A 113,583-nucleotide genomic window follows, 5' to 3' on the forward strand; every position below is an offset into this window, starting at 1 on the left:
CCCGAGGGGCTGGACCTGCTGCGGCGATGGCTCTCCGAGCCGCGGGTGTCGTCCGTCGGCGGGCGGCACGTCTTCCGCGAGGTGGCCGTCGTCCCGCGGCCCGCGGAGGCGCTCGACGGCGACGGACAGGGACCGGAAGTGATCGTCGCCTGCACCTCGCCCGCCTCGGTGCGGCTGGCCGCCGAGCGCGGGCTGCCGATGCTGCTCGGCATGCACAGCGGGGACGAGGAGAAGGCGGAGATGGTCGCCCTGTACCGGCGTACGGCGGCCGAGGGGGGACGCGACCCGCACGCCCCGCACGTGTCGGCGGGCGTGTGCCAGCTCGCGGACCGGACGCGCGACGCCCGCGAGACGCTCGCGAAGGCGATGCCGGGCTGGCTGAAGCAGGGCCTTGACGCACACGTCACCGTGGACGGCCGGGCCCGGGCGATGCGCGACCCCGCCGCCTACACCGGGCTGCTGTGCGACCTGCACCCGGTGGGGACGCCGCGGCTGGCGGCGGACCGCCTCGCGGCGACGTCCGAGCGGACGGGCATCACGCGGTTCGCCCTGCTGGCGGAGGGGTCCGGCGACCTCGCGGCCACCGAGGAGAACGTGCGCCGGCTCGCCGCCGAGGTCCTGCCCCGCCTCCGCTGAGGCCCGGCGGCGCTAGCAGTCGCGCAGCTCCGGCGACTGGTTGAGCAGCTGGCCGCGGATCGAGGTGAAGCGGGCCAGTCGGTCGTCCGCGGAGGCGTCCAGCGGGAAGACGGCGACGCGGTGGCAGTTCTGGAATGCCAGGCGCACCCCGAAGTGCCGCTGGAGCGCACCCCGTATGGCGTCGCTCGCGAGGGCGCGCAGCAGCTGCCCGCGCGCCTGCTCGTCGGGCGGCGGCGTCTGGTTGTCGGCGAAGTCCCCGCCGTCCACCTGCAGCCGCGCCACGAGCGAGCTGATCATCTCCCATGCGAAGGGCAGGGAGGTCCGGACGCAGTCGACGAAGGCGGCTTCGTCGACCTCGCCTCGCTCGGCCTGTTCGAGTAGGGCCGGTGAGACGTCGAGCGACATGGGTTCTCCTCTCGCGACCCCGGTCCTCTGGGCAGCCGGAGTCTTACGGGCAGGGAGGGAGGCGGCCGGCGCGGCAACGCACTGTGCACGCTCGACGACCTCCCGCCACCACCGTAGGCGCCCTCCGGTGGCCGCACCAGGAGAATGCGCATACAACGCGCCATCGGCGAACGGGGCTTTCGGGGGCGAATCGCGTGGGGGGCCGCGGGTCGAGTAGCGTTGCGCACCATGCGTCTCGTGATTGCCCGCTGCTCCGTCGACTACGCGGGCCGCCTCACCGCCCACCTGCCCTCGGCACCCCGTCTGATCCTCGTGAAGGCCGACGGCAGTGTCTCGATCCACGCGGACGACCGGGCGTACAAACCGCTCAACTGGATGTCGCCTCCGTGCACTCTCAAGGAGGGCACCGGCGAGCAGGAAGGCGTGTGGACCGTCGTCAACAAGGCGGGCGAGAAGCTCATCATCACGATGGAGGAGGTCCTCCACGACTCCTCCCACGAACTGGGCGTCGACCCGGGCCTCATCAAGGACGGCGTCGAGGCGCACCTCCAGGAGCTGCTCGCGGACCGCATCGACACCCTGGGCGAGGGCTACACGCTGATCCGGCGCGAGTACATGACGGCGATCGGCCCGGTGGACATCCTGTGCCGGGACGCCTCGGGCGCGACGGTGGCGGTGGAGATCAAGCGGCGCGGCGAGATCGACGGCGTCGAGCAGCTGACCCGCTACCTGGAGCTCCTCAACCGGGATCCGCACCTGGCGCCGGTCCGCGGAGTGCTCGCGGCCCAGGAGATCAAGCCGCAGGCGCGCGTCCTGGCCACGGACCGCGGTATGGACTGCGTGGTGCTCGACTACGACGCGCTGCGCGGCATCGAGGACGACAAGCTGCGCCTGTTCTGACGGTGCCCCGCACCGGCCGCGCCGCGCATCAGCGGCGGCCGGATCGGTGCCCCGCATCCGTCACGTCGGCCGCGACCCCGTGTGGGGGCGCGGCCGACGCACATGCACGGGCGGGGTGTGCCGCTACGGCAGGGGGGACTGCTCCTGCGGGGAGATCGGGCCCGCAGCCGTGGTCGTGCCCGTGGCCGTGGCCGGGGGCGTGGTGGCCGTCGGCGTGGGCACCGGCGACGGCGTCGGGCTCGCGACGGGACTCTGGCTGGGCGAGGGCTGCGTGGCCGTGGGGCCGGTCACCGGCGGGCTCTGCGTGGACGGCCCGGTCCCGGGCGACGGCCGGCGCGAGGGCGCGCCCTTGGAAGGGCTCGCCCCGGCGCTCTGGCTCGGCTCGGCGGAGGCGCCGGACTGCCGCGGGGACGGCGCCGTGGCGGGCTGCGGCACGGAGTCGCTGCCGCCGCCGTCCGGCCCCGTCGAGCCGGTGCCGCTCGACGGGGTGTCCGCCGACGGGGGCGAGGAGGTCGTGGAGCCGCCGGCCGGGGCCTGCGTCCCGGACGAGCTCATCGCGAGCCCCACGACCGTGCCGAGCACCGCCACCGTCAGCGCGCCGGCCGCGGCCGTCAGGACGGCCTTGCGCCGCTGCCGCAGCAGCGCGGCCGGACCGCGCGCGGCGGCCGCCGCCCCTGCGGGCCGCCCGGGCGGCGGGACGGGAGCGGATGCGGGGACCGGGGCGGGTACGGGGCCGGGGGCGGGCCTGGGGTCGAGGGGGAAGGCGTCCTCGAACACCTTGGAGAGCGAGGCGGGTGCGCCGGCGGGCCTGATGACGGGCACCGCCGTCGTGGCGGCCCCGGTGGCGGGCAGTGCGGCGGTGACCGCCTCTGACGCGGGGAGCGCGGCGGTCGGGGCCTCGGAGGCGGGGCCGGCGGCGGGCCGGGGCTTCGCGGCGGGGCCGGAGGCGGAGACGCCGGAGGGGGCCGCGCCCGGGCGGGCGGAGCCGCCGGGTATGCGGGATCCCGCGGCTCCCCCGGAGCCGGCGGGGAGCGCGGCCGCCGTGCCGGCCGGGGACGCGGCCGGCGCCTCCAGCCGCAGCGGCGGCGAGGCCTGGACGGCGGCCTCCCGGTCCGTGACGAGGGCGAGGGCCCTGCGCCCGGCCACGGTGCCCCGCTTGTCCGCGAGGGCGCCCTTGAGGCCGATCGACGCCTCCAGTTCGGCCCGCGCGCGGTCCACGCGCCCCTCGCACAGGGCGAGCACGCCGAGTTCGTGGTGGAAGTACGCCTGTTCGGCGACCTCGCCGGCCTTGCGCGCGGCCTCGGCGCCGGCGCGCAGCACGCGCTCCCACGCCTCCCAGTGCCGGGACGCGGCGAACGCCGGGGCCGCGCTGCGCGCGAGCAGCACCCCGGCGACGACGTCGGCACCGGCGAGCGCCGCGAGGACCGCGTCCGCCTCGGCCGCGACCCGCTCGGGGGTGACCGAGGAGTGCCCGGTCCACCAGGCGTAGTGCCGGGCGGCGGTACGGGCCTCCTCCGCGGCGGTCTCGCCGAAGCCGGCCTCCTCCAGCTGCCGGGCCACCCCGGCGGCCAGCCGGTGGCGGGGGCCGACCGGGGTGACCAGGCCGGCGGCCAGGAGTTCGGCGACGGCGGAGTCGGCGTGGGTGTCGCCGACGAGGGCGGGCAGGTGGGCGTGGTGCGGCAGCTCGCCGCCGAGCGCGCAGGCGATCCGCAGTGCGGCGCGCGCCGACTCGCTGGCCCGCGAGGCGAGCAGTTCGGCCGGGGCCGCGGCCTCGGCGAGCGTCGGCAGCGGGACGGGTCCGGCGGAGCGCGGCCGCTCCTCGAAGACGCCGGGCTCCTCGTCGTCGTCGTCGGCGGCGGCCCGGTTGAGCTCGTCGCGGCGCCGCAGCAGGGCGGCGGCCTGCACGAAGCGCAGCGGCAGCCCCTCTGAGGCGAAGCGCAGGTCCTCGGCCCAGGCGGCTTCGGCGTCGGTGAGGGGGCGGCCGGTGCGGGCTTCGAGGAGGTGGAGGCATTCGGCCCGGCCGAGGCCGGTGAGGAAGACCTCCTCCAGGTGGGAGTCGTCTGAGGGGGCGCGGGTGTCGGGGGTGGCGGCCAGGAGGTAGGCGCACTCGGGGGTGGCGGCGAGCAGCTCGTCCAGGGCGGCGCCGCCCATCTCCAGGTCGTCGAGGAGGACGATGGCGCCGATGTCGCGGACGCGGGCGAGGAGTTCGGTGCGCCCGGGGCGCTCGGCCGGGGCCTGGTAGACGGCGTCGTGGAGGCCGTACAGGAGTTCGCCGGGCTGCTGGTGGCCGTATCCGGAGAGGCGGACGACGCCGTCGGGCGCGAGTCCGGCGCAGTCCGCGGCGACCGCGTCGAGCAGGGAGGTGCGGCCGGATCCGGCCGGTCCGGTCAGCCGTACGGAGCGGCCGCGGCCGAGGAGGCGTACGAGGCGCTCGCGCTCCTCCTCGCGGCCGACGAGCACGGGGGCGGGGGCGGCGGGGCCGGGCAGGGCGGGGGGCCGCGCGGCGGCGCTGTGGGCGCTGCGCCCGGCCGCGTCGCGCTTGGCGGGAACACCGCCGCCGGTGCCGGGCCGGCGCGGCTCGATCTCGCTGCCGTCGACGGGGTTGACGGTGAGGGTGTAGTCGCCGGCGGTGAGGGTGACGACGCGGGCCACGGGGCCGGGCGCGGTGTGCGCCCCGGGGCCCGCCGCGGCGCGCTCCCCCGGTTCGGCCTGCCCCTGCGTGCGGTCCATGACCTGTGCCCCCGATCGCGCCCTGTGCCGTTGCCGTTCTGCGGTCCGGTCCGGCGCGTGCGGGTGCCGCTGCCGGTCCGGTGTCCGCCCGACCCTAGACGGTGGCCGGTCGAACACGGAACCGCAGGGGGGCGTTATCCGCCGTACCGTTACGTTTCCGCAGGCGGATGCGGTGGCGGGGCGGCTGCCCGGGCGGTCTCAGACCCTCGGGAGCGATTCCGCTTCCAAGCCGCCCTCGATGGCGAGGATGCGGTGGAGGCGGGTGGCGACGAGGAGGCGCTGCATCTGCGGCGGGACCCCTCGCAGCACGAGGCGGCGGCCGGTCCGCCCGGCCCGGCGGTGGGCGCCCATGATCACGCCGAGGCCGGTGGCGTCCCAGGAGTCGAGTCCGGTGAGGTCGAGCACGAGGTCGCCGCGCCCGTGGTCGAGGGCGGTGTGCAGGGCCGTACGGGCGTCCGCCGCGCTGCGCACGTCGAGGCGGCCCCCGACAGCGAGTTCGGCGTGGTCGCCCCTGATGTGCATATGCGCTCCCGGCAGTACTGGCTTGTGTCTGGTCCGACTGGTCCGCGGTCGGCAACTCTCACTGCAACTGACTGCGGCGCGGGCAGTGAAGTTGCCGACCGTGAGCGAACCGATACCAAAATCACCCGCAGGGCCGATCCTTCGAACAGGCGCCCCAAAGCGGGCCGCCCGTGCGGGTGTCCGGTTTCAGTGCTTGTAGAAGCCCTGGCCCGTCTTGCGTCCGAAGTCGCCCGCGTCGACCATGCGGCGCATGAGCTCCGGCGGCGCGAACTTCTCGTCCTGGGACTCGGTGTAGATGTTGCTCGTGGCGTGCAGCAGGATGTCGACGCCGGTCAGGTCGGCGGTGGCGAGCGGCCCCATGGCGTGCCCGAAGCCGAGCTTGCAGGCGATGTCGATGTCCTCGGCGGACGCCACGCCCGATTCGTACAGCTTGGCGGCCTCGACGACGAGCGCCGAGATCAGACGGGTCGTCACGAAGCCGGCGACGTCGCGGTTGACGACGATGCAGGTCTTGCCGACGGACTCGGCGAACGCGCGGGTCGCCGCGAGGGTCTCGTCGCTGGTCTTGTAGCCGCGGACGAGCTCGCACAGCTGCATCATCGGGACCGGCGAGAAGAAGTGGGCGCCGACGACCCGCTCCGGGCGCTCCGTCACCGCGGCGATCTTGGTGATCGGGATGGCGGAGGTGTTGGAGGCCAGGATCGCGTCCTCGCGGACGAGCTTGTCCAGGGCGCGGAAGATCTCGTGCTTGACCTCGAGCTTCTCGAAGACGGCCTCGACGACGATGTCGACGTCCGCGACCGCGTCCAGGTCGGTGGTCGTGGTGATGCGGGCGAGCGCGGCCTGGGCGTCCTCGGCCGTCATCTTCCCCTTGGAGACGAACTTGTCGTACGAGGCCTTGATGCCGTCGGTGCCCCGGGTCAGCGCGGCGTCGGTGACGTCGCGCAGGACGACGTCCCATCCCGCCTGAGCGGAGACCTGAGCGATTCCCGAACCCATCAGCCCCGCACCGATGACGGCGAGCTTCCCAGCCACTGCACACCCCTCGTTCTTGAAACGGCCCGGTCTCGTGCCTCTCGGCCGGAGACTAGCGGTCGCGGACGGTGGTGTGACCGGGAAGTAACACGCGTCACGTCTCAGATGACGGACATCACACCGGTCCGGCCCAGCAGCCGCGGCACCGGCGACTCCCCTACGCTGGCCGCATGGTGAACCTCACGCGCATCTACACCCGCACGGGCGACAAGGGCACGACGGCCCTCGGCGACATGAGCCGCACCGCCAAGACCGACCTGCGGATCTCCGCGTACGCCGACGCGAACGAGGCGAACGCCGTCATCGGCACGGCGATCGCCCTCGGCGGGCTGCCGGAGGAGATCGTGAAGGTGCTGGTGCGGGTGCAGAACGACCTGTTCGACGTCGGCGCGGACCTCAGCACCCCGGTCGTGGCGGACCCGGAGTACCCGCCGCTGCGGGTCGAGCAGTTCTACGTCGACAAGCTGGAGGCCGACTGCGACCGCTTCAACGCGGAGCTGGAGAAGCTGCGCAGCTTCATCCTCCCCGGCGGCACGCCCGGAGCGGCCCTGCTGCACCAGGCCTGCACCGTGGTCCGCCGCGCGGAGCGATCCACCTGGGCGGCGCTGGAGGTGCACGGCGAGGTGATGAACCCGCTGACCGCCACCTACCTCAACCGCCTCTCCGACCTCCTGTTCATCCTGGCGCGTGCGGCCAACAAGGAGGTCGGGGACGTCTTGTGGGTGCCGGGCGGCGAGCGGGACTGAGCGCCGGTCCGGGGCCGGACAGGCCCTGGCGGTATCGACCCGAAGCGCTGTCGACGCCGGTCAGTCCTGATCACGGCGAAGACCTCCGGCGCGGTGCACGTGTCCGTGCTGCACCGCTCACGGAGGTCTTCGTGTCCCACCGCAGCGCCCGACTGACCGTTCACGGCAGGCGGATCCTGGCCGAGCGTGTTCTCGCCGGGCGGCCGGATGCTCATGCGGATGCAGAAACGGGCGCGTCCCGCCCGGCTGCCCACCCGCGGGTCCGCCGCCGACGGTCCGAGGGCCTGCCGGGCCGGCCGGCCGGCCCGGCAGGCCCCCGACAACCTTGCACCCCGGCCACGGTCGGGGCCCGGGGCTGCCGCCTGCGGATCGACCGCGAGCTCGGGCCCGCCCGCACGGGACCGGTCCCCGGCCTGCCCTCCTCGACGGTCCGCCGGATCCCGGTCCGCCACGGCATCAGCCGCCTCGCCGTGCTCGACCGGCCCACCGGTGGGGCCGTCCGCCGCTGACGGGACCGGCCGGGCGAGCGAGGTGCTCGGCGGCATCCCCGTCGGCGGCGGCCGGCGGACAGTGGGCCGCACGGCCGACGACCCCGACAGGCAGGTCCTCACGAGCCGGCGCAAGAGCAGCACGCCGGTGATCGGCTCCGGCTGAATCCGCTCCGCCCCCGACACACGCCGCCCGGCCTGCAGCGAAGTCCCCACCGACGAACGCCGGGACGCCTCCACCGCCTTCCGGACCCGGGCTCAGGCCTTCTCCACCCCGGCATCACCGCCGAACGAACCGTCACTTGGTATGGACCTGTCAAACGCAGTGGGCTAGCGTGGCGCCGAGATTCCCTGAGAGCGCTCTCAGACATCGGTCCCCCACACCCCAGGAGGTCTCGTGAAGCACACCACCCCCTTACGCGCCGCCGTCGCCGCCCTGCTCCTCACCGTCGGCCTGGGCGCCGCCCACGCCGGCGCGGCGAGCGCCGCCCCGCTTCTGGAACCCTCGGCAGCGCCGTCCGCCTCGGCCGGACTGCTCGACGCGATGCGCCGGGACCTCGGGCTCACCGCTTCCGGGGCCGAGGAACGGCTGCGCGCGGAGAAGGCCGCCGCGGCCCTGGAGGGGACCGCACGGCAGGCCGCGGGCGGCGCGTACGGCGGCTCGTGGTTCGAGCCGTCCACCGGCCGGCTCGTCGTCGCGGTGACCGACCGCGCGGAGGAGTCCGAACTGCGGGCACTGGGCGCCGACACCCGCCTCGTCCGGCACAGCGCCGCCGCGCTGGACAGCGCCAAAGCGCGCCTGGACACGCTGGGCGCGCCCGCCGGGGTGGCCGGCTGGCACGTCGACCCGCGGGCCAACAGCGTCGTCGTCACGGTCGTGCGCACGGAGCGGGAGGCCCCCGCCGTACGGGCCTTCGTCGACCGGGCGCGGGCCGGCGGCCCCGTCACCGTCGCCGAGACGGCGCAGGCGCCCCGTACGTACGCCGCGGGCACCGTCGGCGGCGACCCGTACTACACCGGCAACGTCCGCTGTTCGATCGGCTTCTCCGTGCACGGCGGCTTCGTGACGGCCGGGCACTGCGGGCGGGCGGGGGCCGCCGTGCGCGGCTGGGACGGGTCCGCGATGGGCACCTTCCGGGGGTCGTCGTTCCCCGGCGACGACTACGCCTACGTCGGCATCCACAGCGGCTGGTGGACCGTACCGGTGGTGCTCGGCTGGGGCGCCGTCCCGGACCAACTGGTACGCGGCTCCGCCGAGGCACCCGTGGGCGCCTCGGTCTGCCGGTCGGGGTCCACGACGCACTGGCGCTGCGGCACCGTCCTCGCCAAGAACGAGACCGTCAACTACAGCCAGGGCGCCGTCCACCAGATGACGAAGACCAGCGTCTGCGCCGAGGGGGGCGACTCCGGCGGCTCGTTCCTCAGCGGGGACCAGGCCCAGGGCGTCACCTCCGGCGGGTGGGGCAACTGCTCGTCCGGCGGCCAGACGTGGTTCCAGCCGGTCAACGAAATCCTCGGACGCTACGGCCTGACGCTGCACACCGCCTGACCCCGCACCCGCCCGAGGTCGGCGCGGTGCCGGGCGCCGGCACCCGGGAGGACCCCGTCGCCCGGCTTCCCGCACGGGGCCGGCGGCGCTGCTCGTCGAGGCGTCCGGTGTCGCGGACCGATGCCGGTGCACCGGTCGACGGGCCGCGGCGCCGGACGCCCCTGCATGAACGAGGAACCGCCGGCGGGGGCCGTGCGCGGCCGGGAGCACGCGGTCCGGGCACCCGCGCGAGCACCCGCAGCGGCCGTCCTGCCGCACGATCATGCGGCGCTCCGCTGACACCCCCTCTGCATCAAGCCGGCCTTAAGAGATCGTTAAGCCGAAGACAAGACGAGAAAACCGCAGGTCAGAGGTGTGTGAGGACGGACGTCCGGCGTTGCCGTGACGGTTGTCCCTCCGTGATACTCACTGCCTCGGGTGACATTGCGTCACGTTTGAGAGCGCTCTCGCACCCCTCCGTCGTTCTTGACGGCTCGCCCGGCCTGGCCCCCTTCTCCTCCCCCACCCAGACAAGGAACCATGCCCATGGCTGCTGCTCATCGCGCACGCCGCCGCTCTGCCGGCGCAGTGGTGCTCCTCGTGACCACCGCACTGGTCGCGGCGGTGCTCATGTCCTTCAGCCGTTCGGTCGCCCCGCACGCCGGCGCCGCAGCCGTCGCGCAGACCTGGTCCGACGAGTTCGACGGCCCGGCCGGCCGCGCTCCCGACCCCGCCAAGTGGACGCTGGAGACAGGTGGTTCGGGCTTCGGCAACCGCGAGCTGCAGTACTACACCAACAGCACCTCGAACGCCGCGCTCGACGGCCAGGGCAACCTCGTCATCACCGCGCGGAAGAACACCGACGCCGGCCTCGGCTGCTGGTACGGGCAGTGCCGGTACACCTCGGCCCGGCTGAACACCGCCAAGACCTTCACCCAGGCGTACGGCCGCTTCGAGGCCCGCATCAAAATCCCGCGCGGCCAGGGCGTCTGGCCCGCCTTCTGGATGCTCGGCAACGACCTCGGCAGCGTGGGCTGGCCGGGCAGCGGCGAGATCGACATCATGGAGAACATCGGCCGAGAACCCCACACCGTGCACGGTACGGTGCACGGCCCCGGCTACTCCGGAGCGGGCGGCCTCGGCGCCGCGTACAGCCTGCCCGGCGGCCGTGCCTTCGCCGACGACTTCCACGTGTTCGCCGTCGACTGGAGCCCGAACTCCCTCGTCTGGTCGGTGGACGGCACCCCGTACAAGACCCTCACGCCGGCCGACACCGGCGGCAACAAGTGGGTCTTCGACCACCCGTTCTTCCTCATCCTCAACCTGGCGGTCGGCGGGGACTGGCCCGGCAGCCCGGACGCCTCCACGTCCTTCCCGCAGACGATGACCGTCGACTATGTCCGCGCCTCCTCCGCCGACGCCCCCGCCGCACGCCCGATCCGCGGCATCGGCGGCATGTGCGTCGACGTCGCCGGCGGCTCCGACGCCGACCGCACCCCCATCCAGCTGCACGACTGCACCGGCAGCGCGGCCCAGCAGTGGGCCCTCGGAGGCGACGGCACCGTCCGCGCCCTCGGCAAGTGCCTGGACGTCGCGGGCGGCTCCACCGCCGACGGCGCCGTCGTCCAGCTCTACACCTGCAACGGCACCAATGCCCAGAAGTGGACGCACACCGCCGCCGGTGACCTCACCAACACCGGTGCGGACAAGTGCCTGGACGCCAAGGGCAACTCCTCCGCCGACGGCACCCGGTTGCAGACCTGGACCTGCACCGGCGCCGCCAACCAGAAGTGGACGGTCGGCTGACCCACCAGCCGCCGTTCTCCGTTCCCCCTTCCTCCCCCCTTTCCCCTCTCCCCCGCCCCTGCGTTCGGCCGCTCCCCCGCCCGACCTCACGTAGAACGGACCCCCACCGTGACGGCTCGCCACCGACGAACCATGTCCCGTAGAAATCTCCTCGCCGCGACAGCGGGCCTGGGCCTGGCCGTACCCGCCGCGGCGGCCTGGCTCGAGATGAACGCCAACGCGTCCACCACCACCACGCTCCCCCTGGACCTGGTGAACACCACCGGCAACAACACGGTGTACGCGTACGTGCTCGGCCGTGACCCCGCGGCCGGCGGCACCTGGGCCTTCATCCGGGCCGACGGCTCCGGCCTGTACCACCCGCCGGCTCCGGCCGGCGACCAGACCCCGCTCGGGGTCGACTGCGCCATCCCGCTGGGCGCGTCCGGCGCCGGGGCGCGGAGGGTGACGCTGCCGCGCCTGGACAGCGGCCGCATCTACTTCTCCGTCGGCGCGAAGCTCACCTTCCTGGTGAACCGCGGCGGCGGTCTGGCCCTGCCGTCGGTGAGCAACCCTTCCGACCCCAACGCCGACGTCGTCCACGACTTCTGTGAGTTCACCTTCAACAGCGACCAGTTGTACGCCAACATCACGTTCGTCGACATGGTCTCGCTGCCGATCGCCTTCCGACTGGAGACCGGCCAAGGCACCCAGACGGTACACGGGCTGCCCGCCGACGGACTGTCCCGGGTCGCCGCCGCGCTGCGGGCCCAGTCCGCCGCCGACGGCAGCGACTGGAGCCGGCTGGTCGTCACCGCGGGCGGCCGCGACGTGCGCGTACTCAGCCCCAACCTGGCGATCCGCGGCAACAGCGCCTTGTTCCGGGGCTACTTCGACGGCTACGTGGACGAGGTGTGGAACAAGTACCGCTCCACCGACCTGCGCATCGACACCCAGTTCACCTGGGGAACCGTCACCGGGCGGGTGAACGGCGACGTCCTCGCCTTCCCCGGAGTCGGCAGCTTCGCCAAGCCGTCCACCCTTTCGATCTTCTCCTGCAGCGACGCGCCCTTCACCACGGGCAACGACCTGATGGGCAATCTCAGCGCACGCCTCGCCGCAGCCTTCAACCGCACCACCCTGCTGGACAACCCCCACCAGCCGACCGCCGAGAAGCCCGCCGCCTTCTACACCCGGCCGCGCACCAACCACTACGCCCGCATCCTGCACGGCACCACCCCCGACCATCTCGGGTACGCCTTCCCGTACGACGACGTGCACCCGGCCGGCGTCGACTTCGAGGGCAAGGTGCAGTCCGGCACCCCCGGCCGCTGGACCATCACGGTCGGCGGCGTGGCCGGCGGGGGCACACCGGCCCCGACGCCGACCGCCACAGCACCGGGCGGCGGAGTCAGTGCCTTCACCACCATCCAGGCCGAGGCGTTCAGTGCCCAGTCCGGAGCCCGGGTCGGGGCCTGCTCCGACGGCGGCGGCGGATCCGCCGTCGGCCATCTGTCCAACGGCGACTGGCTCAAGTTCTCGGCCGTCGCCTTCGGCTCCACCGGCGCCACCCGCTTCGACGCCCGCGTCGCCTCGGGGGCCGCCGGCGGAGTCAGCGGCCTGGTCCAGGTCCGGCTCGGCAGCCCGACGGCGAGCCCGGTCGGCGGCTTCGCCGTCGCCAACACCGGCGGCTGGCAGGCCTGGCGCACCGTCCCCGCCGACATCCGCCGCACCACCGGAACCCACGACGTCTATCTGACCTTCGACAGCGGCCAGTCCTCCGACTTCGTCAACGTCAACTGGTTCTCCTTCGCCTAGGGCCTGTCGTCAAATTCCTGTCGTCACCCGGAGGGCGGCCCCGCGGCGTTTGGTGCGTGCTCTCGGCGTGCCGGGCGGAAGCCCGCGTACTGGACGTACTCGGGCTTTCGCCCGGTGCGGCGAGAGCGCGTGCCAGGCGCCGCGGGGCAGGCGGGAGTTTGACGACAGGCCCTAGCCGGGCGGATCGCCGACCGGTGGCCGGATTCCGACGCCGACCGCGGAGACGGAACCTAGGCCTCCCGCCGGCCGGGCAGCACCGGGTCGGCCTCGGTCTCCGGCACGTCCGGGGTCGTGGCCGCCGGGGCCTTGCGGGGCCAGATCCAGTACGTGGCGGCGACGATGCCGTGGATGACGACCGCGCGCAGGGCGCCGAACTGCCAGCCGCGCAGGCTGGAGGTGTCGCCCGCGTCGCCGACGTAGAGGACCGCAGCCTCCAGCAGGGCGAGGGCGACGGCGCCGGCGGCCACGGTCCGCAGCCACAGCTTCGCCTCGTGGCGGGCGCGCTCACGGCCGTACTTCGGGCCCGGCGGCTTGGGGCCGCCGGCGAAGCGGTGGGCGGCGTGCCGGTCGAGCCACTTCACGGTGTAGTGGCCGAATCCCACTGTGTAGCCGATGTAGAGGGCGGCGAGGCCGTGCTTCCAGGACGGCTCCCCGCCGTTCTTGAGGTCCATCGTGGAGACCACCAGCAGCACCAGCTCCAGCAGTGGCTCGCACAGCAGGACGGCCGCCCCGAGCCGGGGCATCTTCGCGAGGTAGCGCAAGGCGAGGCCGGCGGCGAGCAGCACCCAGAAGCCCACCTCGCAGGCGACGATCAGGGCGACGAGCACGGGTTTCTCCATTCGCTGGGGGTTCGGCGGTGCGGCGGCCGACGACCGCCCCGCACCTGGTCCCAGCCTCTCCCGCGATCCGCCCCGCTTCGTCGTCTGCGCAGGTGAACCGGGACTGCATCCTTCGGTGTAGTGGACCGCCCCGGGCGATACGCCCCTGCGGCGAGGCCCCCGGGCCCCGCAGCGTGTTGGATGGGACCGTGACCGCAACCGAGGCCCCGGCCGACCCCGAGCGGACCCGCCGCATCCCCCGCCCCCACCGCGACGACGTGCTCCTCGCGGTGGTCAGCGTGCTCGGCGGGCTGCTGCTGTGGTCGCTCGGCATCTACACCACGAACAACCGCCACTTCTTCCCGCCCTGGGCGGCCCTGGTCCCGCTGCTGGTGATCGGCCCGATGGAGCTGGTGCGCCGCAGCTGCCCGCACCTCATCATGGCCGTCGGCACCCTCGCCGTGATCGCTGACCAGTTCACCGTGGGCAACTTCGGCACCATCATGATCTTCACGGACCTGGTGTACGCGGCCGCCCTCTACGGAAAGCCCCCGATGGCCCGGCGGCTGCCGGTCTCGACCGGCCTGGTCACCGTGGCCGTGACGATCATCGCCGTGGCCTGGTTCCGCACCCCGCAGGCGCTGATGATCGGCGTGGTCACCGGCATCGTCAGCTTCGGACCGGCGCTGACGGGCGCGACCCTGCGCAACCACCGCGAGGCCGCGGTCGCCGCCCGCCTGCGCGCGGAGCAGACGGCGCTGCTGGCCGAAATGGACCGCAGCCAGGCCGTGGTCGCCGAGCGGGCGCGGATGGCCCGCGAGCTGCACGACATGGTGGCCAACCACCTGTCCGCGATCGCCATCCACTCCACGGCGGCCCTCTCCATCGACTCCCCCGCGACGAGCCGCGAGGCCCTCGGGGTGATCCGCGAGAACAGCGTGCAGGGGCTGGCCGAAATGCGCCGGCTGATCGGGCTGCTGCGGGACGCGGGCGCGGAGCAGGAAGCCGTCGCGACCCCCACCCTGGACGGGCTCGACGCCCTCGTGGCGCAGGCCCGCGTCAACGGCCGGGGCAGCGGGCTGGAGTTCGAGCTGTGCGACGAGCGGCGGCCCGGGCCGGATCCGCTGCCGGCCCCCGTGGAGCTGGCGGCGTACCGGATCGTCCAGGAGTCGCTCACCAACGCCCTCAAGCACGCGGCCCCCGGCACCGTACGGGTCCGTGTGGCCCGCACCGGCGGGCTGCTGACGGTGGCGGTCGAGTCGCCCTGCGCCGACCGGCCCCCGCGCCGCGCCCCGGGCTCCGGGGCCGGCCTGGTCGGCATGCGGGAGCGGACGGAGCTGTTGGGCGGGGAGTTCACGGCGGGCCGCGAGGGCCCGCTCTGGCGGGTGCGGGCGGTCCTGCCCGCGGAGGAGAAGGCGGTGACCGGGTGACCATCCGGGTGGTGGTGGCGGAGGACCAGAGCGCGGTGCGCGCGGGACTGGTGCTGATCCTGCGCAGCGCGGGCGACGTCGAGGTCGTCGGCGAGGCCGCGGACGGCGAGGCGGCGGTGCGGCTGGCCCGGGAGCTCCGCCCGGACCTCGTCCTCATGGACGTGCAGATGCCCCGGCTCGACGGGGTGTCGGCGACGCGGCAGGTGGTGTCCGAGGGCCTCGCCGACGTCCTGGTCCTGACGACCTTCGACCTCGACGAGTACGTCTTCGGGGCGCTGCGCGCGGGCGCGGCCGGCTTCCTGCTGAAGAACGCGGACGCGGCCGAGCTGATCGCCGGCGTGCGGACCGTGGCGCGCGGCGAGGGGCTGATCTCCCCGGCGGTGACCAGGCGCCTGATCGCCGAGTTCGCGGCGCCGCGGAAGGCGGAGGCCGCCGTTGCGCCGGAGCGTGCCGCGGCGGTGGAGTCCCTGACGCGCAGGGAGCGCGAGGTGCTGGGTTGCCTCGGGGAGGGCCTGTCGAACGCGGAGATCGCGGTACGGCTGTCGATGGCCGAGGCGACGGTGAAGACGCACGTGAGCAGGCTGCTGGGCAAGCTGGAACTGCGCAGCCGGGTGCAAGCGGCGGTCCTCGCCCGGGAGCTGGGGCTCTAGCGCCCCTCCAACTCGGTTGTGGTCTGGACCTCTTGACGGTTGGTCCAGACCTTTTCTACGCTCGCGACAACTGTGGTGAGCGTGCCGTGCCAGGGACGCTCACGGGCGGCGCAGGTCCCACCCCCGAGTCGCAGCCGGCCCCACGGCCGCGACGGACCTACGGAGGAGCACCCTTGAGCACAGCACCCCCACCCCGCACCACCCGTCTGATGCGCAGGCTCGCCGCGTCCGTGGCCGCCTTCGCCGTGCCGGCCGCAGGGCTCGTGGCCCTGGCCGGCCCCGCGCAGGCCGCCGCGTCCGCGACGGCGACGTACACGAAGGTCTCGGACTGGGGCTCCGGCTTCGAGGGCAGGTGGACGGTGAAGAACACCGGCACCACCACCCTCACCGGCTGGACCGTCGAGTGGGACTTCCCCTCGGGCACCCGGGTCAACTCGGCCTGGGACGCCACCGTCACCAACTCCGCGGAGCACTGGACCGCCAAGAACCTCGGCTGGAACGGCACCCTCGCCCCCGGTGCCAGCGTCACCTTCGGCTTCAACGGCAGCGGCTCCGGAGCCCCCGCCGGCTGCAAGCTCAACGGCGCCCCCTGCGACGGCGGCCCCTCCCAGCCCGGCGACAACCCGCCCTCCGCCCCCGGCACGCCCGCCGCGGGCACGGTCACCGAGACCTCGGCGGCCCTGTCCTGGGCCCCCGCGACCGACGACAAGGGCGTCAAGGACTACGACGTCTACCGCGGCTCCGCGAAGGTCGCGACGGTCAGCGGGACCTCGTACACCGACACCGGCCTGACCAAGGGGACGGCGTACACGTATTCCGTGACCGCACGCGACACCGCCGGCCAGACCGGTCCCTCCTCGGGCACCCTGACCGTCACCACCCCGGGCGGCACGACCCCCGACCCGGGCGAGAAGGTCAAGCTCGGCTACTTCACCAACTGGGGCGTCTACGGGCGCAACTACCACGTGAAGAACCTGGTCACCTCCGGCACCGCCGCGAAGATCACGCACATCAACTACGCCTTCGGCAACGTCCAGGGCGGCAAGTGCACCATAGGCGACGCCTACGCCGACTACGACAAGGCGTACAGCGCCGACCAGAGCGTCGACGGCAAGGCCGACACCTGGGACCAGCCGCTGCGCGGCAACTTCAACCAGCTGCGCAAGCTGAAGGCGCAGTACCCGCACATCAAGGTGCTGTGGTCGTTCGGCGGCTGGACCTGGTCCGGCGGCTTCGGCCAGGCCGCGGCCAACCCGGCGGCCTTCGCCCAGTCCTGCTACGACCTGGTGGAGGACCCCCGCTGGGCCGACGTCTTCGACGGCATCGACCTCGACTGGGAGTACCCGAACGCCTGCGGCCTGACCTGCGACACCTCGGGCCCGGGCGCGTTCACCAACATGATGAAGGCGATGAAGGCCAAGTTCGGCCAGAACAACCTGGTCACGGCCGCGATCACCGCCGACGCCTCGGACGGCGGCAAGATCGACTCGGCGGACTACGGCGGCGCCGCGCAGTACACCGACTTCTACAACGTCATGACGTACGACTTCTTCGGCGCCTGGGCGGCGAAGGGCCCGACCGCCCCGCACTCCCCGCTCACCTCGTACGCCGGCATCCCGCAGGCCGGCTTCAACTCCGCCGACGCCATCGCCAAGCTCAAGGCCAAGGGCGTCCCGGGCAGCAAGCTGAACCTCGGCATCGGCTTCTACGGCCGCGGCTGGACCGGCGTCACCCAGGACGCCCCCGGCGGCACCGCCACCGGCCCGGCGCAGGGCACGTACGAGCAGGGCATCGAGGACTACAAGGTCCTCAAGAGCAGCTGCCCGGCCACCGGCACCGTCGCCGGCACCGCCTACGCCAAATGCGGCAGCAACTGGTGGAGCTACGACACCCCCGCCACCATCGCCGGCAAGATGGCCTGGGCCAAGCAGCAGGGCCTCAGGGGCGCCTTCTACTGGGAGTTCAGCGGCGACACCGCGAACGGCGAGCTCGCCTCCGCCGTCCACTCCGGCCTGAAGTGACCCCCGCTCCCTGAACCGCCGACCGCCGGAGCCGCGGGACGGGACCGCCCCCCGTCCCCCGGCCCCGGCCCGAAGACACCGCCGCCCTCCCCGGAGCAGTCAGGCCCGGGGAGGGCGGCGGCACGTCAGTCGACGGTTGCCCTCTCCCAGACTCCGTCTGGGGAGGGCAAGGATTTTTTACGCGACATTCACCCGTTGGCCGGGCGGGGCCGCCTCCAGCCAGGCCAGGAAACCGGTCAGGGCGTCCTCGCTCATCGCCAGCTCCAGGCGCACCCCCTGGTGGGTGCAGCCGAGCACGACGGCGTCGGACAGCAGGGCCAGCTCCTCCTCGCCCTCCGGGGCGCGGCGGGCGACGACCTCGATCGAGCCGCGCTCCAGCAGCCGCCGGGGCCGCGGGGAGTAGGAGAAGACGCGGAACCAGTCGATGCGGTCACCGCTGTAGCGGGCGACCCCGTACACCCAGCCCTTGCCGGAGACGTCGTGCTTGTCGGAGACGTCCCAGCGCAGGCTGCAGTCGAAGGTGCCGCCGGAGCGCTGGATCAGCCGCCGGCGCAGCCCGAAGACGAACAGGCCGATCACCACCAGGGCTACGACCAGGCCGCTCACAAGCAGAGCGAGGAGCATCTTCACCGACCTCCTCGCTCATCGACTACCGCAAGTAAAACGGACGTACATCGCCTCAGCCGCGACCCGTCCCGAGAAATTCCGGTACGAGCCGCGGCTGAGGTCACAAACCTGTTCGGTGCGGGACTCAGTGCCCCGCGACCGCACGCAGCCGGACATCGGCGCGACGCTCGGAGGCGGCGTCCGCCTCCGACTTGGCGCGCTCCAGCGCCCGCTCCGCACGCTTGACGTCGATCTCGTCCGCGAGCTCGGCGATCTCGGCCAGCAGGGACAGCTTGTTGTCCGCGAACGAGATGAAACCGCCGTGCACCGCGGCGACGACCGTACCGCCGTCACTGGTGCGGATGGTCACCGGGCCCGATTCCAGCACGCCGAGAAGCGGCTGGTGACCGGGCATGACGCCGATGTCGCCGGACGTGGTGCGGGCGACGACCAGGGTGGCCTCGCCGGACCAGACACTGCGGTCCGCCGCGACCAGCTCGACGTGCAGCTCAGCAGCCAAGGTTGGCTCCTCGGGTCACCACCCGGCAGGTTCGCCGGGTGTTGGATGAATTCTAATGGGCGTGCGGAGAGGGACGGGACGCACCCGCCCCTCTCCGTGCGATCTGGTGCGGCCGGGGCGGGTGCGCGCCCCGCCCCCGGCCGTCCCGGATCAGGAGACGCCCAGCTCCTTGGCGTTCTTCTTCAGGTCCTCGAGACCACCGCACATGAAGAAGGCCTGCTCGGGGAAGTGGTCGTACTCGCCGTCGCAGATCGCGTTGAACGCGGCGATCGACTCGTCGAGCGGGACGTCCGAACCGTCCACGCCGGTGAACTGCTTCGCCGCGTGGGTGTTCTGGGACAGGAAGCGCTCGACGCGGCGGGCGCGGTGGACAACGAGCTTGTCCTCCTCGCCGAGCTCGTCGATGCCGAGGATCGCGATGATGTCCTGGAGGTCCTTGTACTTCTGCAGGATCCCCTTGACGCGGGTCGCGGCCTCGTAGTGGTCCTTGGCGATGTACCGCGGGTCGAGGATGCGGGACGAGGAGTCCAGCGGGTCCACGGCCGGGTAGATGCCCTTCTCGGAGATCGGACGGGAGAGGACCGTCGTCGCGTCGAGGTGGGCGAAGGTGGTCGCCGGGGCCGGGTCGGTCAGGTCGTCGGCGGGGACGTAGATCGCCTGCATCGAGGTGATCGAGTGACCGCGGGTCGAGGTGATGCGCTCCTGGAGGAGACCCATCTCGTCGGCCAGGTTCGGCTGGTAGCCCACCGCGGACGGCATGCGGCCGAGCAGCGTGGAGACCTCGGAACCGGCCTGCGTGAAGCGGAAGATGTTGTCGATGAAGAACAGCACGTCCTGCTTCTGCACATCGCGGAAGTACTCCGCCATGGTCAGGCCGGCCAGGGCGACGCGCAGACGGGTGCCCGGGGGCTCGTCCATCTGGCCGAAGACCAGCGCGGTCTTGTCGAGAACGCCGGCCTCCTCCATCTCGACCATGAGGTCGTTGCCCTCACGGGTGCGCTCACCGACACCCGCGAAGACGGAAACGCCCTCGTGCAGCTTCGCCACACGCATGATCATTTCCTGGATCAGAACGGTCTTGCCGACACCGGCACCACCGAACAGACCGATCTTTCCACCCTTGACGTACGGGGTGAGGAGGTCGACGACCTTCAGGCCGGTCTCGAACATCTCGGTCTTGGACTCGAGCTGGTCGAAGGCCGGGGCCTTGCGGTGGATCGGCCAGCGCTCGGCGCTCGCGATCGTGGACTCGTCCTCGTTGAGGACGCGGCCCAGGGTGTTGAACACCTTGCCCTTGGTGACGTCGCCGACGGGCACGGTGATGCCGTTGCCGGTGTCGGTGACCACGGCCTGGCGGACCAGGCCGTCGGTGGGCTGCATGGAGATGGTGCGCACCATGCCGTCACCCAGGTGCTGCGCGACCTCGAGGGTCAGCGTCTTGAGCGCACCCTCCTCGGCCGGGTCGGCGACCTGGACGGTCAGCGCGTTGTAGATCTCCGGCATCGCGTCGACGGGGAACTCCACGTCGACGACCGGGCCGATGACCCGCGCGATGCGGCCGGTGGCGGCAGCCACTGCGTTATCGATAGACGTCGTCACTTACTTGTCACTCCCCGCGTTCGCGTCGGCCAGGGCTGCGGAGCCACCGACGATCTCGCTGATTTCCTGGGTGATTTCGGCCTGGCGGGCCGCGTTGGCAAGCCGGGTGAGGCTGGTGATCAGCTCACCGGCGTTGTCGGTCGCCGACTTCATCGCGCGGCGGCGGGCGGCGTGCTCGGAAGCAGCGGCCTGCAGCAGCGCGTTGTAGACGCGGCTCTCGACGTAGCGCGGCAGCAGGGCGTCGAGGACGTCCTCCGCCGACGGCTCGAAGTCGAACAGCGGCAGGATCTCGCCCTTGCCGACCGTCTCCTCCGACGCCTTCTCGAGGCTGAGCGGCAGCATCCGGTTGTCCACCGCGTTCTGCGTCATCATCGACACGAATTCCGTGTAGACGATGTGCAGCTCGTCCACGCCGCCCTCGGCCGTCTCCTTGGTGACGGCCTCGATCAGCGGGGCGGCGACGGCCTTCGCGTTCGCGTAGCTCGGGCTGTCGGTGAAGCCGGTCCAGCTCTCCACGACCTTGCGCTCGCGGAAGTTGTAGTAGGCGACACCCTTGCGGCCGACGATGTAGTGGTCGACCTCCTTGCCCTCACTGCGCAGCCGCTCCGTCAGCCGGTCCGCCGCCTTGATGGCGTTGGACGAGTAGCCGCCGGCCAGACCGCGGTCGCTCGTGAGCAGCACGACCGCCGCGCGCACCGGGTTCTCGGACTCGGTGGTGAGCGGGTGCTTGGTGTTGGAGCCGGTCGCCACCGCGGTCACCGCACGGGTGAGCTCGGTCGCGTACGGCGTGGAGGCCGCCACCTGGCGCTGCGCCTTGACGATGCGCGAGGCGGCGATCATCTCCATCGCCTTGGTGATCTTCTTGGTCGCGGTAACGGATCGGATGCGACGCTTGTAGACCCGGAGCTGGGCTCCCATGAGTCAGGTCCCTTCCGTCGTTACTTGCCGGCCGGAGCGTCTTCGCCCAGAAGCTTGCCGTCCGAGGTCTCGAACTGCTTCTTGAAGTCGGCGATGGCGTCGGCGACGGACTGGAGGGTGTCGTCCGACATCTTGCCGCCCTCGCGGATCGAGGTCAGGAGGTCCTTGCGGTTGTGGCGCAGGAACTCGAGCAGCTCGGACTCGAAGCGGCGGATGTCCTCGACCGGGACGTCGTCCATCTTGCCGGTGGTGCCCGCCCAGATGGAGATGACCTGCTCCTGGACCGGCATCGGCTGGTACTGGCCCTGCTTGAGCAGCTCGACCATGCGCTTGCCGCGCTCGAGGGAGGACTTCGACGCGGCGTCCAGGTCGGAACCGAAGGCGGCGAACGCCTCCAGCTCGCGGTACTGGGCGAGGTCCACGCGCAGGCGGCCGGAGATCTGCTTCATGGCCTTGTGCTGCGCGGAGCCACCGACACGGGAGACCGAGATACCGACGTTCAGGGCCGGGCGCTGGCCGGCGTTGAACAGGTCGGACTCCAGGAAGCACTGGCCGTCGGTGATGGAGATGACGTTGGTCGGGATGAACGCCGACACGTCGTTCGCCTTGGTCTCGACGATCGGCAGACCGGTCATCGAGCCGGCGCCCATGTCGTCCGACAGCTTGGCGCAGCGCTCCAGCAGGCGGGAGTGCAGGTAGAAGACGTCGCCCGGGTAGGCCTCGCGGCCCGGCGGACGGCGCAGCAGCAGCGACACGGCGCGGTAGGCGTCGGCCTGCTTCGACAGGTCGTCGAAGACGATCAGGACGTGCTTGCCCTGGTACATCCAGTGCTGGCCGATGGCGGAGCCGGTGTAGGGCGCCAGGTACTTGAAGCCGGCCGGGTCGGACGCCGGGGCGGCGACGATGGTCGTGTACTCCAGGGCACCGGCCTCTTCCAGCGCGGCGCGCACGGAAGCGATGGTGGAGCCCTTCTGGCCGATCGCGACGTAGATGCAGCGGACCTGCTTGTTCACGTCGCCCGAGCGCCAGTTGTCGCGCTGGTTGATGATCGTGTCGACGGCCAGGGCGGTCTTGCCCGTCTGGCGGTCGCCGATGATCAGCTGACGCTGGCCGCGGCCGACCGGCGTCATGGCGTCGACGGCCTTGTAACCCGTCTCCATGGGCTCGTGCACGGACTTGCGCTGCATGACGCCGGGGGCCTGCAGCTCGAGGGCGCGGCGGCCCTCGGTCGCGATCTCGCCGAGACCGTCGATCGGGTTGCCGAGCGGGTCGACGACGCGGCCGAGGTAGCCCTCGCCGACGCCGACGGAGAGCACCTCACCGGTGCGCTGCACCGGCTGGCCCTCCTCGATGCCGCTGAACTCGCCGAGGACGATCGCACCGATCTCGCGGTCCTCGAGGTTGAGCGCGAGGCCGAGGGTGCCGTCCTCGAACTTCAGCAGCTCGTTCGCCATGGCGGAGGGCAGGCCCTCCACCTTCGCGATGCCGTCACCGGCAACGCTGACCGTGCCGACCTCCTCGCGCGAGGCCGCGTCCGGCTTGTACGACTGGACGAAGTTCTCCAGTGCGTCCCGGATCTCCTCCGGCCGGATCGTGAGCTCCGCCATCTGGGTTCCCTGCTCTCCTTGTTGGGCCTGAAGCTTCATAGGGGTCTGGGGGCGACCCCCAGGAATCTTCTGCAAGTTCTGCACGGCCCAACCGGGCCGCTAGGAATCTTCGTTCTGTTTGTGGCCGGTCAGCCGGCCATGCGGCGCTCCGCCTCGGAGAGGCGGTTCGCGATGCTGCCGTCGATGACCTCGTCGCCGATCTGCACCACGATCCCGCCGACGACCTCGGGGTCGACGTCCAGGTTCAGGTGCATCTGGCGGCCGTACAGCTTGGCCAGCACCGCGCCGAGACGCGCGCGCTGCGCGTCGCTGAGCGGGATCGCGCTGGTCACGGTGGCGACCACGCGGTCACGCCGCTCGGCGGCGAGCTTGGACAGGGCCTCGAGGCCCCCTTCCAGGCTACGTCCACGCGGGTGCGTGACGAGACGGCTGACCATCCGCTCGGTGACGGCGTGGGCCTTGCCGCCGAGCAGGCTGCGCAGCAGCTCGCCCTTGGCGGAGGCGGTGGCCGTCCGGTCGGTCAGCGCGGCGCGCAGCTCGGGGTTCGAGGCGACGATCCGGGTGAACCGGAACAGCTCGTCCTCGACGCCGTCGAGCGCGCCGCTCTGCTGGGCCGCCGTGAGGTCGGCGGTGTCGGCCAGCTGCTCCAGGCCGTCGACCAGGTCGCGGGACTGGGACCAGCGGGACCGGACCGTGCCCGTGACCAGGTCGAGGGTCTCCCCGCCGACCTGGCCGGCGAGCAGGCGCTGCGCCAGCTCGGCCCTGGCCTCGGCGGGCTGCGCCGGGTCGGTGAGGACCCGGCGCAGCGAGACCTCACGGTCGAGCAGCGCGGTGACGGCAGCCAGCTCACCGGCGAGCTTCGCCGCGTCGACGGACGTGTTGTCCGTCAGCGCGTCGAGGCGCTCGCGCGCGGAGGCCAGTGCCTCGCGGCTCGCTCCGTTCATCGGGCCGCCTCGGCCTTCTCCTCGAGCTCGCTGAGGAAGCGGTCGATGGTGCGGCTCTGGCGGGCGGCGTCCTCGAGGGACTCGCCGACGAGCTTGCCGGCCAGGTCGGTGGCGAGCTTGCCCACGTCCTGGCGCAGCGCCTGCGAGGCGGCCTTGCGGTCGGCCTCGATCTGGGCGTGGCCGGCAGCGATGATCTCCTCACGCTGCCGCTGGCCCTCTGCGCGCAGCTCTTCCTTGAGCGCAGTGCCCTGCTCGAGCGCTTCCTGGCGCAGGCGAGCGGCCTCGTGCCGGGCCTCGGCGAGCTGGGCCTTGTACTGCTCCAGCACGCTCTGGGCCTCGGTCTGAGCGGCTTCGGCCTTCTCGATACCGCCTTCGATCGCCTCGCGGCGCTCGTCCAGAACCTTGTTGATGTTCGGGAGGAGCTTCTTGGCGAGGAAGCCGAAGACGATGACGAAGGCGATCAGACCGATGACCAGCTCGGGGATCGGCGGGATGAGGGGGTTCTCCACCTCAGCCGCAATCTGAACCAGAGGGTTCACATCAGTGCCTTCCGTCTAAGGGTGTTCGCTACCGCGATCAGGAGGTCGGGTAGACGAACGGCATGACCAGACCGATGAGGGCGAGCGCCTCACAGAAGGCGAAGCCGAGGATCTGGTTGGCGCGGATCAGGCCGGCGGCCTCGGGCTGGCGGGCCAGGGCCTGGGTGCCGTTGCCGAAGATGATGCCGACGCCGACGCCGGGGCCGATGGCGGCGAGGCCGTAGCCGATGGAGCCGAGGTTGCCCTTGATTTCGACGCCAGCGGCGAGGGTCTGCGCGAGAGCGGACATGCCGGTTCTTCCTTCTCTTTCATGGACCGGTGGGGGTTGGCCACCGGACGTCTGATGGTTTGGGGGTGGGGCCGGTCAGTGGTGCTCGGCGACGGCGCCCTGGAGGAAGCTGCAGGCCAGGAGTACGAAGACGTAGGCCTGGACAGCCTGGATGAAGAGCTCGAAGGCGGTCATCACGATGACCATCACGAACGAGACACCCGCGTAGGCGATGCCGATGCCGTTCAGCAGGTACCAGCTGGCGATCGTGAAGAGCAGCAGCAGCGTGTGACCGGCGAACATGTTCGCGAAGAGACGGACCGCGTGGGTGAAGGGGCGGACCAGGACGTTCGAGAAGAACTCGATCAGCATGACCAGCGGCAGGATCCCGCCGAGCGACTTGTCGTAGCCCGTCAGGTTCTTCAGGCCGCCGACGAAGCCGTGGCGCTTGAAGGTGACCGACATCCACATGACGTAGATGACGAGCGCGAGGCCGGCCGGGTAGGCGATGACCGAGGTCACCGGGAACTGGGCGACCGGGATGATCGACCAGAGGTTCATCATCCAGACGAAGAAGAACGTCGCGACCATGAAGGGGACGTACTTCTCGCCCTCCTTCTTGCCGAGCGTCTCGTAGACGATGCCGCGGCGGACGAAGTCGTAGCCGGCCTCGGCGACCATCTGCAGCTTTCCGGGAACCATCTTCGGCTTGCGGAAGGCCGCCCAGAAGAAGCCGAGGATGATGACGGACCCGAGCAGGGCCAGCAGCATCGTCTTGTTGAAGTAGACGCTGCTGTCCGCGTCGCCGAAGATCGGCTCGAACAGGAACGAGTGCAGGCCAGGAGCCGGGAAGCCACAGCCGTCGAAGATGTGGCAATCGGTCTCGAAGGCGAGCACCTGCGTCGGGTCAGCACTCACCGCGGGCTCCTTCAGCGTGGCGCATAGGTACGGCAACCTCGTTGTGTCGGCGCGGCGCAGGGCCGCGGGTCGGCACGGGACTGGTCTTACGGATGTGGGGGCGGCCGGCAGGCATTGAGCCTCGCGATTGAGCAGGCGTCAGCTCAGATGCCCGCGCCCGCGATGCCGCACACGGCACCGGACGATAGCAGCATCTCGAACGACCACTTATCCCGCCCCTACCCTTCACGACGAGGACCCCGTGTTGTCGGGCTTGTCACCCTTGTCGGCGTTCGGCTCGACGTAAAGGATCTTGGCCTTCATGTGGGCGCGGGTCTGCGCGGCGATCCAGACGAGCGTCGCGACGACCAGCGAGATGGCGAAGGCCTTGGGGTTGAAAAGCGTCGTGTCCCGGAATGCGGCGACGAAGACGAACAGCAGCAGGATCTGGGTCGTGTAGAGGACCAGGCCCATCATCTGGAACAGATGCGGCCACGACCGGGCCGTGTGCTGCAGGACGACGAAGCCGACACCCATGAACGCGATCACCACCAGCGTGGCGACGAGCGCACCGATGGCCCCCTCGCCGCCCGCGACCACGCCGCTGACGATCGCGGCGACGACGCCGGCGGCAGCGGTGGGTACGGCGGTTTGCAGCAGGGATCGGACGTCATCAGACCGCATGGCGGGGTAGCTCCGCGTGGTGGTGGGGTACGGGACTCGTACGGGACGAGCGTAAAGCCCGGTCCGAGCAGAACGCTCGGGCCGAGAGGCCGTCGCACTACGACCCTTCGGCACTGTCGCCGGGTTTAGTGAACGGTATCACAAACTATTTGATGAGAGCTTTACCTGCCTCGTGTGCTCACTGTCACACATGAGAGCTAACGCGCCCGTGTGTGCACGACGGGCGGTCGTTTCGTGTGGTAAAGGCGATTCGATTCCGAATTGCGTGTGCGCCGTCAGCGCGCCGATCCGGCCTTACGCCGCTCGGGGAACCGCGAACGGGGGCCCACCGCTGTCGCGCCGTTGACGCCCGAGACGCCCACCGCGACCGGCCGGGCCGGCTCCGGCTCCCGCCCTGAGGCGTCCTGTGCGGCCGCCTCCGCGGCCCGCTCGGCGTGCCGGTAGCGCGGCGGCACCAGGAACTCCGCCCAGCGCGGGGCGCGCGGCGTGAAGCGCGGCAGGAGCAGCAGGACGAGGCCGACGGCGCTGAGCAGGGCGATCACGAAGACGATCCACATCGAGGCCGAGTGCACCGAGTAGGCAACCGCGCTGAAGGCGAAGAGGCCCGACCAGAAGTACATGATCAGGACGGCGCGGCTGTGCGAGTGGCCGAGTTCCAGCAGCCGGTGGTGCAGGTGCCCGCGGTCCGCGGCGAACGGCGACTGCCCGTTCCACGTGCGCCGCACGATGGCCAGGATCAGGTCCGTCATCGGGATCGCGATGATCGTCAGCGGCAGCAGCAGCGGGATGAAGACCGGCAGCATCGCGTGCGTCGCGTTGCGCTCGCCGCCCGCGAAGAGCGCCATGGTGTCGGGGTCGACCTGCCCGGTGATCGAGATCGTCCCGGCGGCCAGGACCAGGCCGATGAGCATCGACCCGGAATCGCCCATGAAGATGCGGGCCGGATGCATGTTGTGCGGCAGGAAGCCCAGGCACATGCCCATCAGGATCGCCGCGAAGAGGGTCGCCGGCGCCGCCGCCTCGATCCCGTAGCCGAACCAGATCCGGTACCCGTACAGGAAGAACGCCGCGGCGGCGATGCAGACCATGCCCGCGGCCAGGCCGTCGAGGCCGTCGACGAAGTTCACCGCGTTGATGGTGATCACCACCAGCGCGACCGTCAGCAGGTTGCCCTGCCACTGCGTGAGCGCGACCGTCCCGACACCCGGGACGGGGATCCACAGGATGGTCAGGCCCTGCATGACCATCACGCCCGCGGCGATCATCTGTGCGCCGAGCTTGATCAGGGCGTCGATCTCGAACTTGTCGTCGAGGACGCCGATCAGCCAGATCAGCGCCGCCCCGGAGAGCAGCGCCCGCGGCTCGTTCGACAGCTCGAAGACGCCGTTCAGGTTCGGCAGGTGGTCCGCGACCAGCAGGCCCGCGCACAGGCCGCCGAACATCGCGATGCCGCCGAGCCGCGGCGTGGGTTCGCGGTGCACGTCGCGGGCGCGGATCTCGGGCATCGCCCCCGCCGCGATGGCGAACTTCCGAACGGGCCCGGTGAGCAGGTAGGTCACCGCGACCGTGACGCAAAGCGTCAGCAGATATTCACGCACGGGCTGCCCCAGATGTATCGCCGGCCATCTCAGCCCCACACATTAGCCGTGATGTACCCCTTGCCGAGGACGCGAGGGCCCCGGTTCGCGGTTGCGGCCGCCGCCGCGCGGCCGTGCTCACCGGCCGTACGGCGGGAAGCCCTGCGCGAGAGCGGCCGCCTCGGCCCGCACCCCCGCCGCCTCCCCCCGCAGCGCCTCCGCGAACAGGCCGGCGATCCGCGCCATCTCCGGCTCGCCCATGCCCTGCGTGGTCACCGCGGCCGTGCCCAGCCGGATCCCGCGCTGGTCCCCGTACGGCAGGGCGCAGGTGTCCAGCACGATGCCGGCCGCGGCGAGCCGGCCGCGGGCGGCGGGGCCGTCGACGCCGAGCGCGGCCGGGTCGGCGGTGATCAGGTGCGTGTCGGTGCCGCCGGTGGTGACGGCGAACCCGCGCTCCGCCAGCGCCTCCGCGAGGACCCTCGCGTTGGACACCACCCGGTGGGCGTACGTGGTGAACGCCGGGCGGGCCGCCTCCCCGAAGGCGACGGCCTTCGCCGCGATGGTGTGCATCTGCGCGCCGCCCTGCGTGAACGGGAACACCGCCCGGTCGATCCGCTCCGCGAACTCGGCGGCGCACAGGAGCATCCCCCCGCGGGGGCCGCGCAGCACCTTGTGCGTCGTGGCGCAGACGACGTCGGCGTACGGGACGGGGCTCGGCGCGGCCCCGCCGGCCACCAGCCCGATCGGGTGGGCGGCGTCGGCGATGAAGTAGGCCCCCACCTCGTCGGCGATCTCCCGGAACACCGAGTACTCGGGGTGCCGCGGGTAGGAGATGGAGCCGCAGACGATCGCCTTCGGCCGGTGGGTCCGCGCCAGCTGCTGCACCTGGTGGTAGTCGATCAGCCCGGTCTCGGCGTCGACCCCGTACCCGACGAAGTCGAACCAGCGGCCCGAGAAGTTGGCCGGGGAGCCGTGGGTGAGGTGCCCGCCGTACGGCAGGCCCATCGCGAGGACGGTGTCCCCCGGCCGCAGCAGCGCCGCGTACGCGGCGAGCACCGCGGCCGAGCCGGAGTGCGGCTGGACGTTGGCGTGCTCGGCGCCGAACAGCGCCCGCGCCCGCTCGACGGCCGCCCGCTCGGCGGCGTCGGCGTACTCGCAGCCGCCGTGGTAGCGGTTGCCGGGATAGCCCTCGGCGTACTTGTTGGCGAGCGGCGAGCCCAGGGCGGCCAGCACGGCGGGCGAGGTGAAGTTCTCGGCGGCGACCAGCTGCAGCGTGGTGGCCTGCCGCTGCGCCTCCCCGGCGAGCACGTCGGCCATCTGCGGATCCTGCTGCCGCAGCAGGTCCGTGGGCGGGGTGATGACGCTCATGGCGCGACTCCAGTGGGATACCCGGGTACCGCCACTGTAGGCCCGCGGGGCCCGTCGCGCCCTGCGGGGCGCGGGCGGCTCAGCGCGGCGCCGCGACGCCCGTCAGCGCCGTCACGACCGGGTCCAGCGCCTGGTTGATCTCGTCGCCGATCGAGCGGAAGAAGGTGATCGGCGCACCGTACGGGTCGTGGACCTCGTCCGCGTCCGGGGAGGGCGCGAGCAGCCAGCCGCGCAGCGCCGCGGCCGCCCGTACGAGGGCCCGGGCGCGCTCGGCGACGCCGTCGTCGAGCGGGGGCAGGGTGGCCGGATCTATCGCCCGCACGAGGCGGGTGAACTCCTTCAGCGTGAACGTGCGCAGGCCGGCCGAGTGCCCCATGGAGATGACCTGCGCCCTGTGGTCGCGGGTGGCGGTCAGGACGAGGTCGGCCCGGATGACGTGCTCGTCGAGGAGCTCGCGGCCGGTGAACCCGGTGGCGTCGGCGCCGAAGTCGGCGAGGACGGCCGCGGCGTTGGCCTCCATCGGGGCGCCCTCGTGCCCCCACGTGCCGGCGCTCTCGACGATCAGGCCGCTGGCCGGAACCCGCCCCAGGCGGTGGGCCAGCGCATGCCGGTTGAGCCGCTCGGTGATGGGCGAGCGGCACACGTTGCCGGTGCTGACGTGGAGGATGCGGAAGGTGTCCGGGCCCGCCGGCTGCCCCGCCGCGGGCCGCCCCGGGGCGGCCGCGGGGACGCCGCCGCCGGCTATGCCACGCCCCTGAGGGCTCACGGGGCCACCTCGAGGTCGGGTACGACCTCCCGCAGCTGCCCGGCGGACAGAGCGCCCTCGCGCAGAAGGACGGGGACCTTCCCGGTGACGTCGACGATCGACGACGGCTGGATGCCGGGCGTCGGGCCGCCGTCCAGGTAGACGGACACGGAGTCGCCGAGCATCCGGCGTGCCGCGTCGCAGTCCTCGGGGGCCGGGTGCCCGCTGAGGTTCGCCGAGGACACAGCCATCGGGCCGACCTCGGTCAGCAGCTCGATCGCGACGGGGTGCAGCGGCATGCGCACGGCGACGGTGCCGCGGGTCTCCCCCAGGTCCCAGGCCAGCGACGGCTGGTGCTTGGCGACGAGGGTCAGCGCGCCCGGCCAGAAGGCGTCGACGAGCTCCCACGCCTGCTCGGAGAAGTCCGTGACGAGGCCGTGCAGGGTGTTCGGGGAGCCGATGAGGACCGGGGTGGGCATGCTGCGGCCGCGGCCCTTGGCGGCGAGGAGGTCGCCGACGGCCTCCGCGCTGAAGGCGTCGGCGCCGATGCCGTACAGCGTGTCCGTGGGCAGTACGACGAGCTCGCCGCGGCGCACGGCGGAGGCGGCTTCGCGCAGGCCCGTCCTGCGGTCCGTCGCGTCGTTGCAGTCGTATCGCCGGGCCATCAGCGGGCCTCCTCGTGCAGCGGAGTGGGGGCGGGTCGGGGGGCGCTCACGGCCGGGCCTTGCGGGCGGTGGCGAAGCGCGGGCGCTTGTTGAGGTCGGGGTGGTCGGCGGCGTCCGCCCAGCCCAGCTCCTCGGCGAAGATCCACGGGACCTGGCCGCCCTGGGTGTCGGCGTGCTCGACGACGACGATCCCGCCGGGCCGCAGCAGCCGGTGCGCGGTCCGCTCGATGCCGCGGATGGTGTCGAGGCCGTCCTCGCCGGAGAAGAGCGCCATCTCCGGGTCGTGGTCGCGGGCCTCGGGGGCGACGTACTCCCACTCGGTGAGCGGGATGTACGGCGGGTTGGAGATCACCAGGTCGACCTGCCCGTCGAGCTCCGGCAGGGCCTCCAGGGCGTCGCCCTGGTGGACGGTGACCCGGGAGCCCTCGGCGTTCTTGCGGGTCCAGCGCAGCGCGTCCTCGGACAGCTCCACCGCGTGCACGCGCGAGCGCGGCACCTCCTGCGCCATGGCGAGCGCGATCGCGCCGGAGCCGGTGCACAGGTCCACGATCAGCGGCTCGACGACGTCCATCGCCCGGACGGCCTGTATGGCCCAGTCGACGACCGACTCGGTCTCGGGCCGGGGCACGAACACCCCGGGCCCGACCTGGAGCTCCAGGTACCGGAAGAAGGCCCGCCCGGTGATGTGCTGGAGCGGCTCGCGCGCCTCGCGGCGGGCGACGGCCTCCCAGTAGCGGGCGTCGAAGTCCGCGTCCTTGACGTGGTGCAGTTCCCCCCGTTTGACGCCGTGGACGAAGGCCGCGAGCTCCTCCGCGTCGAAGCGCGGTGAGGGAACGCCTGCGGCGGCCAGCCGCTGGGTGGCCTGGGCCACCTCGGCAAGCAGCAAGTTCACGCTGGTCCTCCGGGCTGCTGTCGTACGGGGGTGTGGCGCGGGACGGGTCAGTGGGAGTTCGCGGCCGCGAGCTTGGCGGCCGAGTCCGTGTCGACGCAGGCCTGGATGACCGGGTCGAGGTCGCCGTCGAGCACCTGGTCCAGGTTGTACGCCTTGAACCCGGTGCGGTGGTCCGAGATCCGGTTCTCCGGGAAGTTGTACGTCCGGATCTTCTCGGACCGGTCCACGGTGCGGACCTGGCTGCGGCGGGCGTCGGCGGCCTCCTGCTCGGCGGCCTCCTGGGCGGCGGCCAGCAGGCGGGAGCGCAGGATGCGCATGGCCTGCTCCTTGTTCTGGAGCTGGCTCTTCTCGTTCTGGCAGGAGGCGACCACACCGGTCGGGACGTGCGTGATGCGCACGGCCGAGTCGGTGGTGTTGACGGACTGGCCGCCGGGGCCGGACGAGCGGTACACGTCGATGCGCAGGTCGTTCGGGTTGATCTCGACCTCGACCTCCTCGGCCTCCGGGGTGACGAGCACGCCGGCGGCGGAGGTGTGGATGCGGCCCTGCGACTCGGTGGCCGGGACGCGCTGGACGCGGTGGACGCCGCCCTCGTACTTCAGCCGGGCCCACACGCCCTGGCCGGGCTCGGTGGCGCCGTTGCCGCCCTTGGTGCGGACGGAGACCTGGACGTCCTTGTAGCCGCCGAGCTCGGACTCGGTGGAGTCGATGATCTCGGTCTTCCAGCCGACCCGCTCGGCGTAGCGCAGGTACATGCGCAGCAGGTCGCCGGCGAACAGGGCGGACTCGTCGCCGCCGGCGCCCGCCTTGATCTCCAGGAGGACGTCCTTGTCGTCGCTGGGGTCGCGGGGGACGAGCAGCAGGCGCAGCTTCTCGGTGAGCTCCTCGCGCTGCGCGCCCAGCTCCTTGACCTCGGCGGCGAAGTCGGGGTCGTCGGCCGCGAACTCCTTCGCGGTCTCGATGTCCTCGCCGGTCTGCTTCCACGCCCGGTAGGTGGCGATGATCGGGGTCAGCTCCGCATAGCGCTTGTTCAGCTTGCGCGCGTTGGCCTGATCGGAGTGGACCGAAGGGTCGGCGAGCTTCTTCTCGAGGTCGGCGTGCTCGCCGACCAGTTCCTCGACCGCCTCGAACATCGGGGGCTCCTGGGGTGAAAGTACGAAAAAGGGCTGCGGGACGACAAAGGCGCCGGCCCGGCCGCCCCCGTTGGACGGGGTGCAGCCGGGGTCCGGCGCCGGGGGCTCGCTACTTCGAGCCGGCAGCCTTGCCGAAGCGGGCCTCGAAGCGGGCGACACGGCCACCGGTGTCGAGGATCTTCTGCTTGCCCGTGTAGAACGGGTGGCACTCGGAGCAGACCTCGGCACGGATGGTGCCCTCGGTCAGGGTGCTACGGGTGGTGAACGACGCGCCGCAGGTGCAGCTGACCTGGGTCTCGACGTACTCGGGGTGAACATCGCGCTTCAAGGTGTCTCCTAGTTTCGGGAGGGCGCCGGGTCGCAGGGGCGGAATTGCGCACTGCGTGAACCGGGGCCGACAGACCAGTCTGCCAGGACCGGGCTGCCTGTCAAAATTCCGGGAACGCCCTCCTCAACGAGCGGGGCGGCCGGCGTATTCCGCACCACCGCGGAGCGGTCTACCGGACGATCTCGGCGGCCTTGCTCTTGTCTCCGGCGGAGGCGGCGGTGGCTTCGGCGGGGATCGGCTGCTCGGCGAGCAGGGCGTCGAAGACCATCTTGGACTCCTTGGCGAGCGGGGCGACCCGGTTGTCGTCGTAGGGGTCCGCGCCCACCGGCAGCGTGATCATCTGCATGTTCTGCGCGTCGATGCCCTGCAGGCTCTGGGCGAAGCCGAGCAGGGACTTCACGTCGCCGAGCGCCTTGTCGGTCGTCAGCGACTTGGTCCCGGTGTCGGCGAGGCCCATCAGCCGCTTGGGGTTGTCGAAGATCCCGATGCCCTTGACCTGCTTGATCAGCGCTTTGATGAAGGCCTGCTGGAGCTGTATCCGGCCCAGGTCGCTGCCGTCGCCGACGCTCTTGCGGGTGCGGACCAGGCCGAGGGCCTGCTCGCCGTTCAGGTGGTTGGTGCCGGCCGGGAGGTCGAGGTGGCTGTCGGCGTCCTTGATCGGCTTGGTGGTGGTGACCTCGACGCCGCCGAGGGTGTCGATGATCCCCTTGAAGCCGGTGAAGTCGACCTCGATGTAGTGGTCCATGCGGATCCCGGACATCTTCTCGACGGTCTTGACGACGCAGGCGGCGCCGCCGATCGAGAAGGCCTCGTTGAACTGCTCGCGCTGCCGGCCGCGGTCGGTCTTGCCGTTCGCCAGGGTGCAGGGCGGGCGGTTGACCATGGTGTCGCGCGGGATCGACACGACGCTGGCCTTCTTGTGGCCCTCGTACAGGTGGACGATCATCGCCGTGTCGGAGCGGGCCGCACCGCCGTCGTCGCGGCCGTAGGCGGAGTTCGCGCCGCCGCGGGAGTCCGAGCCGAGGACGAGGATGTCCATCGAGCCGTTGTCGATGTCCTGCGGGCGGTCGGAGCCCAGCGCCTGGTCGATGTCGACGGTGTGGAGGTTCCCGTTCAGCTTGAACCAGAACCAGCCCAGGCCCGCCCCGCCCAGCAGGACCACTCCGGCGGCGGTCCACCCGGCGACGGCCAGGCCCCTGCGCCGCGCGGCCGGCTTGCGCCGCCGCCGCGGTCCGGCGCGGTGCGGCTGCGGGCCGCTGCTCTCCTCGCTCATGCTCTCCTCAGTCCTGGGGGCGCGGTCCCGCCGCCGCCCGGCCGCTGCGCGCCCCCTTGACACAGACGGAGTAGTGCTCCGCGGGGTTCCACGCCGCGGCGGGCCGGGGTGCGGGGAAGCCGCGGATGTGGCGGAGGTCGCACGGGGCCGACGTACCCCCTGCGGCCCGGAAAACGCGGGACCGCCCCCGCCGCGGAGTGCGGCGGGGGCGGTCCCGGTACGGCGCGGGTGCGGCCGTCAGTCGTCGTTCTTGCCCGCAGGGGTCGTCTTGGCGATCTGCATCAGGAACTCGGCGTTCGACTTCGTCTGCTTCATCTTGTCGAGCAGCAGCTCGATGGCCTGCTGCGAGTCGAGCGCGTGCAGCACCCGGCGCAGCTTCCAGACGATGGAGAGCTCCTCGCTGTTGAGGAGGATCTCCTCCTTGCGGGTGCCCGACGGGTCGACGTCGACGGCGGGGAAGATCCGCTTGTCGGCGAGCTTGCGGTCGAGCTTGAGCTCCATGTTGCCGGTGCCCTTGAACTCCTCGAAGATCACCTCGTCCATGCGCGAGCCGGTGTCGACGAGCGCGGTGGCCAGGATGGTCAGCGAGCCGCCGTCCTCGATGTTGCGCGCGGCACCGAAGAAGCGCTTCGGCGGGTACAGCGCGGTCGAGTCGACACCACCGGACAGGATGCGGCCGGAGGCGGGCGCCGCGAGGTTGTACGCGCGGCCCAGGCGGGTGATGGAGTCCAGCAGGACGACCACGTCGTGGCCGAGCTCGACGAGGCGCTTGGCGCGCTCGATGGCCAGCTCGGCGACCGTGGTGTGGTCCTCGGCAGGGCGGTCGAAGGTCGAGGAGATGACCTCGCCCTTGACCGACCGCTGCATGTCGGTGACCTCTTCCGGACGCTCGTCGACGAGGACGACCATCAGGTGGCACTCGGGGTTGTTCGTGGTGATCGCGTTGGCGATCGCCTGCATGATCATGGTCTTGCCGGTCTTCGGCGGGGCCACGATCAGGCCTCGCTGGCCCTTGCCGATCGGCGACACCAGGTCGATGATGCGCGTCGTCAGCACGCCCGGGTCGGTCTCCAGGCGGAGCCGGTCCTGCGGGTAGAGCGGGGTCAGCTTCTGGAACTCCGGTCGGCCGCGGCCGGATTCGGGCGCCATGCCGTTGACGGAGTCCAGGCGCACCAGCGCGTTGAACTTCTCGCGGCGCTCACCGTCCTTGGGCTGGCGGACGGCGCCGGTGACGTGGTCGCCCTTGCGCAGGCCGGCCTTGCGGACCTGGGCGAGGGAGACGTACACGTCGTTCGGGCCGGGCAGGTAGCCCGAGGTCCGGATGAACGCGTAGTTGTCGAGGATGTCGAGGATGCCGGCGACGGGGATCAGGACGTCGTCGTCGGCGACCTGCGGCTCGCCCGGCGCGAAGTCGTCGCGGCCGCGGCGGCCACGGCGGTCGCGGTAGCGGCCGCGGCGGCCACGGCGGCCGCCCTCGTCGTCGAAGTCGTCCTGCGGGCCGTTGTCCTGCCGGCCCTGCTGCCCCTGCTGGCCCTGGCCGCGGCCGCCCTGCTGGCGGTCGCGGTCGCGGTCTCCGCGGCCGCCGCCCTGGCCCTGGCCGCCCTGGCCCTGGCCCTGGCCCTGGCCCTGGTCGTCGCCCTTGGCACCGCGCTCGCGGCGGTCGCGCTGGCGGTCGCCGCGCTCGCGGCGGTCGCGGCGGCCGCGGCCCTCGCCCTCCTGGGCGGGGGCGGACACCGCGGTGGCGGCCTCGGCCTTGGTCTCGGCCGGCGCGGCGGCGGCCGTCTCGGTCTTCGCCTCGACGACGACGGTGGCGGCGGGAGCCGCGGCCTCCGGGCTGCCGGAGGGGGCCGTGGCACGGCGGCGGCGGCGCTCGCCCGCAGGGGCCTCGTCGGCCGCGCGCTCGGCCTCGCCGGTACGGGCACCGCCGGCCGGCTGGCCGGGGATCTCGATCTGCGCAGCGGCGGCGGGCTTCTCGGCCGGCGCCTCGGCGGCGGCCTCGCCCGTACGGGCCTTGCTGGTGGCGCGGCGCTTCGGCTTGGCCTCGGCGGCGTCGGCGGCGGGCGCCGCGGCCTTGGCGGCACCGCCGCCGGCCTGCGCCTCCTTGATGACCTCGATCAGCTGGCTCTTGCGCATCCGCGCGGTGCCCCTGATCCCGAGGCCCGACGCGACCTGCTGGAGCTCGGCCAGGACCATGCCCTCGAGGCCGGTGCCGGAGCGGCGTCGCCTGCCGGCTGTGCTCGTCGCGGCGGCCGCGGCGGGGGCGCTGTTGTCGACGTTGGCGTCGGCAGCGCCCATCAGATCGGTGGTGTCGCTCACGAAGGGTCCTTCCCTGGAGCGGACGTCGGCCTGTCTGGCTCGGCGACCGGTTGTGCTGTCCGACAGCAGTCCTAGGTGTGGACCGTGCCGGGGCGGTGGTCCGCCGGTAGATGTACGGCGGAGAGAAACGTGCTTGGGTGGTTCCGGCGAGAGGCCCCCGAGCTGGACGCGTGGGAATTTCACGCCGATTCCGGAGCGTGCTCGAAACTGCTGGCGGCGATCAAAGCAGTCGGGGAGGCTCCCGGAAGAAAGGTGGTCCCGGATGGGGACACTGAGCGCCTGGCCATGACGGCTTCGGCTGCGCACTTGAGACTAACACTACCGGATCCAACAGATATTCCCCCTCTCAATCACCGGCAATCGCGCTTTCCGCGCGGGCGGCCTGCCCAGGCCGCCCGCCCCCGGCGGCTGCGCCGGGGCGGTCAGCCGCCCTGGGCCGCCAGCGGGAGCACGCTCGCGCCCGCGGAGTCGAGGGCCAGCCGGTTGGCCGCCCACCCGTCGCCCGCGAGCTGCGCGACCTTGTCGGCCGCGTCGTTGTCGGCCAGCGCGAGGACCGTGGGGCCCGCGCCGGAGATGACCGCGGGGATGCCGTCCGCGCGCAGTCGGTTGACGAGTGCCACGCTCTCGGGCATCGCCGGGGACCGGTACTCCTGGTGGAGGCGGTCTTCGGTGGCCGGCAGCAGCAACTCGGGACGCCTGGTCAGGGCTTCGACGAGCAGGGCCGCGCGGCCGGCGTTGGCGGCGGCGTCCACGTGCGGGACGGTGCGCGGCAGCAGGCCGCGCGCGGTCTCCGTCAGGACGGGCTTGGAGGGGACGAAGACCACCGGAACGATGGAACGCGCGGGCTCCATGCGGATCGCCCGGGCGCTGCCGCCGTCGGTCCAGGCGAGGGTGAAGCCGCCGAGCAGGCAGGCGGCAACGTTGTCGGGGTGGCCCTCGATCTCGGTGGCCAGTTCCAGCAGGGCCGCGTCGTCGAGACGAGCCTCGCCGCCTATGGTGACCGCGCGGGCGGCGACGATGCCGGCGCAGATCGCGGCGGAGGAGGAGCCGAGGCCGCGGCCGTGCGGGATGCGGTTGGCGCAGACCACCTCGAGGCCGCGCGGCTGTCCGCCCAGCAGGTCGAAGGCGGTGCGCATGGAGCGTACGAGCAGGTGGCTCTCGTCCCGCGGGAGGGTGTCGGCGCCCTCGCCCGCGATGTCGATGCCCAGGCCGGAGTCGGCCACCCGGACGACCACGTCGTCGTAGAGCCCCAGGGCCAGGCCGAGGCTGTCGAAGCCGGGGCCGAGGTTGGCACTGCTCGCGGGGACGCGCACCCGTACGGCGGCGGCGCGGAACGCTGGACCGGCCATCGTCCGATGACACTCCTTGTGACTGTGCGAGAACTTCGCTGTGAATGTACTGGAGAACGTACGACACCCGAAGGCCCTCTGGGCAGCACCGCGGTCATATGCGCGGTGGCGGATGTCGGTACAGCGTATCGAAGGAAGGTTCTCCCGCGACATAGGGCGCACGGGAGGCGCACGACGCGTGTCGCGCCCAGGCCCCGCAGGCCGTGGGTTTTGACGCCCTACGGGCCCGGTTGCCGGATTCGGCGACCGGGGCCGGGCCGCTGCGGCGGATCGCCGAGCGCCCCGACGGGGCGGGAATCCGGCAACTGGGCTCCGGCCGGGGCCGCTTCGCGGCCGTGCGGACGGCCCCGGACCGGGCGGTGCCGGTCCGGGGCGTCGCGTCAGACCAGTCCGAGGCGGGCGGCCGCGGCCTCGGCGTCCACCGGGACGGTGACGGGCTGCGGGGCGCCGGCGACCGCCCAGTCGGGGTCCTTCAGGCCGTTGCCGGTGACGGTGCACACGATCTTCTGGCCGGGGTCGACCAGCCCCGCCTCGGCGGCCTTGAGCAGGCCCGCGACGGACGCGGCGGAGGCCGGCTCGACGAAGACGCCCTCCTGCGACGCCAACAGCCGGTAGGCGGCGAGGATGTGGCGGTCCGTCACCTCGTCGATGAAGCCGCCGGACTCGTCGCGCGCGGCCAGCGCGTACTCCCAGGAGGCCGGGTTGCCGATGCGGATGGCCGTGGCGATGGTGTGCGGCTCCTTGACGACCTCGCCGCGCACGATCGGCGCGGAGCCGGAGGCCTGGAAGCCCCACACGCGGGGCGTACGGGAGGCCAGGCCGTCGGCCCTGTACTCCTTGAAGCCCTTCCAGTACGCCGTGATGTTGCCGGCGTTGCCGACGGGCAGCACGTGGATGTCGGGGGCGTCGCCGAGCGCGTCGACGATCTCGAACGCGGCCGTCTTCTGGCCCTCGATGCGCACCGGGTTGACGGAATTGACCAGCGCCACAGGGTAGTTGTCGGACAGCGCGCGGGCGAGGTCGAGGCAGTCGTCGAAGTTGCCGTCCACCTGGAGGATCTTGGCGCCGTGCACCAGCGCCTGCCCCATCTTGCCGAGCGCGATCTTGCCGCGGGGGACGAGCACGGCGGAGACCATGCCGGCGCGCACCGCGTACGCGGCGGCGGAGGCGGAGGTGTTGCCGGTGGAGGCGCAGATGACCGCCTTGGCGCCCTCCTCCTTGGCCTTGGTGATGGCCATGGTCATGCCGCGGTCCTTGAAGGAACCGGTCGGGTTCGCACCCTCGACCTTGAGGTGCACCTCGCAGCCGGTGCGCTCGGAGAGCACCTGCGCGGGCACGAGGGGAGTGCCGCCCTCGCGGAGCGTGACCACGGGCGTCGCGTCCGTCACCGGCAGGCGGTCCCGGTACTCCTCGATGATGCCGCGCCACTGGTGGGTGGGCTTGCTGCTCATGGGTCCTTACTCCCCTTCAACACGCATGATGCTGGCGACACCGCGGACGGTGTCCAGCTTCCGCAGGGCCTCGACGGTCCCGGAGAGGGAGGCGTCGGGCGCGCGGTGGGTGACGACGACGAGGGAGGCCTCGCCGTCCTTGCCCTGCTGGCGGACGGTGTCGATGGAGACACCGTGCTCCGCGAACGTCGTCGCCACCTGGGCGAGGACACCCGGCTTGTCGGCCACATCGAGGCTGATGTGGTACCGGGTGACGACGTCGCCCATGGGGCTGACCGGCAGCTGGGTGTAGGCCGACTCGCCGGGCCCCGTTGCCTCGGCGAGCTTGTTCCGGCAGACGGCGACGAGGTCGCCGAGGACCGCCGAGGCGGTCGGCGCGCCGCCCGCGCCGGGTCCGTAGAACATCAGCCGTCCGGCGGCCTCCGCCTCGACGAAGACGGCGTTGTACGCCTCGCGGACGGAGGCGAGCGGGTGGCTGAGCGGGATCATCGCGGGGTGGACGCGCGCGGTGACGGACTCGCCGTCGGCGGCGCGCTCCAGGATCGCGAGGAGCTTGATGGTGCAGCCCATGCGCTTGGCGGAGGCGAAGTCGGCGGCGCTGACCTCGGTCATGCCCTCGCGGTAGACGTCGTCGAGGTGGACGCGGGTGTGGAAGGCGATGCCGGCGAGGATGGCGGCCTTGGCGGCGGCGTCGTAGCCCTCGACGTCGGCGGTGGGGTCGGCTTCGGCGTAGCCGAGGGCGGTCGCCTCGTCGAGCGCCTCCTGGTAGCCGGCGCCGGTGGAGTCCATCTTGTCGAGGATGAAGTTCGTCGTGCCGTTGACGATGCCCATCACCCGGTTGATCTTGTCGCCGGCGAGGGACTCGCGCAGCGGGCGGATCAGCGGGATGGCGCCGGCGACGGCCGCCTCGTAGTAGAGGTCGAGCCCGGCCTGCCCGGCGGCCGCGTGCAGGGCGGCGCCGTCCTGCGCGAGGAGCGCCTTGTTCGCGGAGACGACGGAGATGCCGTGCTCGAACGCGGTGGTGATGAGGGTGCGGGCCGGCTCGATGCCGCCGATGACCTCGATGGCGACGTCGATGTCGCCCCGTTTGAGCAGGGCGGTGGCGTCGGTGGTGATCAGGGCGGGGTCGATGCCCTCGCGGACCTTGGAGGGGCGGCGGACGGCCACGCCCGCGAGCTCGACGGGCGCGCCGATCCTCGCCGTGAGGTCGTCGGCGTGCGTCGTCATGATGCGCGCCACCTCTGAGCCGACCACACCACAGCCCAGCAGCGCCACCTTCAGCGGACGCGTACGCATCATTCGACCTACGCCTTTCGATCTTCCTCGGCACCCGGCGCGCGGAATTGCGCGACAAGTCTGGACCAGTCTCACGCAATGGACACAAGTTTCCACCTTCGGTCCATTGGGTGAGACATCTATTTCATCATCCGACGTCGAGGCGCAGGAGATCTTCCTCCGTCTCGCGCCGGACGATCACCCGGGCCGCCCCGTCGCGCACGGCGACGACGGGCGGGCGGAGCGCGTGGTTGTAGTTGCTGGCCATCGAGCGGCAGTACGCGCCGGTCGCGGGCACGGCGACGAGGTCGCCGGGGGCCAGGTCGGCCGGCAGGTAGGCGTCCTTGACGACGATGTCGCCGCTCTCGCAGTGCTTGCCGACGACGCGCACGAGGACCGGCTCGGCGTCGGAGGTGCGCGAGACGAGCGCGATGGAGTATTCGGCGTCGTAGAGCGCGGTGCGGATGTTGTCGGACATGCCGCCGTCGACCGACACGTACGTGCGCAGCCCCGGCAGCGGCTTGACGGTGCCGACCTCGTAGAGGGTGAAGGCGGTCGGGCCGACGATGGCCCGGCCGGGCTCGACGGAGATGCGGGGCGCGCGCAGCCCGGCGGCCTCGCACTCGCGGGCGACGATCTCGTGGAGCGCCTTGGCGATCTCGTGGGGCTCGCGCGGGTCGTCGGCGGAGGTGTAGGCGATGCCGAGGCCGCCGCCGAGGTCGATCTCGGGGAGCTCGACGCCGTGCTCGTCGCGTACGGCGGCCAGCAGCTGCACGACGCGGCGCGCGGAGACCTCGAAGCCGGCCATGTCGAAGATCTGCGAGCCGATGTGGGAGTGGACGCCCAGGAGCTCCAGGCTGTCGTGCCCGAGGGCGCGGCGTACGGCCTCGGCGGCGGAGCCGTCGGCGACGGCGATGCCGAACTTCTGGTCCTCGTGCGCGGTGGCGATGAACTCGTGGGTGTGCGCCTCGACGCCGACGGTGACGCGGATCTGCACGGGCTGGCGGACGCCGTGCTCGCGGGCGGTGTGGGCGACGCGGGCGATCTCCTGGAAGGAGTCGAGGACGATGCGGCCGACGCCGGCCTCGACGGCGCGGGTGATCTCGGCGGCGGACTTGTTGTTGCCGTGGAAGGCGATGCGCTCCGCGGGCATGCCGGCGGCGAGGGCGGTGGCGAGCTCGCCGCCGGAGCACACGTCGAGGTTGAGCCCCTCCTCCTTCAGCCAGCGGACGACCGCCTTGGAGAGGAACGCCTTGCCGGCGTAGAAGACGTCGGCGCCGGGGCCGAAGGCGTGCGCCCAGGCGCGGCAGCGGGCCCGGAAGTCCTCCTCGTCGAGGAAGTAGGCGGGCGTCCCGAACTCCTCGGCGAGCCGGGTGACCTCGATGCCGCCGACGGAGACGGTGCCGTCGTCGCCGCGCCGGACGGTCCGGGACCAGACCTTCTCGTCGAGGGCGTTGAGGTCGGCGGGCGGCGGGGAGTAGTGGCCCTCGGGCAGGACGTCGGCGTGGCGGGGCCCGGCGGGGTGCGCGGAACGGCTCATCGGTGTCTCTCTTCGCGGATCACAGGCGGTCGGGTGCGTCGATGCCGAGCAGGGCCAGGCCGCCGGCCAGCACCGCCCCGGCGGCTTCGGCAAGGGCCAGCCGGGCGCGGTGGGCGGCCGAGGGTTTCTCGTCGCCGAGGGGCAGCACGCCGTACTGGAAGCCGAGCAGGGCGTCGGCGAGCTCGACGAGGTGCCGGGCGAGCCGCTCGGGCGCACGGTGGTGCGCGGCGGCTTCGAGGGCGAGGGGGTGGTCGCGCAGGACGCCCAGCAGCGCGTCGGCGTCGGAATCCAGGGGCCCGGCGTCGGGCGCGAACCCGAGCAGGGCGGCGTTGCGCAGCAGCGCCCGGGCCCGGGCGTGGCCGTAGCGGACGCGGAAGAACTCACTGGACTCGTCCTGCCGGAGCAGCCACGCCGGGAAGACCGGCGTCTCGTGGGCGGGCATGCGCAGCACGGCCCACAGCACGGCGTCCGGCCCGTACGCGGCGACGACGTCCCCGTCCTTCCGCGCGACGGGCGCGGCGTCGAGCCCGTCGTCGGCGTACCCGGCACCCTGGGCGAGCACGATCCGCCGCACGGCGGCCCCGACGGCCTGCGCCCGCAGCTCGCCGGCGGGCAGCGGAACACGGTCGGCCGCGTCGACGTACCGCCGGCCCCGTACGAGCATCTCGGCGACGAGCCCGGCAACGGCCGACTCGCCCAGGACGAAATTCAGGAACCCCGCACCGGTGACCTCGACCCGCTCGATGCCCGGTTCGAGCCCGAGCCGGGCCGCCAGCACCCGGGCCACCTCACGGGGCGAGGCTCCGACGGCGGCCTTGGCGACCTGAAACGCAACAGGGGTGGCGTACTCCCCCACCCCGCCGGGCCGGGTCCGCTCGACGACGACCCGCTCGGGCACGGCGGCCCCCTCGGGCAGCTCCCCGTCCGCGGCGGCGCAGCGCACGGCGCGCACGACGGTGCGGGTGAGGTCGGCGGGGGTCACGGGAACCAGCCTAGGCCAGAATTCCCGCCCCACCGCGACCGATTCCGCGATGTGAAATGGCCGGGCGGTGACCTCCCGGGATCAGCCCCGCTGCCCGGCCCCGGCGCCCCTGCGCTCCCGGCGTCCGCGCCGCTCGACGAGCCGGCGCACCACCTGCACCAGCTCGGCGGGCTCGAAGGGCTTGGCGACGAACGCGTCGACCCCGGCCTCGATGCCGGACTCGACCTCGTACTGGGTGCAGGCGCTGACGATGGCGACGGGCAGGTCCCGCGTCCGCGGGTCGGCCTTGAGCCGCGCGGCGGCCCCGAACCCGTCCAGCCGGGGCATGACCACATCAAGGGTGATCACATCGGGCGCCACGTCGTGCACGACGTCCAGACACTCGGCACCATCGCTCGCGGTCACGACCTCGAAGCCCTCCAGCTCGAGATTGACCTTGATCAGCTGCCGGATGACCTTGTTGTCGTCGACGACAAGGACCCGGCCCGAGGCGCCTGGCACAACTCGAGAGTAGGTCGGCCGCGGCCCGCGCGTCCGGGTTTTCGCCACTTCCACCCCGTCCGAGCGACCGGCTCCCGCGTCCCCCGGAAACGGTTTCTGATCACCCCGCGGAAGCTGGTAGTGTTCAACCCGTCGCCGCACAGCGAACGACACGCCCCCGTAGCTCAGGGGATAGAGCAACGGCCTCCGGAGCCGTGTGCGCAGGTTCGAATCCTGCCGGGGGCACTTCGCAGGAAGTGCCCAAAGACCCCGCCATCAGCGGTAACGCTGAGAACGGGGTCTTCGCGTATGTGCAGCCAACTGCCGCCGTGAGCAGCCGTATGCCAGGGCCCGTGGACTATTCGTGGACGGGATCTTGAGCCGTCGGCGCAGGTCAGCCCGGGAAACGCCGAAGGCCCCCGGACAGGTCCAGGCGCCTCACGGTCTATCGCAGCTCTTGCGCGCTCACTCGTACTCGCGTAACAGGTCCTCGATCCGCCGGTTCGCCACCTCCTGCCGACCGTCCAGGCACTTGGCGTACCGGCTCAACAGCACCTCCACGCTGTTGCCCGCGCGCTCGGCGACCTCGGTCGGGTCGACGCCCGCGTTGAGCCACGTGGACAGCGCCGAGTGCCGGAGGTCGTACGGCCGGTGCGCGAGCGGCGAGGCCGCGACGGCCGGCGGCAGGGCGAGGACCCGGGCTTCCTGCCAGGCCCGGTAGTACGTGGATGAGGACACCACTCCCCCGCCCTCACTGGCGAACAGCCGGCCGTCCGCAGCCGTGCCGAAGGTGTCCAGGTGCTCCCGGAGGATGGACACGAGCTGGGGCGGGATCGGCACCCGGCGGACGTCCTCCACGGGCCGGTTCTTCAGCCCCCGGTCGTCGTGGCTCTGTCCCGAGTCCGTCCACTGCTTGCCCACGCTCGGCCGGGTGCGGTGCAGCAGGGCGGTGCCCCAGCCGGAGTCCGGCAGGGTCAGGTCCTGCTCGGAGAGCCCGACCGCTTCGGCAGGCCTGAAGCCCCCGAAGTACATCCCGGCGAAGAGGCCCACCAGGCGCCGCCCGCGGGCCCGGCGGTAGCCGCCGACGTACGAGACCGCGTGCAGAAGCGCGCGGGCCTGCTCCGGGTTGGCCACGACCCGGGGGTCCACCTCGTTCGAGACCTTGGGCTTCTGCCAGCGCACGGCCGCGAGCGGGCTTTCCCGGAACTCGCCGAGGTCCACGGCGTAGAGCAGGGCGTTCACCAGCGTGCGCCTCTTCCGCCGTACGGTCTCGGCAGCTGCCGCGGTCCCGTCCAGCTTGAGCTGCAGCGAGTCGAGGACCGCCCGCCCGAGTGCCGGATCGGTGAGGTCGGACAGCGGCCGGGAGGCCTTGTCCACCCAGTGCAGGACGTTGCCGACGTCGGCCGGAAGCTCCCGGTCGTCCGGGGAGGGGAGCACGAAGGCCCAGTTCCTGAGCGCCTTGCGCAGCTCGGCATCCGCTGGCCGGCCGGGCCGGTCATCCAGGACCGCCATCGTGACCGAGGTCAGGGACTCGTTGATCCCGTCCCGGGTGTTCGGGGCCGCATGCGGCCACTTCATGGCGAGGTACTTGAGAGCGAAGGCGTACCAGGTCAGCGTGGCCTTCTGCTCGGCCATCGAGCCGGGGAGACCCGAGGCCGTGTCGAACTCCTCGCCGGAGGCCGTGTCGAACTCCTCGCCGTCTCGGGCTGCCCGCATGAGCTTGGACCGGTAGTTGTCCGCGAGCCCCTTCGTCCGGAAGGACTCAGAGAACACCTGCCCGGACACGGACCAGCGGACGTCGTAGGAAGGCCGCTTGGTGTCCCGCTTCCGGACGCTCCAGATCTTGACGTCCAGCGACTTCACGCGGCAGCCCCTTCCCGGGACCGCAACCAGGCGTGGAAGTCGGAGCGCCAGACCCGCAGCTCACCGTTGGGCAGGGTGAAGGCCTTGGGCGCCTTGCCCAGCTCCCGCCATCGGTAGAAGGTCCGTCGCGAGATCCCTTTAAGCTCGGCAAGCACCTCCGCGGTGGTCATTAGCTCGTCCTTCACGTCGCGTCTCCTTCCGGGGCGGGGAGGTCTCGCAGGGCTTCACGGGCGGTCCGGCGGTTGAGCTGGATGCCGCGGGCGATGGTGGCGGCGAGGGCGGACTCGCCGGGGGTGTGGCCGTGGCCGGCGTACTGCCAGGAGGCGAGGACGAGGACCGTGTCCGGTTCGACGTCGAAGGCGTGCTGTTCCTGGGCCGCTCGGTAGTCGGCGCGGGTCTGGCGGAGGGCGCCGAGGGTGGTCGAGTACTGGCGGGACTTGGTGGAGAAGTGGCCGCGGAAGCCGAGCATGTGCGACCAGGCGGCGAGGCGGTGGTCCGGGTACAGCGGGTCCAGGTCGAGACAGGCCGTGATCAGGCGGGCGGCGTGGTCGGGGACGTCGAGGAGGACGAGAGCTTCGCGGTTGCCGATACGGCGGTCGAGGGTGCCGGTGTCCTCGGCCGCCTTGGTCGCGTACTTGGCGACGTACGAGGCCACGGCCTGTTCGGTAATGTCGGAGCCGTCGCCGAAGGCCTTGATGGGGCGCACGTCGAGCTGGGTGCCCCAGCGGAGGGTGCGGGCGGGCTGGTCGCCGGCGGCGGGGACGGTGAGGGTCGTGTAGGCGTGGGCGGCGGCGGCCCGGATCGCTTCGGAGAGCAGGTGGGTGGAGGCCCAGTGGGGCGGCGGGGTGGAGGGGCCGCCGGGTCCGTCGAGGCGGATCACGGCGTGGAAGTGGATCGCTCCGCGCTTCTGGAACTCGGCGACCTTGCCGAAGGAGACGCGGCAGGACTCGGCGAGCTCACGGCGGGTGAGGCCAGCGCGTAGGGCGAGCTCGCGGCGCAGGCGGTTGGCGAAGCGGGCCCAGAGCTGTCCGGCGTGGTTGTTGAAGAGGACGGCGCCGGCGTAGTCGTAGGTGGTGGGGTCGAGGGCGGTGCCGAGTTCGGCCGCGTTCTCAGGGTGGCGGGTGCCGCAGCGGCAGGGGCGGCCGGTGGCGGGGCGGTTGTGGACCGGGCCGAAGGACGGGGCGGTGAGGGTGGCGAAGACGCGGGGGTGCTCGCGGACGGTGGCGGGGATACCGCGACGGTCGTCGCCGGCGAGTCCGGCCCGGATCAGGTGGTACGTGTCTCCCGCGTAGGTCCAGGCGCAGGAGGGGCAGCGGGAGGCGCGGCGGTTGCCGCAGGCGATCCGGAGCCGGCCGCCGGGCTCGTCGGCGGTGGAGTAGCGGTGCAAAGCCTGCCCCGTGGCCTTGTCGGTCGTAGCGGTCCAGCCGGTGATGTGGATGGGGTCGGAGCAGCCGCCGGTGCGGTGGACTTGCCTCTTCCCAGCGGCGGAAGCCGGGGGACCCGGCCACCCTCAGCGCATCGGCGAGGGTGGCCGGGTCCAGGCCCGCCGCGGTGGCGGTGTGGGTCACGCGTGGTCTCCCTGGTTCTTCTTGGGGGCCGGGTCGGAGAAGAAGCGCCAGGAGCCGAGGACGGTGGAGTTGCCGTTCCGGTCCGGCGGGGTGCTCTGGCGGGGCTCGTCGGGGTGCCGGTCGTTCCAGTCCTCGGCGCACACCTTGTGGACGGGCTCACCGCGGTGGGACCGAAGGGGCGTGGGCTTGCCGCAGAGGGTGCAGGCGCAGTCCCCGGAGTGGTCGAAGTGGCGGTTGTCGCGCCAGTTCAGGAGGCCCATGCCAGCACCTCCGCCCGCCGGTGGTGGTCGAGGAGCTGTTCGCCGATGTGGCGGGTGTAGGCGGGCGGGATCGCCTGGGCGAGCACGCGGCGGTCGGACGTCCAGCCGATGCCCATGGCGGTCTGCCACTGGGGGACGGTGCCCTTGCCGCCGCCCTGGCCGTAGACGGCGAAGTACGGGCCGGTGTGCGTACGGCCGTGGCGGACGCCGGCGACCCGGCCCCGGTGGCGCAGGTGCGGGGTCTGGAGCGTGGGGAAGCCGTGGACCTCGAAGACCCGGTGGCGAATCACGCCGAGCCCGAACATCTCCCCGCACAGCACCAGGTCCGGGCGCAGCGGGGCGCTGGGGACGTTCTCGATGACGTAGGGGCGGCCGGTGGCGAGGAGGGCGGTCCGACCGGCGGGGATGAGGTCGGGGTACGTGCGGCCCCGGTTGGTGCCCTTGGTCAGGGTGGAGTGGGACTGGCAGGGCCAGGAGGCGTGGACCAGGTCGAAGCCGGCGCCGTGGCGGCGGACGAAGTCGACCGCGTCGCCCTGGTGGAACTCGAAGGGGTAGTCGGGCTGGGGGTTGACGTCCACGCCCACGACGTCCAGGCCGGCGAGGTGGTAGCCCATCCCGGCGCCACCGGCCCCGCAGCACAGGTCCAGGACACGAAGACGGCCCACGGCCCTCACCGTCCGGCCCTGGCGGCGGAGGCGGACGGCGATCCGGTGCGCCCGCTCTGACGGGTGCCGGTGCCGTGGCAGGCCTTGCAGTGGGCGGTGATCGTGCGCAGGTGGCCGGCGGGGGTGCGGCCGCCGAGGGTGATGGCGACGGAGGCGTGGCCGTCGCAGTCGGGGCAGATGTGTCCCCGGGCAAGGGTGTGCTGGGCCATGATGGTGCTTCCTTCCGGATCGTTTGGTTCGGGCAGGAGCACGGCGCCGGGACGGCGGAGACTTGGCGGTTGAGGCCGTCCCGGGGCCGGATCAGCGGTGGGTCTGGCCGTTCAGCAGCGACCGCAGGACGACCGCGCAGACGGCGACCGAGGCGCCGGTGATGGCGACGGCGAGCAGCAGCGAGACCAGCACCGCACCGACGACCAGAACCAGGCCCGCACCACCGGCGACCGCGGCAACGAGGCCGGTCGGGGTGAGGCGGACGGCCGGGATCTGTACGCGGGGCTGAGCCACCGGCGCAGCGACCGGGGCGGAGGCCGGGGCGGGGGCCGGGACAGACGTCGGGTCCGGCACGGCGGGCGCGGTCGGGTGGGCCAGCGGGGTCACGAGGCCGGTCGGCAGGGGGTTGGTCGGGATCTTGGGGCGGAGCATGGCTGTTCTCCCTTCATGGGGTTACTTGGTGATGGCTCCGTCGATGACGGGGGCGAAGAGGCTGTCCGCGAGGAGGTAGCCGCCGAGCAGGAGCCCGGCGAGCAGCCACCAGGGCGGGCGGACGAGCTTGACGCCGAGGGCGCCGACGGCGATCAGGGCGAGCCAGAGCGGGACGTCCATGGCGGTCTCCTGGGGTCAGGTGATGCGGCAGCGGTGGGCGCGGGCGGCGAGCTGGGCGGCGGTGCTGGACGCGTAGTTGGCGACCGACCAGCCGCAGTCCTCGGCGGTGCAGACCGCGGCGTGCCGGGTGCGGCCGTTGCGGCGGTCGCGGTAGGTGCCGATCTGAACCGGGCCGATCCGCATGAGCGAGGTGAAGCGGTCGAGGGCGGACACGGGCTTTCTCCTTTCAAGCGAGTTGGGCGGCGATCGCGTCGGCCATGGGGGCCGGGACGCCGAGGCGGGCGCGGAGGGCGGACGGGTCGAGCGGGGTGCCCGTACGGGCCTGGTGGTCGGCGGCGAGGCGCCGGGCGTGCTCGACCAGGGCGGGCGGGTACGGCCGGGGCTAGCGACTCAGGGACCGGTACGGGGTCGGGCTCAGTCACCGCCGGGTCCGAGCTCGCGGCCGGCAGTTCGGGCACGTCGGGGGCTTCCGGGATGGGATCGGGCTCGGGCTGGGGGTCCGGCTCCCGCTCGACCACCGCGAGGGCGGGACCCTTCACGGGGTCCGAGGTCTCGCCCTGATCGGGAGCGGTCGCGGCCGGGGGCCGGTGGTGAGCGAGGAGGGTGCCGCCGAGGAAGGCGAGGGCGGGCCAGCCGGCCACGAGGATCCGCAGCCAGGCCGGTACGTCGTCCAAGTCGAGCAGTCCGGCGGTGGCGACGTTCGCCCCGAGCGAGGCAGCGAGGGCCACAGTGAACCAGAGCCAGGCAGACCCGGTCGGGCATCCGGCCTTCCGGAGCAGCCGGAGCCGGTGCCAGGCCGCCACGAGGAGCAGGTCCACGCTGACCGGGTAGGCCCAGGCCTTCCAACCGGTCTGGCCAGCCGCTTCGGCGAGGTCGTGCAGGTGGGCGAAGGACAGGGCCCCGGCGATGACCGCCTGTACGAGCACGGCGTCCAGGCGAAGGGTGCGGGCCATCGTCCGCTCCTCTCAGGTGGTCGCGGTCTGGCCGGCCCCGAAGCAGGTCAGGCAGACGGCGGTCTGCTTGTCGCCGGTCTTCCGGCGCCCGCGGGGGCCGACGCAGACGGTCTCGTCGGTCTCGCCGGACCCGTGGCAGTCGGGGCACTCGATGACCGCGGGCTTGGGCCTGCGGGCCGTGTTCTTCCTGGTCGTGGCCATGACGAACGCTCCTTTCGGATCGGTTGAGGGCATGGCGGGGTAGGGGCGTGGCGTATCGAGGTCACGCCGACCTTGGTACGAGGGGGTTCAGACGCCGGCCGCGGGTTGCTTGGGCAGGACCTTGCCGGTCAGCGGCGGCGCGGGGACCGCGGGCCGGAGCGGGGCCAGTTCGCCGATGTCCGGGGTCCGGTGGGCGTTGGCGTTGCAGACGTCCACGGCACGGCGGATCGAGAGGTGCGGGGTGCGGATGCGGACCCAGCCGCCGGAGGAGTCTCCAGCCACGGCGGTGCCGGGGCGGTCGGCCGCGATCCGTACGGTCGCGAGGGCCGCGTCTTGGGCGATGTCGCCGAAGGCCATATTGGCCGATGTCTCGTCGTTGACGCGGTGCGCGGTGCGGCCGGTGAGCTGGGCCCGGAGCATGGTGATCCCCTTGCCGAGCTCTGATCCGAACCGCTGGCCGCAGATCTCCAGGTAGATGCCGGCGGCCCGGCCGAGCTGGGCGAGGCGTACCAGGTCCGTGATGATCTGGTCGCGCCGCCGCTCTTCGTCCTTGGTGACGTAGAGGGCGAGTTCGGCGACTTCATCGACCAGCAGGACCACCGGCACCGGCCGCAGGTGCCGCGGCAGGTCCCAGATGTTCGCGGTGATCTCCGCGTCGGGCACGTCGAGGCTGATCCCCTGCTCCCGCCGGATCAGGTCGTAGATGCGGGACATGTAGCGGACGAGCGCGGCGAGCACGTCCGCGGCGGTTTCGGGGTTCTCGGCGAGGGCCGTGAAGCGCCGGGCCAGCGGGGCGAGTTCCACCCCGTTCTTGCAGTCGATGCCGACCAGGGCGACGCGTTGGGTCGCGAGGCCGACAACCAGGTTGCGGAGGTAGACGGACTTGCCGGACTGCGTGGCACCGACGTTCAGCGCGTGCGGCACCTGGAGGTAGTCCCGGCAGAAGACCTGCCCGTCCTCCCGCAGCGCCACGGGCACGCTCATCGGCTGTTCGTCCCGTACGGCCGGCATCCGTACCCGCTTGAGTACGTCGTAGCCGGTCATCCGCAGTTCGACGACTCCCGAGCGGACTTCCCGGGCGATCACGTTGTACATCGCGAAGGAGTGCCGGAGCCGGTCCGAGGCGGCGGAGAAGTCGTACGCGTCTGACCGGGCCGCAGCCGGAGCCGGAGCACGAGGCCGGTCCGGGTCGGCCGTATCCGCAGGATGCGCGGGGCCCGCCACTCCGGGACTTCGCGCTTCGACCAGCGGGCCAGGGTCAGGCGCCACCGGGGCGGCGGGACGGTGAGCCCGCAGGCTTCCATCACCGACCGGTAGCGGACCAGGACCCGTACGACCGCGAAGACGATCCCGAAGGCCATCCAGTACCAGGCCGGCCGCCACCACCGGAGCACCAGCACGGGTGCGACGACGGCGACCAGCAGCAGCGCGACCGCTAAGGCGTCCACGTTCAGGCGCCCTTGGCCTTCGACGCGTCCGCGGCGAGCGAGGTCACGGCGATGGCCTTGAAGGAGATGCCGTGGCGCTTCTGGCCGTTGAACTCGTTCTCCCAGGGCCGGGCGACGAGGCCGGTCAGGGCCACCGGCGTGCCCATGGTCAGGTCGCCGGTGATGCCGGGCTTGGGCACGACCACGGACAGGACCTCGGCCTCGCCGTACGCGGCGAAGAGCACGTCCACGGTCATGAGCGTGGCGTTCGTCTCGGGGTCGGTGGCGATCTCGCCGGTCCGCCGGTCCTTGATCTTCGGGGTCGGGGGTTGGGCCACCATCACCATGGCCGCGGCGGTGTCGATGGGGAGCTGACGCACGCAGATCACTCCTCTATAGAGGTTCGACTCCGTCACTCATGTGTATGAGTGACACGAAGAAGAGTGCCTGACTCCTATACATGAGTCAACCCGCTACGAGAGAAAACTCGCAGCGGGTTGAAGGGACTTGAGGGCGCGTCAGTCCTGAGCGGGGATCCGGTACTCGAAGACGAACTGGTCAGCGGCCATGAGGGTGTCGCAGACCTCGACCACGCGCCCCTTGGTCGTCACGGCGTTCCGGAGCAGCCGGACCACCGGGGCGCCGGGGCTGAGCGCCAGCTCGGACACCTCCGCCGCCGTGGCCTGCCGGGCCTGGAGCGTCTCCACGAACTCCGCGAACACGTGCCCGTGGTCTTCGAGCCGGGCGTAGATGCCCCCGCCGCCCGGGTTCTCTGCGAACAGCTCGGGGATCTCCTTCACCACGTCCCACGGCAGGTAGGAGCTGGCCGTCTCGACCGGCGTCCCGTTGCGGAAGTAGAGCCGCCGGCGGGCGAGCACCTGCGTACCTTCGTCCACGCCGAGCCGCTCGGCGATCTCCCCCTCAGCCGCCAAGGGGCCGATGTACAGCACGCTGACCTTGGCTTCCGCCCCGGACTGCGTGGACTCGGCGAGGTACGCGGCCTTGCCCTCCTGCCGCAGCGAACGCCGGAAGCGGTCCGAGGACCGGTGCCGCACCGGCGGGCGGTCTTTGACTATCGACCCCTTGCCGTGGCGGGTCTCGACCAGCCCGCTCGCGCGGACCTCCACCATGGCCTTGCGTACGGTCCCGACGGAGACGCCGTAGCGGTCCATCAGCTCCGACTCGCTCGGCACCATCTGGCCGGCGCTGAGCACCCCCGCCCGGATCTGCTGGACAAGGTCGTTCGCCACCTGCAAGTACTTGGGTACGGCCTTGCCGTTGCTTGCGGTTCCCATGCTCCTTCTCGGCCTCCTATGCTCCTGTACATGAGTACGGGAGCCCCGAAGGTCCAGTCAACGCCCCTCCACTCCGTGTCCGTGGCGGGCGCGGTCGTACGCGAGGACGGCCGACTGCTGGCGATCCAGCGCGCGGACAACGGGACCTGGGAACTCCCCGGCGGAGTCTTGGAGCTCACCGAGTCCCCCGAGGACGGCGTACGCCGCGAAGTTCTGGAAGAAACCGGCATCCACGTGGCGGTGGACGAGCTGACCGGCGTCTACAAGAACACGACCCGGGGCGTCGTAGCCCTGGTCTTCCGCTGCAAGCCGACAGGCGGCACGGAACGTACCTCCGACGAGTCCACGGCCGTAGCCTGGCTCACCCCCGACGAGGTAGCCGACCGCATGGCTGAGGTCTTCGCCGTACGCCTCTTGGACGCCTTGGACGGAGCGGGCCCCCACGTCCGCAGCCACGACGGCCGCCGGCTGATCGACGCGAGCTGAGCCGAGGAGCCCCTGCCGCTCTCAGGCAGTAGCCCAGGCCTGCCGGTGCCGGGCGACTGCGTAGATCTGCTCCACCTTCCGGGCATCGAGCACTCCGGTGGCGTGCGCGAGAGCGGCGAGGCTGAGGTCGTTGTAGACCTGCACCGTCTGCTGAGGCGAAGCGAGGTCGACCGCCGCCGGCTGCACGAAGATCAGCAGCGGGGCCACCTCCACTGAGAAGCCGCAGTGGGCAGTCAGCACCTTGGCCGCGCGTTCGGCTTCCCGCCGGGCCTTCTTCGGGATGGGGTACCCCGGCCCGTGATCGACCTTGACGACGTCGTCGCCGACCCAGACGTTCCGTCCGGTGAAGTTCTTCGTGTTCAGCGTGAACACCCCACCGGGCCCGATCAGCAAGTGATCTATGTCGTGCTTCGGCGGCAACGGCACCGAGTGCAGTACCACCCAGCCATGCCCCAGGAAGCGCCGCAGCTCCTTCCCGACCTTCCGCTCCCCCACCAGGCCCTTGCGCCAGCTATCCATGTCCGAAGGGCGCCGCAGCACCACATCGAGCCACCGCTGCGCGAGCCCAGGCCCCTCGGTGTCCAGCTTCCGCTTCAACGCCTCACCGGGCTTGTTCCGCGCCAGATCGTCCCCGTCAGCCAGGGGCGGCAGCAAAGGCGGCCCCGAAGGTCGAGGAGGAAGCGACACCTGAGAGGTCGGCCGGGGCTCAGACTGCGGCCGAGAAGCGAGCGGCGGAGGCACCGATCCCGGCATCTTGGGAACCTTCCCAGCCGTGAGCCCGTTGGCACCGCCCTCCGTCGGCACGTACCGCACGAGCGCCTTGAGCACCTCTGCCCGTAACCCCGGACGCTTCAACTCCAGATGCTCGCTGACCTGATCGAACCAGGCCACCTCACCGCCATCGGCGGCATTCACGTAGAGCCGGTCCCGCCCATACCGCTTCCACGCCTTGACCGTCAGCTCCCCCACAGGCCCCCCTCAGCCTTGGCCGTCCCCAAGACCATGGCAACAGCCCGAGCAGCCGCCCACAAGAAGGCCTTAGGGGTGGGGTCAAACTTTCCCTACTTCATAGAAGGCCTTAGGGGTGGGGTCAAACTTTCCCTACTTCATCAAGGCACCCGCCGCGCACAGCGCGGCGCGCGCGGCCCGTCGCCCGGGCCTGCGCTCCTGTCTGCGCCCCGCTCCAGCCCGACCGCCGACCGCACGCCTGACAGCTCGGGTTGATGGGCGACAAACCACGACGCGGCCGAGGCGGTACGCGGGTGCGGCTCAAGATGGTGCCTCCGGCGGGGGCACTCAGGCTCCGGGATGGAGGAGGCTCGTGCTCGGGTGCCGGCCCGTGGGTTGTAGCGGTGGGGACTCCCATCCCGTCTGCCGTCGACCCAGGCAGAGCCGAGCAGACACGGCACCGGGCGTCCAGGTCGTTCGTCCAGTTGGGCGCTCCACCTGGACGCCCGGCACCGCGCCTGCTCCACGGTGTGTGGGTCGACGGCAGACGGGATGGGAGCGGTGGGGTTCCCTTGGCTCGCCTAGCAATACTCAGGACGCGAGCTCGCCCGCCAGAATTTTCGCCGCTTCCAGAATGCTTTTCTCCTCCACCTCGTAGCCTCGACGCAACAGGACCGTTTTAGCCTCCATAGGCCGCAGAACGATCTCCTCCACCGGGCCCTCGTCAAATCGCAGCGGTCGATACGGGTGGACAGCCTCGGGGTTCTCGTCTCGCACAGAGACAAAGATTGATGGATACCTTTTCGCCGAACCGTCAAGGTCGCGAAGAGCCTCACTCTTGAACCCATACCAGAGAAGCCACTGCGGCACCCGATCCCCATCTATTACTTTCCCGAACCAAGAATTACCTTCAGGGTCGAGATCCTCCAGCAAGGAATACGAACTCAAATCTGGATTCCCTTGAAGGAGTATGGACCATCCCCGGGCCTTGAGCGCCTCAGACAAAGCCATAAAAAACTGATCCGGAAGGATCTTCCACAGGTCAAACCTATTCTTCACGGTGGACAGCAAGCGATCTTTAACGATCTCCCGGACGTAATCCGGGCGCGACATAAGTCGAACGGTTCGATTCAACACCAGAACAAACAGGTCATAGAGCGGAAGAATGTCGCCGTCGTCACTTCGCGCCAAGGCGTCATAGTACTGCCCACGGTCCACTCTCGAACGCACCAAGAGCGGCGGGAATCCGTTCCGCGCCAGGGACATGTTCGCAAGCAGACGAGCCATCCGACCATTGCCATCCTCAAACGGATGGATGTGCGTGAGCCATGCGTGAATGACCGTAGCCTCCAGTGCAGGGTTCACATCACATTGCTGCCACCAGTCGGAAAGTTCACGCATATGAATGGGGGCTTCCCAAGGAGCCGAGGTGCGGTGTCTGGTACCGCCAATCTCATTCTCTACCTCCTTGTATCGGCCGGCATATGCTTCCCCGCTGGCGATTAGCTCATGCAGTGAACGCATTTCATATTCACGCGGCCTGACGGAACCACGCGCCCATTCGTCTGCGATTTCGTGCGCCTTGTAAAGACCGAGCGCCTCATAGACTCTCGGATCTTGCCTGACTGCCTGCATCAAGGAACCCAAAGGCGCCTGCAGTAGCTCCTTGTACGTGAGAGCAACTTCGTTGACCTGCCTGTAGGTCCAGTCGTATCCTTCAATGCTATTGCTTTCCGCGACGAGTCGAGTCCTGATAGCCCGAACATAGGGCTCGAACATCTCTTGCCCCTCAAGGGCAATTCGCTCCTGTACGGCAATCGATTTTTCTCGTGAACGCGTTGCCTTTTCTTCTACGATTCTGAAACGAGACAAAGCGGCCTCATCTTCAGCAATCAAGTAAGGGGTACCCGTGAAGACTGCATCAACCTCTCCCATGCGCCAACCGTAATGCCTTCAACGTGCCCGTGACAGGCTTTCAGTCAATCCTGACCACCAGGAGAGGTCGTGCCGTCCGCGAACGGCAGGTACACCCACACGTGTCCCGAGGGAGGATGGGTTTGCAGCCATCCTCCAGAAGGCAGCACAGAGGTTGGCCTGCCAGGACATGAGGTCGGGCGGACGTCTGGGCTAGAGAGTTGGCCCGACGTGCTGCAACGGGTGAACCGTGAAAGCCTGCCTTGGCGCACAACGGGTGGATACCTTCGCAACTCCATGGTTTCTGGAGGACCCTACGGCCGGCGTGCCCGGCGCGTATCAACAGCTCGGCGGCCTCTGAACCCACATCACTGCCTGGTGAGGTTCGGCAGTGCCTTCACAAGATGCGGCCTATGCGTGGACCGTGGAGTGTTCGCAGCACCCGTCGGGACCTCTGAGCTGCTGAAATGTGCAGTACGCACGCGGCCTCCGGAGCCGTGTGCGCAGGTTCGAATCCTGCCGGGGACACTCTCGCAAGACCAGCGCCGCAAAGCCGCTGACCTGCGAAAGTGCCAAAGATGAAGGCCCGGACTCAGTCCCACTGAGCCCGGGCCTTCATCGTTGTGCGGCGCCGTCCACGCGTGAGTAGCGCGTGAGATCCTCCGACGGGAGGGCAGTCGAGCGGGCTACGCCGCACACCGACGAACGACCTTCAGGTGCTTGGGGCGAGCGCTAGCGTCGCGTGGCATGAACAACATCGTGGGCGTTCCGCTATCCACCCAGGTCTTGACTCAGGATGGATAGAAGCATCATCACGAGGTGCGCGTCGGGGATCACACCCTCGGCTACAACCCCTCCTCTGGCGTCAGTGAGTGGACCGCCATTGAGCAGGTGCGCGAGTTCCCTGCCGCTGAGGTGTGGAAGATCGGTAACCAGAGCTGGCAGGCCGAGGTCACAGCAGGGCTCCCCTGGTGGTCCGAGGCCCGCCGGCGGATCCCGGTGCCAGGCGATGTCCTCTGCATGGTCTGCGGCCGCGATTTCACCAGCCCCCGCGGCTACCAGGTCCACATGACCAAAGCGCACGGAGCTGCCCGGGCAGCGGCCGGTTTCCATTATGTGGGCGAGTTCGTGCGTGCTGCCGACTTCACCGGAGACATGCGACTTCGCGTGTCCGCCCCGCTTGAGAGTCAGTCGGTCTTGCAGTTGAGTAGCGCTGACGTTCGGATCCTCGCGTGGCTCTGGGGGGACGGGAACCTCCGCGAGGCGGAGCGTCCCGGCGCGTTTGATGGTTCGATTTTTCAATCGAAAGAGGAACATGTAGGGAAGCTTAGGTCCCTACTGCGAGAAGTGCCGCACACTGAATTCTCGCGCCAGAGAAAGGAAGGGCATCTCCGGGCCTATCATTTTCGACTGCGCCGCGCGTTTGTCACAGACCTGGTGGAGCGTTCTGGAATAGCGGAGTCCACCCCGGAAATGTTCGTACTCAGGCTCTCTCGTCAGCAGCGAGAAGCCTGGCTTGACGCCATGATCGACGCCGAGGGGCATCGCATGAAGGGCAAGGAGTCGCACTAGAGGGAGTTCAGCCACCCGCGCTGCGCGCGTCTCCCGAGCAAGGAGCTGGTGTGCCGCCAAGGGCCAGCCCAGGTCCGGAGGGCGGGCCTCCTCTCATATTGACGACCGTGCTGGAGGTGTTGGTTATGCCCGCGTGCTGCCGTCCGCCATCGCGGGCCTCAAACTCTTTTCGCTTCCTCATCGGGCTGTTGTTGGTTTCCTTGGCCACGGTTGGCATGGTGATCGGCATCGCTGGACCCGCCTGGCCGGTCGCCACGATTCCGGAGGTGATCACGAACCTCCGGAACTTCATCGTCGGCCTCCTCGCCGGTCTGGCCACGCTGTTCCTGACGTTCGGGGGCCTGCGCTACCTGATGGCTGGCGGAGATCCGAGCGAAGTCCAGTCCGCCAAGGTGGCGTTGTGTGCAGCCGCCATCGGCTACAGGTTGGCAGTCCTCGCGCCCATTCTGGTGACGGCCCTCAAGGGAATCGTGGGGGCCTGATGCCGAAGCACTCTGCGTGCTGCTGCGGGCCTGTGTGGTCCTGGGGCTGTTGATCGTCACCTTGGCGGGCTCGGTACCCGCCTCGTGCGCGGCCTCAGCATCAGTGGTGCTGGCGCCGTCCGCCCCGAGCCGCGCCCCGGGCCGGGCCCCCGACCCGAGCCCGCTCCCGCACCGGGGCCGACGCCGGCGCCCGGGCCTCCACGTCCTCGCCCGACACAACCGTCCACGCCAGAGCCGACTCCTGGCCCGACGCCCGGCGCAGAGGAAGTGGACGGAAGCAACCGGCCGCCGCTGGAGACAGGGTTCTTCGACGGCCTCATCGACATCCCCGGAATGATCGTCAATGCGATCACTTCGTTTCTGGGAATGCTCGTCGAGCAGATCATGAAGCCCGTGCGGGAGCTGCTGGCGGGCACCCTGCTGTCCACGCCTGACATCACCCAGCATGCGGATATCAAGCGGCTGTGGGCGGGTTCCGTCGGGATCTACGTCCTGTTCGTGATGGCCGGTGGGGTGACGGTCATGGGGCACCAGACCGTCCAGTCCCGCTACGCGGTCAAGCAGATCGCCCCGCGCCTGGTGCTCGGCCTGATCGTGGCATCAAGCTCGCTGACGGTCATGGGCAAGGCGATCTCTCTGGCGAACGCGATGTCGCATGCGGTGATGGGCACCGACATGTCGGATGCCGGGAAGGGGCTGGTGGAGCGGGTCATCCAGATCCCCGGCTGGTGCACGCGGGTGGTATTCCGCTCGACTCCGATCAGCACCCAGCTTCCGGCACCCCTGCGGATGCTTCAAAGCGTTGCCATGTGGCGTCTCGTCGGGCACTTCCTTCCCGGCGCTTCCGCTCTTGGTCGCCGCGGAGGCAGAGGGTGGCCCGGAGGTCACCGCGTCGGGGAGGCCCGCCAAGTGGAGGTGGTGGGCGCCGTCCCGGCGGAGGCCGACGCCCAGGAGGCGGAGGCCGGCCCGGTGGTACTGGCCCCGGCCGCCGGCCGCGACCGACGCCAGGCGGGATTGCCGGATACGCGCTCCGTGGCGGCCGGGCTCTGGTGACAAGAGCCCGAGCACGACGGGGAGCGAACCGCGGCGCCCCGTCCCAGACCCTCCCCGGCCAATCAGGCACCCAAGGCGCCGTCACCACTGCCCCACCGAGATCTACGGCTCCGCGCGCACGAAGTCGCATCTCGTCCACCACCCAGTCGCGGCGTAGCCGGCGAACGGCCACCACCCGCCGAATCTCCAGGAGGGGGCGACCTACGCTCGTGCCGCACCCCGCTCAAGCCTGCCGCGCACGGCAGTTGAGGCTCCCCGTACCGGCCGCTCCCGTGGCCGCCCGCCCGCCGCGACCGGTGCAGACCTGGCTCTCAATCCGCACGCCGCGGGTTCTCCGTACGACACTCCCGCGGCGCCTCAAGCAGCCACCCAGCAGCCGAGCAGCGGGTCAGTGCGGAGGCGGCAGCTCGCGCTGCTCATCCCCGCCGCGCGGGGCCGCGTTCGGCCCGTACGCCCCGTCCAGCTCCGGCTTCCTCTGGAACCCCCCTCTGTTCCCCGAAGGTGACCCTCGATGGCCGATTTCGACGACGAAGCCCTCCTGCCAGCCCGCATCCCCGCAGACGTGGATCGTAATGACCGCATTCTCGGACCGTTCACCGCTCGCCAGGTTGCCTATCTCGCCTCTCTCGCCCTTGTCCTTTACGGCGGCTATTGGGTGACGCGGACCTTGATGGCGCCGCTGCCATACCTCGCCCTGGTGGCGCCGCTCGCGGCCGTGGCCGCAGCCTTCTCCGTCGGCCGACGCGACGGGATCGGTATGGACCGGCACCTGCTGGCCGCCATCCAGTTCCACCGCTCCCCCAAGCGCCAAGTACATGCGCCCGAGGGCGTGCCGGACCTGCCCGGCCTGGTCCTCAGTAGTTGGCGAGCACAAGCTGGTGAGTCGCCCGCGCCCCATACGCTGCCTGGGCGGGCCGTGCTTGAGGACGGCAGCGTCCACCTCGGTGCTGATGGCTGGACCGCCTCGGGCTGCCTGCTCCACGGTGAATTTCGCCCTGCGTACGGGGGGGCGAGCAGCAGGCCCTGGCCGAGGCATTCGCCCGTTGGTTGAACTCGCTCACCGGCCCGACCCAGGTGCTGGTACGAGCGCACCGGCTGGATGTCGGCGATGTGGTCGAGGACCTGATCGCGGGGTCCGGTTCGCTGCCGCATCCCGCCTTGCAGCAGACGGCCCTGGCCCACGCGGACTTCTGGAGGAGTTGGCCGATGAGCGGGATCTGCTGACCCGCCAAGTCGTCCTCGTGGCACGCGAGCCAGCCTCTTCCGGCGGGCCGCGCGCTGCCCATCGCCTGTCCGAGGCCGCCCGTGCGCTGGAAGCGGCGGAGGTCATCGTCACCCCGCTGGACGGTCACGCCGCTGCCGACCTTCTCCGGGTTGCTGCTGATCCGGATGCCGTATTCCTGGGAGGTGCATGATGCTGTGGCCGGCGAAGTCCAGGATGGACGAGGAAGTCCTCGATGCCGGACATTTGCTCGAAGTGGTCGGGCCGGATGCGATCGAGGTCCGCGCACGTACGGTGGCAGTCGGCAGCCAGCTCGCGGCGACCCTCGTGGTCACCGGATATCCGGCCGAGGTGGTGCCTGGCTGGCTCGATCCCCTGCTGACGTATCCCGGTCGCCTCGATGTCTCTCTGCACATCGAGCCGGTACCTAGTTCCCTGGCCTCCCAGCAGTTGAAGAAGCAGCGGGCCCGCCTTGAGTCCTCACGCCGGGCCGGCCTTGAGCGAGGGCGGCTGGACGATCCGGACACCGAAGCAGCGGCGGCGGACGCCGCCGAACTCGCGTACCGGATCGCCCGCGGGGAGGGAAAACTCTTCCGCCTCGGCCCATACATGACCATCTACGGGGAGAGCGAAGAGCACCTCGCCGACGAGGTCTCCTCCGTGCGTGCGATCGCCGAATCGCTGGTCATCACGACCGCGCCGACCATCTACCGGTCGCTACAGGGCTGGCTGGCGACGCTGCCTCTGGGATTGGACACGCTCAAGGTCCGCCGAACCTTCGACACCGAAGCCCTCGCGGCATGCTTCCCCTTCGCCTCCCCGGACCTGCCCGCCGACACGGCGCTCGCGCCGGGAGCCGTTCTGTACGGGCTGAACACCACGAGCTGATAGCTGCTGTTGTGGGACCGGTTCGCGCAGGACAACTACAACTCGGTCCTCCTGGCCCAGTCGGGTGCCGGCAAGTCGTACCTGACCAAGCTGGAGCTGCTGCGTCAGCTCTTCACCGGCACCGAGGCGCTGGTGATCGACCCGGAGGACGAGTACGTACTCTGGCCGAGTCGGTCGGCGGTGCCGTCATCCGCCTCGGTGACCCGTCGGCGCGGCTCAATCCCTTTGGCCTCCCGCAATCAGCTGTCCCGGAAGAGGACGCGCTGACCCGGCGGGTTCTGTTCCTGCATACCTTCCTTGCCGTGCTGTTCGGCGGTGAGCTGAGCGCGGCGGAGCGCGCGGTGCTGGACCGGGCTCTGCTCGCCACCTACCGGAGCGCAGGGATCACCGCCGACCCGATGTCCTGGACTCGGCCGGCGCCGCTGCTCGCCGATCTCGCCGCGCAGCTCTCGGCCATGGCTGAGCAGCCAGCCGCCGAGCTGGCCTCGCGGCTGGACCCGTACGTGCACGGCTCGCACCGGCAACTGTTCTCCGGGCCGACCACGACCCGCCCGTCCGGGCATCTGGTGGTCTTCTGCCTGCGCGAAATCCCCGAGGAGCTCAGGACCGCGAGCATGCTGCCGGCCCTCGATGCCATCTGGCGGACGGTGGCACACAGCGGAGCGCCCCGGCGTCGCCTCGTCGTCGTGGACGAGGCGTGGCGGCTCATGCACGACGGGCACGGCGCACGCTTCCTGTTCCGCATGGGCAAGGGCGCCCGCAGGTACTGGGCCGGACTGGCGCTCGTCACCCAGGACGAAGGCGATGTCCTGAGCAGCGACCTCGGCCGGGCCATCGTGTCCAATGCGGCCACGCAGCTGCTGATGCGCCAGGCTCCGCAGGCGATCGAGAAGATCACGGCCGCCTTCCACCTCTCCCGCGGTGAACGGCACCCCCTGCTCGCTGCCCCGCGCGGGTGCGCGCTCCTCCTCTCCGGCCGCACCAAGGTGTCATTCACCCCGGTCGCATCCGAGGCAGAGCACGCGCTGATCACCACGGATCAGGCCGAATTGGCCTCCGGCGAGGACGAGGACGGCGACTCCGATCCCTACGGCTTGCCCGAGCTGAGCGGTCTGCAGCTGTGAGCCCCGCCGAGCTCGGTGGGGCTGCTCGGCGAACTACTCACCGACCCCAACGCCTTCTGGTCTCAGCACCTGAACCTTCTGCTCTCCCAGGTGCAGGCGGCGGCCCCGTAGCTGGCTCCCGCTGCCCGAGTGTCCGCGACGGTCGGCAACCTCATGTACCGGCGTGAGCAGCGCCGGCGGCAGCAGGCCTTGGCCGACGGTGCGCGCCTGGTGTCGATCCTCGCGCCCCCGGTGGTTGCCGAACGCGGTGGCGAAGTGCTGTGGGCCCAGCTCGCGGGTCTCCTCCGGCCGTGGCCGCAGCGCCTGCTGCACGGACAACCCCATCTCGGCTTCGAGTACGCATGCAACAGCGCCGGGCTCGCCATTCGGATGTGGCTGCCGGGAACGATCCCGGTCACTCTGGTGCGGCGCTCCGTGGAGGCGGCGTGGCCCGGCGCCCACACGACCGTCGCCAACGTAGAGGTGCCCTTCCCCGCCGGCCACCTCTGCACCGCGGACACCCTGCGCCTGGCCCGCCCCGAGGTACTGCCGCTGCGCACGGACCACAAGACCGATCCATTGCGCGCCCTGCTCCAGGCCGCCACCGGCATGGGCGAGGCCGAGCATGCCCTCGTACAGGTCCTGGTCCGCCCAGCCACCGGGGCCCGGCTACGCCGCGCCAGGCGCAGCGCCCGACGGCTCCAGGCGGGCCAGACCGCTCCCCGCCTCTCGTCGATCTTCCGTCTCATCTCCCATGCCCCGCAGCGCACCACCGTGCCCCACGCCGATCCCGCCCACGGTGCCGAGGTCCGTCAGAGCGTCGGCAAGCTGACCGGTCCCCAGTGGGAGGTCCACCTCCGCTATGCCGTCGTCCTCCCCGCAACGAAGGCCGAGGACGCCCCCGCCGCCGAGGGTCGGCTGCGTGGTCGTGCCCACGCCATCGCCTCGGCGTTCTCCCTGTACGCAGCGCGCAATTGGCTCGCTCGTCGTCGGCTCCGCAGCCCGTACCCGATCCTGGCCGAGCGCCGGTTCACCGGTCGGGGGGACCTGCTGTCCGTACCCGAGCTCGCGGCCCTGGCTCATCTGCCCGCTGATCCCGACGCCCCTGGCCTGGCCAGAGCCGGTGCCCGCTCGGTCGCTCCCCCGCCCGCCATCCCCCAGCCCGAACCGGGCATCAAACCGCTCGGCCGCTCGGACACAGGCACCCGTCGCGCCGTAGGCCTGGCCGTGCCCGACGCCCGCCATCACCTGCACCTCATGGGCGCCACCGGATCCGGGAAGTCCACCCTGATCGGCGACCTCGTCCTCGACGACGTGCGCGCCGGCCGCGGGGCGGTCGTCATCGACCCCAAGGGCGACCTCGTCGCCGACCTCCTGCACCGGCTGCCAGCCTCCTGCGCGGACCGGCTCCTGATCATCGACCCCGACGACTCCCACACCCCGCCGTGCCTGAATGTGCTGGACGGGGCGGACATCGACGTCGTCGTGGACAACATCACCGGCATCTTTCGCCAGATCTTCACCGCCTTCTGGGGGCCGCGTACGAACGACGTGATGCGCGCGGCCTGCCTGACCCTGCTGCGCCACGCCCAGATCTCTCATCGGCTGGTCACGCTCGCCGACATCCCGCGGCTCCTCGGCGAACCGGCCTACCGGCTTCGGGTGGTCCCCGCCATCAAGCACCCCGTCCTCAAGGGCTTCTGGACCTGGTACGAGTCCATGTCCGAACCCTCCCGCGCGGCTGTGGTCGGCCCAGTGATGAACAAGCTCCGCGCGTTCCTGCTGCGCTCCTTCGCCCGCCAGGCCATCGCCTCGGGCGAGTCCACGTTCCATCTCTCCGACGTCCTCGACGGCGGAATCCTGCTGGCCCGCCTCCCCAAAGGCGCGCTCGGCGAGGAGACGACCCGGTTGCTCGGCTCGTTCATCGTCGCCAAGACCTGACAGGCCGCCGCCGCCCGTGCTCGCACCCCCGAACACGCCCGCATTGACGCGTCTCTGTACGTGGATGAGGCACACAACTTCCTCACCCTGCCCTACCTCCTGGAGGACATACTCGCCGAGGCCCGCGGCTACCGGCTGTCGATGAACCTCGCCCACCAGAACCTCGCCCAGCTCCCACGCGACCTTCGTGAAGGGATCTCAGCCAACGCCCGGAACAAGGTCTTCTTCAACGCCTCCCCCGAAGACGCCCAGGCACTGGAGCGCCACACGCTGCCCACCCTCGGCGCGCACGATCTCGCCCATCTCGGGCCGTACCAGGCCGCCGTTCATCTCCTCGCCGGCGGTGCCGAGACAACCGCGTTCACGCTCACCACCCGCCCGCTGCCCCCGGCCGCCCCCGGCCGCTCCACCGAACTCCGGGCCGCCGCCGCGCGCCGAGTCGGCGGAAGCACGAGCCGCTCCACCTACGTTCCGCCGCCATAAGAAGGAGTCCAAGGTCATGCCCACGACCAGTTCCGAGCCCGCCCCCGGCTACGTGCCCCGTGCGGCCGCGCGGAGGCGACGCCCCTCCCAGCCCGCCCAGGGACGAACCGACCTCGCCCAGCTCTCCACCCGGCTCACCCCACGCGACATCTGGCTCGCCGAGATGCTCCACGAGCACAAGGTGCTCACCTCCCACCACATCACCGCGCTTGCCTTCACCGGCCACCGCACGGCCAACCGGCGTCTGCGCAACCTCTACTTCATGGGCGTCCTCGACTCCTTCCGCCCGCTGCGCCAGACCGGCTCCGCACCCGAGCACTACACACTCGGCAAGGCCGGCGCGGAACTCCTGGCAGCCCGCGCCGGAGTCGACCTGGCCGCGACCGGGTGGCGCAAGGACGCCTGTGCCCGCATCGCCTTCTCTCCCACTCTGACCCACACCCTCGGCGTCAACGGCCTCATGGTCGCGCTGGCCACCCGCGGCGGCCTCACCCGCTGGCTGTCCGAACGCTCCGCGACCCGCCTGTGGGGCGACTGGATTCACCCCGACGTCTACGGACACGTCGAACACGGCAGCGGCTGCCTCCCGTTCTTCCTCGAGTACGACACCGGCTCATACAACCTCGCCCGGGTCGAGGCGAAGCTCCCCGGCTACGCCGCCCTCATCGCCACGACAGGCAGCCGTACGCCCCTCCTCATCCACACCGCCTCCCCGCGGCGGGAGTCTGCCCTCCGCCGACGGCTCGCCGAGTCCGTCGAGCGGCTCGACCTCCCCCTCGCCACCGCCAACCAGCAGCTTGCGGGCCTGGCCGAGACCGCATGGCTGCCCCTCGGCCCAGTACCGGCACAGCGCCTGACCCCGGCCCAACTCGCCACCCACTGAACCGGACTCGCCGCTGCGCTCACCGAGGACAGCGTCATGCCCGAACCCGGCCGTGCCGCCCCCCTCCCCTGGCGTGCCGTTCCCCCGATGCCCCCGGCTCCGGGACGAGCGTGAGCGCCACGGCCCCGCTGGTGCACTACCGGCTTCATCCGCTCAGCATGACCGACCGCCGAAACCGTGGGGTCTCGCAGCTGTGCCGGGCCGAGGTGTGCACGGCCCTGGCACAGCGCCTCCGGGCCCTGGCTTCCGCGCCACCGCCCTGGACCGCCCGCCGCGACCTCAATCGCATGTCCCGCCACTTCCACGCTCTCGCTGCGGGGCATCGTGTGGAAGCGCAGGTACAGCTCGGTCGACGCCGCGCCTGCCTGCGCTCCCTCGCGGCCATGTTGATCAACACTGCCCGCTCCGGCGACGAAGGGGCGGCCGGCGGCATGGGCAGCAGCGGGAGGACTTCCGCACGCGGCTTGCCGAGGGGCAGGGTCTGTCCGTCGCCGAATTCGTCTACTCGGTCGTGATGGCCATGGACTCCGTGGCCATCACGGCGGACGTCGAACTGGGCGGCGTGGACCAGCTCCTCAATCTCCAGATGTGCCGCAAGGTCATGCAGATCTCCGAGCAGACTCCCGAGATCGTCATCACCACCCCGCTCATCGAGGGGACGGACGGCACTGGGGCCAAGATGAGCAAGAGCAAGGGCAACTACGTCGGCCTCACCGCCACCCCGGACGACGTCTACGGCCGCCTGATGTCCATCCCGGACCACCTCACTGAGCCCTACTTGAAGCTGCTCACCGAGTGGACGGACGAAGAGATCCAGTTGATCAGCAAGCGCCTGGCCGACGGCACCGCACACCCCATGGCGATCAAGCGCATCCTCGCTGGCGACGTGGTAGCCGCGCTCCACGGCCTGGAAGCGGCCCAGGCCGCGCGCGCCGAGTTCACCGCCCGATTCTCCAAGCGCTCCTTCGGCGACACCCAGAACCTCCCGGTCGTCTCTCTGAAGGAACACGCCGAGACCTCCCTGGGCACCCTGCTCAGCCAAACCCTGGACTTCGCCCCCAGCCTCTCGGCCATCCGCCGCATCGCCCAGCACAACGGCCTCCGCCTGATCAGCGAAGCCAACGGCGAACAGCACACCACCCCGCTCGCGGAGCCCTCCGTGCAGCAGACCCTGGCGGCGGTCGTGACGGAGGCCAGCACCGCCGACGGCGCCGTCCTCTACCTCAAAGCGGGCCGCAAGATCGCCCGCATCGATTCCTAGACCACGACGGGTGGTGCCTCACCTTCGCGGTGGGGCACCGCGCCAGGGGTGTGATGCTGCATCGCTCGCGCCACAGCCCTCAAGAGCAGCGGACAGACCAGCATCAAGCCCTGACTTGTGCTCAACGAACCAGCCCGATTGCGCTCGGCTTCCGGCAAAGACCCAGACCCCCAGCGAGCAATGACAGCGTGGTGCTGATGCTAGCCTCTCTCCACGCGAGTGTAAGCCTGGGAGGCGATGTGTTGGAGGACGCGAACGGGGCGTCGGTGGAAGCAAGTGGTGTCGGCGGCCTCACGCTGGTATGCCCCTTGCGAGGCGTTCTCAAGGCCACGGCCAAGCGTGGCGATCTGCTCGGTCCGTCCGAGGAGAAGCTGCGCATCGATGTGATCCGCCATCTTCTGGCGCTTGGCTACCCCAAGGAACACATCGACACCGAGGCTATCGTCTATAGACTCGGCAACTCGGGACGCAACAGCCTGCGCACCGATGTCGTCGTCTACGACATCGGAAAGGATGAAGCTCGCGCGCTGCCTCTCGATGAGCGCCTGCTCCACGCTCTCGTCCTGTGCGAGGTGAAGCGCGATCACGCCAAGGCGGACAGCGCCAAAGAAACGCAGGTCAAGCCCCTCCTGGGGCCAGCCCGCCCAGGAGCTCTCGCCCTCTACTGGGACGACATCGAGCAGCGGGTGTTCTGGCACGACGCCCAGAAGCGGGTGAACGAGGCGCCGCTAGCTGCACTGCCCCGGTTCGGCGCGGCGTTCCGCGGAGCTCCGGAACTCACCTTCGACGATCTGAAGTCGCCGGGCTCCCTTCTTGACCTGTTCGCCCGGATAGAGGATGTGCTGCACGGGGAGGCGGTCGATGTAGAAGCCCGCTACACCGCCATGCTCCAGCTCCTCCTCGCCAAACTCTTCGACGAGACCCAGCACTCTGAGAGCCCAGAGGAGAAGCTCGACCTCCAGGACCCCGTGGCGCTCGGCTACTCGGCGGAGGCAGCCGAGCGCATGTTCAACCGCGTCCTGTCCAGTGCCGTCAAGTACTTCGGCGCCAAACTCCCCAAGAAGGTCCCGGAGCGCTCCGAGATTCCGGCGGAGGCCCTGAAGCACTCGCTCAGTCTGATCGCTGACCGAAACCTGAGCCAGGCGAGCCCACGCATCGTCCAGGACTTCTATATGAAGTTCGCCAAGGATCTCTACCGCTGGGACATGGCCCAGTACTTCACACCGACGACACTCAGCGACTTCATCGTCGAGATCGTGGCCCCGCGGCTCACCGAGAGTGTCAAGGATCCCGCTGCCGGATCTTCCGACTTCCTCATGGCCACCCACCGCCGGCGCAAGGGGAAGAAAGCCCTCGTCAGCACGCTTTTTGGTTCGGACAACAACGCCACTGCCGTACAGGTGTCTGAACTCAACAAGGTTCTTCACGGCGCGACCGACGTGGAGATCAAGCATGAGGATTCGCTGGCGAATGTCGACTCCGGCGACAATCTCGCACAGAATGACGTAATAATTTGCAACCCGCCGTTCGGTACCAGCATCACCGAGAAGAACCCATCCGTGCTGGCGAAGTTCGACTTGGCGCACGAATGGAAGACAGACGGTACGGGCATCCTCAGGAAGCAGGAAAAGCTTCGAAAGACTCAGCAGAAGGGCATCCTTTTCCTCGAAGCCTGCGTGAAGATGGTGCGCGCCAGAGGAAGGATCGCTATCATCCTGCCGAACGGATACCTCGCCAACAGGTCGAGTCAGTACCACCTGCTGCGTGAATGGCTCCTACGGCATTGCAAGATCGCGGGCATCATCGCCTTTCCCCGTTTCACCTTCAAGCAGAGCGGGGCCGACGTCTCGGCGTCCGTGGTTCTCCTTGAGAAGCGAGAGGTTCCCCTTTCGAGCGCTCGCGAGGACGCCGGCTACGTCTTCTCGGTCGAGATGGTCGAGCGTGTCGGCTGGGAACTGGGAAACAAGGTGGGCCGTCCCACCTGGAGGCGCGATCCGTCCGACGGCAGCGAGATCGTGGAGGACGGGGAGAAGATCCTCGACGAGGATCTCACCCGGATCCTCTCACGGCTCAAGGCGAGCGAAACGAGTGAATTCTTCCCCTGGCTCGCGCACGAGGCAGCCGAGACGGGTGAGTCCGGATGGACTGTGCCGATCTCACGCGTCCTTGACGATTCGATGCTGACCCTTGACCCGAAGAGGCACAGCGAGAAATTCCTGTCTGCGCAAGCAACGGTGAAGGAACGGGATTATTTTCGCCTGGGTGATGTCCTCGACATTCGCCCCGAGGTCCCCGTTAGTAAGCAACAGCGGTCAGCAGCCGAGATCTACCGCTACGTGGAGATTTCGGATGTCGGCGTTGGCACCTATTCATGGTCCGAAGTACGAGGATGGGAACTCCCTGACCGAGCAAAGCAAATGTGTGAGCCGGGCGACGTTTTCGTCGGGAGCATCTGGTCTTCTGTACGAAAGTGGTTCATGGCCGGCGGAGATTGTTCGCGCGTAGTTGTAACCAACGGGTTCCATCGCCTGAGGTTTAAAGCTGGTATGGAAAGCTACCGGCTCGACCTGGCCGCGGGTCTGTGCCTCGAGACCTACTGCGTGCAGATGCGCTCGTTGGCTCGTGGTTCCGATGGCCTGGCAGAGATTCACGAGAATGACCTACTTGACGTTGTCCTCCCCCGGGTGACCGATCCGGAGATCCGGCAGCGCCTGGAGCCGTTCGTCGAGCAGCTGCGTGCGGGACACACCTCACTGCATTCAGCGATTGAGGACCTCGTTCGCAGGGAGAAGCTTGGATTCTCTGACATTGCGAAGCGGCACAGCCACGTCGTACTCGTCTAGATCCGCGCATGACTGAAAGTCATCCCGCACCCAGTCGAGCATAAATCGCCTCACGGAACGAAACTTTCAGCCTGACCGGAAGATCGGCCGCCCCGAAGGGGGCGGCCGATTCCTTTCCCTTACAGGAAACCAACAATCTGAAAGATCGCCCTCTAGCGACCGTGAGCGGCTGCCCCAAGACCAACTACTCGACGGCTCCGCAGCCCTACGACATCGCACCTTCTCGATACCAGGTTCATCAGAACCGAGATGGCCCCTAATCACCGCAGTGGCTCTATGCGTCATTGCATCGATCTCGCGATTGGGGCTAGCCGCCCAATCTGGCGTGCAAACGAAGGACCTGTCTCCCCAGAGGAACCTGTAAAGGACCCCACACGAACCAATCGGCCACCACCATGCACCAGCGACTACCTCAGCCCTCCGAGTATCCAGGACTACAGGGCGCCCAAGAATCCCCTTCTCGCTGGCGGAGACCTGGCCTAGAGATAGATCCAAAACATATCCACCTGCGATGAGCACCAGGTGTCCGCTCCAGTCGACATCACAGAGCCGTTTTCATCCTGAATAGCTGCAGTTCAGGAGCGTGTGGACGGCTTGGACGATGGTGCCGATGCGGCGGGTGGAGCATCGGGCTCGGCGGAGGATCCGCCAGGACTTCAGCTGCGCGAAGGCGCGTTCCCCAAGAGCTCTCAGGCGGGCGTGGTCGCGGTTGAACTGCTGGTAGTGCTCGGGCTGTTCGCGGTGGTTCTTGTAGGGGGTGCGAACGGTGGCACCGGCGCCCTGGTAGGCACGGTCGGCGAGAACGAGGATCTCTCTGGTGAGGCAGGCCTGGACGATGCCGTGGGCCCGGGCCGCGGTCAGGTCGTGGGTGCGGCCCGGTGTCGCACGCGAGAACCACAGAGGTGTGCCGTCGGGACGGGCGATGACCTGCACGTTCATCCCATGCTTGCGATGTTTCATGGAGTAGTACGGCTCGTCGGCTGCGATGCGGTCGATGGGAATCAACGTGCCGTCGACGATCACGTGGTCGCCCTCACCCAGGCCGGTCAGAGCCTCGTGCAGGCCCGGCGCCCACGCCGCGAGGACGTCGAGGGTCTCGTCGACGTAGCGCCAGGCTGTGGCTGTCGAGACGCCGAAGCCGGCTGCCAGGGCGGGCAGCGTCTCGTTCTTCCGCAGGTGCACCAGCACGAGCAGGGCTTGGCGGAAGTAGCCGAGCTTCCGCCACCGCGAGCGGCGTTCACACCTTCGTGCGTAGATCAGCCAGGAAACGTGCTCGACCAGCTCATGCGGGACGTCGACCGTGGCACGATACGGGACCAAGCGAGGCTCCTCGGACGATGCGTGGTGCGTAGGAGAACACCACCGCAACGACCGGGAGCCTCGCCTCGATACACACCCCCGCTGACCTGCCATTTCACCCCACAGAGACAGGATGAAAACGGCTCACTGAGTCCGGTCTTTTGTCGTTGTTACGTACTGCGCCCGTGTGAGGAGCGTGTGGCTGTAGCGCCAGGACCGAACCCCTATCGCTCGCCGGCATGAGCAGCCATCATGATCGGGTGCGCTCTTTCCTCCCCAGCATGCCGATTTCGCCCAGACGTCTGCCGACCTGGGTTCGTCGTGTTGTGCTCTCCGCCAACGGGGGCTACTGCACGTACTGCAGCAGCGACGGAACTCGTGCAGAGGTCGTTGACCACGTGGAGCCTTTGGAGTGGGGTGGGGCAAACCGCATCTCCAATATCGTCCCCGCCTGCCGTTCCTGCAATGCCAGCAAGCGTGATCGCACGCCTCTTCAGTGGCGGCCGGAGCCTGGAGCGCCGTCACTACGACCTGAAGTGGTGGGACGGCCCTCCTTTCCCTGACTACGTTTTGTCGTTGACGGACGAAGGCCTGCTCAAGCTGGTCGCAGGGGTGCGGTCCGAGGTAGCGGAGTTGGCCCGCCCCTACCAGGAACGGGCCGCTGCCAAGATGTCAACGGCAAGCCGCCATCCTGGCCGAGGATCTCCTGCACCTCACGGATGGCCAGCAGACAGAACTTCGTAAGGCAGTGCTTTCGCTGCTGTCCGGCTAGCGGTGCCCCGAATGCGCGATCACGCCTTCCGGGGCCGTACGCACAGGTTCAGATACTGCCGGGGCACTCCAGCAGAGACAGTGCGAGCACGCCGCTGACCAGCTGAAGTGCAGGCACGAAGGCGAACTCAGCCCCACGAGTCCGGGCCTTCGTCGTTGTCACGCACTGGTCCCGCGTGAGGGGCCTGCGGGCCACACGTCAGACGGACGCCTCCCTGATCACCCGCCGCGCCCGCTCGTAGTACTGCTCCCGGGTCCCGCCGAGCTCACTGGCATCCGGGTGCGTCGTGAGATTCGACAAGGCCTCAGCTGTTCCTTCCGCCCACCCGCCGTAGACCTCGAAGACGGCGTTGGCCCTCCGCCGGAGCTCCAGGTCCGGCATGACCTCGATGACGGGCAGGGCGTCGTCATGGTGCCGGCGGACTATGGCGGAGCACTCGTCGTATAGGAGCGTGGCAGCCAACGTGTCGGCTGCCTCCGTGGCCTCACCGATCTTCGCCCGGAAGTCCTGCAGCATCTTCGAGATGGTCATGAAGTCGCGATCACCTGCTCCCGGATGCGCTGCTCGTGCGACAGCTTGGCCTCGTGCTCGCGCTTGGCCGCCTCCTGGGTGTCGGCGTGCTCTTGCCGCCTCCTCTCAGTCCGTCCCGTGAAGTAGTGGGTGATCCAGGCCGCGGCGGCCGAGCTGATGAGCACAGCTCCGGCAGAGATGGCAGGCGTGACCCAGGCGACGCGAAGCCCTTCCCCCGAAACCTGACTAGGCAGTGAGGCGCCAGCCATGAGAAACGTGCTGCCGCTCGGCTGAAGTCCGTGCGTACCAAAGGCCAACGGCGCGTGCCGCCATCCACAGGTTCACTGCGGAATGCCTTGCTTCACGATCACTGCCAGTGTCAAGATATTATACAGAGTGGTACGTGCGACGGGAGGCTTCGTGAGTGGGCGGCGGGATATTTCCGACCTGGCGAAATTGCTCATATCCGAGCTGGCGGAAGACTCTGATAGCGATACGGCTTCGCGCTATAACTTCCAGTATCAATGCGCTGCCCGCCACTGCTTTGCCATGCTCAACGACAGTCAGCTTTCAGCCATCATTTGCGAGTGGCATGTCGACTACATCCTCGGCTATCGCGATGGTACCTACGAACTGGTTTCCGTAAAGCATCGCGAACCGAGCCTGGGCCCATGGTCCTTCTCTGACCTCTGGAACAGGGGCGACCTAGCAATGCTATTCGAGCGCTGGAAATCAACTCCGGAATCATCGTGTCGACTCGTAACTAACGGCGCCCTCAAGCCGACACAAGGAGATGCGCTCTCCTTCGCAACCGCCCTAACCAGGAAGTCGGCAGATAGCTGGATCACCGACGTAGCGAAAAGGCTGAGCTGTGGGGAGCAGCAAGCCAAGTCATTCTTGCTGAATCTACGTATCGAGCATGGGATTCCTGATCGTGTCACCCTAAGGTCTCATGAGATCCTCACAACAGTAGAAAAATCTCTCGAAGATGCTCAGATTGGCGTTGCGCCGTCAGGCGCCTGGGACTCCATCGTGGCTCTTGTTGCGTTTAAGTCCAGAGATCTCGACAATCGCGATTTATCTTCGATTGATCTCGCGAGCCCGGTAGCTTGGAGTCAGCCAGCTAGCCAGGTGGGTCTGTGTGATCCGCGTGTGAACCACCAGCAAGGACGCCCGCTCCTGCGAGTTCTTCCAGGTCAAGGCTCGCCCGCTGCCCGGCTGTGCATGCCCTCCGGAGCCGTGTGCGCAGGTTCGAATCCTGCCGGGGGCACTTCGCAAGAAGTGCCTGACAGACCCCGCCACCAGCGAAACGCTGAGGACGGGGTCTTCGCGATGTGCGCATGGACGAGTTGGGGAATCTCGTGGACGCGACCACGCTTGCCGTCGCGCTCATAGGCGTCGGAGAAACGCTGGGCGGAACCCTGGGCGGGGCGGTGCTCAACCAGCGTGCCGGCAGGGAGCAGGCCGAGAGTGCCGACCGTCAGCGGGCGGAAGACCGCCACGAGCAGGCACAGCAGGCCAGGCGTGATCTCTACGCCCGCCTTAACACCGCGACCCGCGCCTACCGGGTCACCTTGTGACCCGACCTCGGCGTCGAAGTCGAGACCGACTTCGAACGCACTCGCACCCGGATGATCACCGTGCTCGACAGTGAGCGGAAAGACCTCGACCGCAGGCTCTCCTCCGGACGATCTGCCTGACCGACGACGGCGCGCAGCAGGCCAAGGGGCCCCGGCACGCTGCGGCGGCCGCCGTCAGGCGGGTGGCTTCTTGCAACCCGTTCCTCGGGTGGCCGGACCTTCCCTGTGCGCACGTTCCTCCCTCGTTCCCGACGACCGCCCGGAGGTCAGCGAGCGATGTCCAGGTGTGCGGAGACCGTCTTGCCGATGGGGGTGCGGGGGTGGACTTCCCAGTGCGTTGTGAGGGATTCGACGAGGAGCAGGCCCCTGCCCGATTCGGAGAGCGGCGGCGGTGCAGTGGCCGGGGTGGGTGGGCGGTGTTCGCCGCGGGTGTCGGAGACCTCGATGCGGAGGGTGTCGGGGCACAGGGTGAGGGTGAGCGCGAAGTGCCGCCCTGGCAGGCTGCCGTGGGTGGCGGCGTTGGCGGTGAGTTCGGCGATGACGAGCGCGGCGTCGTGGGCGAGGTCTGTGTCGGGCGCGATGCCCCACGCCTGGAGCTGGTGCACGGCGAGGCTGCGGGCGAGTCGGGCGCCGCGCGGGGTGGAGCGGAACCGCTCGGAGAACACACGTGCGGACGGGGACGTGGAGGGTCCGCTCGGCGGAGTTGGGCGTCATGGGCCCAATGTGGGGCGCGGACCGGTCTCTCACCAGGAGTCCCCTGCGTACGCCTGGTGAGCGTACGCGTACGCAGGGTGGACAGTGCGCGTCACGGTCCGTGACCATGGGGCGGGTCGGGAGCGGTACGCGGGCACGTGCGCGGGAGGTGGGTCGGCATGGCCTACGGGAACACGGACCAGGGCGGTGCGGGCGCGGAGCCGGCGGGCGGCTGCGGCCCGGCCGGCGGGGAGCCTGAGGTGTCGGACAGCCTGCGCACGTTCGGCGCGGTCGTCCAAGCCCTGCGGGAGCACGCGGGCCTGAGCCGGGCGGAGTTCGCGGAGCGGGTCAGCTTCTCCCGGCACACCGTGGCCTCCGTCGAACAGGGCAGGCGGATGCCGGACCGGCATTTCGTGGAGCAGGCGGAGGAGGCACTGGGCAACACGGGCGCCTTGCGGCAGGCGGCCCGGCACCTGTCGCGGCAGCCTGGGCTGGCCAGTTGGTTCCGGCGGTGGGCGGGGTTGGAGGCTGAGGCGGTCACCCTGTACACGTACGAGTGCCGAATGGTTCCTGGCCTCTTGCAGCCCGAACCGTACGCGCGCACCCTGTTCGTGGACCAGCTGCCGCCGCTGAGCGACGAACAGATCGAGGCCCAGTGGGCGGCACGCGCGGAAAGGCAGCGATTGCTGCGGGAACGCCCCAACACGACCTTCGGCTTCATCCTGGAGGAACACCTGTTCCTGCGGAGGACGGGTGGGGTGGAGGTGACCCGGATGCTCATCGAGCACGTACTGGAGGTCGCCCGCCTGCGCAACGTGGAGATCCAGGTGATGCCCCTGGAGCGTTCCTCACATGCGGGGCTCGCCGGCCCCGTGCAGTTGTTGGAAACGGCGGCGGCCCGCTGGTTGGCCTATTGCGAGGGGCAGGAGCACGGCCAGTTCATTGCCGACGCCAAAGTGGTCAGCACACTCCAGCGACGCTATGCCAGGATGCGGGCGCAGGCCCTCTCTCTGGAGGACTCCGTGGGTCTGTTGCGGCGGATGCGAGGAGCGCTATGAACATGGAACAACTGGCCTGGTTCAAGAGCAGCTACAGCAGCAGTGGTTCCGGGGACTGCGTCGAAGTCGCCGCGGGAGCAGACGCCGTCCACGTTCGTGACTCCAAGCTGCAAGACGGGCCCCGGATCGGCCTGTCCCCGACCGCCTGGGCCGAGTTCGTCGACTACGCACCCAAGGCCTGAGCTTGTGAGTACGAAGCGGCTGGTCTGGTTCAAGAGCAGCTACAGCAGCGGTGACGGAGACAGCTGCGTCGAAGTCGCCGCCGGTGCACACGGTGTCCACGTTCGTGACTCCAAGGTGCAGGACGGGCCCCGGATTTCCCTCTCCCCCGCCGCCTGGGCCGAGTTCGTCGGATTCGCGCCTCAGGGCTGAGGCGGGGCCGCGCCCCGGCCGCCCGGGAGGTGGGTCGTGAGCCACCTGGTGGCCAGGGTGGCGGCCTCCTCCAGGGCGCCCGGTTCCTCGAAGAGGTGGGTTGCGCCCTCCACCACCTCCAGGCGGTTTTCGCAGCGGAGGTGGGACTGGGCCTCGCGGTTCAGCATCAGGACCTGGGTGTCGTCGCCGCCGACGATCAGGAGGGTCGGGGCGCGGACCGCCGGGAGGTTGTCGGCGAGGTCCGGGCGGCCGCCGCGGGAGACCACGGCGTAGACCGGGGAGGCCGGGGCGGCGGCTGCCGTCAGGGCTGCGGCCGCGCCCGTGCTCGCGCCGAAGTACGCCAGGGACGGCGGGGTTTCGGCGCGGACGCGCAGCCAGGTCGTCGCTGCGGTGAGGCGGCTCGCCAGGGTCGGGATGTCGAAGACGCGGGCGCGGTCCCGTTCCTCCTGCGGGGTCAGGAGGTCGAAGAGGAGCGTGCCGAGGCCGGCGCGGGCGAGGGCTTCGGCGACCTGGCGGTTGCGGGGGCTGTGGCGGCTGCTGCCGGAGCCGTGGGCGAAGAGGACCACTGCGGGGGCGTCGGGCGGGAGGGCCAGGTCGCCTTCCAGCGGGAGGCCGGCCGCGTCGATCACCACCGGGGTCGGGTCGGTCCGCTGCCTCATGGTTCGCCGGTCCTTTCGGCCGCCGCCCTGGCCAGGAGGGCGACCACCGCTTCGTCCGGGGTCTGGTCGAAGTCGCGGTACCACTGGCCCACCGCGGAGAACGCGGGCGGCGCCGACAGGGTGACCACCTCGTCCGCGACTTCCGCGAGGCGGGCCACCGCGTCGGGTGCGGCCACCGGCGCCGCCATCAGGACGCGGCTCGCGCCCTGGGCCCGTACGACCTGGCAGGCCGCGGCCGCGGTGGCGCCCGTCGCGATGCCGTCGTCGACGACGATCGCGGTGCGGCCGTCGAGGGGGATGCGGGCGCGCCCGGAGCGGAAGCGGTCGGCGCGGCGGCGGAGTTCGTCCAGTTCGGCGCGTTCGACCCGGGCGATGTCGGCCTCGCCGATCCGGCCGCGGCGGACGATGTCGTCGCTGATGACGCGTACACCGCCCTCGCCGATCGCCCCGAACGCCAGCTCGGGCTGGTACGGCACCCCGAGCTTGCGGACGACGACCACGTCGAGGGGGGCGCCGAGGGCGCGGGCGGCGTGGTAGGCGACGGGGACGCCGCCCCGCGGGAGGCCGAGGACGACGGGGTCCTCCGCCGCGTACGCCCGGAGCGCTTCGGCGAGTCGTCGTCCCGCGTCGTCGCGGTCGGTGAACAGCACGTGGGTCCTCGCTAGGCCTCTCCCTTTCGACGGAACCCCATCGGCGGGCGATCCGCAAGTGCCTCCGGCCGCCGCGCCGGCCCGGTGGTCCGTACGAGGGCGGTCCCTGCGGTCTGTGGGTTCGGGGCATGGGTGGGCGCGGGCGGCGTGCGTAGGTTGGCGGTGGGGCCGCGGCACGCATGGGCGGGGCCGCGGCGACGACGGCGCTCTGACGACGACGAGGGAGCAGCGCGATGCGCGGACTGGTGGAGACGGCGCGGCGGTGGACGGCCGAGGGGCGGGCGGCGTTCCTGGCCCGCCCGGTGGCCGAGCAGGGCTTCGGCCCGCGGGAGCCGGCCGGGGCCCTGCTGGTGGACGCCCGCGGGGAGTGTGCGGGCTCGCTGTACGGGGGCGTCTTCGACGCCGAGCTGGCCGCGGAGGCGGCGGCGTGGCGGGCCGGGGAAACGGCCCGGGTGTGCGAGGTGTCGGTCGGGGCGGAAGGCGCGGCCGCGGCGCGGCTGACCTGCGGCGGCCGGGCGGAGATCCTGCTGCAGCCGCTGGCGTCCGTCCCGGCGCGGTGGTGGGAGCTGCTGGGCCGGGGCGCCGGGGTGGCGCTGGTGACGCGGCTGAACGAGCGCGCGGACGAGGCGGTGAGCGAGGTCGTGGGCGCCGCGGACGAGCCGGCGGACGATGCCGTGCGGCGGGCCGGGGAGCTGCTGGCGACGCGCCGCGCGGGCCGGGACGCCCTGTACGGGCAGTCGGGGCTGGTGCTGGTGGAGGCGTTCCCGTCGGCCCCGCACCTGGTGGTCGGGGGCGGCGGGGAGCTGGCGGAGGTGATCGGGGCGCAGGCGCGGCTGCTGGGCTGGGAGGCGGAGTGCGTCACCGGCGCCGGGGAGGCGGAGGAGCTGCTGGCGGCGCGGCGGGAGGCGGCGTGCCTGGTGGTGCTGAGCCATGATCCGGAGTTCGACGTGCCGGCCATCCGGGCGGCGCTGGCGCTGGGCGTGCCGTACGTGGGCGCGCTGGGTTCGCGGAAGACGACGGCCCGGCGCCGCGAGGGCCTTCGGGCGGCGGGGGTGCCGGAGGCGGAGCTGGCGCGGGTGCACGGGCCGATCGGCCTGGACCTGGGCGCCCGTACGCCTGCGGAGACGGCCCTCGCGATCTGCGCGGAGATCCTCGCGGTGCTGGCGGGGCGCGGCGTCCGTCCCCTCCGCGACACGGACGGCCCCCTGCGCTGACGGTTATTTCCCGAGGGCCCGCTTGAGCTGCGCCTTGTTCATGTCGGAGCGGCCGGGGACGTTGCGCCGCCGGGCCTCCTCGTACAGCTGCGCGTACGTCGGCCCCTGCGCTCCCTCGTGGGAGTGCAGGCCGCCGCGCCGCGACGGGGGCATGTCCTCCAGGGACAGCCGGCTGGCCGTCTTGGCCTCGCCTTCCTGGGCGCGGACCTTGTTGACGGTGCGGGCGGCGATCTCCTTGGCCCGGTCCTCGGGCACGCCGCGCTCCTCCGCGCTCTCCTTGATGTGCTCGTACTGGCGTTCGCGCTTGGGGGACGATCCGCGGGGCATGGCCCGGCTCCTCTCTCCGGTCGATCGCCCGCCGCGCATACCCGGCCGTCCGGGGGGCATTCGGATCGGCGGGAATCTTTTCTCCCCGGGTGAATCACCAGAAAACCGGGAAAATGACTCACATGGACACGAGCTACATCGCGGTCGACGCGACTCTCAGCGACATCGTCTGGTTCTTCCTCGTCGGCCTCCTGATCGTCGGCTTCCTGCTCGCCGGCTTCAAGCTGGGGCAGCGGGTCCGCGCCAAGGAGCCGCCGCCGCCGGAGGCCGAGACCCAGCCGCACCTGCCGGAGGGCGGGGCGGTGCACGAGGTCCGCGAGGAGCGCGATCCCGTGGACATCCCGGAAGGCGGTCTGCGCCCGCACGAGATGCAGGGCTACGGGAACTTCGGCTCGACGGCATCCGAGCACCCGGACGAGGTCCGCAAGCGCCGGGAGTCGGGCCACCGGCGCACGGAGGGCCCGGGTCCGCACCCGCAGCCGGGCGCCCCGCCGGACGCGGGCCGCGGCGCCCACGCCTGACCCGCCGCCCCCTCTGACCTGCGCCCCGCGACGGCGCAGGTCAGAGCTGTGTCCGCAGCCGCAGCACCTCGGGCGGCGGGTGCCGTGTGGAGGTGTGCCGGACCTCGGCGGCCAGCGGCGGATCGAGCACCCGGTAGGCGACGTCCCCCACCCCGACGGCGGTCGCCGTGCTCACCTGCGGGGCCTCGGCCCCCCGGGCGGCGAGCTCGGCGGCGAGTTCTCCGCGCAGTCCGGCCGTCAGCGGACTGGAGACGACGGGCGTCTCGTCCCCCGCGGGCAGCACGAGCACCAGCGCCTGCGGCCTTCGCACCGTCCCGGTGTAGCCGACGACGGCGGCGTCCCGGACCTCCGTGTGCCGCAGCTTCTGCCAGCCCCGCCGCCCCGCCGGGTACGGCTGGTCGAGCCGTTTGACCACGAGCCCTTCGATGCCGCTGGCGGGGAGCGTCTCGTACCAGGTGGCGGCCAGTTCGGGGTCGGTGGTCATGGGGACGGGCTGCAGCGGCGGCCCGAGGGGCAGCAGCAGGTCGACGAGGAGGGCGCGCCGCCGCTCGTAGGGCCGGGCCCGGACGTCGAGCCCGGCGAGTTCCAGGACGTCGAAGGCCGCGTACGAGGCGGGGTGGCTCTGCGCGAGCACGGCGGCCCGGGCGGCACTCGCCGCGGCGGCCCGCCGCTGCACGAGGGCGAAGTCGGTGCGCCCGGCGTTCCACACGACGACTTCGCCGTCGAGGACCGTGTCGGCGGGCAGTTGCAGCGCTGCCGCGACGAGGTCGGGGAACGCACTGCTCACGATCCGCCCGGACCGCGCCTGGAGCACCACCCCCTCCGGGTTCCGGATCACGACGAGCCGGTGCCCGTCGAACTTCGGCTCGTACGCGAGCCCCGCGCCCCGCGGCAGGGTGCGGACGGACGCGGCCAGGGCGACGCGGATCACGGGCGTGCCCCGGGCAGCCGGTGGGCGTCGGCGGGGGCGAGGAGAACGGCGGACAGGTCACCGTCCCGTTCGATCCTGGGCAGGATGTCGTCGGCGAGGAAGACCAGGTCGGCCGGGCTGCGGCAGCCCTCCACCTCGCTCCACGACACGGGCGCGGACACGGTGGGCCTGGACCGGGCCCGCAGCGTGTACGGCGCGGCGGTGGTCTTGGCGGCGGCGTTCTGGCTGTGGTCGACGAAGACCTTCCCGGGCCGCAGCGCCTTCGCCATGCGGTGCACGACGAGGTCCGGCAGCGCCCGCTCGGCCTCCTGGGCCAGCGCCTTGGCGTAGGCCGACACCTGCTCCGAGGGGACGGGTTCGAGCGGCACGGACAGGTGCAGCCCCTTGGACCCGGACGTCTTGGCGCAGGCGCGCAGCCCGTCCGCGGCGAGCCGTTCCCGCAGCCACACGGCGGCGGCGCAGCACTCGACGACGGTGGCGGGCGCGCCGGGGTCGAGGTCGAGGATGAGGCGGTTGGCGATGCCGGGGCTGCCGGCGGTCCACTGCGGGACGTGGAACTCCACGACGAGGTTGGCCGCCCACATCAGGGAGGGCAGGTCGGAGACGACGATCTGCTCGGCGGAGGGGTCGTCGGACCGGGGCACCGGTGCGGTCTTCACCCACTCGGGCGTACCGGGCGGCGGATTCTTCGTGAAGAACAGCTGCCCCTCCGGGCCGTCCGGATAGCGCAGGAACGAAACCGGCCGGTCCTGGATGTGGGGCAGCAGGTACTTCGCGACGGTGGCGTAGTAGTGCAGCACCTCGCCCTTGGTGAAGCCGGTCTCGGGGTGGATGACCTTGTCCAGGTTGCTGAGCGAGATGCGGCGCCCCTCCACCATGGTGATCGGCGTCATACGATGAGATTGCCACGAAACGGGAGGAACCGTGCGATCCATCTGGAACGGCGCCATTTCCTTCGGCCTGGTCAGCATCCCGATCAAGCTGGTGAACGCCACCGAGAGCCATTCGATCTCGTTCCGCCAGATCCACCTGGAGGACGGCGGGCGCGTCCGCTACCGCAAGGTCTGCGAGCTGGACGGCGAGGAGCTGTCGGGTGCCGAGATCGGGAAGGGGTACGAGGAGGCGGACGGCTCGATCATCCCGATCACCGACGAGGACCTGGCGCAGCTGCCGATCTCCACGGCGAAGACGATCGAGATCGTCTCCTTCGTCCCGGCGGACGAGATCGACCCCCTCCAGATGGACGCGGCGTACTACCTGGCGGCGAACGGCGCGACGGCCGCCAAGCCGTACACCCTGCTGCGCGAGGCGCTGAAGCGCAGCCGCCGCGTCGCGATCGCCAAGTTCGCCCTGCGCGGCCGCGAGCGCCTGGGGATGCTGCGCGTGGTGGACGACGTGATCGCCATGCACGGCCTGCTGTGGCCGGACGAGATCCGGCAGCCGGAGGGCGTCGCCCCGGAGTCGTCCGTGACGGTCCGGGACGCGGAGCTGGACCTGGCGGACGCGCTGATGGCGACGCTCGGCGAGGTCGAGATGTCGTCGCTGAAGGACGAGTACCGCGAGGCCGTCGAGGCGATGATCGAGGCGAAGTCGGGCGGCGCGTTCGAGCCGCCGTCGGAGGCGGAGGTCCAGCCGGCGGGCGGCAAGGTCATCGACCTGATGGCGGCGCTGGAGAAGAGCGTGCAGGCGGCGAAGGCCTCCCGCGAGGGCACGCAGCAGGAGGAAGCGGAGGTCACTCCGATGCGGCGGGCCCGCAAGACGGCGCCGGCGGCCCCGAAGGCGGTCGGCGGCAAGAAGTCGACGGCCTCCCGCTCCGAGTCGACGACCGCGAAGGCGCGCAAGTCGACGTCGAAGAAGTCGACGGCCAAGGCGTCCGAGCCGAAGGCATCGGCCACGAAGTCGACGGCCAAGACGGCGGCGGCAAAGAAGACCACCGCGGCAAAGAAGACGGCGTCGAGGAAGCGCAGCTCGGCGTAGCGCCCGACGACGCCCGCCCCCTCACCGCCCCCTCCAGGTCCGGATGTCCCGCGCGAGCCCGAACAGCGCCTCCACGTCCGGCGGTTTGAGGGTGGCCGGAATCGCTGCCAAGGCGGCCGGTGCCGTGGCCGGCTCCAGCACCCGGATGTCGCGGACGGTGGGGGCGATGTCGACGCGGGAGGCGTCCACGACGGCCAGCGCCGCCCCGACGGGCGTCCCGAGCGCGCCGGCCGCGGCGGCTGCCGCGCGGCGGATCCAGCGGGGCTCCGGACGCGGTTCGCCGCGGCCGACGCCGATCAGCAGGTCCCCGACGACGACCCGCTGCCGCCGCCCCGCGACGGTCCGCACGCAGAAGACCCCGCCCGGCCCGATCACCAGGTGGTCGATCCGGCCGAGCCCCCTCACCGGCACGCAGTGCAGTACACGCCACCCACCCCCGTCGAGCCCGTCCAGCCGGTCCCCCATGCGCTGCTGCACACTCAACGCCTGCCGCATGCGGTGCCGTTCCCGGCCACCGGGTGAACCGAAGGCCAGTTCGCCGAGCAGTGCCTCGCCGGGACGGTTCGGGGCGAGGTCCCGGTCCGGGGGCAGTGCGAGGCGGCGCAGCGCGGCGGCGGTCGGCACGGGCGGCGGGCCGACGGCCGGAGACCCGGTGAGGTACGGCCGCAGGGCGGCGAGGACCGCTTCGCGGTGCCGGTCGGCGAGCAGGCTGATCCGGTTGGTCTGGCGGTCGTACCAGGCCACCGCCCTGCCGTCGGGCAGGTTCACGTAGAGCCGGCCGCGGCCGGGGCGGCCGCTCGGCAGCACTGTGAGCCGTGCGGGCACGGGTTCGGGCATCGGCTTCACCCCCCGCCGTTCATGGGAGCAGCCGGGGCGCCTGGTGGCAATCCCCCGGGGGACTTCTCGGTTGTGTAACGGCATCTACGGCTCTCCGTCGGGTGGCTGTTACGTGCTCATCGCGGTACCGCAACGGCCGCTTCCTAGGGTGGGCACGTCGTTGCCGAGTCCGCACCCCGGAAGGAAGTCCCGTGAGCAGGCGTCCCGTTCGTGCCGCAGCCGTGGCCGCATGCGCCGCAGGGCTGCTGGCCCTGCCGACGGCTTCCGCCCTGGCGGAGGGGCTGCCGGCCGTGTCGGCGGCGCAGTCCGCCGGCCCGCGCACCCTGCTGAGGAGCGTGGCGCTCGCGGACGGGGTGTCCCGGGCGAACGTCTACCGGGCCGGGGAGGCGTACCAGGCGGAGATCCTGGACGCCGACGGAACCACGGCCGCGGTGCTGACCAGCCGGAACGGGGTCACGGACATCGGCGGGACGGGCGCGCTGCACGCGGCCCTGCGGCCGGACGGCCGGCTGGACTCCTGGGTCGGCGGCGGGGCTGCCGTGGCACGCCAGGCGACCGCTGCGAGTACGCGCCCCGAAGGCGCAGCCGGGAACGCGGACGGGTCCGCCCACAAGACCGGCACCCGGGACGGCCGGGTCGTCGCCGCCGGAACGACCGGCACCCTGCGGCTGCACACCCTCGCCGACGAGCCGGGCGGCGGGCTGCTGCTGCTCGCCGCGGGCGGCGGCATCGCGGCGGTCGGCGCCGCGGGCCTGGCCTTCGCCATGCACCGCCGGGGCCGCACGGACCACTGACGCGGACTGCGCGCCCGGCATCCCCGGACCGACGGGCCTCTACCGCGCCGTCGGCTTGCTCCACGGCCAGCGCAGCTTCGGCTTCTCCCCGCCGGGCCGGTAGTCGTACTTCCACCCCTTCTGCAGCCCCAGCCGCTTGCCGTACCCGGAGGGCACGCGCTCGTACAGCAGGATGGTCGGGTCGCCGCCGTCGGCCGCCGGGACCGGGATCTCGTACCACTTCGGGGGGTGGCCGGTGGGGCCGACGAGGACGGGCAGGACCCGGCCGTCCATCGGGCCGCCCTCGAAGGGGGTGGGTTCGCTTCTCACGCCTCCAGTGTCCCCCACCCCTTGCCGGCCCCCGCCCGGCTCACAGCAGGTGCGCGGCCTCGGAGACCACGGGGATGACCCGTCGGGCGAGGACCCCGGCCGGCCCGTCAGCCTCTTCCAGGGCGAGCGCGGCGCGGGCGGCCGCGGCGGTTTCGGGGTCGGTGGCGGCGGTGGCGGTCAGGAGGGCGATGAACTGGTCGACGAGCCAGTCCCGCAGGGTTCCGGCGTCGGGTTGCTTGCCTTCGTCGATCCATATGAGGGAGGCGGCTTCGACGGCGGTGATCCACGTCCGGACCATCATCCGCAGCCGCGGCCCGGGGGCGGGCACGGCGAGGTGGCGGAGGATCTGATGGGCCGCGGAGCGGCGGATGCCGTCGACGGTGGCGGTGGTGCGGGAGGTTTCGACGACGCTGCCGCCCTGCAGGAGGGCGGCGAAGCCGGTGTCGTGCTCGTCGACGAACGCCAGGTAGTGGTCGAGGGCGAGGGCGAGGCGGCGGGTGAGGGGTCCGGTCTGCGGTACGGCGAAGCACTGGTCGAGCCGGTCGGCGGCGGAGCGCAGTGCGGCCTCGTACAGCTGCTGCTTGCCGCCGGGGAAGTAGCGGTACACCAGGGGCCGTGAGACGCCCGCGGCCTCGGCGACGCCGTCGAGCGAGACGTCTTCGGGTGCCCGGTGCGCGAACAGCGACAGGGCCGCGTCGAGGAGCTGGGCCCGCCGCTCCTCGACGCTCAGCCTGCGGTACGCGGGTGCGGTCATGTCCGCAGGTTAGCTTCCGGGGCCCGCCGCCCGGGGGGCTGTCAGGCGAGGAGGCCGGAGCTGCGCCACAGCCTGCGGCCGACTCCGCGCAGGACGCCGATGTCGTCGAGGAAGTCGGTGAGCCGCTTGGCGCCGGTCTGCATGACTTCGCGCCGGTGGCCGCTGGCCTTGACCTGGGCGACGGCTTCGCGGCGGTCGAGGCCGACGTTCTCGTACACCTGGGGGTTGACGAAGGCGAGGGAGAACACGCGGGCGGCTTCTCCGCAGCTGATGCGGGTCAGCTCCTGCTCCCAGCGGGGTGCGGTCAGCATCTGGCGGCGGAGTTCCTCGCGGGCGTAGCGGACGTGGCGGGCTTCCTCGATGACGTGGATGCGGGTGACGCCGCGGACGAGGGGCTGGATGCGCTCGTCGGGGAAGGTGAGGCGCTGCATCCAGTCCAGGATCTCCTCGCCGAGGAGGGTGCAGGCGAAGGAGCCGGGGGTGGTGGAGACGGTCTTGAGGATGCGGGCGAGGTTGTGGTTGAGGCGGGAGACGGGATAGGCGGGGGCTCCGGCCTTCTGGATCATGCGGGCGAACATCATCGAGTGCCGGCACTCGTCGGCTATCTCGGTGAGGGCGTAGCGGACGTGGTTGCTGGTCAGGGACTTGTCGTAGATGTGCCGGACGAGGAGCTGCATGAGGATGATCTCGAACCAGATGCCGAGGGAGGCGAGGGAGGCGGCCTCGTGCCGCGAGAGGTCGATGCGCTGCTCTTCGCCCATGCGCTTCCAGAGCGGGGTGTCGTACAGCGACAGGAGCTCCGGCGGCCAGTAGTACGCGCCGTCGACGAGGGGGGCGTCCCAGTCGAGCTCCTTGTCCGGGTCGAAGGAGTGCTTGGCCGAGGATTCGAGGAGCCGCGCGGCGATCTGCTCGCGGTCCTTGAGGAGGCCGAGCGCGTCCTGGAGGACCCGGACGTGGTCCGTGCCGTCGGTGGTCGTGGTGGTCGTCATGGCGTGGCACCTCGCCCTGATTGGGTTGGCGGCGGTCGTCATCGGTCGTCGCCGGTCGGAATCGCTACGCGGCGGCCACCAGTTATGAGACTGCTTGTCAGCAAGGCCGTCAATCCCCCGTGCACGACTTGTTGACGATGTGTCTACCACCGCATCGGCAGCCAACACCCCGCCCCCGTAGGAAAGTAGGCAGCACAAGGGGGGAGGGCGGGGACGGCAACACCTCTCAAGGCCCGGCCCGGAGGGCCGCCTCCATCACCGCGCGGGCGATCGGCGCGGCCGCGCCGTTGCCGCTGATGTCGCCGCGGTCCCCGGAGGCGTCCTCTACCACCACCGCGACCGCGACCCCGGGCAGGGGCTCGTCCTCGGCCTTGGCCCAGCCGATGAACCAGGCGTAGGGGGTGCCGGCGTTGCCGACGCCGTGCTGGGCGGTGCCGGTCTTGCCGCCGACGACCGCTCCGGCGAAGGCCGCGTTGCGCGCGGTGCCGTCCTCCACGGCGCCGACCATCAGCTCTTGGAGCCGCAGGGCCGTCGAGGGCGTCATGGCCCGCCCGGATCCGCCGCTGCGGCCGCCGGTGCGGATCTGCGTACCGTCGGCGCGGGTGGCGCGCTCCACGAGGTACGGGGCGGGGAGCTCGCCGCCGGACGCGACGGCCGCGGCGACCCGGGCCATCTGGAGCGGGGTGGCCTTGGTGTTGAACTGCCCGATGGCGGAGAGGGCGAGCTGGTCGGGGCTCATGTCGGTGTCGAAGTTCGACCGGGACACCCACGCGGGCACACGCAGCCCGGCATCGTTGAACCCGAACCGGCGGGCCGCCTCGGCCATGCCCCGCAGCCCCACCCGGACGCCGATCCGGGCCATCACCGTGTTGCAGGACCACCGGACCGCGTCGGCCATGGAGGCGTCCTCGCAGCCGGAGGCCGCATTGGGGAGCAGGGTGCGGGTGCCGGGCAGCGGGTAGGGGTCGGGTGTCCGGGTCGGCGCGTCCACGTCGGTGACGACGCCCGCGTCGAGCGCCGCGGCCGCCGTCACGACCTTGAACGTGGACCCGGGCGGGTACGTCTCGTGCAGCGCCCGGTTCAGCATGGGCCGGGCGGGGTCCTCGTTCAGCCGGGTCCAGGCCGCGGTGACGGCCGTACCGGTTCCGGACAGCTCGCCGGGGTCGTAGGAGGGGCTGCTGACGAGGGCGAGGATCCGCCCGGTGAGAGGTTCGAGCGCGGCGACCGCACCCCGCTTGCCCTCCAGGGCGGTGTACCCGGCCTGCTGGACGGCCGCCACGAGGGTGGTCTCCGCGTTCCCGCCGTCGGGCCGGCCGCGGGCGAGGTCGTACCAGACGGGGAAGGCGGTGAGTCCGGGATCGGTCCCGGCGAGGAGGGCGTCCTCGGCGCGCTCCAGCAGGCTCGTCCCGTACGTCTGGGAGGCGAACCCGGTGACCGGCGCGTACAGCGGTCCGTCCGCGTACGTGCGCTCCCAGCGCAGCAGTTGCCGACTGTCCCGGGAGCCGGTGACGGGCCGCCCCTCGACGAGGATGTCACCGCGCGGCCGGGCCCACCGCTCCACGGCGGCACGCTTGTTGGCCGGGTTGTCCCGGTAGGCGGCGGCCTCCCAGACCTGCACGCGCGCGGCGTTGACGAGCAGGGCCGCGAGGAGCAGCGCGCAGAACCAGGCGCACCAGCGGATGTGCCGGATCACCCGCGGCCCTCCGCCCCCTCGTCCGGCAGCGGCCTGCGCGCGCAGTCGCTGAGCCGGACGAGCAGCGCGACGATGATCCAGTTGGTGACGACGGACGAGCCGCCCTGCGCCAGGAAGGGCATGGCCATGCCCGTGAGCGGGATCAGCCCGGTCACTCCCCCGGCGATGCCGAACACCTGGAGCGCGATGATCGAGGCGAGGCCGGTGGCCAGCAGCCGCCCGAAGGGGTCGCGCAGCGCGAGCCCGGCGCGGAAGCCGCGGTGCACGAGGATCCCGTACAGCAGCAGGATGGCGGTGAGGCCGGCGAGGCCGAGTTCTTCGCCGGCGGTGGCGAGGATGAAGTCCGATTTGGCGGCGAAGCCGATGAGGAAGGACTGGCCGTGTCCGAGCCCGGCGCCGAGCAGGCCGCCGGCGCCGAAGGCGAAGAGGGACTGGGCGAGCTGGCCGGGGCCTTCGCCGCGCTCGATGGAGGCGAGCGGGTGCAGCCAGTCCTCGACCCGGCTGTGGACGTGCGGTTCGAGGGTGCCGACGGCGTACGCCCCCAGCGCGGCGAGGGCGAGGCCGATGGCGATCCAGCCGGTCCGCCCGGTGGCGGTGAACAGCATGATGACGAAGAGGCCGAAGAAGAGCAGGGACGTGCCGAGGTCCCGTTCCAGCACGAGCATGCCGACGCTCAGCAGCCAGATCGCGAGGACGGGCCCGAGGACGCGGCCCGGCAGGAGCCGCAGCCGCCAGAACAGCCGGCGGCCGGTGAGGGCGAGCGCGGTCCGGTTCGCGGCGAGGTAGGCGGCGAAGAACACCGCGAGCAGGATCTTCGCGAACTCCCCCGGCTGGAAGGACAGCCCGGCGAACCGGATCCAGATGTGCGCGCCGTTGACCGGCGGGAAGAACACGGGGACGAGCATCAGCACCAGGCCCGCGGCCACCGCCAGGTAGGCGTAGCGCTGGAGCGCCCGGTGGTCGCGCAGCACGGCGGCGGCGACGACGAACAGGGCGACTCCGAGCCCGGACCACCGCAGCTGGTCCGCGGCTGCGAGGTGGTGCGGGGTGGTGGCGTCGAGGCGCTGGATGAGGACCAGCCCGAGGCCGTTCAGCAGGAACGCGATCGGCAGCAGCAGCGGGTCCGCGTACGGCGCCCGGAAGCGGACGGCGAGGTGGGCGAGCAGGGCGGCGCAGGCGAGCCCGGCGGCGTAGCGGTCGGCGCCGCGGGGCGGTGCGCCGGTCAGCGCGAAGCCGACGTGGAGGTGGCCGAGGACGGAGATCGCGACAGCCCCGGCGAGGAGCACCAGCTCGGCCCCCCTGCCCCGGGGTGCACGGGCGCCGGGAGGCGGAGGCGGGGCGGGATCCGCCACCTCTGCCGTCAGAGCGGTCATACGGGAAACGTAGCAAGTGAACGGGTGACATGTCCGCTTATGCCATAGTGTGCCGACGAATAGTCATGAACGGGCGGACTTGGGAGCCTCGGCACATGGGACCTGTGGAGTTCATCGTCCTCGCCTTCCCCGAGGAGCAGTTGCGGGTGCCGGCGGTGGAGGCGGTGCTGGGGCTGCGCAAGACCGGCAACGTGCGGCTGATCGACGGCCTCGTGGCGACCAAGACGGCCCAGGGCGAGGTGATGGCCGCCGAGTTCGACGAGTACGTCGAACTGCACGGGCTGCTCGCCCACCGGGAGGCGGCTCCGCTGATCGGCCCGGAGGACGTCGAGGAGGCCGCGGACCTCCTCGAACGCGGCAGCTGCGCCCTCCTCCTGGTCGTCGAGCACGTCTGGGCCGAGGACGCGGCCGTCGCCGTCCGCGCGGCGGGCGGCCGGATCGCGGGCTCGGTCCGCATCCCGGCCGAACGGCTGGGGGCCGCCTGATGTTCATCCGCCCTGTCGGCACCGTCGTCCACCCGGCCCGCCGGCCCGCGGGCCGCCCCCTCCTCCGCGGCCTGCTGGCCCGCGGCGCCTACGTATGGGACGCGGCCAGGACACCGCCCCGCCCCCAGGACCACGGCCCCCGCCCGACGCCCCGACAACCCGGCCGGCCCGGTCCGCCCGAGCCGGACCCGGCCGCACCGACCGCCTCGGCCTCCGCCTCGCCCTCGCCCTCGTCCGCACCCTCACCCGCACCCTCACCCGCACCCGCACCCGCACCCGCACCCGTGGCCTCCCCTCCCCCGGCAGACTCCGCTCCCACCCCTCCCGGCCCCGCCGGCGGCTCCGACCTCGCGGCCTCACTGGCCCAGCTGGCCGCCCTGGCCCGGGAGGGCTTCCTGACCCCGGAGGAGTTCTCGGCGGCGAAGGCCCGTCTCCTGAGCACCTGACGCCGTCCCCGGACGGACGCGCCCCCCATACCCGCCCGGTCGAAGCCCCGGGGAGGCGCGCACCAGCCGGCGGTCCGGGTGCGCCCCGCTTGCCGGCTCGGCCCGTATCTCCCCGGGCTTCCGGCCGCCGGCCGGCGGGCCGCCCGAGTGGTCGGGCAGGCAGGGCGGCATGCGCGAGCCGACCGCGGAACCGCTGGCGGCGCCGGCCCCGGGCAGTGCCGCCAGGAGCGTGGCGGCCGTCGCGGCGGCCGCCGCACCGGCGGCGAGCGGCAGCCGTCACCGGACCGCGGTGGCGCGGAAGGCGGACTCGGCTCTCCCGGCGGCCACCGCAGAACCGTCCGCCGGTGTCCCGCCCCGCCTCTGCCGGGCGATGACGACGAGCTCCGCCTTGGGGCGCTCCTCGAACGCCGTCGGTCGCCCGTTCATCCCGCTGCCTCCACTCGCCGCGCCGGAACCCGCTGGTGGTTGTCTGCCCGCCGGCCCGGTGTGGCGCAGGGCGCGCCGGGCCCGGTGGAGCCGGACGCGGACCGTGGCCCGGGTGACTCCGAGGGCCGTCGCGGCCTCGGCCGGGTCGATTCATCCGGTCCGCCGCCGTCGCGTACGCCGTCCGGGTGGCCGGTGCGGCAGGGCCGCGCACGGTGGGTGGATTGTCATACCACCCGTGTCAGCATCGGCGGCCTGGAGGTGAACCCGTGCCCCGCCGTCTGCTCCCCGCCGCCTGCCTCGCCGCCGCCTGCCTCACGGCCGGACCGCTCCCCGCCCTGCACGCCGCGCCGGCCCCCGCCCCGCACGCCGAACCGCTGCCGACCGCGACGCCGCCCCCCGCCCGGCGGACGACCGCCCCGACCGCCGCAGCGACCGGGGCCGCGACCGCGTCCGCCACCGCCGCGACCGCCCGTACGACGACCAGGGCCGGGTCCACGGCCACCACAACGGCCACCACAACGGCCACCGCCACGGCCACGGCCACGGCCGGAACGGCGAACCCCGGCACGGCACCGGCCGGTACCCCGACCGCATCCGCCTCGCCGGCCGCGACCCCGTCCGCCTCCCCCACAACACCCGCCCCCGCCCCCGCCCCCGACGCCCCCACCGCCACCGACTCCGTCGGCGCCCTGCTGACCCGCCTCCAGGCGCTCTACCGCCAGGCCGAGGAGGCCGCCGAGGCCTACAACGCCGCCGAGGCCGCCCTCAAGGCCCGCCAGGACGACGAGCGCCGCCTGGGCACCGAACTCGGCCGCGCCCGCGCCGCCCTCGACGCCGAACGGGCCGCCGCCGGCCGGATCGCCCGCGAGCAGTACCAGGGGGCCCGCGGCCTGTCCCCGTACGCCCGGGTGCTGCTCACCGGCGATCTGCGGGCGGCCCAGGACCAGCGCCGCCTCGCCGCCCGCGAGGGCGCCCGCCAGGCCGGCGTCCTGGCCCGCCTCGCCCGCGGCGAGCAGCACGCCGGCACCCTCGCCACCGCCGCGCGCAAGGCCCTCGACGCGCAGCAGGCGGCCGCGGCCCGCAAGAAGGAGCTCAAGGAGGAGGCGGACCGCAGGCTCCGGGACGTCGAGCGGATGCTCGCCGCACTGACCCCGGACCAGCTCACGCAGGTCGACGCCCGCGAGGCCCGGGACACCGCATCCGCACAGCGCGAGCTCCTGGCATCGGGGGCGCTGGGCGCACCCGCCTCGGCGGCGGCCCGCACCCCGACGGCCGCCGGCGGCTCGGCCCTCGCGTACGCCGCCGCGCAGGTCGGCAAGCCGTACGAGTGGGGCGCCGAGGGCCCGGAGGCGTACGACTGCTCGGGCCTGACCTCGCAGGCCTGGGCCCATGCCGGCCGGGCGATCCCGCGCACCAGCCAGGAGCAGTGGGCGCGGCTGCCGCGGGTGCCGCTGGACCGGCTGCGGCCGGGGGACCTGGTGGTGTACTTCCCGACGGCCACGCACGTCGCCCTCTACATCGGCGACGGCAAGGTGATCCAGGCCCCTCGGCCGGGCGCCGCGGTGAAGGTGTCGCCCCTCGCCGCGAACCCGCTGCTGGGGGCGGTGCGCCCCGACGCGGGCGACGCCCCGCTGGCCTCGTTCACCCCGCCGCAGCTGCCCGAGGCGGCCTCGGCGGGGGACGACACCGGCTACTCGGCGGCCGGACCGCCCGCCGGCGCGGACGCCGCACCGGAACCGGGCACGGACCGGGAACCCGGAACGGCCGCCGCACCGGAAGCGCCCACCGAACCGGAGCCGGCCGCCGCCCCCGCCTCCGCAGCCGCCTCGGCGCCCGCCACCTCCGCCAGGTAGTCCGCCGCATCCTGCGGGTCGTAGAAGAACGCGTCGAAGTCGGCCGGGTTGTCGAAGCCGTTGGCGAACCGGTCCGCCACCTCCTGGTACCGCCCGCCGGCGCCGATGAGCTCCAGCACGTGCGCCGGCGGCGGCGCCAGCATCGCGTTCGTCCACTGCGTCACCGGCTTGCCGGTGGTGAACCAGAACCTGTCGAAGGTGGCCTTCATCCACGCCTCGTCGAACGGCTTGTCGCCGTGCATCAGGATCGACGACAGGTACGAGGACGCGCACTTGGCCGCCGAGTTCGCGCCCTGCCCGGTGATCGGGTCGTTCGTGACGACGACGTCCGCGACGCCCAGCACCGCCCCGCCGCCGGGCAGCCGCCCGATCGGGTTGCGGACGGCCGGCGCGTACCGGCCCGCCAGGGTGCCGCCCGCGTCGGTCAGCTCGGCCTTCGCGGCGCGCGCGTACTCCCACGGCGTGAACGCCTTCATCAGGTCCAGCGTCAGCGCGAGGTGCTCGGCCGGGTCGTTCACGCCGCGGAACACGTCGAGCGGGCCGCCCGGGACACCCTCCCAGAACAGGATGTCGGCCCGCCCCGACGTGGTGAGCGTGGGCATGACGAACAGCTCGCCCACGCCCGGCACCAGGTTGCAGCGCACCGCCTCCGTCCCCGGGTGCTCGGGCCTCGGGGCGAGCCCGTGCACGTACGAGACGGCCAGCGCGCGCTGCGGGCTGCCGTACGGGGAGCGCGCCGCGTCCCGCCCGAACATCGACACGAGCTCGCCCTTGCCGGCCGCCACCAGCACCAGGTCGTAGGTGCGCGAGAGGTAGTCCAGGTCGGCGACGGACGCACTGTGCACGACGAGTTGGCCGCCCTGCTGGACGAACGCCTCCAGCCAGCCCGCCATCTTCACCCGCTGGTCCACCGACTGCGCGTACGCCTTGAGGCGCCCGAGCCAGTCGACGGCGCGGGCGCCGTCGGGCCCGGCGACGGAGACGCCGAGGCCCTGGATCCGGGGGGCGTGCCGGGCCCAGAAGTCGAGCCCGAGGTCGCGCTCGTGCCGCAGGGCGGTGTCGAACATGACCTGCGTGGACATGACCCGCCCGGTGCGGATCTCGTCCGCGGTCCGGTTGGACATGAGGGTGACGTCGTACCCCTTCGCCCGGAGGCCGACGGCGAGCTGGAGACCGGACTGGCCGGCCCCCACGACGAGTACCTTGCGCATTCCACGTCTCCTTTCGGCGTACGGGTGGGTGGTGGCTGGTGCTGCGGGCGCGGCAGGTGGGGCGGATGGCTCGCGCCGCTATTCGGGCGTCCCGTCGAGGGCGTGTCCGACGAGCATGAGCAGCGACTCGACGACGCTCTCCCGGCGCCGCGCGTCCATGATCAGTACGGGTACGCGGTCCGGGATGGTGAGCGCTTCCCGCACGTCCTCCGGCTCGTACGCGTGCGAGCCGTCGAAGTGGTTGACGGCCACCGCGTACGGCAGCCCGCAGCTCTCGAAGTAGTCGAGCGCCGGGAAGCAGTCGCGCAGGCGGCGCGTGTCGGCCATGACGATCCCGCCGATCGCGCCGCGCACGAGGTCGTCCCACATGAACCAGAAGCGCTCCTGGCCGGGCGTCCCGTACACGTACAGCACGAGGTCGTCCGCGAGGGTGACCCGGCCGAAGTCCATGGCAACGGTGGTGGTGTTCTTCTCCGGCGTGGCCGACAGGTCGTCGGTGTCCGCGCTGGCCTGCGTCATCACCGCTTCCGTGCGCAGCGGGGCGATCTCGGAGACCGACGACACGAAGGTGGTCTTGCCGACGCCGAAGCCGCCCGCGACGAGCACCTTGACGGCGACGGGCGCGCGGGAGCGGTCGTACTGCCAGGGCTGGACGGGTTCGTCGTCGATGGCGGGATCAAAGACGGCGAAGGCCACTGAGCACCCTTTCGAGCAGTGCGCGGTCGGGGCGGCCCGGGCCGTGCCCGGTGCCGTAGACGCGGACCCTGCCCTGGTCCGCGAGGTCGCTGACGAGGACGCGGACGACGCCGAGCGGCAGCTTGAGCAGGGCGGCGATCTCCGCGATGGTGCGCATGCGGCGGCAGACCTCGACGATGGCCGGCATCTCGGGCATCCGGTCGCGGTCGGCGTCCCGGTCGGCGGCCGGCGCCCCCTCGGCGGCCTTGCCGCCGCCGGGCTGCTGGGGCTGCGAGACGCGGCTGTCGAGGGCGGCGACGAACGTCTCGACGTGCAGGACCTGCGTGAAGCGGGTGCGGCCGCCCGTCAGGGAGTACGGGCGGACGCGGGCGGGTCGGCGATCGGCTCCGCGTATCGGAAGCCGGTCGGAGGCCGTACCTCTCACGGGGTGTTCTCCATGGACTGGCGCAGCTCGCTGCGGACTTCGGGGGTGAGGACGTGTCCGGCGCGGCCGACGAACAGGGCCATGTGGTAGGCGACGACGCTCATGTCGCAGTCGGGCGTGGCGTGGACGCCGAGGAGCGAGCCGTCGCTGATCGCCATCACGAAGACCGAGCCGTGCTCCATCGCGACCATGGTCTGCTTGACGCTGCCGCCCTCCATGAGGGCCGCCGCGCCGGTGGTGAGGCTGCCGAGGCCGGAGACGATCGTGGCGAGGTCGGCGGACGCACCGCGCGGGCCCCTGGGCCGGCCGGCGCCGCCCGGGCCGCTCCCGCCTGCCGAGGCCGCGCCGCCGCCGGGGTCGGAGGACAGCAGCAGCAGCCCGTCCGAGGACACGACGGCGACGGAGTTGACGCCGGGCACCTCCTCGACCAGGTCGGTCAGCAGCCACTGCAGGTTGCGGGCCTGGGTGCTCAGTCCGTACGTACTGGGCGCGGTCATGTGCGTGCCTCCTGTGCGGTGTCCCCCTGGTCGGTGTCCTGTGCGAGTTCGGCGGCGACGACGCGCCGCCCGTCCCGCGTCCCCTGGTAGAACCCGCCGAGCCGGCGGCGCAGTTCCTCCGCGTCGACGCGGCGAGGGGCCGGCCGTGCGGGGGCCGCGCCGGGTCCGGCGGCCGCACCGGGGGCCGTCCGGTCCCGGTCGGCGGCGGCGACGGCGCGGGGCGTCCGCTTGGGCAGGCCCTTGTCGGTGACGGCCTCCGTGATGCCGGGCTGGGGGTGGCTGCCCTGGCGGGGGACCCACTCGTTGTCGGCGGGGGCGTGCCGGTGCGGCTCGGCCGCAGCGGGTGCGCCGCCGCCGGCGGTGAAGACCTGGTCGGTCGGGGGCATCCGCTCGGCGTCGGGGGCGGCGGGTGCGGCGGACTGCGCGGGCAGCGCGGGGCCCCCGTCCGGTACGACGGCCGGCGGGGCGGCGGCGGTCGAGGACTCGGCGGCCGCCGGGCCGGTGTCGGTCACCCCGAAGGCGGTCCCTTCCGCGTCGGGGACGACACGCGCGAGGAGTTCGTCGCCCGGATCCCGGTCGGCCGGGGTCTGCGCGGTGAACACCTGCTCGGCGGGCGGCAGCTCCTCCTGCGGGACCCGCCGGCGCGTCGGCAGCGGGGCGGGCGCGTCCTCGGGGGCGGCAGCGGGCGCGTCGGCGGCGGTGCCTTCGGCGGCGGCCGCGGCCTCGGCGGCGAACGCGTCGGCCAGGGTGACGGGGGCGACGGCCTGCACGGGCACGGCAAACCCCTGCCCGGCGGCGGAGTCGGCCGTCGCGGCGGAGCCGACGGGCTCGGCGGGGTCAGGCGACGCGGCGTAGCCGGCCGGCGCGCCCTCCGCGGGCCCGGCGTCCTGCGCGACCGCGCGACCCTGCACCCCGGCGACCGTCCCGTCCTGGGGGCCGGCGGCGACCGCGGGCAGCGGATCGGCGGCGGGCTCCGCCGGCGGGTCGGCATCCGGCCCGGACAGGGGATCGGCCAGCGGGTCCGAACCCGCCCCGACCACGCCACCCTGCACCCCGGCAGCCGGCCCGCCCTGCGCATCGGCAGCCGCCCCGGCCGCAGACTCGGCGGCCGACTCGGGCAGCGGATCGAACAGCGGGTCCGCACCCGCCCCGGCCGCACCACCCTGCACCCCGGCACCCGACCAGCCCTGTGCATCAGCAGCCGCCCCGGCCTCCGGATCGGCGGCCGACTCGGGCAGCGGGTCCGTCAGCGGATCGAACAGCGCGTCCGCACCCGCCCCGGCCGCACCCGCGCCCGGGACCTCGGGCGCCCCTTCGACCGCACCGGTCTCGTCGGCCGCGGCACCCGCGGCCGCGTCCCCGGTGCCTCCGGGAGCGCCGAACGCCCCGTAGGCCTCGGCCGGCTCCTCCTCCGCGGCCACCGGGGCAACACCTGCGACCTCGGCATCACCGGCAGCGTCGGCGTCGGCAGCGACCCCGGAACCGGCTCCAACCGCCCCCTCGCCCTCCTGCGGCCGCAGCCGCGGCGGGAGGACGTGCTCGTTGGCCTCCGCGACGACGCCCGGCAGCCGGAACTGCGAAAGGCCCGGCGTGGCGAAGGCGTGCACGGGGGACGCGGCCGGCGGCCCGTCCTGGAGGAGTGCCGCCGGTACGACGACCAGCGCTTCGGTGCCGCCGTGCTGCCCGGCGCGCAGTTCGGCGGTGACGCCGTGCCGGGCTGCGAGGCGGCCGGCCACGTACAGGCCGAGCCCGAGGCCGTGTTCGGCCTCGGTCTCCTCGTCGTACGCGTCGGGGGTGGCCAGGCGGGCGTTGAGCGCTTCGAGCCGGTCGGCGGTGACGCCGATGCCCTCGTCGACGACGCAGAGGACCACGTCGCCCGTGTCGAGGTGGCGGGCGGACGCCTTGACCTTGGCGCCGGGCGGGGAGAACGTCGTGGCGTTCTCCAGGAGTTCGGCGAGGACGTGCGAGATGTCGTCGGCGGCGTGCCCGGCGACCTGGGTGAACGACGGCACCACGGCCAGGTCGACGCGCTCGTACCGCTCGATCTCGCTGACCGCCGCGCGCATGACGTCGACGAGCGGGACGGGCGTCCCGCCGCCGGTGCCGTGTTCCTGCCCGGCGAGGACGAGGAGGTTCTCGTTGTGGCGGCGCATCACGGTCGCCAGGTGGTCGAGCCGGAAGAGGGTTTCGAGCCGGTCCGGGTCCTGCTCCTTGGCCTCCAGCTCCTCGATGACGGCGAGTTGGCGTTCGACGAGGCCGAGGGTGCGCAGCGACAGGGAGACCGACGTGGTGTTCATGATGCGCCGGTGCTCTTCCAGGCCGGCGCGCAGGTCGCGGAGTTCCGCTTCGAGCGCGTCCCGGCCGCTGGACAGGGCATCGTTCCGGCCGATGAGGCGGCGCCGGTCGGCGTCCATGCCCGCGATCTTGGTGTGGAGGGAGACGGTCTGTTCCCGCACCTGGTTGAGGTGGCGGACGACTTCGGCGAACTCGTCGTTGCGGCCGGTGAAGCGGACGGGTTCGACGGAGCCCTCGGGGGTCGCGAGGCGGGCCGCGCCGCGCCGGAGGACGGACAGCGGCCGGGTGAGGGAGCGGGCGACGGCGGTGGAGACGCCGACGGCGGCCAGGAACAGGACGCCGAGCACGGCGATGACGAGTTCCAGCCGCGTCACGTCGTCGTCGCGGAGGGTCGCGAGCGCGGTGGCCCGCTGGCCGGCGAGGGTGGCCTCGACGGAGCGCATGCGGTCGATGCGCGCGGTCAGCGAGGGGGCGATGGCGGCGCCGTCGAGCTTGCGGTCGGCGGTGGAGAGGGTGGGGCGTTCGGTGAGCCGCTTGAGGTGCTCGTCGGCGGCTTTGACCTCGGGGCCGGTGACGGTGGCGGCGAGGGTCTGGCGTACGTCGGGGCGGGCGGCTCGCGTGAAGTCGTCGAGGGCGGCCTGCTCGCGTACGCGGGCCCGCTGGGCGGCGGCGGACAGTTCGTCCGCGGCGGCGGCTCCGGCGCCCTGTTCGCTGCGGGGCACGGCCAGGGCGGCGAGGAGCAGTCCGCGGGTGGCGGAGGCCTGCTCCACGGCCTGGCCGAGGGGGGCCAGGGGGCGGGTGGTGGCGAGGGCGGCCTCGGCGCGCGGCGGGGTCTGCTCGGCGAGCCGGTCGCCGGGGGCGAGGAGTTCGGCGAGGACGCCGGCGTAGGCCTGGTGGGCGGCGAGGGCGGTGCCCTTGCCGTCGACGGCCTCGGTGCGGACGCCCTGGATGCTGCCCACGGCCTTGGCGAGGGGCTCGTCGGCCTCGGCCTCGGCTTCGGCCCGGACCTCGGCGATGCGCCGGTCGGTGAGGGCGGCGCGCTCCTGGAGGGGCCCCTTGGCCTGGCCTCCGGGCCGGCCCTTGGCGACGTACTCGACGACGGCGTCGCGCTCGTCGGCGAGGAGGTGCGCGAGGGTGAGGGTGTGCCGGGTCTGTTCGGCGAGGGTGACGAGCTGCTGGGAGTCGTTCAGCTCGCGGGTCGCCGTGACGACGGCGGGTGCCCCGGCCGCAAGGACGGTGAGGCCGGCGACGGCGACGCCGACGACCAGCCTGCTGCGTACGTGGACGCGGCGTCCTGCGGGGGCGGGTCCGTCGGTGGCGGTGCCGTTCTTCCGAGACCGCTTCTTCTGCACCGGTGCTCGCAATCCTGTACGTGTGCTCGTGCTCGTCTACTCGTGTGGCCGAGGTAACGGCCGGTCAACAAGTAAACGCCCCCTGCCCCCTCGTACCGCCTCAGACCTTCGCAGTGTGTTGGGGAGAGAGCCTGACATCGCCCACCCGGCCACTCGAACGAGTGAACATCACGGAAGAGTTGGCGACCAACTCGGCGCATCGGCCGCCGTGCCGTTCTGCGGACGGGCGGTTGAAAGATCGGTGGGGGCTTGGCAGTATGCGCGCCCACATGCGGCCGGGGCGCGCGGGCGCCGCACTGGGGCGGCGGTGCGGCGGTCGGCCGCCATCGCCCCTCCTGGTACGGACTTTCGGCGCGGGGCGGCCCTGCCGCGGCGGCGGGGGTGGGCAGAATGCCCGCATGCGCATCGACCTCGCCACCGCTCCCGGCGACCCGGAACGCCCCAACGAGGACTGGCTATCAGCCGCTACACCCGCCGCGGGGGGCGGCGTACTGGTCGCCCTGGACGGGGTGACGCCGCCCGCCGGCGACACGGGGTGCTCGCACGGAGTCCCGTGGTTCACGACGCGCCTGGGAAGTCGATTGACCGAACTGTCCGGTTCGCGGCGGGACATGCCACTGGCCCGGATCCTGGCGGAGTCGATCCGTGCGACGGCCGACGCCCACCGGGGGGCGTGTGACCTTTCTCACGTACGCACCCCGCAGGCGACGGTGGTGGTCGTCCGCTGGGACGGGGAGGGCGTGGAGCACCTCGTGCTGTCGGACTCGGTGCTGCTGCTGGAGGCCCCGGACGGGGCGGTGTCGGCGGTCCTCGACGACCGGCTGGACCGGATCCCGCGCGCGGCCCTGCGGACGCGGGAGTCGGCGGACGCCCTGCGGAACGCGGAGGGCGGCTTCTTCACCGCGGCCGCCGACCCGGCGGTGGCGGCCCGCGCGGTGACCGGGCGCACCCCGCGGGAAGGGGTGCGGTCGCTGGCGGTGCTGACCGACGGGGCGAGCCGGTGGACTGACACGTTCGGGGAGGGCGACTGGGCGCAGTGCCTGGCGGTGCTGCGCAAGGAGGGCGCGCAGGGGCTGATCGGACGCGTGCGCGTCCTGGAGTCGGACCCGGACCGCCGCGGGCGGGCCCGCGGCAAGCGCCACGACGACGCGTCGGCGGCGTACGCGGAGCTGTAGGCGGGGGCGGGAGGCCGGGGCGCAAGGCCGGGGCGGGCGGCCTTCCCGGTCCTCAGTCCTCGCCCTGGTTGAGCTGGTTCAGCAGCCGGGCGAGCTCGGCGACCTCGCCGCGGTCCCAGTCGGCCAGCTTGCGCATGTACCGCTCGCGGCGGGCGCCGCGGACCTTCAGGAACCGCTCGCGGCCCTCCTCGGTGAGCCCGACGAGGAACGCGCGGCCGTCCGCGGGGTCCGGTTCGCGGGCCACCAGCCCGAGGACCTCCAGGGCGCGCAGCTGGCGGCTCATGGTGGCCTTGCCGACGCCGAAGTAGGCGGCGAGGTCGGTGGCCCGCTGGCGGCCGGCCGCCTCCAGGCGTACGAGGAGCCCGTACGCGGCGGGCTCCAGCTCGGGGTGGAGGGCGCGGGCCATCTCGCCGGAGGAGGCGCGGGCCCGCCGGAGGAAGACGGACAGTTCCCGCTCCAGGGCGAGGAACTCCTGGTCTTCGCTGCCGTGCACGTGCCGCTCCTGTCCGTGTGTCCGCACCGGTGTGCCGGGGGGCACCAGTATTTCGCAGCGCTCGCGGGCGCGGCCCGGGACCCCGCCGGAACGGGATCCCGGGCCGCGCCGGCGCCGGCCGGTGGCGGCCGGTACGGACAGGGGCAGCGGCTCAGGCGGCCGCGGTGACGGCGGGCGCGGCGGCCTCCGCCGGGGACAGCGCCAGCTCCAGCACCTGGCGCACGTCGGTCACCGGGTGCACCCGGAGCCGCTCCAGCACCTCGGCGGGCACGTCGTCCAGGTCGGCCTCGTTCCGCTTGGGGATGATGACGGTGGTCAGGCCGGCGCGGTGCGCGGCGAGCAGCTTCTGCTTGACGCCGCCGATCGGCAGGACGCGGCCGGTGAGGGAGACCTCGCCGGTCATGGCGACGTCGGTGCGGACCTGCCGGCCGGAGAGCAGCGAGGCCAGGGCGGTCGTCATGGTGATCCCGGCGCTCGGCCCGTCCTTGGGGACGGCTCCCGCCGGGAAGTGGATGTGCACGCCCCGGTCCTTCAGGTCGCCGACGGGCAGCTCCAGCTCCGCGCCGTGCGAGCGGAGGAAGCTGAGGGCGATCTGCGCGGACTCCTTCATGACGTCGCCGAGCTGCCCGGTCAGCGTCAGCCCGGCCGCGCCGGTCTCCGGGTCGGCGAGGGACGCCTCGACGAACAGGACGTCCCCGCCGGCGCCCGTCACGGCCAGGCCGGTGGCCACGCCGGGGACGGCGGTGCGCCGCTCGGCGGGGTCCTGCGCGGACTCCGGGACGTGGTGCGGGCGCCCGATGAGCCCGCGCAGGTCGTCGGCGCCGATGCGCAGGGGCAGCTCCCGCTCGCCGAGTTCGTGCCGGGCGGCCACCTTGCGCAGCAGGCGGGCGATGGAGCGCTCCAGGGTGCGGACGCCCGCCTCGCGGGTGTACTCGCCGGCCAGCCTGCGCAGGGCGGAGTCCTCCAGGACGACCTCGTCGGCGGCGAGGCCAGCGCGGTCCAGCTGGCGGGGCACGAGGTGGTCGCGGGCGATGACGATCTTCTCGTCCTCGGTGTAGCCGTCGAGGCGGACCAGCTCCATGCGGTCGGCGAGGGCCTCGGGGATGGCCTCCAGGACGTTGGCGGTGGCGAGGAAGACGACGTCGCTGAGGTCGAGCTCGACCTCCAGGTAGTGGTCGCGGAAGGTGTGGTTCTGCGCCGGGTCGAGGACTTCGAGGAGGGCGGCGGCCGGGTCGCCGCGGAAGTCGGATCCGACCTTGTCGATCTCGTCGAGGAGGACGACGGGGTTCATGGACCCGGCCTCCTTGATCGCGCGGACGATGCGGCCCGGGAGCGCGCCGACGTACGTACGGCGGTGGCCGCGGATCTCGGCCTCGTCCCGGACGCCGCCGAGGGCGACGCGGACGAACTTGCGGCCCATCGCGTGGGCGACGGACTCGCCGAGGGAGGTCTTGCCGACGCCGGGCGGGCCGACGAGGGCGAGGACGGCCCCGCCGCGGCGGCCGCCGACGACGCCCATCCCGCGGTCGGAGCGGCGCTTGCGGACGGCGAGGTACTCGGTGATGCGGTCTTTGACGTCGGCGAGGCCGGCGTGTTCGGCGTCCAGGACGGCGCGGGCGCCGCGGATGTCGTAGGCGTCCTCGGTGCGCTCGTTCCAGGGGAGTTCGAGGACGGTGTCCAGCCAGGTGCGGATCCAGGAGCCCTCCGGGGACTGGTCGCTGGCCCGCTCCAGCTTGTCGACCTCCTTGAGCGCGGCCTCGCGCACCTTCTCCGGGAGGTCGGCGGCCTCGACGCGGGCGCGGTAGTCGTCGGACTCCTCGCCCTCCTTCTCGCCGTTCAGCTCGCGGAGCTCCTTGCGGACGGCTTCGAGCTGGCGGCGCAGCAGGAACTCGCGCTGCTGCTTGTCGACGCCGTCCTGGACGTCCTTGGCGATCGACTCGGCGACGTCCTGCTCGGCGAGGTGGTCGCGCAGCCAGGCGATGGCGAGGCGGAGGCGGGCGACGGGGTCCGCGGTCTCCAGCAGCTCGACCTTCTGGGCGACGGTCAGGAACGGCGAGTAGCCGGAGTTGTCGGCGAGCGCCGAGACGCCGTCGATCTGCTGGATGCGGTCCACGACCTGCCAGGCGCCGCGCTTCTTGAGCCAGCTGGTGGCGAGGGCCTTGTACTCCTTGACGAGCTCGGTGACCGCGCCGGGCAGCGGGTCGGCGAGCCGCTCGTCGACGCTCTCGCCCTCGACCCACAGGGCGGCTCCGGGGCCGGTCGTGCCGGCGCCGATACGGACGCGGCCGACGCCGCGGATGAGGGCCCCGGGGTCGCCGTCGGCGAGGCGGCCGACCTGCTCGACGGTCCCGAGCACACCGGTGCCGGCGTACCTGCCGTCGACCCGCGGGACGAGCAGCACCCGCGGCTTCCCGCTGCCCCCCGCCGCCTGGGCGGCCTCGACGGCAGCCCGCACCTCGGCGTCGGACAGGTCCAGCGGAACCACCATTCCGGGCAGCACGACCTCGTCGTCGAGCGGCAGCACGGGCAGGGTGAGCGTTACGGACGTCGAAGCCATGATCTTCCTTCCGGCAGTGAAGTTGAGCTACACCGACTCAATGGATATGCGCGGTCGGGTGTTCCCCAACGGACGTTCGCCTGCGGCGAACGGGCCCGGGCTGTCCTCTAGTTTTGGATTGGTGGAGGCCACGCACGGTGAGGGGGTGGTGCCGCTGCCGAGCAAGAACACCTTCTACAAGCTCATCGACGCGCTCTCCACCGGCCGGCACACCTTCGGCTCGGCGGTCACGCGCAGGCAGACCGCGAACCGCCCGCAAGGGCCGTTCACCCCGACGTTCGCCGACCGGCCGGGGGAACAGGTACGGATCGACTCCACCCCGCTGGACGTGATGGTGGTGCCCGACTCCGGGCTGACAGTCCGCGCGGATCTGACGATCGCGGTCGATGTCGCGACGCGGACGATCTGCGCGGCGGTGCTACGGCCCGTGGGCACCAAGGCGGTGGACGCCTCGCTGCTACTGGCGCGGATGCTCGTGCCGGAGCCGATGCGGCCGGGATGGTCGGCCTCGTTGCGAATGGCCGCGTCGCGGATGCCGCACCGGCGGCTGCTGGGTGTGGATACACGGATGGAGCAGGCCGCCGCACGGCCGGTGATCGTACCGGACACGGTTGTCATCGACGGCGGGAAGGTGTTCATCTCCGACACGTTCATCCGGGCATACGACCGGCTCGGGATCTCGGTGCAGCGGGCTCGCCCGCGCACGCCGACCGACAAGGCCATCGTGGAGGCGACGTTCTCGGCGATCAACACCCGGTTCGTCCAGCATCTGGCCGGGTACACAGGCGCGAACGTCTCGCGTCGCGGCGATCGGGTCGAGAAGCTGGCGGTGTGGACGATTCCCGACCTCCAGGAACTGCTGGACGAGTGGATTCTGGCCGGGTGACAGGCCAGACCCCACGACAGTCTGCGCGATCCGTTCCGCCCGAAGAAGTCGGTGTCGCCGAACGACAAGTACGCCTCGCTGGTCGCGGCCTGCGGCTACCTGCCTCTCGTGCTGCGCGGTGAGGACTACCTGGAGTTGCTGCCGGTGGCCTGGCGGGCGGTCAACGACTACGGCATCCGGATCGGCTACCGCACCTACGACTGCGCCGAGCTGGGGCCGTACCGTCGCCAGCACTCCGGCATCACGGCCAAACGCGGGCTGTGGGAGGTGCACTACGACCCCTACGACCTGTCGCAGGTGTTCGTACGCACGCAGCAGGGCTGGATCACGGGTCCCTGGGTACACCTGCCGCTGGTGACGGGCCACTCGCCGACTTCACCTGGCAGCATGCCCGTCGCCTGGCCGCCGAGGCCGGGCTGGACGACATCAATGAGGCGTCGGTCGCCCGCGTTCTGGACGAACTGCTCACCCGCGGCGAGCACGGTCCGGACACCCGGTCGGCCAAGGTGGCTGGCCGCACCCGCGTCGCTGCCGCCGTCCGTGCGCAGGCCACGGCGCCCGAGACCGAGACGGAGCCCGAACCGGAGCCCGAGGCACTGTCTCCCGTGCCGGTGGCGGATTTCGGCGTCTTCGACGCCGCGCCGAAGCTGCAACTTGGATATGAGCAAGCGTAAGACGACCTCCCCGGCCGGTACCCAGGGCTTCGATGGCGAGGAGTCGGCGCCGCCGGACAATCCGCTGATCACAAAGGAGGGGTGGGGCCGTTTCGTCGGGCACCGGTCCCGCCCCGACTGCTGACGGCGGCCGAATGTACGGCACTGACCCCGCGCGAGCGCGTGCGCGAGCAGGAACGGCTCCAGGAGTATCACGCGGACCTGCCGATGGTGACCACCCCGATCATCCGCAAGGTCGTCGCCACCTCACGGCTGCTGATCCAGCTCAACCGCAACCAGATCTCCGCCCGTCGCGGCGCGTTCCTCTCCGGTGCCTCCGGTACTGGTAAGACGACTATGACCCAGTTGGGCCGGGCCCATGAACTGGCCGTCCGCAAGCGGTTTCCCCGCGACGTGAACCGGCTGCCGGTCGTCTACGTCACCGTTCCGCCCGCGGCGACCCCGAAGATGCTGGCGATGGAGTTCGCCCGGTTCTTCGGCTGACCTTCCCCAGCCGGGCGAACGTCACCGACAGCCAAGGCACGATCCGACGCAGCAGGCATCCGCGGCTGATATCAGATGCGGCATCGCGACTGCGGACCTTGGGGACAAGCATCCAGAGCTCCGGGGCGCCTGAGTGACGTACCAGAGCAGGATCGGATGACCGACCTGAGCAACTTGGCCGGCCAAGCAATCTCCCGCACGCTTGAAAATTACTCTCCGGTATGCCATGGAAAAGGTACTACCCCACCGAAGATAGCAAGCCATTCGACAGCAGGTTCGAGACAGAACGATCAGGCATCATGGCACCCGCATATCCGGAATGAAATGCTCCCGATCTCCGCTCCACCTGGGGGTTTCCAGAATGAATGAGACCATCGAGCCAACCAAACGTGAATCGAGTCACACGCGACGGGTCACGCACACGGCTTAGGGTGGCAATATCGATCACGGGCCAATCGGCCCCCCTCCCGCCTCAATGGGGGCGTGGGCGACGCTCCAATCGATAGGCCCATTTTCGAGTAGGCCCACTCATGGGGATACCGAGGTGTTGGCATGCAAAGAAACATTTCGAAAGACCGGATTCTCATAACCGGAGGCGCCGGATTCATCGGTGGCCACCTTGCCCGAGCGCTGGTGGCGTCCGGGGAAGAGGTAACAGTCCTGGACGACCTGCGCGTGCCGCCGATGATCCCGCCGGAAGGCACCGGAAAGTTCTTAGAAAAACCCGTCTTAGAGTTAGAGGAAAGGGATCTCTCCGACGTACGCCTCGTCTACCACCTGGCGTCGCACAAGAGCGTTCCTCGCTCCTTCAAGCAGCCACTCGACTATCTCGACAACGTGGACTCTGGCCGCCACCTGCTGGCTCTCTGCACGAGTGTTGGCGTGCCGAAGGTAGTCGTCGGGAGTACGTGCGAAGTCTACGGCCAGGCCGGCACCCTGCCGACACCCGAAAGTAGCCCTCTGTCCCCGCTCTCGCCCTACGCCGCGAGCAAGGTCGGGCTGGAGATGGTGGCCAGGGCCCACCAGCGCGCCTCAGTCGCTCCAGAGGTGGGCATCGTTCGCTTCTTCAACGTCTACGGCCCCGGCGAACGGCCCGACGCCCTCGTACCCCGACTCTGCGCCAACCTCCTGACCAGGAACGAACTGCCTGTCGAGGGCGACGGTGAGCAGCGTCGCGACTTCACCTACATCACGGATGTCGTGGACAAGCTCATCGCGTTGGCGAACCGACCACTGCCCTCAGTCGTCAACTTCGGTTCCGGCCAGTCCCTCTCCGTGAACGACGTCGTCCGGATCCTGCAGGCGACCACTCCGGCGGCCGAGGTCGCCCGGAAGCAGCCTCGGCCGAACGAAATCACGGAGTTCCGGGCGGACACCGCCTTGCAGACGCGGCAGATCGGAGAGAGGTCCGGCGGGATCGGAATCGAGGAAGGCATTCGCCTCACTCTCGAATGGTGGCAGTCGCGGGACCTTAACGACATACGCCAGCGTATCTTCCAAGAGGAGGGGGCCGACTGATGGCCGGCTACACCGCACCTGTACGCGCCAGTCTGGATGTCACTTACGCATGCGACCTGCGCTGCATCCACTGCCGCACGAACACCGGGGAGATCCCCGTCCACATCCGCCGCAAGATGCTGTCCATCGATCAGTTGCAGGACATCATGCTCCAGCTGGACCGGATGGGGACATTCGAGATCACCCTCACCGGTGGGGAGCCGACGATCCGCAAGGGGTTCTGGCAGCTGCTTGACGTCGTTCCGAAGCTGCGCCATTCGACCGTCACTCTCATCACGAACGCGGCAGCGCACACGCGGGAACAGCTCGACCGCATCGTGGACAGCGGCATTTCGTCCATCCGGGTCAGCATGGACGGCACGCGGGAGACGTTCGCCGCCGTACGGCTCATGGACGTGTTCGACACCGTCGTGGAGAACTCGATCTACCTCCGCGACCGTGTGCGCAGTTTCAAGGTGCTGACCACGGTCATGAAGACCAACCAGCACAACGTGTTCGACCTCGCGCACTACGTGCGAGCCCACGGCTTCCGGCGCCAGGACCTCATCCTGGTCCGGGCGCACGGCCGCGGTGGCCGCAACCGTCTACTCCTGACAGAGGAGGAGACCATGGCGGTCCACCGTAAGGTGACCGAGTTCAAGCGGGACGTGCCGGCCACGGACTTCGACCTGAACCTCAACGCGCCCTACCTGGTCCCGGGCGAGAAGCTGCGTCCCTTCCAGGACGTCGTCATGTTCCCCTACCTGGTGCGCGACAGCAGCATCGCGATCTCCGCCACAGGCGACGTGACCATGAGCCGCCTCTACAGTGCCGCGCCCTTGGGGAACACCAAGGATGCTCCCGTGCAAGAGATCTGGACGCAGGGGCAGCAACAGCTCGTCCAGGAGCAGGAGGAGTTCACCGAGGAGCGTCTGCGCGAGATCTTCTGGGACTTCGCGACCGGTGACGGACCGGACGGTCCCCCGCTCACCTCGCTGCTGGACCGGCAGATCTTCGAAGGCGCGGAGGTGAGGTAGGCCTTGTCCAGGGAGGCCCTCATACGCCTGTACGACCTCACGCCGTCCCAGCCTCTGCTCGACGCTCTGAGCTCTGCCACCGCATCGCCCGATATCGCTCGTGTCGTTCCCCGGTTCAAAGGGGCCGCTGGGCCGCGAGCCCAGTCCTTCGTCGAACTGCACCGGGAAGGGACGCTTCTGGGCCGGTGTGGCATCAACGTCAAGGGCCCGGGCACAGTCGGCGCCTGCGAGGTGGCCGCCGTGGTCGCCCCGGCGGAGCGGGCGGGCATGCACTGGCTTCTCGTCCATGTCGCACTCGAGCGGCTTCAGTGGCTGGGGTATGCCTACGCGATGACGGAAGTCAGCGAATACGCGGACCACTTCCCGTCGGTGCTGCGGCAGGCGGCGTGGTGGATTCCCGATTCAAGCGAACGCAAGAGCGCGGCGGCGCGGGACGACAAGAGCCTTGAATGGGCGGATCTCTTCATCGACTTCCGGACCTGGACGCCGAGTTCCACTCCCACGTCTCTTACGGTCAACGGCCGAGACCTGTGGGTGCGTCGTCCCGAAGCGAGTGAGGAGCTGCTGATTGTCGACTGGCTCAGAGAGACCTTCGGTGGAGGCTGGGCGAGCGAGATCCACCGGTCGTTCTCACGGGATCCTATCTCGTCTGTGATCGTGGTCGACCGGAACAAGGAACTGCCGCCCAAGGACCGCTTGCTCGGCTTCCTTGCCTACGACACTGCGCGGCTCGGGATGCTGTCTGCGATTGCGCTCGTGCCCGAGGCACGCGGTCGCGATCTGTCCTTGGCGACAGCGCTCATCGAGGAGTGTCTGCGCGAAGCGCGAGCCAGCGGCATGACCTATGCCGTGCTGGGAGGCGTAGGCAACGCCCGCTTGGCGGCTCTTCGCACATTCAGTGCTTTATGGACCATTCCTGGCTCGTGCCCGGGAATCTTCGGGAGGGGTGTTCGGAACTAATGGAGATCATCTTCACTGTCTCCGATCAGGTATGGGGCGGCAAACACCGCTACATGCACGACATGGCGCTCGGGCTGGCGCAGGCAGGCCATGCGGTCACCGTCCTCGCGGAGGAGGGTGGAGCCATGCTTGAGCAGTGCCGTGCCGCCGGGGTGACGACCGTGAGTGTGCCGGCGTTCGCCAGCGACGACGCGGCCGAGGCGGTTTGCAGGGCGCTGCGGCATCGTCGTCCTCATATCGTGTGTGTCTCCGGCCGCGCGGACGCCGCCGCGGTCCACCACGCCCAGTCGCAGGGCGCGACTGATGCCGCCGTGTGCCTCTTCCGGCACTCGGCGTTCCCTTTGGGAACCACCGACGAGGTGCGCGACCTGTTCACTGGCGTGAACCTGGTCTTCACCACGTCACGGGAACAGCGTCAACGCCAGTTCGAGCCGCTGATCAACGCCGGTGTCTTGAAGGACGAACAGGTCGAGATACTCACCAGTGGCGTCGGGGAGCCTCTGCTCGCGGCTCTGGACGCCGCCGACCGCGGCACCGCTCGAAAGGAACTCGGAGCCGAATCAGACCAGTTCGTCTTCCTCGTGCTGGCCCGCCTGGCCTGGGAGAAGGGCATCGACCAGGTGATCGACGCCTTCGCTGACCTGGAGCTGCCGCCGGACGCCGCGCCCCCGCTGCTGGTGGTCGCGGGTGAGGGGCCGCTGGAGGCAGAACTACGAGGCCAGACCATCGAACGGGGTGTCGCCGAACGGGTCCGATTCCTCGGCCACCAGGACCACGTCGCCCCGGTAATCAAGGCCAGTGACGCCGTGGTCCTCACCAGCACGGTTCCCGAGACCGGCCCGCTCGCGCTCAAGGAGGCCATGGCCGCCGGCCGCCCCGTCATCGCCTCTGTCCAGGGCGGCATCCCGGAGTTCGTCGAGGACGAGCGGCACGGTCTGCTGGTCATCGACGACGAGGACCTGCGGCAGGCGATGCAGCGGCTCCTGAGCGACCGCGAAGCCGCCGGGACCATGGGAGCCGCCGGATCCGAGTCGGTTCGCGGCGGACATCGTGCAGTACGACGCGTGGAGTACCTCGCCCACCGTCTCGATCTCCTGGCCCTGGAACAGCTCACCCCGGAGACGGTCCTTCACGAAGTGGTGTGGGACGACGTACGGCTGCGTGAAGAGACACAAGGCGGCTTCGTCTTCGTGCCGCGTACATCGCACATCATGGAACTGGACAGCGCTACGTACGCTGTCGTGCGCACCGCGGTCGAAGCCGGTGACCCACTCCAGTTGACCAAGCTCCCCGAAGAGACGCTCGGTGTGCTTGCACACCGGCTCTACGCCATGGGCGCGCTGGTCCGGCAGGATGGTCAGGCGACGCCTGCGGCCCGCACCGCGGACGGCGAACGACCGGTTACGGAGCCCACGTGAAGGTCCTTGTCATCGCCGCACACCCGGATGACGAGGTTCTCGGTGCCGGGGCCACGGTGTCGGCATTGAGCCAGCAGGGCGCGGTGGTCCAGATCCACATCCTCGCCGAGGGTATCTCGCTGCGGCATTCGGGGGTGAAGATCGAGGAGGCGCGGGATCGCTGCCGGGTGGCGGCCAGGGAGCTCGGTGCGGCCGAGGTGTCGTTCGGCGGTCTGGCGGCCGACGGACGCCTCCTGGCCGACCTCCCCCAGCGACAGGTCGTCGATGCGGTTAGCCACGCCCTGCGTGAGGCACAGCCCGAAGTGGTCTTCACTCACCACCCTGGCGACATCCACGCGGACCACCGCAGCGTCGCCCATGCAGTGGGGTACGGCACCCGCATCCTCGGGTCCGGCTCCGTTCGGCAGGTGCTGCACTTCGAGGTCCTGTCTTCCACGGAACAGCAAGCGGGCCTGGTGGCGCCGTTCACCCCCAACCTGTTCTACGACGTCACCGGGCACGTCGAAGCCAAGTGCCGGGCACTTGCCGCCTACCCGTACGAGCTGTACGACCCGCCCCACCCTCGCTCCCTGGCGGCCGTTCGGACGCTGGCTTCATACCGGGGGACGCAGGTGGGAGTGGAAGCGGCTGAGGCATTCATGATCGGACGAGAACTACGCGGCCCCATGGCAGCGGTTCCCAGTGGAGTTGATGTGCGATGAGAGTGCTCGTGACTGGGGGTGCCGGGTATGTGGGCTCCTTCACCGTACGGCGCCTCCTTGCGGCCGGCCACGACGTCGTGGTTGTCGACAACCTGAGCACGGGCCGCCGCGAAGCAGTCCGTGGATGCCACCTGCGCGTGGTGGACATCCTCGATATCGCCGGCATGGGCACGGTCTTCGAAGAGTTCCTCCCTGAGGCCGTGATCCACTTCGCGGCCCTGAAGTCCTCTGAAGAGTCGCTGCGTGACATCAACACGTACTTCTCCGTCAACCTGACGGGAACGCAGAACGTGCTCGCCCTGTGCGCACGCACCGGTGTGGAGCGCTTCGTCTTCTCCTCCTCGTGCGCCGTGTACGGCACCCCGCAAATCTGCCCGGTGGATGAGACCGCGCCCGTACGGCCCGAAAGTCCGTACGGAGAGACGAAGTACCTGTGCGAGCGCCTGATCGCCTCCTACGCGCAGGCCACCAGGATGCGCTACGCCAACCTGCGGTACTTCAACGCGGCAGGTGCAGCCGACGACGCTTCCCTGGGAGAGTACGCGGGCCCGGCAGCAACCCAACTCCTCCCGGTGGCCGTACGCGCAACCCTGGGCCTGGCGCCCACCCTGCGGATCTTCGGCAACGACTACCCGACGACCGACGGGACGGCTCTGCGCGACTACATCCACGTCGAGGATCTCGCCCAGGCCCACGTGCGGGTCCTGGAGGGCCTGCAAGAGGGCAGTCAGTGCGGGCCGGTGAACCTGGGCCGCGGCCAGCCCGTCAGCGTGCGCGAGCTGATCGATGTCTTGCACGACGTCTCCGGGAAGGAGATCCCGGTTGCCATGGCGCCCCGCCGTCCAGGGGACCCAGGTCTGTCCTGGGCCGATCCGAGTCTGGCGCTGAGCCGATTCGGCTGGCGAGCAGAACGCGACCTTGACCTCATCGTTCGTACGGCGTGGAACTGGCACACCAGTACCCCCGCGTCGCTGGAGTGACATGCACCTCTACCTACTGCGCCACGCCGAGGACCGTTCCGGAAAGTTCGACCCGCACCAGGATCGCCTGACCGAGCGAGGACGCCGACAGGCGCAGGCTGCGGCTCATTGGCTGGCTGAGCAGCGTCCCACAGAGCTTCGCACCAGTGTGCTTCCCCGCGCCCGGCAGACCGCCGACATCGTCGCGGCGCACACCGGCCTTGCCGCACGGGAGGATCCGCGCCTCAACGAGATCGTCTGGTCGCCGGTCGCGGGTGAGCTTCTGCCGAACCCGCGGGAGGACCGGCTCCATCCGCCGCCGCCGGGGGCGGAGTCATGGCATGTGTTCATGACGCGGGTCGCCACATGCATGAGCGAGCTGTGTCATCAGGCGTCGGAGGACCAGCGGATTGTGTTGGTCACCCACAGTGGCTTCTTCGACGCTGTCAATGAACTCCTGTGTGGCGGGAACGGCAGGGTGGAGCTGCTGGTTGCGCACGCTGGAATCACACACTGGCAGTACCGTCCCGGAGACTCGGGTGGTGCCTGGCTTCTGCACCAACACAATGTCACCTTCGCCCCACAGACCCTGATGGATCACGGATCCCTGAGCACAGCGGAGTTGAGCACATGAGCGGGCGGCGCAGGCGTATGGTCGTCATCTGTGTCGACGGCGGGCTTCCCCGGATCATCCGCGAGCACGACTTCTTCAATCTGAGCCGGGCCATGCCGACACTTCCCGGCACTGCCGTGCACGAGCTGCACAGTATCTACCCCTCGTCCACAGCGCCCTCCCACGCGTCCTTTCTTACCGGGACGTACCCGAGCGGGCACGGGATCGTGGGGAACCGCTTCTGGGAGCGGGAGAGTGTTGCGGAGATCCGCCGGCGCTCGGACGATCCGCTTTCATCGTTTCACCCCTACGAGGAAATCTCGCTCACCGCACCGAGCCTGCTCGACTGGTTTGCCCGGCAAGGTGCGTCGGCCGCCGCCGTCCACTTCCCGCAGACCTTCTCCCGCAACGCCCGGCTCGCGATCCCCAGCTGCTACTGCTTGTACGCCCCCGCCCGGGACCTGGTCGTCGCGCTCGGACCGACCGTTGACGGGGCGGCCGAGGGGGTGGTGCAGCTCTCCTACCTGGGATACGAGGTGACCTTGTATCTCCGGGTCGATCAGCATACGAACGTGATCACGGTGGGAAGCCACCGAGAGACCGCTGTCGTGGCCGACGGCCTCCGGCCCACGCGGCTGGACATCCCCGTGCCTTCGGGTTCCGTGTCCGTGGCGGTCTCCTGCCGCAGGCTCGACGAAGGCCAGATCGAGGTGCGTCTGGGAACCGCCGTTATCACTCTGGGATTCGGCGGGCTCGATATGCCGGACCGCGCTGGTGAAGGGCCCGCGTCCCTGTACGTCGAATACACCGCCAATCCAGACCACACGTTCCACGAGTCGCCTCGTGCCGAGTGGGTGGAACAGACCGCCCTCGACGTCCTGAAGCAGCATGACCCCGATGTCCTGTTCGTGCGCTTCAACCAGGCTGACCATGCCCAGGAGTTCCTTTACTGGCATGCGGTCCGAGGCACCTCCAGCGAACGAAGTCGCGCATGGCAGCAGATTCTGGACGTCTACGCCCGGATCGATGCCTGCGTGATGCGGCTCGCCCGGGCCGTCGGTGAGTACACGGAGTTCCTCTTCTTCTCCGACCACGGCATCGACTACGTCGAGACCCATTTGCGCCCGAACCACGTGCTGGAGGACCTCGGCCTCGCCGACCGCATGGTCTTCCAAGGTGACAGCAACTGCGCCTACCTGTACGCCGACGCACCTCTGCCGCCGGCGGAGAAGAAGCGCCTCGACCGGGCACTGCGCGCACTCGATCATTCCATCAGCGTGCTCACTCCAGCCGAACAGGACCAGTTGAAGTTGCCGGTAGGCAGCCCGCGGCTGGGCCATCTCACGGTGACCTGCGGCCCGCACACCGAATTCCAGTACAGCAACGCGACACCGAGCGAGAGCGTGGCGTCCGCATCACACGGTTACCTGCCCAGCGACTCAGCCATGAGTGGCTTCTTCCGCTGCTTCGGCCGGGTAGCAGCGCGGCTGGCTCCCCCCAGCGACATCACGGGGGCCTCAGCCGTGGTCCGC

111 protein-coding genes, 1 tRNA gene and 6 pseudogenes (2 of these 118 running past the window's edge) are annotated in these 113,583 nt (G+C 71.2%); 49 read left to right on the plus strand and 69 right to left on the minus strand.

Translation table 11 applies throughout. The features are described from left to right. Positions 1-636, plus strand: partial view of an LLM class flavin-dependent oxidoreductase gene (locus IE170_RS11085; protein WP_189809155.1) — the 3' portion only. It extends 384 nt beyond the left edge of the window; only the last 636 of its 1,020 coding nucleotides appear in the window; its start codon lies off the left edge, out of view; the stop codon is at positions 634-636. A gap of 12 nt (positions 637-648) precedes the next feature. On the opposite strand, the gene IE170_RS11090 is transcribed toward IE170_RS11085, so the two are convergent. Then, complete coding sequence (locus IE170_RS11090; RefSeq protein ID WP_125541822.1) at positions 649-1,041, minus strand: SCO5389 family protein; 393 nt, start codon at positions 1,039-1,041, stop codon at positions 649-651. Positions 1,042-1,269: 228 nt separating this feature from the next. On the opposite strand from IE170_RS11090, the gene nucS reads away from it, so the two are divergent. Beyond that, a complete protein-coding gene (gene nucS, locus IE170_RS11095; RefSeq protein WP_189809156.1) occupies positions 1,270-1,941 on the plus strand; it encodes an endonuclease NucS in 672 nt (223 codons plus the stop codon). 123 nt (positions 1,942-2,064) lie between these two features. On the opposite strand, the gene IE170_RS11100 is transcribed toward nucS, so the two are convergent. From IE170_RS11100 to IE170_RS11110, 3 genes are all read right to left on the minus strand, one after another. Then, positions 2,065-4,671 (minus strand): ATP-binding protein, encoded by a 2,607-nt coding sequence (locus IE170_RS11100; protein WP_189809157.1) that lies wholly within the window; start codon positions 4,669-4,671, stop codon positions 2,065-2,067. 198 nt (positions 4,672-4,869) lie between these two features. Further along, positions 4,870-5,193: an STAS domain-containing protein gene (locus IE170_RS11105; RefSeq protein WP_189809158.1), complete on the minus strand. Its 324-nt coding sequence runs from the start codon at positions 5,191-5,193 to the stop codon at positions 4,870-4,872. A gap of 186 nt (positions 5,194-5,379) precedes the next feature. After that, positions 5,380-6,228 carry a 3-hydroxyacyl-CoA dehydrogenase family protein gene (locus IE170_RS11110; protein WP_189809159.1) on the minus strand — a complete coding sequence of 283 codons (849 nt, stop codon included), beginning with the start codon at positions 6,226-6,228 and terminating at the stop codon, positions 5,380-5,382. Between the two features lie 170 nt (positions 6,229-6,398). Between IE170_RS11110 and IE170_RS11115 the strand changes: the two genes are divergently transcribed. The 4 genes from IE170_RS11115 to IE170_RS11135 all read left to right on the plus strand — a co-directional run bounded on the left by IE170_RS11115 (position 6,399) and on the right by IE170_RS11135 (position 12,593). After that, positions 6,399-6,974 (plus strand): cob(I)yrinic acid a,c-diamide adenosyltransferase, encoded by a 576-nt coding sequence (locus IE170_RS11115; RefSeq protein WP_189809160.1) that lies wholly within the window; start codon positions 6,399-6,401, stop codon positions 6,972-6,974. An 885-nt stretch (positions 6,975-7,859) separates the two neighbouring features. Next, positions 7,860-9,011: a S1 family peptidase gene (locus tag IE170_RS11125; protein WP_189809162.1), complete on the plus strand. Its 1,152-nt coding sequence runs from the start codon at positions 7,860-7,862 to the stop codon at positions 9,009-9,011. Positions 9,012-9,536: 525 nt separating this feature from the next. Beyond that, positions 9,537-10,796 carry a glycoside hydrolase family 16 protein gene (locus tag IE170_RS11130; RefSeq protein WP_189809163.1) on the plus strand — a complete coding sequence of 420 codons (1,260 nt, stop codon included), beginning with the start codon at positions 9,537-9,539 and terminating at the stop codon, positions 10,794-10,796. Between the two features lie 132 nt (positions 10,797-10,928). Beyond that, positions 10,929-12,593, plus strand: coding sequence for a beta-1,3-glucanase family protein (locus IE170_RS11135; protein ID WP_189809164.1), 1,665 nt, complete (start codon positions 10,929-10,931; stop codon positions 12,591-12,593). A gap of 230 nt (positions 12,594-12,823) precedes the next feature. Here the strand turns inward: IE170_RS11135 and IE170_RS11140 are convergent, their stop codons facing one another. After that, on the minus strand, positions 12,824-13,420 hold the full coding sequence (locus IE170_RS11140) for a hypothetical protein (protein ID WP_189809263.1): 597 nt from the start codon (positions 13,418-13,420) through the stop codon (positions 12,824-12,826). A gap of 200 nt (positions 13,421-13,620) precedes the next feature. On the opposite strand from IE170_RS11140, the gene IE170_RS11145 reads away from it, so the two are divergent. The 3 genes from IE170_RS11145 (at position 13,621) to IE170_RS11155 (ending at position 17,512) form a co-directional block, all read left to right on the plus strand. Next, on the plus strand, positions 13,621-14,841 hold the full coding sequence (locus IE170_RS11145; RefSeq protein WP_189809165.1) for a sensor histidine kinase: 1,221 nt from the start codon (positions 13,621-13,623) through the stop codon (positions 14,839-14,841). After that, positions 14,838-15,491 (plus strand): response regulator, encoded by a 654-nt coding sequence (locus tag IE170_RS11150; protein WP_189809166.1) that lies wholly within the window; start codon positions 14,838-14,840, stop codon positions 15,489-15,491. The genes IE170_RS11145 and IE170_RS11150 overlap by 4 nt, the downstream gene beginning before the upstream one ends. A 209-nt stretch (positions 15,492-15,700) precedes the next feature. Then, a complete protein-coding gene (locus IE170_RS11155) occupies positions 15,701-17,512 on the plus strand; it encodes a glycoside hydrolase family 18 chitinase (protein ID WP_189809264.1) in 1,812 nt (603 codons plus the stop codon). Between the two features lie 177 nt (positions 17,513-17,689). Here the strand turns inward: IE170_RS11155 and IE170_RS11160 are convergent, their stop codons facing one another. The 25 genes from IE170_RS11160 to IE170_RS11280 form a co-directional block, all read right to left on the minus strand. Further along, positions 17,690-18,136: a DUF2550 domain-containing protein gene (locus IE170_RS11160; protein ID WP_114058473.1), complete on the minus strand. Its 447-nt coding sequence runs from the start codon at positions 18,134-18,136 to the stop codon at positions 17,690-17,692. Positions 18,137-18,263: 127 nt separating this feature from the next. Then, complete coding sequence (locus tag IE170_RS11165) at positions 18,264-18,638, minus strand: F0F1 ATP synthase subunit epsilon (protein WP_189809167.1); 375 nt, start codon at positions 18,636-18,638, stop codon at positions 18,264-18,266. Between the two features lie 150 nt (positions 18,639-18,788). Next, a complete protein-coding gene (gene atpD, locus IE170_RS11170) occupies positions 18,789-20,225 on the minus strand; it encodes a F0F1 ATP synthase subunit beta (protein WP_373298977.1) in 1,437 nt (478 codons plus the stop codon). 12 nt (positions 20,226-20,237) lie between these two features. Further along, complete coding sequence (locus tag IE170_RS11175; protein WP_189809169.1) at positions 20,238-21,155, minus strand: F0F1 ATP synthase subunit gamma; 918 nt, start codon at positions 21,153-21,155, stop codon at positions 20,238-20,240. 20 nt (positions 21,156-21,175) lie between these two features. Next, positions 21,176-22,762, minus strand: a complete 1,587-nt coding sequence (gene atpA / locus IE170_RS11180; protein WP_189809170.1) for a F0F1 ATP synthase subunit alpha — start codon at positions 22,760-22,762, stop codon at positions 21,176-21,178. Between the two features lie 128 nt (positions 22,763-22,890). Further along, a complete protein-coding gene (locus tag IE170_RS11185) occupies positions 22,891-23,706 on the minus strand; it encodes a F0F1 ATP synthase subunit delta (protein WP_189809171.1) in 816 nt (271 codons plus the stop codon). After that, positions 23,703-24,245 (minus strand): F0F1 ATP synthase subunit B, encoded by a 543-nt coding sequence (locus IE170_RS11190; RefSeq protein WP_189809172.1) that lies wholly within the window; start codon positions 24,243-24,245, stop codon positions 23,703-23,705. Before IE170_RS11190 ends, IE170_RS11185 begins: the two co-directional genes overlap by 4 nt. 37 nt (positions 24,246-24,282) lie before the next feature. Beyond that, entirely contained in the window at positions 24,283-24,534 is a 252-nt protein-coding gene (locus IE170_RS11195) for an ATP synthase subunit C-like protein (RefSeq protein ID WP_018535366.1), read from the minus strand. Between the two features lie 75 nt (positions 24,535-24,609). Beyond that, the gene (gene atpB, locus IE170_RS11200) at positions 24,610-25,446 is read right to left on the minus strand and encodes a F0F1 ATP synthase subunit A (RefSeq protein ID WP_189809265.1); all 837 of its coding nucleotides are present in this window, start codon (positions 25,444-25,446) and stop codon (positions 24,610-24,612) included. A gap of 210 nt (positions 25,447-25,656) precedes the next feature. Further along, a complete protein-coding gene (locus IE170_RS11205; protein ID WP_189809173.1) occupies positions 25,657-26,094 on the minus strand; it encodes a Cg1360 family ATP-synthase-associated protein in 438 nt (145 codons plus the stop codon). Between the two features lie 275 nt (positions 26,095-26,369). Continuing rightward, positions 26,370-27,704 (minus strand): MraY family glycosyltransferase, encoded by a 1,335-nt coding sequence (locus IE170_RS11210; RefSeq protein ID WP_185902495.1) that lies wholly within the window; start codon positions 27,702-27,704, stop codon positions 26,370-26,372. Positions 27,705-27,809: 105 nt separating this feature from the next. Beyond that, positions 27,810-29,039, minus strand: coding sequence for a serine hydroxymethyltransferase (gene glyA, locus IE170_RS11215; RefSeq protein WP_189809174.1), 1,230 nt, complete (start codon positions 29,037-29,039; stop codon positions 27,810-27,812). Between the two features lie 79 nt (positions 29,040-29,118). Then, positions 29,119-29,805 carry an arsenate reductase/protein-tyrosine-phosphatase family protein gene (locus IE170_RS11220; RefSeq protein ID WP_373298975.1) on the minus strand — a complete coding sequence of 229 codons (687 nt, stop codon included), beginning with the start codon at positions 29,803-29,805 and terminating at the stop codon, positions 29,119-29,121. Next, on the minus strand, positions 29,802-30,449 hold the full coding sequence (locus tag IE170_RS11225; protein WP_189809175.1) for an L-threonylcarbamoyladenylate synthase: 648 nt from the start codon (positions 30,447-30,449) through the stop codon (positions 29,802-29,804). The genes IE170_RS11220 and IE170_RS11225 overlap by 4 nt, the downstream gene beginning before the upstream one ends. A gap of 46 nt (positions 30,450-30,495) precedes the next feature. After that, positions 30,496-31,341, minus strand: coding sequence for a peptide chain release factor N(5)-glutamine methyltransferase (gene prmC / locus IE170_RS11230; RefSeq protein ID WP_189809176.1), 846 nt, complete (start codon positions 31,339-31,341; stop codon positions 30,496-30,498). Between the two features lie 47 nt (positions 31,342-31,388). Further along, positions 31,389-32,474, minus strand: coding sequence for a peptide chain release factor 1 (gene prfA, locus IE170_RS11235; RefSeq protein WP_189809177.1), 1,086 nt, complete (start codon positions 32,472-32,474; stop codon positions 31,389-31,391). Between the two features lie 109 nt (positions 32,475-32,583). Beyond that, entirely contained in the window at positions 32,584-32,802 is a 219-nt protein-coding gene (gene rpmE, locus IE170_RS11240) for a 50S ribosomal protein L31 (protein WP_030153765.1), read from the minus strand. A gap of 169 nt (positions 32,803-32,971) precedes the next feature. Continuing rightward, the gene (locus IE170_RS11245) at positions 32,972-34,075 is read right to left on the minus strand and encodes an LCP family protein (RefSeq protein WP_189809178.1); all 1,104 of its coding nucleotides are present in this window, start codon (positions 34,073-34,075) and stop codon (positions 32,972-32,974) included. Positions 34,076-34,312: 237 nt separating this feature from the next. Next, positions 34,313-36,391 carry a transcription termination factor Rho gene (gene rho / locus IE170_RS11250; protein ID WP_189809179.1) on the minus strand — a complete coding sequence of 693 codons (2,079 nt, stop codon included), beginning with the start codon at positions 36,389-36,391 and terminating at the stop codon, positions 34,313-34,315. Positions 36,392-36,813: 422 nt separating this feature from the next. Beyond that, positions 36,814-37,740: a homoserine kinase gene (thrB, locus tag IE170_RS11255; RefSeq protein WP_189809180.1), complete on the minus strand. Its 927-nt coding sequence runs from the start codon at positions 37,738-37,740 to the stop codon at positions 36,814-36,816. Between the two features lie 380 nt (positions 37,741-38,120). Further along, positions 38,121-39,191 (minus strand): threonine synthase, encoded by a 1,071-nt coding sequence (thrC, locus tag IE170_RS11260; RefSeq protein ID WP_189809181.1) that lies wholly within the window; start codon positions 39,189-39,191, stop codon positions 38,121-38,123. Positions 39,192-39,197: 6 nt separating this feature from the next. Beyond that, positions 39,198-40,490 (minus strand): homoserine dehydrogenase, encoded by a 1,293-nt coding sequence (locus tag IE170_RS11265; RefSeq protein WP_189809182.1) that lies wholly within the window; start codon positions 40,488-40,490, stop codon positions 39,198-39,200. 124 nt (positions 40,491-40,614) lie between these two features. Continuing rightward, a complete protein-coding gene (lysA, locus tag IE170_RS11270; protein ID WP_189809183.1) occupies positions 40,615-42,006 on the minus strand; it encodes a diaminopimelate decarboxylase in 1,392 nt (463 codons plus the stop codon). Between the two features lie 19 nt (positions 42,007-42,025). Continuing rightward, a complete protein-coding gene (gene nrtL / locus IE170_RS11275) occupies positions 42,026-42,988 on the minus strand; it encodes an ArgS-related anticodon-binding protein NrtL (protein ID WP_189809184.1) in 963 nt (320 codons plus the stop codon). An 81-nt stretch (positions 42,989-43,069) separates the two neighbouring features. After that, positions 43,070-43,537 (minus strand): response regulator, encoded by a 468-nt coding sequence (locus IE170_RS11280; protein WP_189809185.1) that lies wholly within the window; start codon positions 43,535-43,537, stop codon positions 43,070-43,072. 105 nt (positions 43,538-43,642) lie between these two features. Here IE170_RS11280 and IE170_RS11285 point away from each other — a divergent pair. Then, positions 43,643-43,714: transfer RNA gene (locus IE170_RS11285), tRNA-Arg, on the plus strand. A gap of 219 nt (positions 43,715-43,933) precedes the next feature. Here the strand turns inward: IE170_RS11285 and IE170_RS11290 are convergent. From IE170_RS11290 to IE170_RS11355, 14 genes and pseudogenes are all read right to left on the minus strand, one after another. Further along, positions 43,934-45,331 carry a tyrosine-type recombinase/integrase gene (locus IE170_RS11290; protein WP_189809186.1) on the minus strand — a complete coding sequence of 466 codons (1,398 nt, stop codon included), beginning with the start codon at positions 45,329-45,331 and terminating at the stop codon, positions 43,934-43,936. Then, positions 45,328-45,501 (minus strand): helix-turn-helix transcriptional regulator, encoded by a 174-nt coding sequence (locus IE170_RS11295; protein ID WP_189809267.1) that lies wholly within the window; start codon positions 45,499-45,501, stop codon positions 45,328-45,330. Before IE170_RS11295 ends, IE170_RS11290 begins: the two co-directional genes overlap by 4 nt. A gap of 11 nt (positions 45,502-45,512) precedes the next feature. Next, positions 45,513-46,899 (minus strand): annotated as a pseudogene (gene repSA / locus IE170_RS11300) (replication initiator protein RepSA). After that, positions 46,896-47,159, minus strand: a complete 264-nt coding sequence (locus IE170_RS11305; protein ID WP_189809275.1) for a hypothetical protein — start codon at positions 47,157-47,159, stop codon at positions 46,896-46,898. Before IE170_RS11305 ends, repSA begins: the two are co-directional and overlap by 4 nt. Further along, positions 47,147-47,824: a DNA methylase gene (locus tag IE170_RS11310; protein ID WP_189809187.1), complete on the minus strand. Its 678-nt coding sequence runs from the start codon at positions 47,822-47,824 to the stop codon at positions 47,147-47,149. Before IE170_RS11310 ends, IE170_RS11305 begins: the two co-directional genes overlap by 13 nt. A 5-nt stretch (positions 47,825-47,829) precedes the next feature. Further along, positions 47,830-48,033 (minus strand): hypothetical protein, encoded by a 204-nt coding sequence (locus tag IE170_RS11315; RefSeq protein ID WP_189809188.1) that lies wholly within the window; start codon positions 48,031-48,033, stop codon positions 47,830-47,832. A gap of 91 nt (positions 48,034-48,124) precedes the next feature. Then, complete coding sequence (locus IE170_RS11320) at positions 48,125-48,466, minus strand: SpdD-like protein (RefSeq protein ID WP_189809189.1); 342 nt, start codon at positions 48,464-48,466, stop codon at positions 48,125-48,127. A gap of 21 nt (positions 48,467-48,487) precedes the next feature. Beyond that, complete coding sequence (locus IE170_RS11325; protein ID WP_189809190.1) at positions 48,488-48,646, minus strand: hypothetical protein; 159 nt, start codon at positions 48,644-48,646, stop codon at positions 48,488-48,490. Positions 48,647-48,661: 15 nt separating this feature from the next. Then, positions 48,662-48,859 carry a mobile element transfer protein gene (locus IE170_RS11330; RefSeq protein WP_189809191.1) on the minus strand — a complete coding sequence of 66 codons (198 nt, stop codon included), beginning with the start codon at positions 48,857-48,859 and terminating at the stop codon, positions 48,662-48,664. Positions 48,860-48,872: 13 nt separating this feature from the next. Further along, a pseudogene (locus tag IE170_RS11335) lies at positions 48,873-49,599 on the minus strand (DUF2637 domain-containing protein). 12 nt (positions 49,600-49,611) lie between these two features. Further along, positions 49,612-49,800 (minus strand): hypothetical protein, encoded by a 189-nt coding sequence (locus IE170_RS11340; RefSeq protein ID WP_189809192.1) that lies wholly within the window; start codon positions 49,798-49,800, stop codon positions 49,612-49,614. Positions 49,801-49,887: 87 nt separating this feature from the next. Further along, positions 49,888-51,248: pseudogene (locus tag IE170_RS11345) on the minus strand (FtsK/SpoIIIE domain-containing protein). Positions 51,249-51,250: 2 nt separating this feature from the next. Continuing rightward, a complete protein-coding gene (locus IE170_RS11350) occupies positions 51,251-51,607 on the minus strand; it encodes an SCO3933 family regulatory protein (protein WP_189809193.1) in 357 nt (118 codons plus the stop codon). A gap of 138 nt (positions 51,608-51,745) precedes the next feature. Further along, entirely contained in the window at positions 51,746-52,522 is a 777-nt protein-coding gene (locus IE170_RS11355; RefSeq protein WP_189809194.1) for a GntR family transcriptional regulator, read from the minus strand. Positions 52,523-52,540: 18 nt separating this feature from the next. On the opposite strand from IE170_RS11355, the gene IE170_RS11360 reads away from it, so the two are divergent. Next, positions 52,541-53,008 (plus strand): NUDIX hydrolase, encoded by a 468-nt coding sequence (locus IE170_RS11360; RefSeq protein WP_189809195.1) that lies wholly within the window; start codon positions 52,541-52,543, stop codon positions 53,006-53,008. Positions 53,009-53,029: 21 nt separating this feature from the next. Here the strand turns inward: IE170_RS11360 and IE170_RS11365 are convergent, their stop codons facing one another. Together IE170_RS11365 and IE170_RS11370 are read right to left on the minus strand one after the other, a co-directional pair. After that, complete coding sequence (locus tag IE170_RS11365) at positions 53,030-53,977, minus strand: nuclease-related domain-containing protein (protein ID WP_189809196.1); 948 nt, start codon at positions 53,975-53,977, stop codon at positions 53,030-53,032. 570 nt (positions 53,978-54,547) lie between these two features. Then, positions 54,548-55,891 (minus strand): Fic family protein, encoded by a 1,344-nt coding sequence (locus IE170_RS11370; protein ID WP_189809197.1) that lies wholly within the window; start codon positions 55,889-55,891, stop codon positions 54,548-54,550. Positions 55,892-56,689: 798 nt separating this feature from the next. On the opposite strand from IE170_RS11370, the gene IE170_RS11375 reads away from it, so the two are divergent. The 13 genes from IE170_RS11375 to IE170_RS11415 all read left to right on the plus strand — a co-directional run bounded on the left by IE170_RS11375 (position 56,690) and on the right by IE170_RS11415 (position 69,601). Next, positions 56,690-57,442 (plus strand): hypothetical protein, encoded by a 753-nt coding sequence (locus IE170_RS11375; RefSeq protein WP_189809198.1) that lies wholly within the window; start codon positions 56,690-56,692, stop codon positions 57,440-57,442. Positions 57,443-57,657: 215 nt separating this feature from the next. Beyond that, positions 57,658-57,924, plus strand: coding sequence for a pilin (locus IE170_RS11380; protein WP_223855912.1), 267 nt, complete (start codon positions 57,658-57,660; stop codon positions 57,922-57,924). Between the two features lie 267 nt (positions 57,925-58,191). Beyond that, a complete protein-coding gene (locus tag IE170_RS32525; protein WP_223855871.1) occupies positions 58,192-58,977 on the plus strand; it encodes a hypothetical protein in 786 nt (261 codons plus the stop codon). Between the two features lie 511 nt (positions 58,978-59,488). After that, positions 59,489-60,028 (plus strand): PrgI family protein, encoded by a 540-nt coding sequence (locus IE170_RS32530; RefSeq protein WP_223855872.1) that lies wholly within the window; start codon positions 59,489-59,491, stop codon positions 60,026-60,028. Beyond that, positions 60,025-60,201, plus strand: a complete 177-nt coding sequence (locus IE170_RS32535; RefSeq protein ID WP_223855873.1) for a hypothetical protein — start codon at positions 60,025-60,027, stop codon at positions 60,199-60,201. The genes IE170_RS32530 and IE170_RS32535 overlap by 4 nt, the downstream gene beginning before the upstream one ends. A gap of 214 nt (positions 60,202-60,415) precedes the next feature. Next, a complete protein-coding gene (locus IE170_RS33345; RefSeq protein ID WP_308428379.1) occupies positions 60,416-61,087 on the plus strand; it encodes a putative type IV secretion/conjugal transfer ATPase in 672 nt (223 codons plus the stop codon). 9 nt (positions 61,088-61,096) lie between these two features. After that, positions 61,097-61,354, plus strand: coding sequence for a helicase HerA domain-containing protein (locus IE170_RS33350; RefSeq protein WP_308428380.1), 258 nt, complete (start codon positions 61,097-61,099; stop codon positions 61,352-61,354). A gap of 35 nt (positions 61,355-61,389) precedes the next feature. Then, positions 61,390-62,211, plus strand: a complete 822-nt coding sequence (locus IE170_RS33355; protein WP_308428381.1) for a VirB4 family type IV secretion system protein — start codon at positions 61,390-61,392, stop codon at positions 62,209-62,211. A gap of 129 nt (positions 62,212-62,340) precedes the next feature. Next, on the plus strand, positions 62,341-64,131 hold the full coding sequence (locus IE170_RS11400; RefSeq protein WP_229884677.1) for a type IV secretory system conjugative DNA transfer family protein: 1,791 nt from the start codon (positions 62,341-62,343) through the stop codon (positions 64,129-64,131). 60 nt (positions 64,132-64,191) lie between these two features. After that, entirely contained in the window at positions 64,192-64,614 is a 423-nt protein-coding gene (locus IE170_RS32540) for a TraM recognition domain-containing protein (RefSeq protein ID WP_229884678.1), read from the plus strand. Between the two features lie 16 nt (positions 64,615-64,630). Continuing rightward, a complete protein-coding gene (locus tag IE170_RS11405; RefSeq protein WP_189809199.1) occupies positions 64,631-65,497 on the plus strand; it encodes a replication-relaxation family protein in 867 nt (288 codons plus the stop codon). 208 nt (positions 65,498-65,705) lie between these two features. Then, a complete protein-coding gene (gene tyrS / locus IE170_RS11410) occupies positions 65,706-66,758 on the plus strand; it encodes a tyrosine--tRNA ligase (RefSeq protein WP_229884679.1) in 1,053 nt (350 codons plus the stop codon). A gap of 242 nt (positions 66,759-67,000) precedes the next feature. Continuing rightward, complete coding sequence (locus IE170_RS11415) at positions 67,001-69,601, plus strand: HsdM family class I SAM-dependent methyltransferase (protein ID WP_189809200.1); 2,601 nt, start codon at positions 67,001-67,003, stop codon at positions 69,599-69,601. A gap of 555 nt (positions 69,602-70,156) precedes the next feature. Here IE170_RS11415 and IE170_RS11420 read toward each other — a convergent pair. Further along, entirely contained in the window at positions 70,157-70,921 is a 765-nt protein-coding gene (locus tag IE170_RS11420) for an IS5 family transposase (RefSeq protein WP_189809201.1), read from the minus strand. A 260-nt stretch (positions 70,922-71,181) separates the two neighbouring features. Here IE170_RS11420 and IE170_RS33465 point away from each other — a divergent pair, with 260 nt between their 5' ends. After that, entirely contained in the window at positions 71,182-71,463 is a 282-nt protein-coding gene (locus IE170_RS33465; protein WP_223855916.1) for an HNH endonuclease, read from the plus strand. A gap of 407 nt (positions 71,464-71,870) precedes the next feature. Here IE170_RS33465 and IE170_RS11430 read toward each other — a convergent pair whose 3' ends face one another. Both IE170_RS11430 and IE170_RS11435 read right to left on the minus strand, forming a co-directional pair. Next, on the minus strand, positions 71,871-72,203 hold the full coding sequence (locus tag IE170_RS11430; protein WP_189809203.1) for a hypothetical protein: 333 nt from the start codon (positions 72,201-72,203) through the stop codon (positions 71,871-71,873). Then, the gene (locus tag IE170_RS11435) at positions 72,200-72,367 is read right to left on the minus strand and encodes a hypothetical protein (protein WP_189809204.1); all 168 of its coding nucleotides are present in this window, start codon (positions 72,365-72,367) and stop codon (positions 72,200-72,202) included. The genes IE170_RS11430 and IE170_RS11435 overlap by 4 nt, the downstream gene beginning before the upstream one ends. A 166-nt stretch (positions 72,368-72,533) precedes the next feature. On the opposite strand from IE170_RS11435, the gene IE170_RS33470 reads away from it, so the two are divergent. Together IE170_RS33470 and IE170_RS11445 are read left to right on the plus strand one after the other, a co-directional pair. After that, positions 72,534-73,577, plus strand: a complete 1,044-nt coding sequence (locus IE170_RS33470; RefSeq protein ID WP_223855874.1) for a dsDNA nuclease domain-containing protein — start codon at positions 72,534-72,536, stop codon at positions 73,575-73,577. Next, a complete protein-coding gene (locus tag IE170_RS11445) occupies positions 73,523-73,762 on the plus strand; it encodes a hypothetical protein (RefSeq protein ID WP_223855957.1) in 240 nt (79 codons plus the stop codon). The genes IE170_RS33470 and IE170_RS11445 overlap by 55 nt, the downstream gene beginning before the upstream one ends. 266 nt (positions 73,763-74,028) lie before the next feature. Here the strand turns inward: IE170_RS11445 and IE170_RS11450 are convergent, their stop codons facing one another. Further along, positions 74,029-74,427, minus strand: coding sequence for an ATP-binding protein (locus tag IE170_RS11450; RefSeq protein WP_189809206.1), 399 nt, complete (start codon positions 74,425-74,427; stop codon positions 74,029-74,031). A gap of 207 nt (positions 74,428-74,634) precedes the next feature. Between IE170_RS11450 and IE170_RS11455 the strand changes: the two genes are divergently transcribed. From IE170_RS11455 to IE170_RS11465, 3 genes are read left to right on the plus strand one after another with little or no spacing between them, the layout of a single operon-like run. Further along, positions 74,635-75,513 carry a helix-turn-helix domain-containing protein gene (locus IE170_RS11455; protein WP_189809207.1) on the plus strand — a complete coding sequence of 293 codons (879 nt, stop codon included), beginning with the start codon at positions 74,635-74,637 and terminating at the stop codon, positions 75,511-75,513. Next, the gene (locus IE170_RS11460) at positions 75,510-75,695 is read left to right on the plus strand and encodes a DUF397 domain-containing protein (protein ID WP_189809208.1); all 186 of its coding nucleotides are present in this window, start codon (positions 75,510-75,512) and stop codon (positions 75,693-75,695) included. Before IE170_RS11455 ends, IE170_RS11460 begins: the two co-directional genes overlap by 4 nt. Before the next feature lie 4 nt (positions 75,696-75,699). Continuing rightward, positions 75,700-75,885: a DUF397 domain-containing protein gene (locus IE170_RS11465; protein ID WP_189809209.1), complete on the plus strand. Its 186-nt coding sequence runs from the start codon at positions 75,700-75,702 to the stop codon at positions 75,883-75,885. Here IE170_RS11465 and IE170_RS11470 read toward each other — a convergent pair. Beyond that, positions 75,876-77,194: pseudogene (locus IE170_RS11470) on the minus strand (phosphoribosyltransferase family protein). The gene IE170_RS11465 and the pseudogene IE170_RS11470 sit on opposite strands and share 10 nt — an antisense overlap. Before the next feature lie 233 nt (positions 77,195-77,427). Here IE170_RS11470 and IE170_RS11475 point away from each other — a divergent pair. Further along, positions 77,428-78,408, plus strand: a complete 981-nt coding sequence (locus IE170_RS11475; protein ID WP_189809210.1) for an XdhC family protein — start codon at positions 77,428-77,430, stop codon at positions 78,406-78,408. 3 nt (positions 78,409-78,411) lie between these two features. Here the strand turns inward: IE170_RS11475 and IE170_RS11480 are convergent, their stop codons facing one another. After that, complete coding sequence (locus tag IE170_RS11480) at positions 78,412-78,735, minus strand: plasmid stabilization protein (RefSeq protein WP_189809211.1); 324 nt, start codon at positions 78,733-78,735, stop codon at positions 78,412-78,414. A 122-nt stretch (positions 78,736-78,857) separates the two neighbouring features. On the opposite strand from IE170_RS11480, the gene IE170_RS11485 reads away from it, so the two are divergent. Beyond that, the gene (locus tag IE170_RS11485; protein WP_189809212.1) at positions 78,858-79,256 is read left to right on the plus strand and encodes a DUF6479 family protein; all 399 of its coding nucleotides are present in this window, start codon (positions 78,858-78,860) and stop codon (positions 79,254-79,256) included. Positions 79,257-79,296: 40 nt separating this feature from the next. Here IE170_RS11485 and IE170_RS11490 read toward each other — a convergent pair whose 3' ends face one another. Both IE170_RS11490 and ligD read right to left on the minus strand, forming a co-directional pair. Then, complete coding sequence (locus IE170_RS11490) at positions 79,297-80,184, minus strand: ATP-dependent DNA ligase (RefSeq protein WP_189809269.1); 888 nt, start codon at positions 80,182-80,184, stop codon at positions 79,297-79,299. Then, a complete protein-coding gene (ligD, locus tag IE170_RS11495; protein ID WP_189809213.1) occupies positions 80,184-81,080 on the minus strand; it encodes a non-homologous end-joining DNA ligase in 897 nt (298 codons plus the stop codon). The genes IE170_RS11490 and ligD overlap by 1 nt, the downstream gene beginning before the upstream one ends. A 31-nt stretch (positions 81,081-81,111) precedes the next feature. Here ligD and ku point away from each other — a divergent pair, with 31 nt between their 5' ends. Continuing rightward, on the plus strand, positions 81,112-82,164 hold the full coding sequence (gene ku / locus IE170_RS11500; RefSeq protein WP_189809214.1) for a non-homologous end joining protein Ku: 1,053 nt from the start codon (positions 81,112-81,114) through the stop codon (positions 82,162-82,164). A gap of 21 nt (positions 82,165-82,185) precedes the next feature. On the opposite strand, the gene IE170_RS11505 is transcribed toward ku, so the two are convergent. Continuing rightward, positions 82,186-83,001: a nuclease-related domain-containing protein gene (locus tag IE170_RS11505; RefSeq protein ID WP_189809215.1), complete on the minus strand. Its 816-nt coding sequence runs from the start codon at positions 82,999-83,001 to the stop codon at positions 82,186-82,188. Between the two features lie 191 nt (positions 83,002-83,192). Between IE170_RS11505 and IE170_RS11510 the strand changes: the two genes are divergently transcribed. Beyond that, the gene (locus tag IE170_RS11510; protein WP_189809216.1) at positions 83,193-83,795 is read left to right on the plus strand and encodes a hypothetical protein; all 603 of its coding nucleotides are present in this window, start codon (positions 83,193-83,195) and stop codon (positions 83,793-83,795) included. A gap of 39 nt (positions 83,796-83,834) precedes the next feature. On the opposite strand, the gene IE170_RS11515 is transcribed toward IE170_RS11510, so the two are convergent. The 5 genes from IE170_RS11515 to IE170_RS11535 form a co-directional block, all read right to left on the minus strand. Next, a complete protein-coding gene (locus IE170_RS11515) occupies positions 83,835-84,104 on the minus strand; it encodes a DUF8847 domain-containing protein (protein WP_189809217.1) in 270 nt (89 codons plus the stop codon). Positions 84,105-84,144: 40 nt separating this feature from the next. Continuing rightward, positions 84,145-84,858 carry a TetR/AcrR family transcriptional regulator gene (locus tag IE170_RS11520; protein ID WP_189809218.1) on the minus strand — a complete coding sequence of 238 codons (714 nt, stop codon included), beginning with the start codon at positions 84,856-84,858 and terminating at the stop codon, positions 84,145-84,147. 41 nt (positions 84,859-84,899) lie between these two features. Then, complete coding sequence (locus tag IE170_RS11525) at positions 84,900-85,847, minus strand: AurF N-oxygenase family protein (RefSeq protein ID WP_189809219.1); 948 nt, start codon at positions 85,845-85,847, stop codon at positions 84,900-84,902. 226 nt (positions 85,848-86,073) lie between these two features. Continuing rightward, positions 86,074-87,540, minus strand: coding sequence for a penicillin-binding transpeptidase domain-containing protein (locus tag IE170_RS11530; protein ID WP_189809220.1), 1,467 nt, complete (start codon positions 87,538-87,540; stop codon positions 86,074-86,076). Continuing rightward, positions 87,537-88,913 (minus strand): FtsW/RodA/SpoVE family cell cycle protein, encoded by a 1,377-nt coding sequence (locus IE170_RS11535; protein ID WP_189809221.1) that lies wholly within the window; start codon positions 88,911-88,913, stop codon positions 87,537-87,539. The genes IE170_RS11530 and IE170_RS11535 overlap by 4 nt, the downstream gene beginning before the upstream one ends. 95 nt (positions 88,914-89,008) lie before the next feature. Between IE170_RS11535 and IE170_RS11540 the strand changes: the two genes are divergently transcribed. Beyond that, on the plus strand, positions 89,009-89,398 hold the full coding sequence (locus IE170_RS11540; protein ID WP_189809222.1) for a DUF6325 family protein: 390 nt from the start codon (positions 89,009-89,011) through the stop codon (positions 89,396-89,398). Next, complete coding sequence (locus tag IE170_RS11545) at positions 89,398-89,844, plus strand: SHOCT domain-containing protein (RefSeq protein WP_189809223.1); 447 nt, start codon at positions 89,398-89,400, stop codon at positions 89,842-89,844. The genes IE170_RS11540 and IE170_RS11545 overlap by 1 nt, the downstream gene beginning before the upstream one ends. 276 nt (positions 89,845-90,120) lie before the next feature. On the opposite strand, the gene IE170_RS11550 is transcribed toward IE170_RS11545, so the two are convergent. Continuing rightward, on the minus strand, positions 90,121-90,270 hold the full coding sequence (locus IE170_RS11550) for a hypothetical protein (protein ID WP_189809224.1): 150 nt from the start codon (positions 90,268-90,270) through the stop codon (positions 90,121-90,123). A gap of 75 nt (positions 90,271-90,345) precedes the next feature. Next, positions 90,346-90,420 (minus strand): annotated as a pseudogene (locus IE170_RS33475) (sigma factor-like helix-turn-helix DNA-binding protein); the annotation flags it as partial. Positions 90,421-91,403: 983 nt separating this feature from the next. Between IE170_RS33475 and IE170_RS32545 the strand changes: the two are divergent. After that, positions 91,404-91,793: pseudogene (locus IE170_RS32545) on the plus strand (C40 family peptidase); the annotation flags it as partial. Positions 91,794-91,960: 167 nt separating this feature from the next. Here the strand turns inward: IE170_RS32545 and IE170_RS32550 are convergent. From IE170_RS32550 to IE170_RS33165, 5 genes are all read right to left on the minus strand, one after another. Beyond that, on the minus strand, positions 91,961-93,334 hold the full coding sequence (locus tag IE170_RS32550; RefSeq protein WP_223855875.1) for a styrene monooxygenase/indole monooxygenase family protein: 1,374 nt from the start codon (positions 93,332-93,334) through the stop codon (positions 91,961-91,963). Positions 93,335-93,412: 78 nt separating this feature from the next. Then, complete coding sequence (locus IE170_RS11560) at positions 93,413-94,030, minus strand: GTP-binding protein (RefSeq protein ID WP_189809225.1); 618 nt, start codon at positions 94,028-94,030, stop codon at positions 93,413-93,415. Then, positions 94,011-94,454 (minus strand): DUF742 domain-containing protein, encoded by a 444-nt coding sequence (locus tag IE170_RS11565; RefSeq protein ID WP_189809226.1) that lies wholly within the window; start codon positions 94,452-94,454, stop codon positions 94,011-94,013. The genes IE170_RS11560 and IE170_RS11565 overlap by 20 nt, the downstream gene beginning before the upstream one ends. Then, the gene (locus IE170_RS11570; RefSeq protein WP_189809227.1) at positions 94,451-94,951 is read right to left on the minus strand and encodes a roadblock/LC7 domain-containing protein; all 501 of its coding nucleotides are present in this window, start codon (positions 94,949-94,951) and stop codon (positions 94,451-94,453) included. Before IE170_RS11570 ends, IE170_RS11565 begins: the two co-directional genes overlap by 4 nt. Further along, positions 94,948-98,598 carry a sensor histidine kinase gene (locus IE170_RS33165; RefSeq protein ID WP_189809228.1) on the minus strand — a complete coding sequence of 1,217 codons (3,651 nt, stop codon included), beginning with the start codon at positions 98,596-98,598 and terminating at the stop codon, positions 94,948-94,950. Before IE170_RS33165 ends, IE170_RS11570 begins: the two co-directional genes overlap by 4 nt. 398 nt (positions 98,599-98,996) lie before the next feature. On the opposite strand from IE170_RS33165, the gene IE170_RS11580 reads away from it, so the two are divergent. Further along, complete coding sequence (locus IE170_RS11580; protein WP_189809229.1) at positions 98,997-99,773, plus strand: protein phosphatase 2C domain-containing protein; 777 nt, start codon at positions 98,997-98,999, stop codon at positions 99,771-99,773. Between the two features lie 52 nt (positions 99,774-99,825). On the opposite strand, the gene IE170_RS11585 is transcribed toward IE170_RS11580, so the two are convergent. After that, a complete protein-coding gene (locus IE170_RS11585; protein ID WP_229884680.1) occupies positions 99,826-100,266 on the minus strand; it encodes a MarR family winged helix-turn-helix transcriptional regulator in 441 nt (146 codons plus the stop codon). Positions 100,267-100,417: 151 nt separating this feature from the next. Next, on the minus strand, positions 100,418-102,823 hold the full coding sequence (gene lon / locus IE170_RS11590; RefSeq protein WP_189809231.1) for an endopeptidase La: 2,406 nt from the start codon (positions 102,821-102,823) through the stop codon (positions 100,418-100,420). Between lon and IE170_RS33360 the strand changes: the two genes are divergently transcribed. From IE170_RS33360 to IE170_RS11640, 11 genes are all read left to right on the plus strand, one after another. Beyond that, positions 102,798-103,709: a TnsB C-terminal domain-containing protein gene (locus IE170_RS33360; RefSeq protein WP_308428382.1), complete on the plus strand. Its 912-nt coding sequence runs from the start codon at positions 102,798-102,800 to the stop codon at positions 103,707-103,709. The two genes, lon and IE170_RS33360, sit on opposite strands and share 26 nt — an antisense overlap. Positions 103,710-103,760: 51 nt before the next feature. Continuing rightward, a complete protein-coding gene (locus IE170_RS33365; protein ID WP_308428383.1) occupies positions 103,761-104,507 on the plus strand; it encodes a Mu transposase C-terminal domain-containing protein in 747 nt (248 codons plus the stop codon). Between the two features lie 38 nt (positions 104,508-104,545). Further along, on the plus strand, positions 104,546-104,866 hold the full coding sequence (locus IE170_RS11600) for a hypothetical protein (protein WP_189809232.1): 321 nt from the start codon (positions 104,546-104,548) through the stop codon (positions 104,864-104,866). A 552-nt stretch (positions 104,867-105,418) separates the two neighbouring features. Beyond that, on the plus strand, positions 105,419-106,384 hold the full coding sequence (tunA, locus tag IE170_RS11605) for a UDP-N-acetyl-alpha-D-glucosamine 5,6-dehydratase TunA (protein WP_189809233.1): 966 nt from the start codon (positions 105,419-105,421) through the stop codon (positions 106,382-106,384). After that, positions 106,384-107,400: a radical SAM protein gene (locus tag IE170_RS11610; RefSeq protein ID WP_189809234.1), complete on the plus strand. Its 1,017-nt coding sequence runs from the start codon at positions 106,384-106,386 to the stop codon at positions 107,398-107,400. The genes tunA and IE170_RS11610 overlap by 1 nt, the downstream gene beginning before the upstream one ends. A gap of 3 nt (positions 107,401-107,403) precedes the next feature. Beyond that, positions 107,404-108,360 carry an N-acetyl-D-glucosaminyl-tunicaminyl-uracil acyltransferase TunC gene (gene tunC, locus IE170_RS11615; RefSeq protein WP_189809235.1) on the plus strand — a complete coding sequence of 319 codons (957 nt, stop codon included), beginning with the start codon at positions 107,404-107,406 and terminating at the stop codon, positions 108,358-108,360. After that, a complete protein-coding gene (locus tag IE170_RS11620) occupies positions 108,360-109,778 on the plus strand; it encodes a glycosyltransferase family 4 protein (RefSeq protein WP_189809236.1) in 1,419 nt (472 codons plus the stop codon). The genes tunC and IE170_RS11620 overlap by 1 nt, the downstream gene beginning before the upstream one ends. Beyond that, positions 109,775-110,479 (plus strand): PIG-L deacetylase family protein, encoded by a 705-nt coding sequence (locus IE170_RS11625; RefSeq protein ID WP_189809237.1) that lies wholly within the window; start codon positions 109,775-109,777, stop codon positions 110,477-110,479. Before IE170_RS11620 ends, IE170_RS11625 begins: the two co-directional genes overlap by 4 nt. Then, entirely contained in the window at positions 110,476-111,459 is a 984-nt protein-coding gene (galE, locus tag IE170_RS11630) for a UDP-glucose 4-epimerase GalE (RefSeq protein WP_189809238.1), read from the plus strand. Before IE170_RS11625 ends, galE begins: the two co-directional genes overlap by 4 nt. Before the next feature lies 1 nt (position 111,460). Next, on the plus strand, positions 111,461-112,072 hold the full coding sequence (locus IE170_RS11635) for a histidine phosphatase family protein (protein ID WP_189809239.1): 612 nt from the start codon (positions 111,461-111,463) through the stop codon (positions 112,070-112,072). Next, positions 112,069-113,583: the 5' portion of an alkaline phosphatase family protein gene (locus IE170_RS11640; RefSeq protein ID WP_223855876.1), read on the plus strand. It continues 33 nt past the right edge of the window; only the first 1,515 of its 1,548 coding nucleotides appear in the window; the start codon lies at positions 112,069-112,071; its stop codon lies off the right edge, out of view. Before IE170_RS11635 ends, IE170_RS11640 begins: the two co-directional genes overlap by 4 nt.

The sequence above is a fragment of the Streptomyces toxytricini genome (assembly GCF_014649915.1).
GTDB lineage: Bacteria > Actinomycetota > Actinomycetes > Streptomycetales > Streptomycetaceae > Streptomyces > Streptomyces toxytricini.

Bases quoted from the DNA above. Each gene is read 5' to 3' on its own strand.
- IE170_RS11090 (WP_125541822.1), bottom strand. From the start codon at position 1,041: ATGTCGCTCGACGTCTCACCGGCCCTACTCGAACAGGCCGAGCGAGGC.
- nucS (WP_189809156.1), top strand. From the start codon at position 1,270: ATGCGTCTCGTGATTGCCCGCTGCTCCGTCGACTACGCGGGCCGCCTC.
- IE170_RS11100 (WP_189809157.1), bottom strand. From the start codon at position 4,671: ATGGACCGCACGCAGGGGCAGGCCGAACCGGGGGAGCGCGCCGCGGCG.
- IE170_RS11105 (WP_189809158.1), bottom strand. From the start codon at position 5,193: ATGCACATCAGGGGCGACCACGCCGAACTCGCTGTCGGGGGCCGCCTC.
- IE170_RS11115 (WP_189809160.1), top strand. From the start codon at position 6,399: ATGGTGAACCTCACGCGCATCTACACCCGCACGGGCGACAAGGGCACG.
- IE170_RS11130 (WP_189809163.1), top strand. From the start codon at position 9,537: ATGGCTGCTGCTCATCGCGCACGCCGCCGCTCTGCCGGCGCAGTGGTG.
- IE170_RS11135 (WP_189809164.1), top strand. From the start codon at position 10,929: ATGTCCCGTAGAAATCTCCTCGCCGCGACAGCGGGCCTGGGCCTGGCC.
- IE170_RS11155 (WP_189809264.1), top strand. From the start codon at position 15,701: ATGCGCAGGCTCGCCGCGTCCGTGGCCGCCTTCGCCGTGCCGGCCGCA.
- IE170_RS11160 (WP_114058473.1), bottom strand. From the start codon at position 18,136: ATGCTCCTCGCTCTGCTTGTGAGCGGCCTGGTCGTAGCCCTGGTGGTG.
- IE170_RS11175 (WP_189809169.1), bottom strand. From the start codon at position 21,155: ATGGGAGCCCAGCTCCGGGTCTACAAGCGTCGCATCCGATCCGTTACC.
- atpA (WP_189809170.1), bottom strand. From the start codon at position 22,762: ATGGCGGAGCTCACGATCCGGCCGGAGGAGATCCGGGACGCACTGGAG.
- IE170_RS11185 (WP_189809171.1), bottom strand. From the start codon at position 23,706: ATGAACGGAGCGAGCCGCGAGGCACTGGCCTCCGCGCGCGAGCGCCTC.
- IE170_RS11195 (WP_018535366.1), bottom strand. From the start codon at position 24,534: ATGTCCGCTCTCGCGCAGACCCTCGCCGCTGGCGTCGAAATCAAGGGC.
- IE170_RS11205 (WP_189809173.1), bottom strand. From the start codon at position 26,094: ATGCGGTCTGATGACGTCCGATCCCTGCTGCAAACCGCCGTACCCACC.
- glyA (WP_189809174.1), bottom strand. From the start codon at position 29,039: ATGAGCGTCATCACCCCGCCCACGGACCTGCTGCGGCAGCAGGATCCG.
- IE170_RS11225 (WP_189809175.1), bottom strand. From the start codon at position 30,449: ATGGCCCGGCGATACGACTGCAACGACGCGACGGACCGCAGGACGGGC.
- prfA (WP_189809177.1), bottom strand. From the start codon at position 32,474: ATGTTCGAGGCGGTCGAGGAACTGGTCGGCGAGCACGCCGACCTCGAG.
- IE170_RS11245 (WP_189809178.1), bottom strand. From the start codon at position 34,075: ATGAGCGAGGAGAGCAGCGGCCCGCAGCCGCACCGCGCCGGACCGCGG.
- thrB (WP_189809180.1), bottom strand. From the start codon at position 37,740: ATGGCCGGTCCAGCGTTCCGCGCCGCCGCCGTACGGGTGCGCGTCCCC.
- thrC (WP_189809181.1), bottom strand. From the start codon at position 39,191: ATGAGCAGCAAGCCCACCCACCAGTGGCGCGGCATCATCGAGGAGTAC.
- IE170_RS11265 (WP_189809182.1), bottom strand. From the start codon at position 40,490: ATGATGCGTACGCGTCCGCTGAAGGTGGCGCTGCTGGGCTGTGGTGTG.
- lysA (WP_189809183.1), bottom strand. From the start codon at position 42,006: ATGAGCCGTTCCGCGCACCCCGCCGGGCCCCGCCACGCCGACGTCCTG.
- IE170_RS11295 (WP_189809267.1), bottom strand. From the start codon at position 45,501: ATGACCACCGCGGAGGTGCTTGCCGAGCTTAAAGGGATCTCGCGACGG.
- IE170_RS11305 (WP_189809275.1), bottom strand. From the start codon at position 47,159: ATGGGCCTCCTGAACTGGCGCGACAACCGCCACTTCGACCACTCCGGG.
- IE170_RS11315 (WP_189809188.1), bottom strand. From the start codon at position 48,033: ATGGCCCAGCACACCCTTGCCCGGGGACACATCTGCCCCGACTGCGAC.
- IE170_RS11320 (WP_189809189.1), bottom strand. From the start codon at position 48,466: ATGCTCCGCCCCAAGATCCCGACCAACCCCCTGCCGACCGGCCTCGTG.
- IE170_RS11325 (WP_189809190.1), bottom strand. From the start codon at position 48,646: ATGGACGTCCCGCTCTGGCTCGCCCTGATCGCCGTCGGCGCCCTCGGC.
- IE170_RS11340 (WP_189809192.1), bottom strand. From the start codon at position 49,800: ATGGCCACGACCAGGAAGAACACGGCCCGCAGGCCCAAGCCCGCGGTC.
- IE170_RS11355 (WP_189809194.1), bottom strand. From the start codon at position 52,522: ATGGGAACCGCAAGCAACGGCAAGGCCGTACCCAAGTACTTGCAGGTG.
- IE170_RS11360 (WP_189809195.1), top strand. From the start codon at position 52,541: ATGCTCCTGTACATGAGTACGGGAGCCCCGAAGGTCCAGTCAACGCCC.
- IE170_RS11370 (WP_189809197.1), bottom strand. From the start codon at position 55,891: ATGGGAGAGGTTGATGCAGTCTTCACGGGTACCCCTTACTTGATTGCT.
- IE170_RS11380 (WP_223855912.1), top strand. From the start codon at position 57,658: ATGGTGATCGGCATCGCTGGACCCGCCTGGCCGGTCGCCACGATTCCG.
- IE170_RS32530 (WP_223855872.1), top strand. From the start codon at position 59,489: ATGGCCGATTTCGACGACGAAGCCCTCCTGCCAGCCCGCATCCCCGCA.
- IE170_RS33345 (WP_308428379.1), top strand. From the start codon at position 60,416: ATGGACGAGGAAGTCCTCGATGCCGGACATTTGCTCGAAGTGGTCGGG.
- IE170_RS11405 (WP_189809199.1), top strand. From the start codon at position 64,631: ATGCCCACGACCAGTTCCGAGCCCGCCCCCGGCTACGTGCCCCGTGCG.
- IE170_RS33465 (WP_223855916.1), top strand. From the start codon at position 71,182: ATGCCGATTTCGCCCAGACGTCTGCCGACCTGGGTTCGTCGTGTTGTG.
- IE170_RS11430 (WP_189809203.1), bottom strand. From the start codon at position 72,203: ATGACCATCTCGAAGATGCTGCAGGACTTCCGGGCGAAGATCGGTGAG.
- IE170_RS33470 (WP_223855874.1), top strand. From the start codon at position 72,534: ATGCCTTGCTTCACGATCACTGCCAGTGTCAAGATATTATACAGAGTG.
- IE170_RS11445 (WP_223855957.1), top strand. From the start codon at position 73,523: ATGGACGAGTTGGGGAATCTCGTGGACGCGACCACGCTTGCCGTCGCG.
- IE170_RS11455 (WP_189809207.1), top strand. From the start codon at position 74,635: ATGGCCTACGGGAACACGGACCAGGGCGGTGCGGGCGCGGAGCCGGCG.
- IE170_RS11460 (WP_189809208.1), top strand. From the start codon at position 75,510: ATGAACATGGAACAACTGGCCTGGTTCAAGAGCAGCTACAGCAGCAGT.
- IE170_RS11475 (WP_189809210.1), top strand. From the start codon at position 77,428: ATGCGCGGACTGGTGGAGACGGCGCGGCGGTGGACGGCCGAGGGGCGG.
- IE170_RS11480 (WP_189809211.1), bottom strand. From the start codon at position 78,735: ATGCCCCGCGGATCGTCCCCCAAGCGCGAACGCCAGTACGAGCACATC.
- IE170_RS11485 (WP_189809212.1), top strand. From the start codon at position 78,858: ATGGACACGAGCTACATCGCGGTCGACGCGACTCTCAGCGACATCGTC.
- ligD (WP_189809213.1), bottom strand. From the start codon at position 81,080: ATGACGCCGATCACCATGGTGGAGGGGCGCCGCATCTCGCTCAGCAAC.
- IE170_RS11505 (WP_189809215.1), bottom strand. From the start codon at position 83,001: ATGCCCGAACCCGTGCCCGCACGGCTCACAGTGCTGCCGAGCGGCCGC.
- IE170_RS11520 (WP_189809218.1), bottom strand. From the start codon at position 84,858: ATGACCGCACCCGCGTACCGCAGGCTGAGCGTCGAGGAGCGGCGGGCC.
- IE170_RS11525 (WP_189809219.1), bottom strand. From the start codon at position 85,847: ATGACGACCACCACGACCACCGACGGCACGGACCACGTCCGGGTCCTC.
- IE170_RS11535 (WP_189809221.1), bottom strand. From the start codon at position 88,913: ATGACCGCTCTGACGGCAGAGGTGGCGGATCCCGCCCCGCCTCCGCCT.
- IE170_RS11540 (WP_189809222.1), top strand. From the start codon at position 89,009: ATGGGACCTGTGGAGTTCATCGTCCTCGCCTTCCCCGAGGAGCAGTTG.
- IE170_RS11545 (WP_189809223.1), top strand. From the start codon at position 89,398: ATGTTCATCCGCCCTGTCGGCACCGTCGTCCACCCGGCCCGCCGGCCC.
- IE170_RS11550 (WP_189809224.1), bottom strand. From the start codon at position 90,270: ATGAACGGGCGACCGACGGCGTTCGAGGAGCGCCCCAAGGCGGAGCTC.
- IE170_RS32550 (WP_223855875.1), bottom strand. From the start codon at position 93,334: ATGCGCAAGGTACTCGTCGTGGGGGCCGGCCAGTCCGGTCTCCAGCTC.
- IE170_RS11570 (WP_189809227.1), bottom strand. From the start codon at position 94,951: ATGACCGCGCCCAGTACGTACGGACTGAGCACCCAGGCCCGCAACCTG.
- IE170_RS11580 (WP_189809229.1), top strand. From the start codon at position 98,997: ATGCGCATCGACCTCGCCACCGCTCCCGGCGACCCGGAACGCCCCAAC.
- lon (WP_189809231.1), bottom strand. From the start codon at position 102,823: ATGGCTTCGACGTCCGTAACGCTCACCCTGCCCGTGCTGCCGCTCGAC.
- tunA (WP_189809233.1), top strand. From the start codon at position 105,419: ATGCAAAGAAACATTTCGAAAGACCGGATTCTCATAACCGGAGGCGCC.
- IE170_RS11610 (WP_189809234.1), top strand. From the start codon at position 106,384: ATGGCCGGCTACACCGCACCTGTACGCGCCAGTCTGGATGTCACTTAC.
- IE170_RS11620 (WP_189809236.1), top strand. From the start codon at position 108,360: ATGGAGATCATCTTCACTGTCTCCGATCAGGTATGGGGCGGCAAACAC.
- galE (WP_189809238.1), top strand. From the start codon at position 110,476: ATGAGAGTGCTCGTGACTGGGGGTGCCGGGTATGTGGGCTCCTTCACC.
- IE170_RS11635 (WP_189809239.1), top strand. From the start codon at position 111,461: ATGCACCTCTACCTACTGCGCCACGCCGAGGACCGTTCCGGAAAGTTC.